This window comes from Halovulum dunhuangense (assembly GCF_013093415.1).
GTDB lineage: Bacteria > Pseudomonadota > Alphaproteobacteria > Rhodobacterales > Rhodobacteraceae > Halovulum > Halovulum dunhuangense.
Map to the genome: position 1 here is coordinate 1,678,012 of NZ_JABFBC010000001.1, position 110,486 is coordinate 1,788,497.

Consider the following 110,486-nt stretch of genomic DNA (forward strand, 5'->3'; position numbering starts at 1 on the left):
TTCCTCGATGAGCGCACGCAGTTCGGCAAAAGGCACAAGCTGCCCGTTTTTCCATTCCTGGAGCCGCTTCTTCAGCGCGGCCTCGTTCTGGTCGTCCACATGCCCGAAAGTCCGGATCAGGAAATGCGCGATTTCGCCGGGCTTCGGGATGGGGGGCGCGTCAGATGCCCCGCTCATCGGTTTCCTCCGTAGCTGGCGAGGCACGCGCGCAGACAAGTCCTGAAATTAAGAGCTGACCGACGGTCGCTCGGTGTGATTGGGACGACGAGCAGCCCTCCCCCTGAGAGATAGAGCTTGGCGTGTTTCGCGCCCCGCTTGTACCGAGCACCACGGGCAATTTCGTCTCGAACTAATTGATCGATCATCTTGTCCTTGGAATATCTCATCTTTAGTCTGTGGGGCGAGAACAACCCCGCCCCACGAGCCCCCCCAGCTTACTTCTTCGCGTTGCTGGCGGCGGCCTGAGCCCTTGCCGCGAAGCTGCCCTTCGAGACTTTGCCTCCGTTAGCCTTCGCCGTCGCAGACTGAATCCTCGCGGCCGCGACCTTGGTCATTGAGGTGCTGCCTTTTCCCTTCGCCATCGTTTCCTCCTTGGTCAGGTTAGCTGTGATCAGATGACATCAGAGCCGTTGCGTTGCTAGAAACGAAGTTGGGGAGGGAAACTTGGGATTTTGCGTCTGGTCCGGGTCTATCGAACGGGCGGGGCAAGGTTCATGATAGAACTTTCTCAGGCCAGTACCCGTTCCAGACTCTGCTTCCGACGCGCCCGGTCGGGCATCACTTTGCCAAGAAACTCGAAGTTTTCCTCGCCACGATGAGGCCCGGCCTTCTTCATTTTTTCAGTGACTTGATCAAGGCGATGGATGCGGAGGCGCAGTCCTACTCCGAGCGTCCGCTTATCCATCTGCTCCTTTGAGAGCACTTGCCGAACACTATGGCGATCTAGTGAGCGCTCCGTCGATCACCCCGCGCAGTTCCGCTCCTACTCGAGCGAAGCCGAGGAGCCGGGCGGTTGCGACGATCAACTCTTCCCGGGGCATATCCCCGCTCTCGGCGACCACCCGGGCAGCGGCCGCACGTATCTCGACCGGCGGCAGGTGCCCCGCCGTTCCTGGTGCGTTGGGCTCGGACCGGTCGCGCACAGGCGGGTCATCCTGCTGTGCCTTGGTCATCGCGAACTCCCTGTCCGCGACGATCCCGCCCGAACGCATGGCGCTCGCGAGCGCTCGGTCCGACGCCTCACGAATGCGCCTTCCGGTCCGGCTCTTCCCGAACGCTTCGGCTACCCTGCGCGCGATCAAGTCGCGGTGGATCGGGCCCTCGGCCTGAACGATCTTCGTCACAAGGTCCGAGAGCAGATGTGGCGGCGCCTCATGCGGCTCGAAGCTCGCTTTTACGGTGAAGCTGGAGACTTCGTAGGCGGGCGCGGACAACTCGGGTGGCGGGGGCAGCACGGTTTCCAAGTCCGGAGCAGTCTCGGCCGTTTCCTCAACGGGCTGCAATCCCTCCCGGTTTGCGCCCGTGTAATGGGGCCCATCGGCCTGTGCGGCCTCCTCGAGCGCGGTTCGAAGGCGGTCGATCTCTGCGTGGCGTCGATGGAACCAGTCCGTACTCCAGACCCGGTGGAACCTCCAGCCAAGCCCCTCGAGCACGTCTTGGCGAAGCCGGTCGCGCTCCCGCGCCCAAAGCGCCGAATGGTAGGCGGACCCGTCGCACTCGACAGCGAGGATGTAACGGCCGGGCTGATCGGGGTGCCGGACCCCGAGGTCGATCCGGAACCCCGCCGCACCAACCTGGTGATCGCAGGGGTAGCCCATGTTTCGGATCACGCTGGCGACGTCATCTTCGAACGGGCTGTCAGCCGGCGCACCGCTCGCTTCCGGTTGCGCGAGTTGGCCGGAGCGGGCGAACTCGAGGAACCGCTTGAGCACCCGCGGCCCGTCACGGCTGGTCCTGGATGTGTCGATGTCGTTCGGGTCGAACGAGCAAAAGACGATGCAACGGGTCCTTGCGCGGGAGAAGAGCACGTTGAGCCTCCGCTCGCCACCCTCGCCGTTCACCGGCCCGAAGGACATTGAGGCGAGCCGGCCGTTCGGCTCGCTGGGTCCGTAGCCGACCGAGATAAGGATCACGTCGCGCTCGTCGCCCTGCACGTTCTCGATGTTCTTCACGAAGACGTCCTCAGAACGTCCCTCGCGCAGGAAGGCGTCGAGGATCTCGTCCTCGCGTCGGGCGATCTCGAGGACCTCCGTCAGCATGTCGGATTGCGCCTTGGAGAAGGCGACGACGCCCAGGGACAGGTCTGGACGGCTCCGGGCGTGCTTGGCCACGGCGCGGGCCACCGCCTCGGCCTCGATCCGGTTCGTGCCGGGGCGTCCACCGCCGCGAGAGCGGCTGGAATAGACGCCGGGCACCCGGCGGAACGCGAGCCCGTAATCGGGATCGTTCTGGACCGGCGACGGGGGAAGGATCAGCCGGTGCTCGTAGAACTCCGCGTTGTTCACGGTGATCAGCGATGGGTCGCGGGACCGATAATGCCATTCCAGCATGGCCGGGTTCAGCCCGCGCGCCTCGCAGAGCGTCAACACGCTTTCCATTTCGGTGGCAGAGGCGGTTTTGATCTCCTCCTCGTCTTCCCCGTAGTCCTCCTCGTCAGAGCCCGCGACCCGGTCGAAGAAGCTGGTGGGTGGGAGCTGTTTCTGGTCCCCCACCACGACGATCTGGCTGCAGCGTGCAATCGCGCCGAGTGCGTCTTCAGGCCGGACCTGGCTGGCCTCGTCGATCAGCAGCAGGTCGAACTCTGTCGAGCCCGGCGGCAAGTATTGTGCGATGGAGATCGGGCTCATCAGCAGGACCGGCTTGATCCGCTGCACCATCTGGCCCGCCGCGCGCATGATCTGCCGGATCGGTTTGTGACGGCGTTGCTTGGCCATCTCGCCGCGCAGGAACCCCATTTGCCCCGACGCCCCCGTGGGCAGCTGGGCAAGGTGCTTGGAGCGCACGAGCCGCCGCGTCTCCTCCATCCGGGCCTCCTCGAGGTCGCGGAAGGTCTCCACGAGCGCGTGCCGGTCGAGATGGGCCAGCCCGTCGAGATCCGGCAGGGCAGCGCGCGCAGCTTCCCAACGGGCCTCGGCGCTGGCATACAGGAACTCATCCACCGCGTTTTCCGGTTCGATCACTCCCTCATCAAGAAGGGCTAGCAGTGGGGCGAGACCGTCCGCTTCGAGTCGGGCCGACAGGGCGGAGAGGCGCGACCATTCCCCGTAGCGGCCTATCCCATCGCTCATGCCGATGATCCGGGCTTCGATCCCTGCGAGGGACTGTCCGTCCCAGACGAGGGCAAGCCGGTCCTCGAGCGCCGCAAGCGCCGCCCGTGCTGCGTCCAGCGCGGCCGCGATCTCCACAGCGGCGTCGGCCGCCGCGCAGATCCGGTCCAGCGCCTCTGGTGTTTCTATCGGAGCGATCCCGGTGAGGCGGGTGAGCCAGGCGACCTGCGCCTGCAACGCCGCGAAAGGGGTGCGCTCCCCGCGCCAGTCCGGCCCAAGCAGGGAAGAAAGGAACCCTTCCTCCTCAGCGAGAGTCTTTCGGAGGCCCCGGACGGTGATCAGCGTGTCGACGAGCCTCAACCGGTCGGCGGGCGATTTCGGCAGGGCCCCGGACAGCAGGGTCGCAAGCTCCCGGCTCGCCCCGCGATAGGGTCCGAAATGACGGGACCAGAAGGAGCCGACCCCGGGTACGAGTCGTGCCCTGAGCGGTGCCGGGTCCATTCCGAAGGCGGTCTCGGTGAAGGTCGCGCCGGCGTCGTCGCGCGCTGCGGCCCAAGTAGACCCGGCCGCAAGGGCCTCGCCGAGCCGCGGGTCTCCGGCATGGGCCAGAACCGCGCCGATTGCCGTGCGGGCCTCATCAGGTCGGCCTCCAGCCGCGATCAGGAGCGCATGGAGGGTCGCACATTCCTCTAGATTTCCCGGTGCAGGTCTTCCGGCTGACTCCGCGATTCGGGTCGCCGTCTCGCGCAGGGTCATGACTGCATCGGTCGCGCGCGCCAGATCGGGTTCAAGCCGCTGGATGTCCGTGGGCTGCAGCGCGGTAGCCCCGACCCCGAAGAACGGGTGCTCGGCGCGCGGGCCGGTCCGGGCCAGCAGCTCCGCATAGGCCGCGATCCGGTCTGAGTGTTTGCGGCGCGTCGCATCGTCCAAGTCGGCCAACCCCTCGCGTGGGAGCCGTGGCGGGGGCGCGTCTTTGCCGACGAAACGGGCGATCTCGGCCATCGCGCGGAACGGGGTGAACCCGTAGCCCGGAACCGGCTGATGCAGCAGGTCCGCCACTCCGTTCAGCCGATCACGCGCTTCGCGCAGCGCGTCTGGCGGTCCGGGCATCTCGGGGATAGCCGCCCCGGCCGCCAGCGTGCGCGCCAGCTCGTCCAGAAATGCCCGCTTGTTGGCGGCGCGCGAGTGGATCTCGAGGCAGAGATCCCCGAGCCCCACCTTGCGCAGGCGGTCATGCACGACCGAGAGCGCGGCCATCTTCTCTGCCACGAAGAGGACCCGTTTTCCGTCATGGGCTGCCGCGGCGATGATGTTCGCGATCGTCTGGGACTTGCCCGTGCCGGGCGGTCCCTGCACGACGAGATTGCGACCGGCGCGCACCTCTTCGATCACGCGGGTCTGCGAGGCGTCCGCGGGAACGACGTGCAGAAGGTGACCGGGTTCCAGCCGCGGGTCGAGCCGTTCCTGTGGGCCGAAGAGGGGTGTGGACCGCTCGAACCCGCCGTCGAGCAGCCCGGTCAGGACCGGATGCGACTCGAAGGCGTCCTCGGGCCAATGCTCCGGTTCCAGGTCCCGCATCATCAGGAGCTTCGAGAAAGAGAAGAAGCCCAGCTGCATCCCGTCCCGGTCGATCGACCATCGCGCGCGCCCTTCGATACGGTCGGAGAGCTCGTCGAAATAGGACTCGGGGCTGAAGTTCTCGTCATCGAGGATTTCCGGCAGCTCGAACCCGAAATCCGCGCGCAGCCGTTCCTGCAGAGGCAGGTTGGTGACGATCTCGGTATCGCGGGCGCGCAGGTTGAAGGTGGCACGCCTGTCATCCCGAACGAGTTCGACGGGCACCAGGATCAGGGGAGACTCGCGCATCACATCTGAGCTGTCGCTCTCGTACCAGCGCAGGAACCCCATCGCGAGGTAGAGGATGTTGACGCCCTGCTCCTCCTCCGCGGTTCGTGCGTCTGTGAAAAGGCGCAGGAGGCGGCGCTGCAGAGCCTCGGGGCCGAGCCGGGTCTCCAGCAGCAGATCCCGATACCGGGCTTCGCGATCTTCAGGGTCTTCCGCATCATCGGCCAACGCTAGGAGAAGCGGCTCATCCTCGGGCTGATCCTCTTCTTCCTCATCGCGGGGCTGGAAACGCATCTTTCTCCCTTGCGTCTTCAGCAGCTCGAAAACATCCGCGCTTCGCTCCTCCACGATGTCGAGCACGTTGGCGCGCTTCGCGGAGCGGTTGACATGGATGAGGCGGTTTCTGGTTCCCGTTTCCACGAGCCGGCGCCGGGCGTCCTCGAGCAGACCGGAGAGGTTGGTGGAGCGAGGTTGATCTTGCATATGCCTATCTTCCAAAAATCGATCCCTTACTCATTAAGGCTGAGCGCTTCGCCCCGTTTCAGGATCTCGTAGATCACCCCCTCGAGGATCGGCAGGGCTTGCCTGTCTTTGCTCAGCAGCAGTGTCGCAAGTGAACTATGCGAGGACATTGCACGAACCACGGCTGCCTGGACGGCGCCGGGCAGGTTCCCCTTCATCGCCTGATCTTTACTGTTCTTTTTGATCTGGGCCATCACTACCGGGTTCTCGCGGGTGATCGCCGCGACCTGGTTAACGAAGGCCACCTGATCCTCAAGCGGGGTCGCCTCGCCGAACAGGCTGTTAAGCCGCTCAATTAGCTCCTGCATATACACGGGCAGCACGCCGGGTCGTGAGCCGCCACCACCGCCCTTCACTGGGTCGAGGATGGGGGGCTCCTCGTCTTCGCCTTCACTTGTCGGTTCCCGCTCTCCGATGTCGTAGCCGGTCAGCGCGATGCCATGCAGGTCGATCTCGGCTGCAGGCACTCCGTCGAGCCGGTTTGCCAACAGCTTCGAGAAAGCGGCAAAGGTCTCCAGGTCTGGGTCCCCTAGATCTACCAGCTGGGCGATGTAGGCGTAGAGCCGTCCGAACCGGGACAAGCCTGACTTGAAGTCGGTAAGGGAAACGATCGCTGTTTCGACCTGCTCGCGTTCGTGGTCGGCACGCTTCATCCCATCGTCGTTCCCGGCGCTCTTCGCGCGCTGCCAAGCGTCCTCCGCCGCGGCCGCACGCTCCCGCAGGTCGGACAAGCGCCGGTTGTAAGCATCCGTCGGCTCCTGCGTCGCGGCGTACATTGCCTTGTGCGCCGCCTCGTCGTCGTTCCCGGTCGCAGCAGACGCGGCGGTCCGGAAACGGGCGCGCTGGAAGTCGAGAATGTGGGTGCCGTCGTAGATACCCTGATCGTCGAGAAACTCCTTCAGGTCGTAGATGACGTTGAGATCCTGAACCTCCTCGATCCGCGCGCCCCGGTCGTACTGGGCGAAGGCTGCCCGGACCACGTCGGGATCATTCACGAAATCGATGATGAACGTCTGGTCCTTACCCGGAAAGGTTCGGTTCAGACGGGAGAACGTCTGGACGATCTCGACCGCGTTCGCGATCTTCTTGTCCACGTACATCGCGACCAGCTTGGGCTGGTCGAACCCGGTCTGGAATTTGTTTGCCACCAGCATGACCCGGTATTCTGGCCGGTCGAAGACGTGGCGCAGATCCTTGCCGCCTGCCTCCGGGTTCATGTTCGCCTCGGTGAACTCGGCGTCCTCCTCGACGACGAAAGCGTCCCCGTAGAGCAGGTCGTCGTTCGGGTGCATCACTTCGCGCCCGGTCAGCTTGCCGGAGAAGGCAACAAGGGTCCGGATATGTCCGTATTCCGGGTTCGCGGCTATGAAGGCGTCGAAAGCCCGCTTATACCGGACAGCAGAGGCCCGGGAGCTGGTGACCACCATCGCCTTGGCCTTCCCGTCCAAAAGGTGGGCCACGTTCTTCGAGAAGTGCTCGATGATGAACCGAACCTTCTGGGTGACGTTCGTCGGGTGAAGCGTCATCCACTTTGCCAGCGCCCGTTTAGCGGCCTTCCCGTCGACCCGCTTCTCGTCGACGATCTCTTGTCCAAGGTTGAACGCGGTCTTGTAGGGGACGTAGCCGCGCAGAACGTCCAGGATGAACCCTTCCTCGATTGCCTGGCGCATCTCGTACTTGTGGAATGAGGCTGGCAGGTTGTCGTCCGAGGCGGGCTTGGTGGGATCGGCCGGGCGACCGAAGAGCATCATGGTCGAGTGCTTCGGGGTCGCCGTGAAGGCGAAATGGGACACGTTCGACGGGCGCTTCCGGGCTCGCTGGATCTCGAGCAGGATGTCCTCGACCGTCAGCTCCTCCGCGTCCTTGCGCGCCGACAGGGCCAGCGTCGCCTGCAGCTTGGAGGCGGTGTTCCCGGTCTGGGAATTGTGCGCCTCGTCGATGATCACCGCGAAGTTCCGATCCCGCAGGGACGTCTCCGTCAGGATCGCCTCCATGGCAAAGGGGAAGGTCTGGATGGTCACCACGATGATCGGGGTGCCCTTCAGCATCGCCTCGCTCAACTGGTCGCTCTTCGACTTCGACGAGCTCTCCCGGTCGATGGCCGCGATCAGCCCCTTCTGGTGGTCGATCTGCTGGACCGCGTCCTGCAATTGACCGTCCAGGACGTTCCGGTCCGTCACGATGATCACCGTGTCGAAGATCGGCGCCCCGTCGTCCCGGCGCAGCTTGACCAGGTCATGCGCCGTCCAGGCAATCGTCGAGGTCTTGCCCGAGCCCGCGCTGTGCTCGCACAGATAGGGGTGCCCGGGCCCCTTTTCCTTGGCATCGGCAATCATCTTGTTGACCGCGTCGAACTGGTGAAACCGGGGGAAGATCAGGGTCTCCTTGACCGACCAGTTCCCCTTCAGGTCGACCACGTTCTTCTTCTCGACATAGACGAAGCTGTGGAAGACCCGCAGGAACGCGTCTGGTCGGCAGATCTCCTCCCAGAAATAGGCGACCGGGTATTCACCGTCGGTCCGCGCAGGGTTCCCCGCGCGGCCGTTGTCGCCCTTGTTGAAGGGCAGGAAGAAGGTGTCGTCGCCCGCGAGCCTCGTAGTCATCCAGATCTCGCTGTCGGACATCGCGAAATGGACAACCGCGCCGCGATGCTGCGTCAGGAGCGGGTGCTTGCGTTTCGTGACCGGGTCCACGGGCAAGCGGTCGCGCCGGTACTGGGCCTTCGCGTGTTCGACCGACTGGGTGAAATCCGTTTTCAGCTCCACCGTGGCAAGCGGCAGGCCGTTCAGGAACAGGCCGAGGTCGATGGCGAGCTCGCGGCCCGGGTGATACTTCAGCTGCGGCACGACCCGCAGCCGGTTCGACGCATAGCGGTGCAGGACCTTCTCGTTCCGCTGGTCCTCGGGTGCCGCCTCGGACAGGTCCAGATGCCCCGCGCCGGCGATGGAGAAGCCCCGGCGCAGGGTCTGCACCATCCCCTGTTTCTCCAGCGCCATCTCCAGCCGGTCCATGACCACCGTCAGGGTCTTGTCGCCGTTCATCGCGTGAAGCCGGTCCCATTTCTGGGGCTGGGTGGCGCGCAGCCAGGCCTCCAGATCTTCCGGGTACATGGCCCGGTCAGCATCAAAGGCGTCAGAGGTGCCGACCAGCCAGCCCGCCTCGGCGAGCTTGCCGACGATATGGGACTCGAGGTGCTTCTCGTGATGCAGGTCGCTCATGCAGCACGCCTCACGTCGATCTTGCCGGTGACGGCGGCGGTGATCAGGGCGGCACGCTTCTCGCGGAGAAGGTCGATGCTGCGCTCGGTCTGGGCGATCAGGTTCTTCATTCGCGCCGTTGCACGTTCGATCCGATCAACGATTTCAAGCTGCTCCTCGCGCGGGGGCACGGGTAGTTTCACGGGCGCGAACCGCACGAACCGGAACCTCGGCGCTCTTTCACGAACAGATGGGCACAAAACATAGATGTAGTTTCGCCGCGCCATGCACCTGAGCAGGTAGGCGTAGTACTCAGGGACAGCCTCATCGGAGCGAGGTTTGCACACGGCATACTCTCCGGTCGCCTTTCCGTCGTCTTCCGAAACCCCAATCGCTCCCGCGAAGGCATCCATGGTATGAATGACCAAGTCGCCCTTAAGTATTTTCTGATATCCGACCTCCTTCTCGGCGAAGGTATACCCCTCCGTTCTTCGCTTGCTCCGAAGGCAGACCTGCCCATCTCGGAAAGCGGTGATGATTTCGTCGTCCGGGGCCACCGGGCGCGCCATCTCTTCGAAAAGATGCTTCCCCTTGCGCACGGTCCAGTGTTTCGGGATCCGAGGCGCCCAAGGAATATCGACGTCCTTGACGGTGAGCTGGCTGTCGTCGCGCCCGGTAACGCACGCGTCCGAAAAGGTGAGGATTTTTTCCTTTAGCAGCGCGATGAACCGGGCCTTCTTCTCGATCAGACCGTCAATCAGGCCGGTCTCGCGGTCGAGGAAGCGGGCGATGGCGACCTGATCGGCGATTGGGATATCCGGGACAGGGAACTCCAACAATTCTGTCTGGCTGAGGTTCTGGCGGATACCACCCCCTAATCCGTTGAAAATATTACCAATGTAGGCAGCGTAAAAATACCAGTAGAAAAACTCGGGATAAACGTCGTCTGATGCCGGGGTCAGCCTGATATAGGCCGGGCTCATGATGCCCCGCCGAGGGACTAGGCCAACCCGGCTGGTCTTGATGTTCTGTAGGTCGATGAGCTTGAAAGCCAGATCGCCCTTCTCGAAGATCTGATAGCTTCCATAGTCCGAGCTCTGGAGGCCATCGGTATCATCAAGGGAACGGTCGATCACCCCGCCCATCGTCAGGGCGAGCCGATGGCTCTCCTTCATCCCGGCGTTGCTGTCCTTCCGATACCTGAACCGATGTTTCGCCGGTACGAGCGACCACAAGGACGTGCCGACGAAATCCTCCAGGAAGTCGCGTCGGCTCATTCTGTCACCTCCGCCAAAACCGCCGCGATTTCCGCCTCGACCGCCTTCAGCTCGGCGTCAATCTCCTCCAGATCGCGGGGCGGCTGGTATTCATAGAAGTAACGGTTGAAGTTGATCTCGTACCCCACGACGCCCACCTGACCGTCATATTCGTCGCGGAACCCTTCATCCACATAGGCGTCGGGCGCATGGGCCAGCACCTCCTGCGCCATGTAGTCCCGGATGTCCGTGCCAAGGGGGATGTTCTCGAAATCCGTCAGGTCATCATCGGGGATGACCTGGCCCTTCTTGTCGAGAACCGGGTCCAGATCCGGGTCCCGCACGCCGAAGGATTTCTGGAACGCCTTGATCAGGGCGGCGTTCACCTTGCCGAGCTCCGCATCGCGTTTGGTCGCGTTCTTGACCCAAGCCTCGAACCGGTGCCAGCCGTGCGCCTCGCCCATGTCCGCCTCGAACAGCGCAGTCCAGGCGGTCTGCGCTTCGGGGGCGAGCTTGCCCCATGCGGTTTCATCCGCCAGCTCGGCCAGTCCCTCGGCCGAGATCACGATCTTCTTGCGCAACGGGCGCAGGACCTTCACGCGCCGGTAGCCGAAGTCGCGGCTGTCGAACAAACGGCTCTCCTTCGTCTCGGCGAAGTCGGCATACATCTGGACAATCTGCCGGATCTGACCATCCCCGACCCGGCGGCGCTTGTTGCCCTCGCTCTTGCGCATGGGCTCGAACAGCGCGGTGGCGTCGATCAACTGGACCTTGCCCTTCCGGTCGGCCGGCTTCTTGTTCGACAGAAGCCAGATGTAGGTGCCGATCCCGGTGCGGAAGAAGATTTCGGTCGGAAGCGCGATGATCGCCTCGACCACGTCCTCCTCCAGCAGGTAGCGCCGGATCTCGGATTCCCCTTGCCCAGCGTTCCCGTTGAAGAGGGGCGATCCGGACAAGACGATGGCCGCCCGCCCGCCGCCGCGCTCCGGCGTCTCCAGCTTGCTGAGGAGGTGGAGCAGGAACAGCATCGACCCGTCGCTGACGCGCGGCAGCTTGGGGCCGAAGCGGCCCTCGAAGCCCTTCTCCTGATGCTCCCGGACCACGGCGGCCTGGTCCATCTCCCACTTTTTCCCGAAGGGCGGATTCGAGACGCAGTAGTGGAACCGTTCGTTCGCCAGCTTGTCGTCGGACAGGGTGCTGCCGAGCTTAATGTTCTTCGACAGGTCGCGGCCGGGATCCGACTCGACGGTCTTGAGGAGCATCGAGGCGAGGCAGACTGCGTGGGTCTCCGGCTCCAGTTCCTGCCCGTAGGGAACGATGACCGGGGCGACCGAGTACCGGTCGCGCAGCGCGTTCACATGCTCCATCCCGTCCGACAGGAAGCCGCCGGTGCCGCAGGTGGGGTCATAGAGGGTCCGGATCAGGCCGGGGTTGTCGATGAACATCTGGTCGTCCGGGTCGAGCAGCAGCTCGATGGCCAGATGGACGACGTCGCGCGGGGTCATGAAGTCTTCGGCCGCCTCATTCACCTCGGCGCCGAAGCGCCGGATCAGGTGTTCGTAGACGTTGGACATCACCCGTTCCGGAACCGCGTCCGGATGCAGGTCGATGGCGGCGAAGTTCTGACAGATCTTGTAGAGGACCCCGGCCTTGTCCATCCGGGCGAGCGTGTTCGCGAAATCGAACTGTTCGAAGATTACGCGCGCGTTGTCAGAGAAGGAGGCGATGTAGTCCTCGAGGTTCTGTCGGGTCCGGGTCGCGCCGAGGCTGCGCAGGTCGTAGTTAGAAGTGTTGTAGAACGGGTAGCCTGTCTGCGTGCGCAGGATAACGTCCAGGTCTATCCCGCTGTCCTTCATCTTCTTGACGGTTTCTCGCACCTGATCACGGGTCGGCTCCAGAACGCATTCCAGGCGGCGCAGGAGGGTGAAGGGCAGAATGACCTTGCCGAAATCGACGTGCTTGAAGTTCCCCCAGAGGTCGTCCGCATTTTTCCAGATGAAATCGGCGAGGGCGGTGTTCGTGCTCATTTGCCTTCCTTATTATTTTTGGGATCGGTTTCGGGCGCACGCAGCGCCTCGCGGAGCCGCCCGTCCGGCAACGCCGCCCAAGGGGTCTGGTTGAATTGCTGTTGCGTAACCTGATCTGTCATTTCCGGGTCCTTTGGAGGCGGTTGCGCGTATCGCGAAACGACCTCCGTCAGCTCCTGTCTTTTGTCTGCATCGCCCCGAATGCCACCAACTCTCTGACACTCACGACCACTGATCGCCATGGAACCTGCGCACCAGCCTGCTTTGCCAGCATGACGACCAGTATCCCCGCGACCATCCCGATCCAGACGGGACCGCCGATAACTGCGCTGGACGTCACGACGATCCCGCTCAGCAGTCCACCCTCGGAAAAGGCCGTGATGAAGCGCTTAGCATTTCGGCCCTCCCCGTTCTTGTTCTGCATCGCCCGTGCGGCACCGACGATCAGCACGAGCAGGGCGATCGGGCTGGCCGATACGGTCGCGGACACCGTCAGCCCACCAAGCATCTGGATGAACCTTTCGCGTTCTGCATCATTCCAATTGAGCAGTACCGCAAGGCCCGGAACCACGGCACTGACCAGTTCCTCGAGGTTGAATGTCATGGCATCCAGTGCCCAACCGTTCGGCAATCCAGCTGCGCGAACTACCGCATCGAATGCCCGATATGTCGCTTCGCTTAGCGTCGCGACCGGCATTCCGACTGGCGAGGACAGATCCGACAGGTACGCGCGGACCCAGCCAGAAAGCTCTTCCAGCTGGGTGTCATTCGTCATTGCCTCGCGGGCCATTTCGAAGGACCCGAGCAGAGAGTGGCCCCCATCTACAAGCCGGTGGAGGGATGGTGCAACATAGTCGCTCCCTGCCTTGAGGCCTTCCGCAAAGGCGCCGTCCATGGCCTTGGTGTAGACGTCGCTCACGTTGTTGAACGTATCGCCGGTCATTCGTGATAAGTTCGACGCAAGCTCTCGATCCGCCACCAATGCGGAGACCCAGAGCCCCACCTCGGACGCACCGTTCCCAAATTTCGAGCGGCCGTCGATATAGCCTCGTTTGACCTGGGAAAAAAGCTTTCCGGTCACTCGGCCTAACCGCTCTCCAATCTCAACCTCCTCGATAGCGTCAATAGCTGCTTCAATGTCTGAAGAGAGGTTTTCATCGCGGATAATTCTCTCGGACAAACGGGGCTTTGCCACCGGCAGCGTATCGGCATTCACCCCACGGCCGCGAAATTGAAGGTAGCGGATGTAGGCAGTCTCATGTTGCGTCTGCGGCTCAGATAACCCAGCGACCACCTCCAGGAAATGCTTCTGCATATGTGTAGCCGGCACCCGCGTCCCGTTCGCGAGCGCCTCATAGAACGCCAGATGCTTCTTCAGGAGGATAAGATCCCAGGACGTGAGCCGGTTCATCGCGTACCTCAGGCTGCCTGCTGTCCGAGGACATCCTTCTCGACATACGCCCGGAAAGCAGCAACCGAACTGAAGCAGCGGAAGCCCGCAGCATTGGCCATGGCAAAGACCTCGGGCGGCTCGTCGATAAGGATAGCAATCGGCTGCGAAAGCCCCGGCTGCAAGCCGTCCGGCCATGCAAGGTCAAATACCGCCTTCTGAGCGCCACTATCGGGATCGGCATAGTCAAAGGCGATCTGGCCGCGGGGCAAGCCCTGCTCTTCGACCCAGCCAGCCAGAGCTTCGAGTTCCGCCTCTTCGGATTCACCAGTGATCCCGCCGATGATATCAGCAGCATGAGGCTCGATAGCAGCAGTTCCACTAAGCCATTGGGTCTCACCGTGCAGCAATTCAGCAAACCGCCGGTTCGCTTCTGCAGCCAACAGTTCGCGGCGCGCCTCCAGGAACTCGGGGTAGTTCTCGATCTTCCAGAGCCTTGGGTCATCCGGGATCCATTGCGAGCCGAGCGCACCTGGATGCTGCGCCTCGATTTCCGGGAAGTACTCCTCCGGCAGGCGGGCACTGATCGAGAGGTTCGTATCCTTAGTGAGGAAGCAGAAATTCGCGATCGCATTGACTTCGGGACGTGAACGGCCGGCGTTGTATAGCCGGGCTTTCGGGAAGATGTGATGGACCTCGAGACGGCTCATCCTGCCAAGAAGGTTGGCTTTCAACGGCAGACCTGTGCCCCAGTCACGTGCCTCTCCCATACGGGTCAGCATGTAGAGCACCGGGTAGAAACGCGCGCCGAGGCTCCAGCTGGCAAAATGACCAGGCTCGATACGGAGTCCGCCATGCCAGAGCCGAAGGCGATCGAGAAGCGCGTCGAGGCCCCCTTCCTCCAGTGCGGCCAGATCCTGGTCGATAATGGTCTCGGTCGAACCAGAGAAGCGGCCCCACATGCCCGCCTGTGCGAACCAGAAGAGGAGCTTGTCCCGCTCGGCGGCGCTCAGAGCCCCGTCTTTCTGATCCATGTGCCGGACCATCACTGGAACAGCGAAACGGCCGAAGAAAACCTGATCATGATCGAGCCCAAGACGGCCGCCGATCATGTTCAGAGCGCTGTCGATCTGCCGCGAGGCGCGCTTTAACCCGTCCTGAATGTCGAGCGCTCCCTTATCATGCAAGTAGCTGAACCTCGCCTCACCGGTTAGGACGGTGTTTACCGAGCGCAGTAACCAGTCGAGGTTGAAGTGGAAACCGGAGGCGCCCCAGTCCTTCAGCTGGACCTTCATGCTGTCGCGCGCCTCGGGCCATTCTGCGCAGATCTTGGCGAGCGCCAGGTCGCCTTTGGAGAGCTTGGTTCCACCGCTATTCACGCGGTTAAATATGTCCACCACGATGTCGAGGGTCTTGTCCGGCCCCGTGACCTCCTCGATGTGAAGGTCGATCTCGGTGATACCGAGCAACCTGCTCAGCCGCGAAACATAATCGGCGACGTTTGCAGTATGGGCAGGATCCGTACTGAACTGGGTGATGAAGCTCCCCAGGCCGGTCATGCCGGCGCGCATCAGCTTGGTCACGTCGATCCAGAGCGGATCGTCCTTCATCTTGATCGGCTGGTAGAACTCGAAGCTCTCATCGCCGAGATGAAAGTGGAGCCCTGTAAAGCTTTGTGCGTTGCCGTCGAAGAATTTCGGTGGGTGACCGCGAACCACGCCATAGAGCGAAGTGATACGCTGTTGTCCGTCGAGGAGCAGCTTCACGATCCCCGCAGCAAGCTGCCCGTCGCCACGATGCGCCGCGGACTTCGACTCTGTTGCCCATACGAGGAGCCCGCCGACGGGGTGACGCTTGTAAAGTGACTCGAAAAGGCCGCGGACCTGATCCCGGTTCCACACGTAGCCGCGCTGAAATTCGGGAAGGGCCATATGGCCATTGTCAATGTGGCTGAGAATGTCGGTGATCTTCATGGCAATGCGTTCCGTCAATCAATAGTAGAAATTGGACACGTTGAACGCAGCTCCGTCAAGCTGGCGCGGTCATTACTACACAAGCGTGGGTCTGTCCGGTCATCCCGTCTCCCATTGGCAGAAGAATGTGTCCATGATTTGACTCATCAGACGGCTTGCGTCTCAGATCAGAGTAGAGGCACTCACCTGCCACGGGCTCTTTCTTCTGCCGCCCGGCCAGCGCCTCAACGTCGGCCCGCCACTTCTTCGACAGCACCCAGCCGTAGTGCTTCTCGTTCCAGAGCGCCCGGCCCTTGATCGAGCCGAAAACGGCGCCCCGATCCTTCGAGACGCCGCGCACGATGATGGTTTTCTCGCTGTGGTCGGAAACCGTGACCGGATCCGCGACCGGGGCGGCTACGGCCGCTTCGTCGGGGGTCTGATCTGCGTCAGGCTCTTGCCCCTGAGCTGCGGGGACAGGCAGTCCAGATGCTTCGGGTTCCGGCGCGGGTTCGGGGCCTCGGGGCTGTGCCGGCCTCGCGTCGAAAAGATCCGTCTGATTGCGCGCCTCGGTATCGAACAAGCCGCCCGCGGGCGGTTGCGCATCGCCACCGCGAAGCGGCCGGCCCTGCTGGCGCTCGGCGCGCTCCCGGTCGGTGATTTGCTCCGCGCCCGGAATGACAAGCTGCTGCCCTTCCGGCGAAACATCTACTTGCCCGCCTTCGAGGGTGCCGGTGCGCTGGCGCTCGGCGTCGCCCTCTCCGCGAACGCCGTCTGCTGCCGGCGGAACTCTATGTTCGGCTCATTCTTGGCCATCCGCTTGAGCGTCGCGATCTGCAGCATCGCCGCCGGACTCGGCTTCGCTTTCGGGGTCGTCCGGTCGTCCATACTGCCTGTCCCTGGCTGCTGTGAGGAACGCGCGCGGGCCAGGCGCTCGTCGAGAATAACAGGTCGCTTTAATGTCTCATAGCAGATCGGCATACCTGCTTACTCGCGCTGCCCTAACGCTCCAATTCGTACCCTTCGGTGCCGGTATAAGAGCTCCAATGCCGAGCGCTCATGCCTCGCGGATCGCAGAACCGTGGAGGGGAGGTTCGAATTTCGATTGCGTCCACATCCGATCCTCATAGTCGATGAAACCGCTGACGGATTCTCATCTGGGAATGCCACACGGAACATGCCTCCAACAACTATGCCATCCTGGTACCGAACATCTTTCGACCGTAGTCATGCCCCTCTTTCATCTTCCGCTTTAGCTGCTCGAGCTCGGAGGGCGTCAGCATCTCGGAAGTTGAGGACGTAGGCCGCTTCGGTTGTGGTGAGCGCGCCGGGGTCGGCTTGGAGTAGCTGTCTGATTTCATCGCCGAACCTCCCTTCCATCTTACGCGCGCTGGCCTTCGAGATAGGGGCCATACAATTTCTCGACGCATCTGCATATATGCACGACACCCACGACCTCGCCGCTCTGTGGTCTGATGAACGCAGCCAACTCGGTGAGGCGCGCCGGGTAGCGTCGGCGTGCTGGATGAAAACAGCAGACCTCTCGGCCACTCCCGATACGATCCCGTACGGCTGTTCAGCCGCCCTGTTATACAACTCCAGTTGGTATCCCTCGGCGCGCTGGTCGAACCATCCGTCGCAGTAGCCGCAGGCCATGCAGATCACGGCGCAGATGCCGACCTGCTCGCGGCTGAACTGGATCCTCATGCCGTGGGCTTCGGTCATATGGATGAGGATCAGGACCCTCCAAGTGCCCGGCCGATGCCGTTGCCGGTTGTTGTCCGCCCGTAGACCTAACGGGACCGCCAATTGTTACGGGTCTAAAGAAACCCGCCGCCGCAGATTTTCCGCCTACTTGAGTGCCGTGGCAATCCTTCGCCGCAGTTGCTTGACGCTTCGGAGGTCGTGCGATCCTGGCGGGCGCACAGCGACCGATAGCGTTCTAATCCTCCATGGCTCCCCGAAAGAAAGGGCCGTCAACACAGAGGGCATAGGTATGGTAAGTAAGGGTATTTGGATTTTTTAGACGTTTTTGCGAGGCAGACCATACGAAACGTCTAAAAAATTTGATTGGTCCGACCTAATTTTCGAGATGAAATTCAATATCCCTTCTCGTTTTTTTAGACGACGCGTCTAATTTTTTTCGATGGGTTTTTCGTTTTACCTCCCCGTCCAAACGGGTTCCGCGCTGGCATCTTGATCACCGGAAAGTCATTGCCAGGGCGCCAGTTGCGGTAGAGTTTCCTTCCATCAGGCTTTTCCGAGTTCGGCATCTTTAGTTCGGTCAACTCGAACTCGCTCGACTTTCCCATCCCTTCGACCCCAAGATGCGCCATACGGGTGAGGACTATGAAACCCTTCGCCTGAAGATCGTGGAATGCCTTCCCGGCAGTCTCTTCCACAACTCCCAGACGCTCTGCCGCCTGACGCAACGAAAGTCGGATCTTCCCATTATTGTTGTTGCCGGGGCCGTGCCACTCCAGTTTGAGCCAAGGGTATAGAGCCTGAGCGGTGGTGGATAGGGCCCGCCAAGCGGGGGTCTCCATCGTGCTGCGTATCATCTTGGTATAATGTTCCTCCTGCCTTTCATGCTTTCCCCTGCGCGTCACCATTGCAGCCTCCTTTGGTGTATGGCCAATCTTGAGACCAAATGCTCAGGTGTGGTCGTGCGTGGCGTTTCAGGGCCGCGTTCCTGCGCCCGAGCCTCCGACCTGCGCACCTGATCAGCGCGCGACAATGCTCGATCGGCCCGCGGGCGCCCGGCCACCGATCCACTCCTCGACGACGCTCTCGCGCCATCCGACGGCCCGACGGCCGAGCCGGAGGGGCTCGGGGAAACTGCCCTCGGCGATCATTGCGTAAAGGGTGGAACGGGACAGCCCGGTCAGAAGTTCAACTTCCGGGCGGCGGAGAATGCGGTCGGCCATCTGGTGGTCCTCCTCGGCTTGCTTTGATTCCCTGAGGAATGTGCTGGAGGAGCGGACCGCAAAACATCAGTCGAGGTTTTAATTTCGGGGAGGTTTTCGTGCCGAGGTTTCTTGGCGCCTCGGGCGTCCCCCCCGGGCAAGCGCGGGCCGCAGCTCTGCCGCTCTAGACCAACAGCGCTGGAAGGCACCATCGGTCATGTCGGGCGCAAGATCCCTCTTGGCCCGCGCCTTGATTGGAAGGGGACCGTCGTCAACCATCGCGACAAGCGCCCTTACGACCGCACCTTGGCTCTGATCGAGGCCAGGCAGACCTGCAAGCTGCCTGATGCGTGCTGAGACCCTCGTCCTGGGAAGTGTCAGAATCCCTCCAGGGAGGAAATCTGCCGACAGGTCGAGGGTCCCGCTTCCGAGGGTCCCGACCGAAAGGTCGACATATCGGCCCTTGGCCGGCTTGTTGGATACCAGCGGTTCGGGCGACAAGGCATTTACCTCGGTCCCCTGCGCACCTGTCGATCCGGAACCTTCATTCAGCGCCTCCACCCGCGCCAACAGTTCAGGGTTCGCTGTGGCAGGAAATTCACGCTCCAGCCACTCTAGTTCACACGGCAGCTTGGTTCCATCCGGAAGCAGAACCCTCACCTCTCCCACATGCTGCGAAAGCAATATCCAGAGTTCCTCGACGGCCTTCCTCAGGCACACGCCATCCTTGATGACGCCCTCGGCAACCCAGACATAATCGGAGTCGTCCCATCCAGGACCGTCGAGCGCCCTATCGATCAGGCGAAGGGCCTCCGGCAGGTTGATCATCGGTCTCATCGCTGTCCCCAGAACTCGAGCACCTTGCCCTCACCCAGTTGAAGGTAGTTGGCCCAGGCCTCCATCATCAGGCGTCTCTTCTCGAACAGATCGGAGCGGGCATAAGCCTGCTCCACAGCGTCGCCCACCTTGTGCGCCAGCGCTGCCTCCGCCACCTCGCGGGGGAAGCTGGTGCGCTCCTGGGCCCAGGTGCGGAACGAGGTGCGGAACCCGTGCACGTCGGCGTCGAACCCAAGCTGCTTCACCAGCTTCGACAGGGTCATGTCGGAGAGCGGCTTACCGCTGAGGCTGGGAAAGATCAGGCCACTCCCGTCCTTGAGAGCCTCGGCGTCCCGCAGGACCTCCATGGCACGGCGAGAGAGCGGAACGCGGTGTGCCTTCTTCATCTTCATGCGCCCCGCGGGCAAGACCCATGCCGCGACCAGTGAAGCGCCGGGATCGCCCGCTCCTCCCGAGAACTCGATCTCCTCCCAGCGCGCACCGCGCACCTCGCCCGAGCGCGCGGCGGTGAGCACGAGGAACTCGAGTGCCAGCTTGGTCGCGATCCATGCTTCCGACGCCCGGACCTTCGCCAGACAAGCTGCGACCTCCTGATGAGGCAGGGCCTTCCGGTGAGATTTCGATCGATCATGCTTCGGCAGGGCCTGCGAAATGCTCTCAGCGGGATTATCCTGGCGCCATCCCTGGGCGATGGCCCATTTGAGCACTGTTCCAATCCGCTGCTTCACCCGTCGGGCGGTCTCGGGCTTTTCGAACCAGATCGGCGTGAGGATCGCGAGAACATCACCCGTTGTCACCTCCCCCACCTTAAGCCTGCCTACTCTCGGAAAGGCATATGTCTCGAGCGTACTGATGAACTGGGCAGCGTGCTTGTTGTTGCGCCAGCTCGGCGCATGAAGGGCATGAACCTTGCGCGCGGCCTCTTCGAAGGTTGGCACTGCATGTGTCGCCCGCTTCATCTGAAGAGGATCGCCGCCTGAACGGGCAACGCGGCTGTTCTCCAGCGCTCGCTCGCGCGCCTCGGCCAACGTCACGACAGGAGGGCTCCCCAGCCCTATCTCGCTACGCCTGCCTCGGATCGTGATCCGCTGGACCCAGGATCGGGCGCCGGATTCCGTGACCCGAAGATAGAGGCCCAGCCCGCCACCATCATGATACTTCCCCGGAACCTTCACGGTCCTCACGAACGCCGCGGAAAGTCCCTTGTCCGACGTCTTCTTGGCGGGTGCTGCGGGCATGCCTGATCCCCCAATTGATCCCCCAGAGAATACCGGAATATATCGGAACAGATCGGTCTGAGAAAGCGTAACCTTGGTGGAAAAATATACTACTACAACCACTTATCGGGACGGCTCGGAACGTGTGGAACTTTGTGAAGGCAGACAGTCTCTCCGCCACATGGCATGGTGAAGTATCCGAAGAACCGTGTTTCCCGACATCACTTCCCCCGATTGCCCAGTCCATACTGGAATGTGCGGACGCTGGCGCCCGCGCGTCATGGCGCCTGGATGCCCCGCCTGTTCAGGGTGATCCGGTAAAGACCGGTGGTCGCCGTGATGTAGAGTTGATGTTTTGCGCGCCCGCCGAAGCAGATGTTGGAGACGAGTTCGGGCACCAGTATCTTGCCCAGCAGGCGACCGTCGTCGGCGATGCAATGGACGCCATCGGCGGCGGAGGACCAGATGTTGCCGTCGCTGTCCACCCGGATCCCGTCGGCGCAGCCCGGGCTGATCGCGTGGAAATGGCGGCCGTTCACGGGGCGGCCGTCTTGCATGTCGTAGACCCGGATTTCCTGCGCATCCTGCGAGAACATCCGGCCGGTATCGGCCACATAGAGCCGACCCTCGTCGGGTGAAAAGGCAAGGCCGTTGGGGCAGTTCATGTCATCGGCCATGACATCGAGCGCGCCCGTCGCCGGGTCGGCGCGGTAGACGACGCAGGGATTTTCCTGCTCTGCGGCGAAGCCCTCGTAGTCGGTCATGATGCCGTAATGCGGATCCGAGAACCAGACGCCGCCGTCCTGCGCCACGATCACGTCATTGGGCGAGTTGAGCGGCCGGCCCTCGAAGCTGTCGGCGATCACCGTGATGCTTCCGTCATGTTCGGTGCGGGTCACGCGGCGGGTCCCGTGCTCGCAGGAGACAAGGCGCCCCTGCCGGTCGCGGGTGTGGCCATTGGCGTAGTTCGACGGTTGCCGATAGGTGCTGATGCCCTGGCCCGGGGTCCAGCGCAGGATGCGGTTGTTGGGGATGTCCGAAAACAGCAGGCAGCCCGCATCGCCGAACCAGACCGGACCTTCGACCCAGTCGAAGCCGCCAGCGAGCTGCTTTACCGGGGCGTTGCCGAGAACGAAGCGCGCGAACTCCGGCTCCACGGTTTCGAAGAACGACATGGGCTGTCCCTTTGCATGTTTCGTGCCGGCAGGTTATCGATAACAATTCTGTCCGTCAAACATCGGGAGGCCTTTGAAATGGAATGGACCCAGGAGGCGCGTGTTCTCAGCCATCATGGCCTGATGGCGATGCTGGGCGCGGCCGTGGCCAAAGCCGAGGCGCTGAACCAGCCGCAGTGCATCGTCATCGTCGACGCATCGGGTGAGGTGCTCGCGGAGCTTCGAATGACCGGCGCGAAATTCCTCAGCCGCAAGAGCGCGCTTGCCAAGGCGCGGACGGCGGCCTCGATCGGGGCGCCCAGCGACGCGATTCCCGAGGCCGTCCGCGCGTCCATCGCCGCGGCCACGGGCGGTGCCGTGACAGGTCTGCCGGGCGGCCTGCCGATCATCCAGGGCGGTCATCGGCTTGGCGGAATCGGCGTGGGCTCGGGCAGCGGCGACCAGGATGTCGCGGTCGGGCGCGCGGCATTGGCGGCCATCGGCATCACGGACTAGGCTGGCGCCGCTGCAAAGGCGATCTGCGCCTTCATCGCGCGGCTGCGGTCGCCGGCCGTCTCGAAGGCCTCTCGCGCGGCGGACAGCGGGAAGGTCTGGGTGATCAGCGGTGCCGGGTCGATCAGACCCTTCCGCATCAGGCTGACGGCCGTGAAGAACTCCGCGTGGAACCGGAACGAACCCTTGAGCGACAGCTCCTTCGCCGTCATCGCCTGAAGCGGGAGGGTCATGTCCCCGCCAAGACCAAGCTGGACCACCGTGCCGCCCGGCCGCATGGCAGGCACCGCACCGGCAAGGGCCCTGGCCGCACCCGAACATTCGAAGAGGACGTCGAAGCGGCCCTTCTCGTGGAAATAGGGTTCGAGGGGCGCCTCGCTCGCTGCCATGTTCAGGGTTTCGTCCGCGCCAGCCATGCGCGCCATGTTCAGCGTGAAATCCGACAGGTCGGTCGCAACGATAAGGTCGGCGCCCGCCCGCCGGGCCGCCATGATGCACAGCACCCCGATCGGGCCACAGCCCGTCACGAGGACCGACCGGCCCAGAAGCGGCCCGACCCGGTTTGCCGCATGCAGCGCCACGGCAAGCGGCTCGGCCATCGCGGCCACCCCGGGCCGCAGGCCGTCCGCGGCGGCGCATTGTTCGGCTTGTGCAACCAGGACCTGCCGGAACGCGCCCTGCACATGCGGGAAGGGCATCGCCGAGCCGTAGAATCGCATGTCGAGGCAATGGTTGTACTCGGCCGCCGCGCAGAACCGGCACGCACCACACGGCCGGGAGGGCGATATCGCCACAAGCTGGCCGACCGAAAGGTTGGTGACGCCATCGCCGAGATCGGTCACATGCCCCGCAACCTCGTGGCCGAGGATCATCGGCTCCCGCAGGCGCACGGTGCCGAAACCGCCATGGTTGAAGTAGTGCAGGTCCGATCCGCAGATGCCGCCGGCGGCCAGCGCGATGCGCACCTGACCGGGGCCGGGCGGCGGGGCGGGCCGATCCTCGATCCGCAGATCGCCCGCGGCGTGAATGACGATCGATTTCATGGCTGCCCTCACAGGACCGGGGACGGCAGATCGTGCCCGGCGAAATGCGCCGAGAGATTGTCGCGCAGCAGCTTGCCCATCGCCTTGCGCGTCTCGACCGTGCCCGAGGCGTGATGGGGCTGGACCAGCACGTTGGGCAGGGCGAGGAAGCGGGGGTTCAGCGCCGGCTCTCCCTCGAACACGTCGAGTGCCGCCGATCCCAGCGTGCCGGATTCCAGCGCGTCGAGCAGCGCCCCCTCGTCGATGTTGGAGGCGCGGCTGATGTTGATGATCATGCCCTCGGGTCCGAGGGCCGCGATGACCTCGTGGCTTACGATGTGGCGCGTCGCGGGTGAGGCGGCGAGGGTGACGAAGAGGAAGTCGACCTCGTGCGCCAGCGTCACCGGGTCGGCGACGAAGCGCCAGCCGGGGGTGTCGTCCCTGGCGGCGACATCGCAATAGGCGATGTCCATGTCGAAGCCCGCGAGGCGCTTGCCGACCTCGAAGCCGATGCGCCCCAGGCCCAGAATGCCCGCGCGCTTGCCCCAGACGCGGGTTTTCAGCGGGTAGAGCCCGCGGGCCGCCCAGGACCCGTCGCGGACCCAGGCCTCGGCCCCGATCATGCCGCGGGCCTGCACCAGCATCATGGCGACGCCCAGATCGGCCACATCGGCGGTCAGCACGTCGGGCGTGTTCGTCACCCGGATGCCGCGCGCGCGGCAGGCGGCAAGGTCGACCGCGTCATAGCCGACGCCGTAGACCGAGATGATCTCGAGCGCGGGGCAGGCGGCGATCATCGCGGCATCGGCGCCAAGCTCGCCCCGGGTGGCGATGGCGCGCACCTGCGGTCCGACCTGGGCGAGCAGGGCGGCGCGGTCGGTCGCCTCGAAATAGCGATGCATCGTGAAGGCCGCGTCGAGCGGGGCCTGGTCCCAATCGGGGTAGGGGCCGATTTGCAGAACCTGGGGTTTCGACATGGTCCGTTCTCCCGGTTGGTTTTGGTGGACGAGGTGGCACTTGATGGCTTGACTCGATTTGTTAACGATAACATAAGGGGGCTGTCGAAGGTTGTCGAGACGGAAAAGGCGCGGCTCATGGGATTGGAATTGTTCGACCTTGGCGGACGCACGGCGTTGGTGACGGGATCGTCGCAAGGGATCGGCCTGGCGCTGGCGCGGGGGCTTGCGGCCGCGGGCGCAGCGGTTGTCCTGAACGGACGCGATGCCGCGAAGCTGGCCGCAGCCGCGCAAGACCTGCGCGCTGACGGGGCGCGGGTGCATGAGCTGGCCTTCGACGCGACGGATCATGCCGCGGTGCGCGCGGCCATCGACGCGTTCGAGGCGGAAACCGGCGCCATAGACATCCTGGTGAACAATGCGGGCATTCAGCACCGCGCGCCGCTGGAGGAGTTTCCCGCCGACGCCTTCGAGCGGCTGTTGCAGACCAATGTCGCCAGCGTCTTTCACGTCGGGCAGGCCTGCGCCCGGCACATGATCGCGCGCGGGGCGGGCAAGATCATCAACATCGCCAGCGTGCAGACGGCACTGGCCCGGCCGGGCATCGCGCCCTACACCGCGACCAAGGGCGCGGTCGCCAATCTGACCAAGGGCATGGCGACCGACTGGGCGCGCCATGGCCTGAACTGCAACGCGCTGGCGCCGGGGTATTTCGACACGCCGCTGAATGCCGCGCTGGTCGCAGACCCCGACTTCACCGCGTGGCTGGAAAAACGCACCCCCGCGGGGCGCTGGGGCCGCGTCGAGGAACTGGTCGGGACCTGCATCTTCCTTGCCTCGGCCGCCTCGTCCTTTGTCAATGGCACCACCGTCTTCGTCGACGGCGGGATCACGGCCTCGCTATGACCGGGCGTTTCGTGGTCATGGGGGTGTCGGGATGCGGCAAGTCGCATATCGGCGCTGCCTTCGCCGAGGTCATCGGCGCGCGCTTCTTCGACGGGGATGACCTGCACCCCAGGGCGAATGTCGCCAAGATGTCCGCCGGCGTGCCGCTTACCGATGCCGACCGCGCCCCCTGGCTGGAGCGCGTCGGCGGCGCGCTGCGCCACCCGGGCACGGTGATCGCATGCTCTGCGCTGCGCCGCGCCTATCGCGAGGCGATCAACGATGCGGCGGGCGCCCCCGTGACCTACCTGTTCCTGAACGGGGAGCGCGAAATATTGTTGGATCGGATGACCCGGCGCGACGGGCATTTCATGTCCCCCGCGCTGCTTGACAGCCAGATCGCCACGCTGGAGGCGCCGGGTCCGGACGAGATCTGCGTGACCGCGGATATCGACGCGCCGCCGCGCGCCATCGTGGCGCGTTTCCTGTCCGGATTGCTGGAGGAACCGGAATGAGCCTGAATATCGCCGTGATCGGTGCGGGCGCGATGGGCGGCGCCATCGGCACGCGCCTGCTGGAGACCGGCCAGGCATTGCAGGTCTTCGACCTGGACGCGCAGCGGGTGGCCGACCTGGTGGCGCTTGGCGCCCGGGCCGCGCCCAGTGCCGCGATGGCCGCCGCGGCATCGGATTACGTCATCACCTCGCTCAATTCGCCCGCGATCGTCGAGGCGGCCGTGTTCGGCCCCGCGGGGGTGGCGGCCGGTGCGCGCCCCGGCACGCTGGTCATCGACATGTCCTCGATCGATCCCGAAGCCACCAGGGCGATGGCCGCGCGGGCTGCCGAAGCCGGGCTGCGTTGGGTCGACAGCCCCCTGTCGGGCGGTGCGCCCAAGGCATTGATCGGCGAATTGACCCTGATGGCGGGCGGCGCGGCGGAGGACGTGGCCGAGGCGCATGCCGTGCTGCGCCATGTCGCGTCGAACTACACCCATATGGGGCCGGTCGGGGCCGGGCAGACCACCAAGCTGATCAACCAGGTGCTGTGCGGGCTGGGGTTCCTGGCGGTGGCCGAGGCGACGAAACTGGCGCTGGACGCGGGGGTCGAGGCCGCCAAGGTGCCGGTCGCACTGCGCGGCGGGCGGGCCGACAGCGCGATCCTTCAGGAATACATGCCGCGCTTTGCGACCCGGGACTACCGCCGCACCGGGCGCATCGACAACATGGTCAAGGATCTGGAAGGCGCCCACGACCTTGCCCGGCGGACCCATACCGCGATGCCGCTGACCGCGCTTTGCCTGGAGATCCACCGCATGCTGACGGCGGCAGGTCTGGGCGGCGAGGACCAGGCGGCCCTGATGGAATTCTTCACCGGCGCAAGGGGACCAATGGAATGATCACGCGATATGCCCTGTTCGAGGGATTGGTGCGGCCCGGCGGGACCGAGGCCTTTCGCGCCGCGGTGCTGGACCGGCTGGTGCCGCTTTGGAAGCAGTTCCCCGGCAACAGCGAGGTGCGCGTGATGTTCGGCGAGCACCGCGACGAGGGCGCGCCGGAATTTCCGCTGATCCTGGGCATCACCTATCCCGACCGCGCGACGATGGAGGCCGCGTTGCAAAGCGAGGCCCGCGCCCGGTCGCGCGACGTGACCGGGGAGATCGTGGCGGAGTTCTTCGACGGCCGGATTCACCACCACGTCACCACAGCCAACCATTTCGCCCCGTGATCCGGGGCGAAAACGACCGGAGGGGGCGAATTGTCTTGACGGATGTTAACGATACCATAAGCTTGTCACAAGCTTCGGACGGACCGGGAGGATGTCATGACAGCCGATAGGAAACCCGTGATTTCCATGCGGGGAATCACCAAGCGCTTCGGCGGGGTGGTGGCGCTGGACGGGGTGGATCTCGATGCCTATGCGGGCGAGGTTCTGGCCATAGTCGGCGACAACGGCGCGGGGAAATCCACGCTGATAAAGATCCTGACCGGGGTCTATCAGCCCACATCGGGCCATATCGAACTGGACGGCCGGCGCTTCACCATGGCCGATCATTCCGACGCGATCGCCAATGGCATCGACGCGGTCTATCAGAACCTGGCCATCGCCGATCACCTGACGCCTGCCCAGAACCTGTTTCTGGGGGCGGAGCTGACGCGCAAGGTCATGGGTCTGACGGTGCTCGACAACGCGCGCATGGAGCGCGAGGCGACCGAGGTGCTGCGCACCCGCCTGGGTGTGGAACTGCGCGACATGAATGTGCCCACCGAAAGCCTGTCGGGCGGCCAGCGGCAGGCCGTCGCCATCGCCCGCGCGGTCCGGCACAAGGACCTGCGCGTGCTGGTGATGGACGAGCCCACAGCCGCGCTGGGCCCGCAGGAGACCGCGCGCACGCTGGGCCTGATCAAGACGCTGCGCGACCAGGGGCTGGCGGTGATCGTCATTTCCCACTCGCTCGACGATGTGTTCGAGATCTCGGACCGCGTGCATGTGCAGCGGCGCGGCACCTGTGCTGGCGTCGTGCGTACCGCGGATGTCACCGTCGAGAACGTTCTTGGCCTGATCACGGGCGCCAAGGCCACGGCCGCCTGAAGGAAACCAGACAGATGACCACAGCCACCCCTGCCACGGCGCCCGCCCGTCCCGAGGGACTGATCGCCCGCATCGAGCCCTACATGGGCGTTTTCGGGCCCCTGGTGATGATCGTGATGATCGCGGCCTTCATGGGCGCGGTCGAGCCGGCCCGCTATTTCCGCCTGTCCAACATGAACCAGATCCTGCTGGATGCGGCGCTCTACATGCCGATGGCGATGGCGATGACCTTCGTCATCACCCAGCGTGGCATCGACCTGTCGATCGGGTCGGTCGCGGCGCTTTCGGCGATCATCATCGCCTTCCTGATGAAGCAATACGGCTTTCCGGCCTGGGTCTGCGTCTTCATCGCGCTGGGGCTGGGCGGGACGATGGGCATGATCAACGGCCTTGTCATCACGCGGCTCAAGGTGCCCGACCTGATCGGGACGCTGGCGATGGACCTGGTCTATCGCGGCTTCGCGCTGGTGCTGGCAAAGGGGCTGGTGCTGGCCCGGTTCCCCGATCTGATCACCGAGATCGGGCGCGGCCAGATGTTCGGCATTCTGCCCACGCCGGTGGTGATCGGGCTGATCACGATGGTCGTGGGGTATTTCCTGCTGCGCAGCACCCATTTCGGGCGCTACACCATCGCCATCGGATCGAACCCCGAGGCGTCGGAGATGACCGGCGTGTCGGTGGACCGGCACAAGGTCTATGCCTACACGCTGATGGGGGCGATGGCCGCGCTGGCGGGGATGATGCTGCTGGGCAAGCTGAACGCGATCCAGGCGACGTCGGCGCCCTATTTCAACCTGCATGTCATCGCGGCAGTCGTGGTCGGGGGCACGTCGCTGTTCGGCGGGCGCCCGTCCATCGTGGGCTCGCTGGCGGGCGTGCTGCTGTTGTCGATGATGATCAACGCGCTTGTCACGCTGCGGATCGAGTTCTTCTGGCAATCGGTCGCGTCGGGCGTCGTCATCATCCTGTCGGTCGCGGCCTATGCCTGGTTGCAGAAGAAGGACCGCGACGGGGCCGCCTCGATCGGGGCGGCGATGGCCAACCCCGACAATCGCAAGATCCTGCTGCTGGCACTGGTCCTGGCCGCCGTGCTGACGGTTCTGATCGCCATCGGCGCGGTGCTGGCCACCCCGCCGGGGGCCAGCGGCTGACCCGCAGACCATAACAATCACCAAGGGAGGAAGACTGATGAAACCGAAGATAACCGCTGCATTCCTGGGCCTTGCCTCGGCACTGGCCCTGACGACCGGAATGGCCATGGCCGACGGGCATTTGCCGCTGGTGGCATTGCCCGACGACGGCGAACGCGATTTCTGGCTGCCGGAGCAGGTCAACGTGCCCGGTACGCTCGAGGCGCTTCAGGCCGTCACGGGAGAGCCGGCCGTGCCCTTCACGGGGACGCTGGAGGAACCGATCCAGATCGCGCTGATCTATCCCTCGGCGGATACCTCGGATTTCTGGGCGCGCAACTACATCGCGATGACCCGGCGACTGGACGAGCTGGGCATTCCCTACGAGACCACGGAATTCGCCAGCCGCCAGATCGAGCATTCCCTCCAGGCGACCTATGCGTCGCAGGTCGACCAGGATGCCGACATCTACGATTTCGTCATCTTCGGGCCGTCCGAACTGGCCACCCAGGCCGACAACATCGACAAGCTGGCGGGCAACCCGGACCTGACCACCTTTGTCTGGGCGTTTCACACGCCCCTGCAATACCTGGAGAACCAGCCCGCCAACTGGTTCGATTTCTCTTCGTCGCTGGGTGCGTCGGTCATGTGCGACTACATGCTCGAACGTCTCGGCAACGACGTGACCTATGCGATGAACCGGGGCATTCCGGGCATCACCGACAACCAGCGCTCGGGCGAATGGGCGGCCTGCGTGGAGGAGCGGGGCAACTGGACACTGGCCTACGAGCATTACGGCGAATACACCAACGAGGGCGGGTTCGAGGGCACCTCGCTGATGTTGCAGGCCTATCCCGAAGCGACGGTGATCCACAACGCCAACACCGCGATGGCGATGGGGTCGGTCGAGGCGCAGGTCTCCGTGGGGGCGGCCGAGACCGTCTTCTCGACGGGCTGGGGCGGCACCGGGCTTGAACTTGACGCGATCCGCCGGGGCGAGCTGGACGCAACGCCGATGCGCATGGGCGACGATGTGGGCGCCGCCACCGCCGAGGCAATCCGCTATCACCTCGAGGGCCGGGCGGACGAACTGCCCTTCGTCTTCCTGGGGCGGATCACCGTGGCGCATGACCAGATGAGCGAAGAGGAACTGGCCGCGCTGGAGCAGGAGGCCTTCCGCTTCTCGGGCATCCAGCCGCTCGAACGCTGAACCGGACCTGGCGTCGGAAAGGGCCGGGCCTGTGCCTGGCCCTTTGCGTTCCCCGCGGCTGTGGGCGCCGGATCTGGTATCGATATCAAGGTCACTGGACAGGCTGGGCGGAACGTGGAACAGGTCTTGGACGCCCGACCTTCGGGATGACGCGGTCGGTCGAACCGGATGTACAAGATGGAACGGATTTGCGATCAGGTAACCGGGTACGTCCCGCGTCGCATGCGAGCGTAACGACGGGGGAGGGATGCAGCGTTCGGTCAAGATGAAGGATGTCGCGCGCGCCGCGGGCGTGTCGGTCATGACGGTCAGCCGCGCCTTCCGCAAGGATGCCTCGGTCCGGCCGGAGACCCGCGACGCGATCCTGAAGGTGGCCGAGGACCTGGGCTATGTCTTCGACAGCACGGCCGCCAACCTGCGCTCCCAGAAGACGGATTTCGTCGCCGTCACGATCCCCTCGATCAACAACGCGAACTTCGCCGAGACGGTGGCCGGCCTGTCGGAGGTCCTGTCGAACGAGGGGCTTCAGGTCCTGCTGGCCTATACCAATTACGACATCGCGCAGGAGGAGCGTGCGATCGAGCAATTGCTGCGCCGCCGTCCCGAGGCGATCGTGGTGACAGGCGGCAAGCACACGCCGCGCGCCCGCCGCCTGCTTGAAGGGGCGGGCATCCCCGTGGTCGAGGCCTGGGACCTGCCCGCCGATCCGATCGGGCATGTCGTCGGCTTCTCGAACGCGGCCACCATGGAGGCGATGGTCGACCATCTCGTCGCGCAAGGCTACACGCGCATCGCCTTCATCGGGGGTGACGCCGATGCCGATACCCGGGGCGCCGACCGTCGGCGCGGCTTCATCGCGGCGATGGCGGCCCATGGCCTGACCTGTGACCGCCTGATCGAAGCCGGCCCGCCGCCGATCTCGATGCGTGAAGGGGCCGAGGCGATGGGCAGGCTTCTGGATATGCACCCCGACACGCAGGCGGTGGTCTGCGTGTCGGACCTGTCGGCCTTTGGCGCACTAACCGAATGCCAGCGGCGCGGACTGGGCGTGCCCCGGGACATCGCGGTTGCGGGGTTCGGCGCCTATGAAATCGCGAATGTCTGCGTGCCGACGCTTACCACGGTCGATCCGTTCCCGCGCAGTATCGGCGAGGAAGTCGCCAACCTGATCCTCCACGCCCTCGATCATCCGGGCGAGCGGTTGATCCGCAAGCTGTCGCCCCGGCTGGTTATCGCTGCCTCGACGCAGGTGCGCAGCGATTGATCGCGGTTTTCTGCACCGGCCGGCTGGCGTGGCGCGGGGCCGGTTCCGCCCGCCAGTTCAAGGGCGATGCGCGACACGGCGGCCGCGAAAACAGCGAGGCCATATTGATAGACCGTGACCTGCCCGGAAACGGGTCGGACGTGACAAGGGACGCACTGGAGGGGCTTGAGCGGCTGACGACGAAGCGTGACGCGTTGCCCCGAGTTGAGCGCGATGCCTTTCATGTCTGCATCTGACGGAATTTGACGCGCCCGGGGATCGGCCGCAGCCGGCGATATCCGACGACAGCGCCGGGAAGTGCGCCGCCACATTGACGTTGGCGGCGGGCTTCCCGCGCCACCCGAATCCTGTTTGACGCCCATGGGCGCGTGTTTTACATGAATTACTTAAAGCAAAGAATTAAGAAAACCTGCCATGACCGGATCGCAACTCCTGGTGCGGGCCCAGCGCCTTTCCTGCCTGTTGTCGCGCGTGGCGGGATCCTTGTACCCGCCACGGGCGCGCGGCTGTTCGGCCCTGCGCTGGTTCTGTCGGCGCAACCCGTGGCATCTGGCGTGACGTCGCTATCGCCGACCCGGGGCAGGTCGACGGGTGGCCGCGCGCTGGGGCTGTCGGTCGATCCTGCCGATGCGATGCTGGCCACGGCGGGCATGCTCAGCCTGGCAGTGGGCGCGCGGGTCGAGACGCGCGCGGCCATCTGCGTCGTGCCGGGCCGCAAGCCGGGCGGTCTGCCGACTTATCTGACGGAGGCCCAGACATGACGCCGCGCCCATCCGCCCGCCTTCTTGTCGTCGATCCCCGGGACCGGGTGCTGCTGTTGCGGTTCGATCACCGCAACGGCCCGCTGGCCGGACAGGTCCATTGGGCCACGCCGGGCGGGGCGCTGCAGCCCGGCGAAAGCTGGGAGGCGGCTGCCCTGCGGGCACTGGCCGAGGAAACCGGCATCGTCGCCGACCATCCGGGCGTGCAGGTCCATGCCCGGGACTTTCCGTTGCAGATGCCGGACGGATCCTGGGTGACGGCGCAGGAGCGGTTTTTCCTGATCCGCGTGGCAGAGGCCCGGGTGGACACGACCCGCCGGACAGCCAGCGAGGCCGAGGTGCTGGACCGGCATGCGTGGTGGCCGCTGGACGATCTTGCGCGGACCACGGACATCGTGCATCCGGACAACCTGTCCGACATCCTGCGCCCGCATCTGCGCGCCCTGTCGGTACCGCGTCTGCGCCCTTACGAGCCCATGCGCGATCTTGACCGCTGCATGGCGCTGTGGCGCGCGGCGTCCGAGGTCGGGCATCCGTTCCTGGATGCCGCGACGCTCGATGCCGACGCGGTGCTCGTCCGCGACGTCTACATGCCGGCGGCCGAGATCACCGTGGCGGAACGGGATGGGACCGTGATCGGCTTCATCGCGCTTCTGGAAGACCTGGTCGGGGGGCTGTTCGTCGATCCCGGCGCGCACCGGTCGGGCGCCGGACGCGCCCTGGTCGAGGACGCCGTCCGCCGCAAGGGGCGGCTGGAGGTCGAGGTCTACGCGGCCAATGCCGGCGCATGCGCCTTCTATGCCGCCTGCGGCTTTGTCGAGACGGGGCGACGGGACATCGACGATCACGGACGCGCGCTGCCGCTGATCTGCATGACGCTGACGGGCAAGGACCAGACGCGACCGGATTGACCGGTCTCGACGCGGTAGCGTGGGTGACCCCGCCGCCCGCACGAGCGTCGACGGGCCAGCCCGCCGGAGTATTGCCCAAGGTCGAAAGAGGCCCGAGGCGTGAACGGAGCCGACTTGCAAGCGCGGACCCGAAGGGACGCAGGCCAGGGCGGGGGTGGGATCCTTGCCGAGGCCTTCGATGATTGCGTCAGACCACACGCCGCACGAGCGCGGATCCGCGCAGGAGCGCCGCCAGCCCGAAGGCCGCAAGTGTCGTTCCGACAACGGACAGCGGCAGGGCCGCGCCATGTGGCGTGCCGACGGCATCGAGCGTGCGGCTGACCGCCACAAGGATCGGCGCGTGCAGGATGAAGGCGCCGTAGCTGTTCGCGGCCGCCCAGGACCAGAAATCCGCAAGGCGGTCGCCCCGGCGCTGGCTCCACAGGATCAGCGCGGCGATTGCGCCAAGCGCCACCAGGGGTTCCCAGAAGGCATAGGCGATGGCGGCGGGCGAGAACCCGGTTTCGAAGCGGGGCGCATCGCTGGACAGCAGGACCGCCGGCAGGATCGGCAGCGCCGCAAGCCCCATGGCCATCGCGGGCCACAGGCTCTGAAATGGCAGACGGTCGAGCCAGCCGTTCCGCCCCGCCGCGACGCCCACGGCGAATAGCACCACATAGGAGGCGAAATAGCCGAGCTGGAAGCCCGCGACCGTGGCGCCCACCGGCACGACCTGCCGGAGCAGGAGCGCGGCAAGACCGGTGGCGAGCGCGAGGCCCAGCCAGCAGGCGAAGGGCGGCACCGGTCGGGCCGCGCTGCCGCGTCCCGGCCAGACCGGAAGCGCGATCGAGAAGACCAGCAAGGCCGCCGGAAACCAGAGCGGGCCGAGGATGAAGCCGCCGCGCAGGATGCGTCGGCCCGCGTCCCCGAGGATGGCTTCTGGCGGTGCGCTCGCCAGCGCGACGGTCAGCGGGCCAAGGAAGACCCCGAAAACCAGCACCGGCACCCCGAGGCGCAGAAGGCGGTCAGTCAGGAAGGCCGTCGCCCCCTTGCGGTCGAGCGATGCCGGGGCGAGCGCGCCCGAGATCAGGAAGAACAGCCCCATGAAGAAGGCCTGGTTCACGGCGGCAAGGAATGTGAGCGGCAGGTTCGTCGCCCCGGCCGCCTTGAAGAACCAGCTGCCGCTTGCGCCATGGGTGATCGCGGCGTGATGCAGGATCACCAGCAGGATCAGGGCCGCACGCAGCCGGTCGATCCAGACGGCGCGCGGGCGGGACGCGGCCGGTGGGTTTGCCAGGGTGCTCGCCATGGTCGCGCTCCGAAGAATGTCTGGCCCCGCTCATGCACCGGGATCGAGGCGCTGCATAGAACCAGTCAGAGACGGTTTTCCGGGGCCGGTCATCGGTCATGGTGCATCGCGGCTGTCCAGATGCCGGGCCAGCGTTTCGGCAAGGCGGCGGGCGTCCCGGGCGGTTGCGGTGCCGAAGCCGATGACAAGGCCCTGCGCGGGCGATCCCATGAAGTAGTCCGACAGCGAGGAGACGGCGAAACCCGATGCATTCAGCGCCTCGCGCAGCGCGGCGTCGTCGGTCAGTTCGGGCAGTCGGGCTGTCAGCTGCAATCCGCCATCGGGCGCGGAAAGCTGCACGCGGTTTCCCAGCGCCTCGGTCAGCGCCGATGTGACGAGGCCGAGCCGCTCGCGATAGGCTGCGGAAATCGCGGCAACATGCGCCCGGTAGGCCCCCTGCGCCATGAACTCGGCCAGTGCCGCCTGCGCGTGGACATTCGCCGCCAGGCCCAGCCGGCGCTGCACGGCGCCGACTGCCTGGGCGCTGCCCTTCGGCGCCACCATCCAGCCGATCCGCAGGCCCGGCAGCAGGCTTTTCGCGGCGCTGCCAAGATAGACGACGTGGCCCGCATCCGGCAGTGCTGCCAGCGCGGCGATGCCCCTGCCTTTCCAGACGAACTCGCTGTCGTAATCGTCCTCGACGATCACCGCGCCCGCGGCGCGCGCTGCCTCCAGCAGGGCAAGGCGGCGGGGTATCGGCATCCGCACGCCGGTCGGATACTGGGTGGAGGGTGTGACATAGATCAGCCGTGCGCCGCCCAACTCCGCGCTTGCCGGATTGGCGCCTTCGGCATCGACAGGCAGCGCATGGCAGGTCAGGCCAGCGGCCTCGAACGTCGCCCGGGCGCTGATGTAGCCCGGGCTTTCCACCAGCGCGACGTCGCCCGGATCGGCGAAGGTGGCGGCCGCGATCATCAGGCTGGCCTGCGTGCCGGGGGTCACGACGATATCCTCGGGCCCGCAGACCAGGCCGCGATGGCGGTGCAACTGGTCGGCCAGCACCTTGCGCAACTCGGGCAGGCCCTGGAAATGGGCATATCCTTCGGCCCCGTCCTGCCGGTGGCGCGCGGCCCGGCGCAGGCAGCGGCCCCAGGCATCGGCCGGGAACAGCGCCGGATCGGGCGAGCCGGGGGCAAGGCGGCCTTCCGAGGTGCCCCGTCGGCGGGGTTTGCAGGCGGCGACGGCGCGATCCGACAGCCGGATCGGCGCCGGGGACCCTTCGGACCGCCCGACTTCCAGCGCCGCCACGCGCGGTTGCGCACCGGGGCGAACCTCGATCACGCCTTCGGCAACCAGCAGGTCGTAGGCCGCGTTGACCGTGTTGCGACCGACGCCCAGAAGGGAAGCGGCCGCGCGCGAGGAGGGCAGGGCCTCGCCCGCCGACAGCCGCCCCTCAAGCACCGCGGCACGGACGCCGCGATAAAGCTGCGTCACGAGGGTTTCCGACCCCTCAGGTTTCAGCGTCACGAGGCTTGCGAACACGGCTGGTTCCATGAAATCCCTCACTACTGGCCCCTCCATGGGGCCGCAATCTGGACCAAAAGGCGCCGATCCAGAAGAGGAAGATGCGCCATGACCGACCAGCCCCGTTTCAACCGCGCCCGCAACACGAAACGCGCCCTCTATGACGAGGCGACCGTTCACGCGATCCTTGACGCCGGAATGGTCGGTCATGTCGGCTTTGTCGCCGAAGGGCGGCCGATGGTGATGCCCATGGCCTATGCCCGCGGCCCCGGCTGCATCTGGCTTCACGGTGCCTCGAAGGCGCGGATCGTGACGCTGGCGCGGGGGATGCCCTTGTCGATGACCGTCACGCTGCTTGACGGGATCGTGGCGGCGCGGTCCGGCTTCCATCATTCGGTCAACTACCGCTCGGCCGTGGTGCACGGCAAGGGCCGGGCTGTCACCGATCCCGCAGAGCTGGACACCGCCTTGCAGGCGATCACCGAGCATCTTCTGCCCGGTCGCCAGGCCGAGATCCGCCCGATGACCGCGCAGGAACGCAAGGCGACCGGCGTCGTCGCCCTTACCATCGAGGCCGCGAGCGCCAAGATCCGCAGCGGCCCCCCGGTCGATGAGGCTGGCGACCATGGTCTGGGCCTGTGGGGGGGTGTCGTGCCGGTCGTGACCGCGCTGGGCCGGGGCATCCCCGATGGCCACACGCCCGGGGATGTGGCCGAGCCCCGCTCTGTTGGCCGCGCCCGCGCGCGCTTTGCCACCTGAATTTCCCGTTCCACCTTCAGGCAACCGGATCCATGACCCCTGTCGATACGGGCCCCGGGCACTCCCGGTCATTCGCATCGCTGCAACGGATCCTCTCGACCCTGGTGCGCAGGCGCAGTCCCATGTCATCGATCGCCCATCCTGACGACCGGCTCAGCGCCGATGTCGGCCTGCCGCCCACGGGCGAGCGTCCGCTGATGCCGCACGAAGCCGCCGCGCGCCTGGCCCTGCTGGCCTGGCGACAAGCCGCCGGAACAGGCGCCGGAGAATGAACCCGATGAAAAATCTGCTACTGTCCACGTTCATTGCCGCGGCTGCCCTTGTCGGCGCCACTGGCTCTGCCATGGCCAAGGACCAGACCATGCACCGCTGGACCGACCCCATGAACCGCTTTTCGCTGGTCCGGCCCGATGGCTGGCAGATCGACATGTCGGGGCCGATGGTCGCGCTGAGCAGCCCCGAGGGCGACATCGCCCTGTGGTTCGGCCTGTCCGAGGCCGCCGATCCGGCCGAAGCGGTCGCCGCTGCCTGGGACACGGTGGGCGAACCCGCGGCCGCGCCGCAGGCCGTCGTTCCGGCGCCCCCGCGCGACGGGTTCGAGGCGGCGATAGCCTTCGTCTATCCCCCCGAGGGCGACACCATCCGGCAGGCTGTCGTGGAAAGCGTCGATGGCCGCCTGCACATGACGCTGATCCGGGGAAGGATGGCCGCGCTCGAGCGCCGCGGCGCACAGGTCAACATCGCGGTGACGGGGTTCCGGCCTTCGGATGCCGCGGCCATCGACCTGTCCGGGGCCACGCCCGATGCACTTGCCGCGGAGGATCTGGACGCGCTCGGCGCGTATGTCCGGGACAATCTCGCCCGTTTCGACCTGCCCGGCGCGGTGGTGGCCGTGGTCCAGGGGGGCGAGGTTCGGCTGCTGCGCGGCTTCGGTGTCCGTGCCCTGGGGGGCGATGATCCGATGACGCCGGACACGCGCCTGATGATCGGTTCGGTCGGCAAGACGATGACGACCCTCGTGATGGCGCGCCTGGTCGAGGACGGCCGCCTGTCCTGGGACCAGCCGGTGCGCAGCATATTGCCGGGCTTTGCCGTGGCGGACCCGGAGCTTTCGGAGACGATCACCGTGCAGAACCTGGTTTGCGCCTGCTCGGGCGTTCCGCGCCGCGACATGGAATTCCTGTTCAACGCCGATAGCCTCGATGCCGAGACGGTGATCGGCTCTCTGGCGGGCTTCGAGTTCTTCACCGGCTTCGGCGAGGCGTTCCAGTATTCCAACCAGCTTGTCGCCACCGGCGGCTGGGTGGCGGCGGCGGCCGACGGGGCGGAATGGGGCGGGCTGGATGCCGGCCATGCGCGGGTTCTGGAGGATCGGCTATTCGCGCCGCTTGGCATGAGCCGCTCCACGCTCGACTTCGGCATGGTCGCGGCTGACGATGATGCCGCCGTGCCCCACGCGCCCAACGGCCTTGGCAGGCGCAGCGCGTTGCCGCTCGAGACCGAAGCCGCGCTTCTTGCCGTCGCGCCCGCGGGGGCGCATTGGTCCACCGGGGCCGACATGGCGCGCTATCTCCGGGCGCTGCTTGCCTTGGGCGGCGGGGATGGCATCATCCGGCCCGACAGTTTCGCCCATCTGACCACGCCGCAAGTGCCGGTCAGCGCGTCGATGTCCTACGGTCTGGGCTGGTTCGTCGAGGACTGGCGCGGCCAGCGGCTGATCCACCACGCGGGCAACACCTTCGGCTTCACGAGCGAGCTGGCCTTCTTGCCCGAGGCCGGGGCAGGCATCGTGATCCTGACCAATGCGGGCCGGGCCAACGACTTCGTGCAGGCGGTCCGCGCACGGTTCCTGGAGTTGCTGTTCGACCTGCCCGAGACGCACCACGCCGGCGCAATGATCGCCCGGGCCGAGGCGGATCGCCGTGCAGGCGCGTGGGCGCAAGCGCAGCCGGTCCCGCCCGAGACAGCAGGGGCGGCGGAGGGCCGGTACCGGTCCGGCGTGCTGGACGAAGTCACCCTGCGCCGCGAGGGCGACCGGCTGCTGTTCGACATCGGCGAATTTGCGGGCGAGGTCCGGGTGGACCCGCAACGCCCCGATCGCTGGATCATCTGGGACGGGCCGCTCTTCACCAGGCCGCTTGTCTTCGACCCCGTGGCCGGATCGCTTGTCTTCGGCGAAGGCGCGGCGCGGTATGTCTTCGAGGTGGTGCGATGACGGGGGCCGGCGGTCTGCCGTTGTGGTTCGCGGTTCTCGTCGTCCTCTCGCTTGTCGGGATGTCGGGGCCGGCCGCGGCTGATCCGGTCCGCACGGGGGCCGAGCACTGCGTCGTCAATCTTGCGCAGGACGATCCGCTGAACCTGCGGGCGGGGCCGGGAACCCGCCATCCGGTTCTGGCGCGCTTGCCCTACGGGCGCTGCGGATTGACCATCAGGGGGGCCGCCTGCCGGGGCAACTGGTGCCCGGTCGAGGACGGCCACCATGCCGGCTGGGTGCATCGTCGCTACATCGCCGCGGTTTCGCTGCCCTCAAGCTGCCTGAGCCCGCTGGCCCGGCCGCATGCCGTGGCATTGCGCGCCTGGCCTTCCGATGGCTCCCGCGTGCTGGCCCATATGACTCCGGAAAGCTGCGGGATCGCCCTGCTGCCCTACCAGGCGGAGGGATGGCAGAAGATACGGCAGGGTGGCCGGGAAGGCTGGGTGCGCCTGTCCGACCTTCTGATCACGGACGGCCGGGGCCTGACCGGTCAGCCCGCGATCCGGATGCACGCCATGCCGGCCCTTGCCGCGGGCGATGCCGCCAGGGGGCAGGGGTGCTGTCGCGTCCCGCGATGGCTGGCCCGCCGCCGACCACATGCCCTTTCGGGGTGCAGGATTGGCGGATCTGCGGCGGCAGGGTCCATGAAAACAGGCATTGCGATGTCATTCGTGCCCAAGTTTCCCGGCATAGCATTCCGATGATGCTGTCACCAGATCGACGATGCGGTCCGCGACGGTGCGGATCTCTTTCCTGTGGCGCGTTTCGTCATGAAGAACCAGCCACTGCTCTTCGGCCAGTTCGTCGATCGTCGATCCGTCGCGCACCAGGCCGGGGTCGGTGTCGCCGATGATACAGGGAAGAACAGCCCGGCCGGCTTGCATGTGCAACAGGTCCAGTAGGGTGCGAGGCGCACTTGCGAAGATGACGCAGTTTGCGGCGTGGTTCTCGAGGACCCATCGGGCCGAACGCGTCACGGCGTGATCCGGATGTACCGCGATCCAGCCCGGCACGACGTCCCCCGCAAGATACCGCGACCGGTAGGGCGCATAGGCCACGTCGACGAGCTTGCGCCCCGCAAGGTTCGCCTCGGTCGGCGGGCCGTTGCGAAGGCCGATGTCGATCTGCCGGTGTGCGATCCCGAGCCGCGCTTCGGTCGTCTGGAGCACGATCCGATGGGGGTCCGAAGGACGCCAGATCCGCCCCAGGTTTCGCGAAAGGAAGAGCGCCGTCCAGGTTCCGGCCGAGACCCGCACCCCTGGCCCCTGAGTTGCATTCCGCCAGGTCTTCAGGTCGTCCCGGATCGCGAGCAGCGGGCGGCAGCGGTCCAGCAGTTCCCTGCCGTCCTCCGTCAGTCGGTAGCCGGCTGGCGTCCGCAGGAAAAGGGCACATCCGGTGATCTCTTCCAACCGGTTGATCTGGCGCGACAATGTCGCCGGGCTGGTGCGGGTGATCGCGGCGGCCGACGACAGAGAGCCGGCGGTCGCCACCGCGGTGAACAGAAGGATCGCGTCAAGGCTGAAGTCTTCCATTTCTGCAGAGCCCTTTCCGTTCCTGCGGGCTGCCGCTTGCGGGGCCCGTCGGGCAATCTCCGCGCAGAAAACACGGACAACATCACATGCTGATCATTCACCGACCGATCGAGACGAAACCGGCCCTGAGCGAACAGGAGTTCTACGAGATGCATGGTAACGCCTGTGCCGTACTATTCTACCGGCTGTCGAATACGGTTTCCGGACCCGCGCGGCGTCGTTCGCGGCGCGGCATCACCCGGCAAGGGTGCCGCGATCGCGCCGCGGACTGTGTCGGCAAGCGCCAGACCGCCCCGTGAAAGAAGTCCGCTGCCTGCCGGCACATCGCCGCGGCCGCGTCGGGTTGCGGCCGGCTTGGTGGGGCGTCTCCGCTGTGCCCGGACGCGATCATGACACCCGCCGTTCGGTCAACAGGCGCACCGCAAGCAGGATCAGCACGCTTCCCGTGATCCCGTCGAGAATACGGGGCAGACGCGTGCCGGTCAGCGCGCGCTGGAAAGGCACGGTAGCCGCGACGATCGCGGCAAAGAACAGAAGGCCCAATGCGGCATGGATGACCGACAGAAGAATGCTGAAGGGGATGACCGCCACGCCCGCAGGCAGAAACTGCGGCAGGAAGCTGACATAGAACACACCGACCTTGGGATTGAGAAGGTTGGTCAGCACCCCGCGCAGAAACCAGTTCGGCGCGCGTGGTGCGGAAACCAAGCGGATGTCCGGAACATGGGCGCGACAGGCATTGCGCAACATGCCGGCGCCCAGCCAGATCAGATAGGCAGCACCAGCAAGCTGAACGACGCGATACGCCAGGTCCGAGACTGCAAGCAACGCCCCAAGACCCAGCGCCGCGATCACCCCCCATGCAAGCACGCCCGCCACTACGCCTGCCCCCGCTTGCATGGCACGGTGTCGCCCCTCGACCGTCGCGGTGCGCAGGACCAGGGCCGTGTCCAACCCCGGAGTAATCGTCAGAAGGGCCGCGGCTGCGGTAAAGCCGAGCAGGGCGGTCGTGACGTCCATCGAAAATGTCCTCCGTTTCTGGTGGAACGCGGCACCCAGGGGCCGGTCCTTTGTCCCTTTCGCGGCCGCCGATGCGCCAGGCGGTCGATCATGCGCGCCGACGCCCCGCAAGAAGATACCACTGCCCGCCCGGTCCGTTGGCGAAGCGTGGCCGCGCCCCGGATGGAGCGCGGCCGGCTTGTCGCGGCAACTCAGGAGCCGCCGATATCCGCGAGCGTGCCGCCGATGATCTCAAGCCGGCGGAAACTGCCCATGGCATCCCCTGCGGCATCGAACTCCACCCCCGTCGCACCCTCGTAATCGATATCCGTCCCCTCGGCGACGAGTTCGAGTGCGCGGCCAAGCTGGCCCGGACCGATCGGAATGCCGGGGGCATTCGCCAGGCCGGTCAGGACGGCGGCCATGGCCGCATTGTCGGTCGAGCCCGCGGCTTCCATCGACAACGCGATCAGTGCGGTCGCATCATAGGTTTCGGCCCGGAAAGGTCCGGTGCCGGTCGCCCCCGCCTCTGCCGCCAGCGCGTCATAGGCCGCGATCGCGTCGCTTGCGCCGCCGGGGGTCGTGCCGAAGCTGCCGTCGAGCGCGTCGCCGAACCGGTCGAGAAGCGTCTGGTGCAGCATGCCGTCTGGCAGGATGAAGCGATCGAACGCGCCGGTGTCGAGGGCCGCCTGCACGATGCCGATACCGCCCTGGTCGACATATCCGACGACCAGCAGTGCCTCTGCACCGGAAGCGGCGAGAGCACCCACCTCGGCCGAGTAGTCACCCCGCCCATCTTCGTGCGTCGCGACCAGGGTCACGGTTCCGCCGCGTGCCTCGAATGCGTCCCTGAACGCCTGTGCAAGGCCGCTGCCGTAGTCGTTGTTGGTGTAGGTGACGGCGACGCTGCCGATGCCGCGCGCCATCGTGAGGTCCGCCAGGATCTCGCCCTGCCGGGCGTCGGACGGCGCCGTGCGGAAGAACAATCCCCGGTCCTCGATGGTCGAGAGAGCCGGCGAGGTCGACGCAGGCGAGATCGCCAGCACACCCCGAGGCGCGAGCACGCCGGCGACCACCGCCGAACTCGCGCCCGAGCAGCCGGCGCCGAGAATGGCATGGACGCGCCTGCCCGACACGAGGCGTTCGGCCGCCGCGGTCGCCGCCCCGGTGTCGGCGCAGGTGGTGTCAGCCCGAACGGCGACGATCTCGCGGCCGCCAAGGATGCCGCCTGCGGCGTTGATTTCGGCGATGGCGACGTCCGCCGCTTCGCCGAAATCGGCCGCCAGCGACTCGATCGGGCCGGTGAAGCCGAAAAGCACGCCCAGGCGAACGGTATCGTCCCCGGCGGTAGCGGCGGCGGCAAGGCTTGCGGCCAGGAGGCCGCCGAGCACGGGTCTTGCAATCATGATCTATTCCTTCGGAATCGAGACCGCGCCGAACTGGCGGCGGCCATGAGGTTCAAGCCGGATCCAACCCACCCCCGCGCGCCGCGTGTGAAGCGGTGCCGGGCGATCCGGTCGCTGACCGCCTCTGCGGCAGTGAACGCTTCCGGTCGGAGTTGAGTCGAATCCTGCGGGCTGGATACCGGGGATGCGTCCCCCGACCGTCCCCCGTGGGCGGCGCCCCGGGTCAGATCGCGCGCGCGGTTACGAGGTAGCCTTCCTCGTCGTCGCGGATCGGCCCGTTTCCCTGCAAGTCCAGGAGGGTTACGTCCGCGAACCCGCAAGCCCGAAGCATCGCCGCGAATTGGTCCGGAAGGGGACGACGAAAGGCGATCCCGGTCGTCTCTTGCTGGGCGTGCCCGTCCGGGGTGACGACCTCGTTCGTCATCCGCCACCGGGCCACCTCGGGGTTCGGGTCCGGCAGGGCGTCGAGGATGCAGCGCAGCCGCGCGCCGTCGCGGTGGCGGATGATGTCCCGCGCGACGACCGTGCCCATGGCCGGTTCGCCGGGCCCGTCCATCACCAGCGCCAGCAAGCCCCCCGTGCCGAGATGTTCGCGCGCCCGGTCGAGCGCGGCCTCCATCTGGCCCGGCTCTGCCAGAAGCGTCAGGCTTCCCGCCGCGCAGAAGATCAGCCCGAACCGGCGTCCGAGCGCGAAATCCGTCATGTCCGCCTGATGCAGCACCGGCGCCAGGCCCAGGGCCGCGGCCCGATCCCGGCACAGCGTCAGCATGTCGGAAGAATTGTCGAGCCCTTCGACGGGATGCCCTTCGTCAAGCAGCGGCAGCAGCACGCGGCCCGTGCCGCTTGCCAATTCAAGCGCGAGGCCATCACATTCTGCGACAAGCCTGCGCCATAGCCTGAGATCGTCTCGGGCGTCGGCGTCGGTGTAGTCGTCATAGACCCTGGCAAGCAGGCCGTCATAGATCGCGCGGGGCTGCGGCATGGGTCAATCCTCCGCATCGATGTGCGCCGACTGGACGCGCCGCGCCATGTGCACCACCGGAAAGGACAGGCCGTCGCCCAAGTCGAGGTTGCCGTGCGCCACGGCAGCATAACCAAGACGGCGGTAGAGCGGAACCGCGTTGACCGTCGCCGCGAGCGTGAAGCGGATCGCGTGCCGTTCCATGGCCCGGGTTTCCACCGCGCGCACGAGCGCCGAGGCAACGCCCTGCCGGGTCAGCAGGGGGTGGACGAAGACGGACCGAAGATGGGCGCCGGGCTGACCGTCGAACCTCCGCGGCTCCCAGCCAGCCGATCCGACGACAAACCCGTGCCGTCGCGCGACAAGCATGCGCCCCGCCGCGATCATCCCTGGTGGGGCGGTGTCGCGGGTGACGAAGAGCCTGTGGATCTGTCGGGGGGAATAGGCGTCGGCCGCCAACATGACGAGCGACAGCTCGTGCAGGGCCCGCAGAGCGGGGGCGTCCCCGATCGTGGCAATGGAAATCGAGATTTCCGCGTGCGCGCCGGAACGGTCGGAATGGTCGGGTCTGGTGTCGGGCATCTGAATGGTCATGGCGGTTGTCCTTCAATCGTTGTCTTCCAGAAATCGGGCGATCACCGGGCCGATGCTGGATGGGTGCGTGATGGGCGAGAGATGCCCGGCGCCTTTGATCCGTGCCCGTGGCGCGCCGGGCATCGCCCGTGCGAGCGCCGTCATGATCGCGCGTGCCGCCGGGGTCGTTCCTGCGCCCTCGATCAGCAGTGTCGGTCCGGACCGATCCGCCGGTGCCTGCGGCGCGCCATCGAGAAGCAGGCCCCATTCCAGAGCGACCTTCGGCATGGCAGCCAGGAACGATGCCCGGGCCGGTTCCGGAAGCGCGTCCCAGGTGCCGACGCCGCCCCAGTAATCCGCGAAGGCGGCTGCGGCATCCCGCGTCCGCCCTTCCGAGATCGCAAGGACATGATCCGACGCGAGCGCCTCGATCGCTGTCAGCAGGGCCAGATCCTGCCCGCCGCGCAACAGGTCGAACCGGACGGGTTCGATCAGCGTGAGGGACCTGACCCGTTCCGGCTGCGAGGCGGCGAAGCCCATGGCCACGCATCCGCCGTAGGAGTGGCCCACAAGGTGGAACGGGCCATCGACGCGGCCGGCGATCGCAGAGACGGCCGCGACCTCGCGCTCCATGGAAAAGGCCCGGCCGCTTCGGTCTTCGCTCCGCCCGTAGCCGATCAGGTCCGGGGCGATGATGGGACGACCGCGGCCCAGATGGCCGTGCAGGCCGCGCCACTGCCATCTACCCGCCGCGCTGGAATGCAGAAGCAGCACCGGCGGGACCGCGGCAGGGGCGGGCAGGATCGCGTCGTGGCTGACGGCGAAGCTATCCGTTTCGAGCGTCGGCATGGGTCAGGCGCCCCCAGCGGGCGCGGCTGGCACCGCCCATCCGCCGACATGGCTGCCGAGCAACCCCAGCACCCCGGTGAACCGGCTTCTGCGAAGGTCGCGGCAGCGGAATCCGGCAGCCCGGAGATGCGCGAGCGGATCGCGGAGCAGCGTGCAGCCCCCGGCAAGCTGGCCCCACGGCCCGTCGATGCCCCGTTGCACCCACCGGCGCATCCCCGGATCGGCGATCCCGTGCTCGCAGAACAACAGCCGCCCGCCGGGCTTCAGGATGCGCGCGGCCTGCCAAAGGCAGGCGGCAGGATCGGGGACCGTGCAGAGCACATAGCCCATGACAAAGGTATCGGCTGATGCGGATGGCAGCGGCAGCGTCTCGCCCGTGGCATCGATCACCTTCACGGGAACCCGGGCGCTGCGCAACGCGCGGCCGGCCCGGCGGCGCATCCCGGCATCCGGTTCGATGGCGAGGATGCGGGCGACACGGGCGGGATCGTAATGCGGCAGGCTGTGGCCCGAGCCGAAGCCGATCTCCACGACGACACCGGTTGCGCGCGGCAGGATCGCACGGCGCATCTTGTCGAAATCCGCAGAGCCGCAGCCGGCGTCGACCACGCAGGCCGGAAGCCGCTGCCGGATCCCTTGCAGGCAGGTGACGCACATCAGTCGGCCACCTTTACCGGTCGGGCGAGAAGGGCGGCGATCCCGGTCATGGCGTCCCATGCCGGCGCGATCGCTGCAAGACGCGCACCCCCGTCGTTCGCGGCGATCCGCGCCCCCGTGTCAGGATCGGGGCCGCCCGCATTCGCCCCCACTGCGGGGGCCCAATGCTCGGCGTCTCGGGCCATGCGGCCCCGCAGCCACGAGAGTTCCGCGACACCCACCCCGGAAAACCCCATTGCCGCCGTCCGTGGCAGCGGCAGCGCGTCCATCACCGCCGACAGGTCCGCCGGGATGGCGCGTCCGGAACACGCGGATGGATCGATGGGCCGATCGCTTTCGCCAGTCCCGTCGCAGGCGATCCGAACCCCGTGGTCGGATTTCGTGAGCATTGTCTTGTTCATCATTGTCCGGCCTCGTGTTTGTTTGCGTGGACGCATGCCGACGACGCGGCTATCCCCGGGTCGAAGCTGCGACTCGGCGCTGTGTCTAAGGACCATTCGTCCCCTGAGCGTCGCCTCCAGCGGCACAGGGGACGCGCGATGGAACCGCCACACCGCATCGACCTGACCCTGCTGGGGTCACCGGGCCTTTCGATTGACGGCAAGCCGCTCTTGCTGCGCGAACGGCGCGCGCTCTGCCTTCTGGCCTGGCTTGGCGAGGTCGCGCGCCCGGTCGCGCGGGACGAAGCCGCCGCCATTCTCTGGCCCGATTCCGAACCCGAGACCGGGCGGACGCGCCTGCGTCGGCTGATCTACAAGATCAACTCCGCTGCGCAGGCCACCGTGATCGAATCGAACCGACTGACCCTGCGGTTTCCCCAGGCGGCGGCGCTCGATGTCGACAGCGCGCGGTTTGCTGCGCTGATCGCGGGACGCCAGCACGCAGCGGCGCTGGATCTCTGGCGTGGGCCCTTCCTGGAGGGACTCGATCTTTACGACAGCGAACCGTTCACCGAATGGCTGTTCTACCGCCGCGAGGCCCTGAACGGGCGCTACGTCCACGCCCTGGAACGCGAAAGCGAACGGGCGCGCCGGGAAGGTGACGCCCAGTCGGTCCTGACCCTGGCCCGCCGCCTTGTGGATCGCGACCCGCTTGACGAGGCGGCGCATCGCAGCGTCATCGCGGCCAGTCTTGATCTGGGCGATATTCGCGCGGCCCGGACGCAGTTCGACCTGTTGAGCCAGGTTCTTCGGAACGAACTGGGGGTCGCACCGTCCTCCGAGACGCGGTCCCTGTTGGCGCGGCTTTCCGCACAGCCGATCGCGCCGCCGCGAACGCGCTACACGCCGGTCGACGATGTGCATATCGCCTGGCAGACGCACGGATCCGGGCCCGTGGATGTCGTGGTCGTCCCCGGCTTCGTGTCCCATCTCGAACGGATGTGGGAGGATGCGCGGGTCAGGACATGGCTCGACCGCGCCGGCGGCCTGGGGCGGCTGATCCTGTTCGACCGTCGCGGCGTCGGTCTGTCCGACCGGGTTGGGGCGGCGCCCACGATCGAGGCCACGGCGGCGGATATCGGCGCGGTGATGGATGCGGCGGGAAGCCGGCGCGCGATCCTGTTCGGCGCGTCCGAGGGCGGCCCGGGCTGCGTCCGCTTTGCTGTGGATCGGCCCGACCGGGTCGCGGCGCTGATCCTCTGGGGGTCGCTTCCCAAGGGAAGCCGATCGGCCGAATTCCCCCACGCGCTCACTTCGGAGCAGTATGACACCTGGCTGGGTCGACTGATCGCGCAATGGGGCGGCCCGGCCGAGATCGAGACATTCGCCCCAGGTCTCGCGCGGGATCGCGCGGTCGCCCAATGGTGGGCGAGCCTGCTTCGGGCCGGATCGAGTCCCGGTGCGATCCGCCGCGTTCTCTTCGCGCTGCGCGATGTCGACGTGCGGCATCTGTTGCCGCGTGTGGCCGCGCCGACGCTTGTTCTTCACCGCCAGGGCGACCGGGCCGTGCGCCACGAAGCGGGACAGGCAATCGCGAATGCCGTTCCCGGCGCCGAATTCCGCCTGCTCGATGGCGACGATCACTGGTTCTGGGCGGGGGATCCCGGCGCCAGCCTGGCCGCGATCGCGGAGGCCGCAGCGCAGGCGTCCCGCCCCTAGGTCCTGACCGGGTTTCGGCGCCCGCGCAGCAGGGGACGGAGAGGGGACGCGCGGATGAGAACATGCGCCTGTTGCCCGGCCGACGATGCGCGCGCCCGGGCTGTCCGTGGAATGGGAAGATACGAATGACAGTGCCCTCATCCCTGTTCGACCAGTACGAGCGTCAGGCCAGGTGGCGCCCGGTTGCGGCGACCGTCCAGCAACTCGGCCCACTTGAAGGAAAGAAGGTGGCCGACCTCGGATGCGGGTCGGGCCATGTCGCGCGGATGTTCGCGGCGAGGGGCGCGCAGGTGACAGGGATCGACCGCGATGCCGAGCTGGTCGCGCTTGCGGCGCGAAAGGCGCCCGGAGTGCATTGGGTGAACGCCGATCTGTCGGATCCAGGCACCTGGGGCCGCTCGGGTTTCGACATCATCTGGTCTTCCTTCACCATCGCCTATGCTCCGGACCCGACGACCTGGCTGAAACGCTGGCACGCGGCCCTTGCACCCGGAGGCCGGCTCATCCTCATGGACGTGGGCGGACTGCTGGACCATGAGCCGATCGGCGAGGCGGATCGCGAAACGATCGGCCATTTCTGCCGGGAAGCTGCCCAAGCCGGCCTTTATCACTTTGATGCGGCAGAGCGACTGGTCGACTGGCTGGAGGCGTCAGGCTTCGATGTTCTCGGCGAAACCGATCTGCATGACGAAGAACTGACATTCACGGGCCCCGCGCCCCCGGATGTTCTGGCGGCATGGGCCGCGCGCCTTGCGCGGATGCCACGCCTTCGCGCCGCCGCTTCCCCGGGGTTCACGGATCGGTTCCTTGCGTCGTTGACGCACCCTGATCACCGCAGTCACAGCAGGGTGAGGGCAGCCATTGGCCGTCGTGGCCGAGACGCAGGCCGCTGGGCGGCCAGGGGTGCATGAAATCCCCTGGCCCACGCCCCGAGCCATCGCCGTGGAACGAGGGGTCGCTGTCCGGACGCGGGCGCGATATGTGCCTGTCCCGTGGTCGCAGGTCCGACCTGGAACAACATCACGATACGAAGTGGATTATTCCGTTGTCAGATATTCGCAGCATCGGGGTTGATTTCGGGACGACCAACACCGTCGTCGCCGTCATGAATGACGCAGGCGACCCGCATACCGTTTCGTTTCGGCATGGCAGCGAGGCGTCATCGACCTTGCGCACGGTCCTCGGCTTTCAGGATGAGCCCGACAGACCTGTCCGGGGGATTGTCGAAGCCGGAACAGCGGCGATTTCGATGTACCTGGAGGCCCCGGACGACACGAGGTTCCTGCAATCCATCAAGTCGCACGCGGCAAGCCGCCTATTTGCCGGGACGCGGATACATGGCGTTCACCATGACCTCGAGGATCTTCTCGAAACATTTCTGCGCCGCGCGTGGCAATACGCAGATCTTCCGGCGCCCGGCGGATTCAGGTTTGTTGTCGGACGCCCGGTGCGCTTTGCCGGCAGCAACGCCGATGAGACCCTCGCCATGGAACGGTACAAGGCCGCCTTCACGAGGCTTGGCGCGCGGGACATCCTCTTTGTCCATGAACCTGTCGCGGCAGCATTCTTTTTTGCCAGGCGCCTGACATCCCCTGCGACGGTGCTGGTGGCAGACTTCGGCGGCGGCACCACGGACTATTCGGTCATGCGGTTCGAGTTTCGAAAAGGACGTCTTGTCGCCCGACCGCTTGCAAAAGGTGGTGTCGGGATCGCTGGCGATCGCTTCGATCTGAGGATCCTCGAGAACGTTGTCTTGCCCGAGTTGGGCAGTGGCAGCGTCTACTCCAGCATGGGGCGGTCGTTTACGATACCCAGGTCCCTGTATGCCGGCCTGGCACGGTGGGAAACAATGGCGAACTTCCGATACTCCCGGGAATTTCGTGAGTTGAAGAAGATCCGCCGGCTGGCGCAGGAGCCATGGAAATTGGATCAACTGATCGACATGGCCGGGAACGATGACGGCTACGGTCTCTACAAGGCGGTTGCCGACCTGAAGGCCGGGTTGTCATGCGCGCCATCCGCGATCCTGGAATACGCCGACCTTTCATTTCCTGACGGTGGGCGGGTCAAGCGCGGCGACTTCGAGCGCTGGATCGCCGACGACATATCAAGGATGGACGCGGCACTCGTTCAGACGTTGTCCGAATGCGATATCGCCCCCCACGAGATCGACCGCGTCTTCCTTACCGGCGGGACCTCGTTCGTTCCGGCCGTTCGCGGGATATTCGAGAAAAGGTTTGATACTGGCATCATCCAGACCGGCGACGAGCTTCATTCGATCTCGAACGGGCTGGCGATGATAGGGGATCGAGAAGACTCCGAAGACTGGGCCGTGGAAAGCTTCACGGCTACGCGGGCTTGATCGACCTAATCCAGCCTGTCGAAGCTCCATGTCACGAAGTCCACCCGCCAGGAGGGCTTCAGCACCCACAGATGGTGACCGTACACCGGGTCCATTCCGTCGATATCGGTGCGAAAGCGCGCACGCTTGATTGCCATGGAATTCGCCACCTCCAGCGACACCTCCGAAAGGGTGATGGACCGGATATGTCCAGTCGGGCCGTGCAGATATGCCCTGACCTTCGCAAGTCCGACAACAGGCTCGCCGATCGGCGGCTGCATCGTGATGTCGGCTGTCATCATCGCGCAAAGCGTGTCGAGATCACCATGTATCTCGGCCTCGATCCAGCGAGACTGTAGTTCCAGAATTGCTTGTTCGTCCGCGCGTGTCATCGGTTCCGACCTGGTAGCGTGATGGTCCATTGTCCCGGCCCAACCGCAACGACCGGCTGGTGGTGGTTCCCGGCAGGCGCTGGAAATTCCGGGCTGGGGCAGAATGGGTTGGTCTGCGTGTTAAATGAAGACCCCCGGACGGAAACCTTCCGGCGGGCGGTCTGCGAAAAGTCCCGGGTCCGGTCACAGGCTGCATTCACCCGCTATCCGTTCGACTACCGTGTATAACCCATCGCGCCATTCGCTCAACTGTAGCAGCGACGCGTTCGACACCGGCATCGGCTTTCACGCCATTTCGCCGACCCAGCGCTTGCAGCGACAGATGCGACCCGCCGGCACCCCTGGCCGCGAGGGGACGGACCCGAGACACTCTCCGTCAGGAAAATTCGGCCATGGGCGTGGGGGTGTTGCAAGACATGGACCAGCCTGTCGCGACAGGGGATGGCCGGCGTGCCCTTCGAGGCGTTGGCAGGCGCGGCGAAGACGCCTTCCGCGGTGATGGGCAGTCGATCCGGTCATCCCGTCGCCCCGGTTCGGTTCCGGCCATGACCGACGCGAAGCGAGACGAGTTCCGCCGCGATCCCGCCGCCATGGATCAGGAAGCTCAGCGGGACCGCCGGGGCGATGGGACTGGCCATGATCGGCCCCCAAAGCATCGCCAGCGCCGAAAGAGGCACGCAATGGGCGGCGATGGCGAGCAGGCTGAAGCGCCGGGGCGCCGGGCCGTGCGCGCCCATCCACATCGCGACGGCGACAAGACCCATCAGCGGATACGCCTGCGCCAGCCCCGCAACGGCCATCGGGTTTTCCGCAAGCCCGCCATAGGGACCCGAACCCGAGTAAAGGCCGACATACGCCCCGATGGTCAGCAAGGGTGTCAGCGTCATCAGAAAGCCCGCGTGCCAACGCAGGATGCGGCGTCCATCGATACTCAATTCGCGTCCCCCGTACCGGATTCGGTCCGGGGGCGCGTCGCCGTCGCCCCGGCGCGGCGAAGGTGCGCTTTGACAAGCGAGGCGAAGCGGGCGGGCTTTTGCTCGGGCAGCAGGTGGCCTGCATCGGGCACGACGATATGGTCCGCGCCGGGAACGAGGCGTGCGGCCGCGTCCGAGACGATGGCGTAGCAGGCGCGGGTGCGCGCGCCGCGGGCCACCGTCACCGGGCACCCGATACGCCCCAGGTCCTGTGGGCCCAGGGGGATCGGCGGCGTCTGCGCGAAGATCGCCCCGAGCGTCTGCACGGTGTCGCGGTGGATTGCACGGATCTCGTCTGGCTGGGCATCGCAATATCCGGAAGCCTGCGCGGCGGCGTCGATGGCCAGCCGCAAGGCGCCCTCCGGGTCGCCGCGCGCAAACGCCTCTTCGACCGGAGCGAAGGCCGCCCGCATGTCGTCCAAAACGGCATCGCGGGCGGCCGCGTCCTCGACGAAGGTCGGGAAGCCGGGCTCGTAGAGGAACAGGCTGCGGACGAGGTCGGGGCGGTCGATGGCGACTGCGATCGCCGCGTGCGCCGAGTAGGACCAGGCGACAAGATGCACCGGGCCGCGCCCAAGCGACCGGATAAGGTCGATCAGGTCGTCGCGCTGACCCGCGGTGCCGAAGGGCCGGGAAGGCCGTGCATCGGCCGCGAGGGCAGGCAGCGTCACGGTGATCGCCTCGACCATGTGGGACAGCTTGCTGGCGACCGGGCAAAGGCTGCGCAGGTCGCCAAGGACGCCGTGCGTCAGCAGGACCGGCTGGCCGCTTCCGTGACTGCGGAAGGGAACAGCTGCGCCCTCGATTTCGAACACGGGCCGTTCGGTCGGGATGGAAAGGTCGGTCGTCATCTCGGTCCCCCTTCGGGATGCGCGGAAGTCCAGGCTCGGGCATGGATCGGGCCGGCCATGTCGCGTTCCAGCCAGACCATCCGGTCCAGATACCAGAGCTTGCACAGCATGCCAGTGGCGTAGCCGAAGGCCGTGGGCCAGGGCTCGAGGGCGATCACGCCGTAAAGCAGCACGGCATGGCCAAGCGCCGCGCCCGCCACCAGGATGCGCGGCACGCTGCGGTGCCAGGGCGGCACCTGGTCCCGCGACATGCGGAGCCAGAGACGCTCGCCCATGGTCGATTTCGAGCCCCAGTTCTCGGTCGAGCGGGGGGCCGATGTCATCCGCGGGTTGATCCGGATGAAGAAGACCGCGGCCGCCAGGGCGGCGATCCACCACGGCCCGATCCAGACCCGGGACCAGCCGGCGAGGGTGAGCAGCGGCAGACCGAACAGGATGCGGGTCCATACGCTGACGGGATGGGCGTGGCGCGCCCAGGTCTCGGCATCGGCGCCGGATATCATCGGAAAGAGCCGGCGAAGACGTGAGCGGGCTGTCATCCGGCGGGTCATCGGGCCACCTGCGGCCACGCGGCGGTGCGTCCGAGAAGGCCGCCGTCCAGGGGTCGGCCCGTGCCGACCATGTGGTGCACGTCCTTGCAGGCCAGCAGCACCGCGGCCTTCCACGCCGGATCGGCCGTCGTTGGGCGAATGCCGGCATGCCCCGCGCGCCCGGCAATGTTGACGATGGTCCCCCCGCTCGACCGCATGGCGCGAACCGGCACCGGGCAGCCCAGGGCGACGCCGTCGTCCGGCAGCCGCGGGAACATCGCCAGCGGCGATGCGCTTTCCCCGGTCCGGGCGGCGGCACTTCCGGCTGCCACTGGGTCGAGGTCGGTGCCGCGGGGCCTCGCCGCTTCGGCGGCGCAGGCCTTGGCGATGGCTGGGCCGATCCCGCGTCCCGCGCCCGTCGCAAGGGCGATCTTTTCATCCGCTCGCATGCCGCATCCTTTCATCATCGGATCATCCGGCAATTGCCCAGAACCCGGCAGCCGCCAGGATGACGGCGACAAGGGCAGCCCCGACCCGCATGAAGGGGCCGCTGCCGGGCCGGGCGCCGATGCGATCCAGCACCAGCGCGACACCGCTGAACCAGGCGAAGTGCAGCACGCAGACGAGCGCCCCAAAGGCGATCCGGTCGGCCATGCCCGCCTGCGCGGCGCCGCTTGCCCCGAAGACGGCTGCGAAGAACAGCGGCGTCTTCGGGTTCAGGACCGAGGCCAGCGCCCCGTCGCGGAAAGCGGCGCGTGATCTGGCTGGCAGGGCTGAACGCCCGTCGCCATGCGACCCCGCGATGGCTGCGGAAAGGAACCGCCAGGCGAACCACCAGAGCACGACAGAGCCAAGAACCCGGAACACGGCCTCGGCTCCGGGGACCAGATCCGTGACGACGCCCATGCCGGTAGCCGCGCCCAGGATGTAGGCGCTCGCCCCCACCGTGCTTCCCGCGGCGGCGGCGACGCCGGCGCGTCGACCGCCCCCCACGGCGTTGCGCGCGACGGCGGCGAAATCGAGCCCGGGCATCATCAGCACGGGAAGCACCAGGGCGAGTGTCGCCGGGGCGTGCAGGGTCCAGAATGCGTTCATGACTGTTTTCTTTCCTGGGCTTGCCTGGTGCCCAGGGCACCTTGGTGGACGCGATCGGCGCGACTTGGTTCAGCCCCTCGATCCCGGATCTGGTGTCGATGTTCAGGCTGGGGCCGCTTCGCCATTGGATCGGCCTCGCGTTGCCAGGACGGCGGCAGCGCCAGACGCGCGCCGCGCCAGCGCCGCGATCGTCTCTTGGGCCTCGCGCGTCATCTCTTCGACGATCCGGGCCGCGGGTTTCAATGCGTGGATCTTGCCCGCGCCCTGTCCCGCGGTAAGGCAGAGCTGGTCGAGGTCGCCGTCCACGTCCCGCGTCGGCAGGTAGACCGAGAAGCGCGGCAGCGGCACCGCGCCGTCCGGCGTGTGCAGCGTGCCGGCGATCTGACCGGCGGTGGCGGCCATCGCCACTTCCTCGCGCCCGGCCCATTCGTCGGTCGCCGCGTTGCGGATCACCCGCATCGGCTGAAGCGGCATTTCCGGGCCGAACAGCGTGGTGGACACGGTATCGGCCACACCGGCCGCCAGCACCCGCGCCTTGTAGCCGTCATTCGCGTCGGCCTCGTGGCTGGCGAGGAAGCGCGTGCCGCACCAGACGCCCTCGGCCCCCAGGGCGAGCGCGGCCGCCATGCTTGCCCCATCGGTGATGCCGCCCGCGGCGATCACGGGGATCGGTGCGACCGCCGCCTTGACGGCCGGCAGCAGGTTGAACGTCGTGCCGACCGAGCGGTTGTGCCCGCCACCCTCCAGCCCCTGGACGATGATCGCTTCGGCCCCGAGGGCCTGCGCATCGCGCGCCTCCTCGATCGATCCGACCTGCATCCAGAAGGCGGTGCCGCACGACTTGATCCGGGCCACCTGGTCGCGGGTCGGGGTGCCCCAGAAGACGACGCAGAGCGCGACCGCTTCCTCGGCCAGCACGTCGAGATGCGCGTCCGTGATCATCGGCGCGAGCAGGTCCACGCCGAAGGGCTTGTCGGTCTTCGCCTTCACCGCGCGCACCATGGCGCGCAATGCCCCGGCGGGCGCGACGTCCGCGCCGATCATGCCGAGGCCACCGGCGTTCGAGACGGCTGCGGCGAGATCGGGCCGGGCGACCATCGCCATGCCGGCGTTGAGGATCGGGGTTCTCAGGCCGAAGCGGCGGGTGATTTCGGTGTCGATCATGTCAGATGTCCTTTCCTGGAACGGCCGACAAAGGGGGGATGTCCGGGTTCGGGTAAGGCCCCGGGGCAAGAGGCAGTTTCTGCCAGCGGGCTGGTGGCGGTGTGTCAGACCGGCGTGGTTTCGCCCCGCATCAGGCGCCAGCCGACAAGGCCGACAAGCAGGAAACTCACGTTCCCGGCGAAGTCGAGCAGCATCCAGACGGTGAACATCCCGGCCACCCAGACGAACCAGGCGTTGAAGACGAAAAACGGGATCGAGGCCAGCAGGCCGAAGCAGAGAAAGGTCGTCGCCGTGAAGCGCGCGAGCCACATCAGCGATCCGCAGAGCACCGCCTGCGCCCCGAAACAACCCATCATAAGCGCCGTCGTGGCGCTAAGGTGTTGGTATTCCGGCTTGAGCGACAGCGACTCCACCATGTGCGGCGCCAGAAGGCACCAGCCCCCGAGCCCCAGGAACACGAGGGCCTGCGCGGTCTTCAGGATCTTGGCGATCCGGCGGTTGGCGGAAATCCCGACGAAGGGGGAGAGGGTCATGGAATCTGTCATGGCGGGGTCACGCGGTCCTTGGGGGTGGGGCGCGGCCGTAGCCGAGGCGGCGCCGTTTCGCGGACTGACTACGCCAGAACCTTCCGAAACCCCTAGGACAAGGATCGGACAGATCCTGCCAGCCGGCTCAGGTCCCGGTCCTTGCCCCGTTGCGAAGCGCGCTCGGGGTCTTGCCGAACGCCTTCAGGACGGCGCGCCGCAGGCTTTGCTCGTCCCGCAGCCCTGACCGCTCGGCCACCCGCACGAGCGGCAGGGCGGTCGTCTCGATAAGCTGCCGCGCGCGTTCGGCGCGAAGCGTCTCGACGAACCTGGCGGGCGTCGTGCGCGTGCGCTCGACGAAACGACGCGCGAAGGTGCGCGGGCTCATTCCGGCCAGGTCGGCGAGGTCGGCCACCGTCACCTGCACATGCAGGCTTTCGGTCAGCCATTGCAGCATCCCGTCGAACCGGTCGCTCGCCTCCATCTGCATGACGAGCGCCGCCGACAGACGGCTCTGGCTCGATCCCCGCCGCATCGGAAGAAGCCCCGCCTTGGCGATGGCAAAGGACATTGCCCGCCCGCATTCCCGCTCCAGAACCTCCAGCGTGAACTCGACGGCAGGCATAGAGCCCGCCGTGGTGACGATCGGCCCGTCCTCCACCCAGAGCGGGTCGGGGTCGAACTCGACATCGGGAAAGGAGTTGCGAAAGGCGTCTGCGGCGATGGAATGGATCGTCGCCCGCCGCCCCTTGAGAAGCCCCACATGGCCGAGGATCAAGGCGGCCGATCCCACGGCGACGATGCGGCACCCGCTTGCGGCGATGGCGGCGATGGCGCGCGCGAACCGCGGATCGTCGGCGAGCCTTGCCTGGTTCTCGGGCGCCGCACTGCCAAGATAGAGCAGGTCGAACCGCGCCCCCGAATCCGACAGCGCCCGGTCTGCGACGATCCGGAACCCCGACCAGGTCGCGACCGGTCCCGGCTCAAGCCCGATGATCTGTGTCTCGAAGGTGGGGCAGGGCAGCCCCTCGGCCTCGGCGATCACCGGGGCAAGGCGGAACATGTCCACCTCCCAGAAGATGTCGCTTGCGGCCATTCCCTCGTAGACGAAAAACCCCACCCGCCGGACCGGCTGTATCTGACCGCTTGAAGACATGGGCGCGAAGGTCGTTTCCAAATCGGAATGAAGCCGGTTTCAGGCAGCTTGCCGCTTTCACTATCGCCTGCGTTCCACGTCTTGTCGAACGGTTCGCGCGGCTTTGGCAGGATCTGATGGCGAAGTGTCATTCAGGCGCGAGCGACGATCCGGTCCGCCGGTGGTTGAAACGCCCGGGCCAGGGGTGCGCAGGCAATGGATCCCGTCCGGAACCGCCAGGCGCCCGCATCCCGTAAGATACGGGGGGGCGTTCTCGGTACGGGCGGGTGCACCGGCGGGCGACCTGCGGCGGGTCCCTGACGACCGAGCCGCAGCGCACCACCGGCGACCACGTCCAACGCTTCGATGCCAGGCGCTCAGGCCGCGCCATAGCTGGAGAAGACTTCCGTCGCCCCATCGCGCCGGATCAGGAACACCTCGTAGGCCTCGCGCTCGGTTTCCGGGCCCATGCCGGGCGATCCATAGGGCATCCCCGGCACGGCAAGCCCGATGGCATCCGGGCGTTCCGCCAGCAGCCGCCGGATATCGGCGGGCGGAACATGACCTTCGACCATGTAGCCCGCGATCCTGCCGGTGTGGCACGAGACCATTTCCTGCGGGATGCCGTTGTCCAGCTTGTAGCGGGCGAGCAGCGTTCCCATGCTGTCCTCGGTCGTGACGGCGAAGCCGTCCTTCTCGAGGATCTCGATCCAGGCCGAGCAGCAGCCGCAGTTGGGATCCTTCATCACATGGATCGCCGGCCGGGCGCCTTGTGCCAGGGCCCTCAAGGGCGATGCACCCGCCAGCGCAGCCAGGCCGACCAGAAGCGTGCGGCGGGAAAGACTGTCATGAATCATCCGATTCTCCTTTCAGGGTTGAATATGTGTGCTCGCCGGTCAGAGCGCGACCCGCCTGAGCCGCAGGGCGTTGGCGATCACCGAGACCGAGGACAGGCTCATCGCCGCCGCCGCGATCATCGGCGACAGCAGAAGCCCGGTGACGGGATAGAGCAGCCCCGCCGCGATGGGGACGCCCAGCGCGTTGTAGGCGAAGGCGAAGAACAGGTTCTGCTTGATGTTGCGCAGGGTCGCGCGGGCCAGCTTGCGGGCCCGGACGATGCCCATCAGGTCGCCGCCCAGCAGGGTGATGCCGGCGCTTTCCATCGCGACATCGGCCCCGGTGCCCATGGCGATGCCCACATCCGCTGCGGCCAGCGCGGGGGCGTCGTTGACGCCGTCCCCCGCCATCGCGATCTTGCGGCCGTCGCGGCGCAGCTGGTCGATCAGATCCTTCTTCGCCTCGGGCAGGATACCCGCGCGCACCTCGTCGATGCCGAGTTTGCCCGCGACCGCTTGCGCCGTGCGTTCGTTGTCGCCCGTCGCCATGATGACGCGAAGGCCCTGGGAGTGGAGTTCCCGGATCGCCTGCGCGGTGCTGTCCTTGATCGGATCGGCAACGGCCACGATCCCCGCCAGCGCGCCATCGATGGCGACGAACATCGCCGTCTTGCCCTCGGCGCGCAGGGCGTCGGCCTTGGCGTCGGCCGCGTCCGTGTCGAGCCCCATGTCGCGCATCATCGCGGCATTGCCGAGCGCCACCGCACGGCCGCCGACCTTGCCACGCACGCCCTTGCCGGTGACGGCGTCGAAATCCGCAGCCTCCTGACGCGGGGCGCCCTCGGCCTCGGCCCCCTCGACGATCGCCTCTGCCAGCGGGTGCTCGGACCCGCGCTCCAGGGCCGCGGCCAGCGACAGCAGGTCGGTCCGGGTGATATCCCCGAACGCAACGGTGTCCGTCAGCTTCGGCTTGCCCATGGTCAGGGTGCCGGTCTTGTCCACGATCAGCGTGTCGACGGCGGCCATGCGTTCCAGCGCCTCGGCGTCCTTGATCAGCACGCCCGCCTGCGCACCGCGCCCCGCCGCGGTGGTGATGGAGATCGGCGTCGCCAGCCCCAACGCGCAGGGGCAGGCGATGATCAGCACCGACACGGCCGAGGCGATGGCGAAGACCAGCGCGGGCTCGGGGCCAAGGATCAGCCAGACCACGAAGGCGACGATCGCGATGACGACCACTGTCGGCACGAATACCGCCGAGACCCGGTCGGCCAGTCCCTGGATCGGCGCGCGCGAACGGCGCGCGTTCGACACCATGGCCACGATCTGCGCCAGCACGGTATCGGATCCGACCTTGCCGGCCTCGATCACCAGGCTGCCGTTCTTGTTGATCGTGGCCCCGGTCACCGCGTCGCCCGGACCCTTTTCCACCGGCATGGACTCACCGGTCAGCATGCTTTCATCCAGCGAGGACCGCCCCTCGATCACCGTTCCGTCGACCGGGACCGCATCGCCCGGGCGCACGCGCAGCCGGTCGCCTTCCATGATGTTTTCCAGCGGCGCGTCGTATTCGATGCCGTCGGGCAGGATGCGCCGCGCGGTCTTGGGTGCAAGATCCAGCAGCGCGCGGATCGCGTCCCCGGTGCGTTCGCGCGCGCGCAGTTCCAGAACCTGGCCCACGAAGACCAGCGCCACGATCACCACCGCCGCCTCGAAATAGGTGCCGACGCCGTGGCCCATCCGGTATTGTTCCGGGAACACGCCCGGCAGGAAGGTGGCCACGATGGAATAAAGATAGGCCGCCGCCACCCCGATGCTGATCAGCGTCCACATGTTGGGGCTGCGGTTCACGATCGAATCCCGGCCGCGCCGGAAGAAGGGAAGCGCGGCCCACAGGATGATGGGCGTCGCCAGCAGGAACTCCAGATAGCTGGCCGCCTGGTGCCCGATCCAGTCGCGCACCGGCAGGGCGACCAGTTCGCCCATCGTCAGGACGATGAGCGGCACGGCTGCCGCGGCGGAAATCCACATCCGCCGGGTGAAGTCGGTCAGCTCCTCGCTGGGCTCGTCCGAGGGGACCATCGGCTCCAGCGCCATGCCGCAGATCGGGCAGGATCCCGGCGCGTCGCGCACGATCTCGGGATGCATCGGGCAGGTGTACTGGACATCGGCCGGGGTCGCCTTCTTCTGCCCGGCAGCGCGGCCCGAAGCGTAGAACCATGGGTCCGCCTTGAACTTGGTCTGGCACTTCTCCGAGCAGAAATGGAACGTCTCGTCCTTGAACTCGGCGCGACGTCCGTCCGGCTTGATCGCGACCGCCATCCCGCAGACAGGGTCCTTCGCGGTGTTCGCTCCTGCCGGGATGTCGGGTGCCGCGTGATGATGATCATGATCCATGGTCGGCCTGCCTTTCGGTTTCGGGGTTCAGCTTGCGGCCTCCAGCCGCTGGAAGCTCAAGCCTTTTCATTGGTGGTCGTGAGCGCCTTCGGGGGCAGGATTGCGCGCGAGGAACACCCCCACGAACAGGAACACCAGCGCCATGCCAATGATGGCGACCACGACGATGAGCGGGTCGGACTGCCATTTCATCGCGGCGAAGGCGGCCAGCACCACGGCATCGAGTGCGATGGCGGTCAGCAACACCCATCCTTGTGCGCCGATCTCCTTGCGCAGATGCCGGAACACGCCGAAGTGGATGATCATGTCCATCACCAGGTAGAAGAAGGCCCCCAGCAAGGCGATCCGGCCAAGATCGAAGAAGACCGTCAGGAACCCGGCGATCACGACCGTGTAGACGAGCGTGTGGTCCTTGATCGTGCCGGACATCCCGAAATGGCTGTGCGGGATCATCTTCATGTCGGTCAGCATCGCCAGCATGCGCGAGACCGCGAAAACGCTGGCGACAAGCCCCGACGCCGTGGCCAGCAGCGCCAGCGCCACGGTCAGGTAGAACCCCGTCTGCCCGAGGGCGGGCTGGGCGGCCTCTGCCAGCGCGTAGTCCTTGGCCGCTATGATGCGGTCGAGCGGCAGGCTGGAGCCGACCGCGAAGGCCACCAGCATGTAGACGACGACGCAGGTGGCGATGGACAGCACAATGGCTCTGCCGACGTTGCGGTGCGGATCGGTAATCTCGGCCCCGCTGTTGGTGATGGTCGTGAAGCCCTTGAAGGCGAGGATGGACAGCGCGACGGACGCCAGGAACCCGCTGGCCCCCATGTCCCCGCCCGTCGCCTCGAACGAGATGCCGCTCGCCCAGAGGCCGGCAGCCCCGAACAGCGCGATGCCGCCCACCTTGAGCAGCGCCATGACGATGGACAACAGCCCGACAGAGCGGGCCCCCGAGGCGTTCACGAGATAGGCGAAGACGATCAGTCCGACGCCGAGGACCGGCACGAGGGCGCTGTCCGGATCGCCGCCGAATGCCCGCAGCGTGTAGGTGCCGAAGGTGCGGGCGACCAGACTTTCGTTGATGACCATCGACAATGCCATCAGAAGGGCGGCGCCCGCAGCCACCGTCGTCGGCCCGTAGGCTTTCTTCAGGATCATCCCGATCCCGCCCGCCGAGGGAAAGGCGTTCGACATCTTGATGTAGGTGTAGGCGCTGAAGGCGGTCACGATGGCGCCCATGACGAACGAGAGCGGGAAGAGCGGCCCGGCAAGTTCGGCGATCTGCCCGGTCAAGGCGAAGATGCCCGCGCCGATCATCACGCCGGTGCCCATGGCTACCGCGCGGGGCAGGGTGATGCTGTTCTTCTCGTAACCGCTTTTCGTCATGGATTTTCCTTTTCAGACTTTTTCCGGACGGCCACCCAGAGCAGCGGCGCCCCGGTCACGAGCCCCAGGCCCAGCACCGCCCATGTCGCGCGGCCCGGATCGCCGCTTGCCGCCTCGCCCCCGACATGGGCAAGCAGGAAGCTTGCCGGGATGATGCCGGCCAGGGTGGCCAAGGCGAAGCGCCAGGCGTGCAGGCGGCTGAGCCCCGCGGCGTAGCTGATCATGTCGAAGGACACGAAGGGCATCAGGCGGCTGGCAAAGACCGTGGCCGTCAGCGCGGATTGAGAGCCGAGCAGCCCGGCATCGACCGAGGTGCCGAACACCCGCCGCAGGGCGTCATGCCCCAGAACCCGGGCCAGGCCGAAGGCGATCAGCGCCCCGAGTTCCGCGCCGATCACGACCTGCACCGTGCCCCAGACATGCCCGTAGGCCGCCCCTGCCGCCAGCGCGATCGGTGCGCTCGGGATCGGGCTGGCCACGACGGCGACGGTCATCAGCGTGACGATCAGCACCGGCCCCCACAGACCCGCCCGCGCCACCAGCATTTCCAGCCGCTCGCCGTCCATCAGGCCGCGTGCCTCGGCGAACACCGAGGGCGCGAACTGCCAGATGCCGAGCAGCCCGATCCCGAGGATCGCAAGGCCCGTCAGAAGGACGGTGCGCAGGCGCATCTCAGATCGCCTCGACGTCGTCGATCCCTGCGCCGGCGATCTTTCGGTTGATCGTGCAGGTCATTGCGAAGTCCTTTCCCCTATTTCCGAAGATACTTGATCAGCGCGGCTATGGCCAAAACCACCAGCACAAGGATCAGCAGGCCGAACAGCCAGCCAAACCCCATGCCAAACCCCATTCCGGTGCCCATCTCGTTCCAGTTCATCATTTCATCCTCGTGTTTTCAGGCTTGCGGGGTGCCCACCGGCCAGGCTCCTGCGGGACGGCCGGGAAGCCCAACGCCGCAGCGGTCGGGACATCGGGGCGCTCGAAGCGAACGCCCCGCCTGCGGTCAGGCCGAAGCCGCGATGGCGAACTCGGTCATCATCCCGCTCGACAGGTGCGGCATGTGATGGCAGTGCAGCATCCAGCGCGCGGCCTCGCCCGCATCCAGCGCGACATCGACCATCGACATCGGCGGCACATGGACCGTGTCGCGCAGCGCACCGGCCACGCGCCGCCCGTTCAGGCCCACGACCTGGAACGCATGGCCATGCAGATGCATCGGGTGGGCCATCATCGACATGTTGTGGAACGACAGCACGACGCGTTCGCCGCTGCGCGCGGTGATGGGCTGGTGCCGGCCCCAGACCGCCCCGTTGATCGTCCAGACATACGGCTGCATCGAGCCGCCCAGCATCAGCATCCGGCTGCGATCCACCGGCCGGTCCGGCAGGGCGTTCAGCGCGATCAGGCGGGCTTCCTGCGCAAGGTCCGCATCGAAGGCAGGGGCTTCGGCCTCTGCCACGGCGTCAAGGCGCCGGACCTCGGCGCCCTGTGTGGCAAGGATCAGGCCGGTGCGATCCCTCGCGCCTTCGCGCAGCGCCAGGATCGGCCAGGCGCCGCCGGCGGTCGGCAGGTCGATCTCCATGTCCAGACGCTGGCCCATCGCCAGCCCGAACCGGTTGCCGGCAAGCGGCTGCACGCCCTGGCCGTCCACCGCGACCAGACGCGCCTCGGCCGCCCCGGTATCGATCCAGAACACCGTCGCCGCTGCGGCGTTGATGACCCGAAGACGAATGCGCCCGCCACGCTCGACCCGCACCACCTCGGGATCCGACAGCGTCCGGTCGTTGGCAAGATACGCGTCCCAGTCATGGTCGTTCAGGTCCATGGCCATGCCCATCATCCCGCCCATGCCCGGCATCCCGCCCATGGCACCGTGCGCCATGCCCTGCATCGCCCCCATGCCGCCCATGGGCATGCGCTGCGCGGCCGGCCCGGCGGGGCCTGCGCCATGGCCGGCGCCGTGTCCGCCGCCATGGCCACCGCCGATTTCGGCCAGTACCTCCTCGGGGGACCTGAAGGAGAAGTCGTGCAGGAACATCACGACCTCCTGCCGGTCCGCGGCCAGATCCTCCTCGGAGCGCACGATCAGCGGCGCGGCGAGCAGCTGCATCTCCTGGGTCGGCACATGGCTGTGCATCCAGTGCGTCCCCGGCCGCGCCTCGAAGTCGTAGGACCGGGTCTCGCCCGGCGAAAGCAGCGGCATCGGCATGTCCGGCACGCCGTCCTGCGCATTGGGGGGGATCTGTCCGTGCCAGTGGATGATCGTACCCGTGTCGAGGTCGTTGGTCAGATCGACCCGGAACCGTTGGCCGGGGTCGAGCACCAGTCCCTGACCGCCCGGACCGGCAAGCCCGAAGACGGTGGCCGCGCGACCGTCGATGTCGAGCGTGCGCGTTGCAGCCGAGAGGCTGATCGGCGCCACCTCCTGCGCGAGGGCAGGCCGGGGCATCTGTGCCGCGCCGATGGCGGCAGCACCTGCGGCAAGAAAGCCGCGTCTTGAAATCGTGTTCATGGTCGTCTCCTCGGGACTTCCGTCCCGTTCATCAGAACAGATGGGACGCCACGGGCACCTGCCCGGGCGCGCTCAGAGGAGACAGGGCTTCGGGGGCCGCTCGTTCAGTCCTGGCGCACGGCCGACGTGGCGTGCCCTGGCAGGAAAGTCATGGTCGGCGGACCCGAACGCGTGTCGGGATTCCACGCCCGGCATCGTCAGGAATGCCGACAGGCCCGCGCAGACGAACTCGCATATTTCGGCCTCTGCCGATCCACAATGCTGTCCGCCGTCACAGGGCGGGTGGGCGTCGGCGGATACGTCCATCATGGCGCCCGCGTGAGACGCGTGGTCCGCCTGCATTCCGCCCATCCGCGCGGCATGGGCTGCGCCGACCGTCGTGACCACGACGATCGCGAGTATGGCAAGCAGTGCAAGGACGCGGGCGAACATGGCGCGAACATAGGCATTGCCCGGGGCAATGTCCATTCCCGCAAGGGCCGCGCGCCTTGCGCAACATCGCCCCGGCGTGACCGTGTCGGGCTTCCACGGCCATCGGGGGGCGTGTCGAGCGGGTTCCCCTGGAACAAGGCCGCGCGCGGTCCGGTCGTCGGAGGCTGGATCCGCGCGGCTTTCGCCAGATTGCTAGATACCGGTGCAACAGGCCAATTCCCGGCTGCCCGCGGAAGTGATCTCGGATGCCCGGCTGACACCATCCCGACAAGGTGCCGTTCTCGCGTGCATCGAGAGCACCGGGCCCGAGCGCGCCTGATCATTGCCATGACGGGCAAGGGCCACATTGGTGTTCAGTGCCAAGCGGCGCATGTGCTTTCCAGGTGGGCCGCTGTCGTTGATCTCGAGAAAGTACCAATGTTCATCCGCCCGTCGCGCGGCCCCCAAGGCGCGGCAGGGCGCGACGGATGCCGACCGTGTGCGCAGCGGAAACGAGGCCTCCCCGACATCCAGTGCTGTTGCAGGTCCTTCGGAACCCGCCGCACGAGGTGGTGAACGCCGTCTTTTGCAAGGGAGTGCGGTGCAGTCCTGTTCCGCGCCAGCCCCATCTCTGAATCAAGCTGGGGCTTTCCAGGTCCATGGCGGATGGCTTGGTGCCGGTCGAGGGACTCGAACCCCCGACCCACTGATTACAAATCAGTTGCTCTACCAGCTGAGCTAGACCGGCATGTGCCCCGACATAGCCACGGCGGGCCGTGCGGGCAAGGGGGTTTCGCGGGCCCTGGCAGGGCGCCGCAAATCCTGTCGAAAAAAGTCGGAAATTAATCTTGACCAAAATTGTCGGATGCGACAGGTATGGCGCATCGAGACACCAAGGAGGTTTATCCGATGTCGAATCCGAAGATGCTCACCCTGACCGCCCTGGCCGCGCTGATGGCGGCCCCGGCCTTCGCGCAGGGTGAGGTCAACCTGTATTCCTCGCGCCATTACGACAATGACGAGGCGCTTTACGAGGCCTTCACCGAAGCCACCGGGATCACCGTCAACCGCATCGAGGGCGAGGCGGACGAGCTGATCGCGCGCATGACCGCCGAGGGGGCCAATTCGCCCGCCGACGTGTTCCTGACCGTGGATGCGGGCCGCATCTGGCGCGCCGACCAGGCGGGGCTGCTTCAGCCGGTGACCAGCGAGTATCTCGACGCCCGGATCCCGGCGCATCTGCGCCATCCCGACGGCCACTGGTTCGGCATCTCGCAGCGCGCGCGCATCATCTTCTACGACCGCGAGGATGTGAGCGAGCCGCCGCTGACCTATGCCGACCTGGCCGATCCGCGTTTCGAGGGGCAGATCTGCATTCGCTCGGGCAGCAACATCTACAACCTGTCGCTGATGGGGTCGATCATCGCCCATGAGGGCGAGGAAGCCGCGCTCGACTGGGCGAAAGGCGTGGTCGCCAACTTCGCCCGCGCGCCCCAGGGCGGCGATACCGACCAGCTTCTGGGCATCGTCTCGGGCGAGTGCGACATCGCCGTGTCCAACACCTACTACTTCCTGCGCGGCGTCGCGGGCGGCGTGGACGGGCTGTCCGAGAACATCGACAGCATCGGCTGGGTGTTCCCGAACCAGTCCACCACCGGCGCCCATGTGAACGTGGCGGCGGCAGGGGTCGCGGCGAACGCGCCGAACCGGGAGAACGCGATCCGCTTCCTCGAGTTCCTGGCGACGGACGAGGCGCAGGCCTATTTCGCCAACCAGAACAACGAATACGCCGCGGTGGCGGGCGTTGGTCTTGCGGAAGTGCCGGCCACGCTGGGCCTGTTCCGTCAGGACGACCTGAACCTTTCGGCTCTGGGCGAGAACCAGACCCGCGCCCAGGAGATCTACAACGAGGCTGGCTGGAACTGATCTCTCCCTTCCCGTTTCAGCCTTGAGGCGCGCCCGCCCCCCGGGCGCGCCTTTTTTCGTGCCCGGGCCCGGGCGAATTCATGCCGGCTGGGGCAGGGCCATGTCGGCGCTGCGGGCGCCGTTGCGCGCGATCGCGCGGATCAGCAGGATCACCGGCAAGAGCCCGAAGGCCATGATCACCAGCGAGGGCAGCGCCGCCTCGGTCAGCCGCTCGTCCGCGGCCAGCCTGTGCGCCTGCACCGCCAGCGTGTCGAAGTTGAAGGGCCGCATGATCAGCGTCGCGGGAAGTTCCTTCATCACGTCCACGAAGACGATCAGCAGCCCGGTCAGCACCGCGGTGCGCATCAGCGGCAGGTGCACGCGGCGCATCAGCCCCGCGGGGCTTTGCCCCAGCGTGCGCGCGGCCGCGTCGATGTTGGGATTGATCGCCGTGATCCCGGTGTCGAAGGCGCTGAGCGCCGCCGCCATGAAGCGCACCATGTAGGCCATCACCAGCACCCAGATCGAGCCGGTGAACAGAAGCCCGGTCGAGATGTCGAAATTCGCCCGCATCCAGGCGTCGAGCCCGTTGTCGAGGGCTGCGAAGGGCACCATCAGACCCACCGCGATCACCCCGCCGGGCACCGCGTAGCCCAGCCCCGCGACCAGCGTCAGGCCGCGCGTCGTGCGGGTGCGGTGCAGGCGGGCGAGCGTGCCCAGCACCACCGCCGCGCCGACGGTGACGACGGCCGCCACCGCGCCCAGCGTCAGCGAGTTGCGCATGAAGGCCTGGTAGCGGGGCGAGAGCAGGGATTGCTGCGCCTCCATCGCCATTTCGGCCAGGATGACCGTGGGCAGCAGGAAGCCGAACAGCACCGGCAGCAGGCACCACAGCGCGGCCGCCCAGCCGCGCGCGCCGCGCAGCACCTGCGGGGCCATCTCGGCGCCGGTGCGCTGCGGGTAGCGCTTGGCGGCGCCGCGCTGGATCCGCTCGAGGGTGGCGAGCAGCAGCGCGACGCTGAGCAGGCAAAGCGCCAGCTGCGCGGCCGCCGCCCGGTCGCCCATGGAAAACCACGCCTGGTAGATCCCGGTCGCGAAGGTCTGCACCCCGAAATAGGACACGGTGCCGAAATCGGCGATCGTTTCCATCACCGTGAGCAGCACGCCCCCGGCGATGGCGGGCCGCGCCATCGGCAGGCTGACCCGCAGGAAGGCCTGCCATGGCCCCTTGCCCAGCACGCGGGCCGCGAGATAGCCGCCAAAGCTTTGCTGAAGAAAGGCCGCCCGCGCGAGCAGGTAGACGTAGGGGTAAAGCACCAGCGTCAGCATGGCGGCCGCCCCACCGAGTGAGCGGATTTCCGGGAACCAGTAGTCGCGCGGGCCCAGCTCGAACGTCGCGCGCAGCCAGGTCTGCACGGCGCCGGGGTGGTCCAGCAGGTCGGTATAGGCATAGGCCAGCACATAGGCCGGAAACGCCAGCGGAAGTGCCAGCATCACCTCTAGAAGGCGCGCGCCGGGAAAGCGGCAGGTGGTCACGAGCCAGGCGGTCGAGGTGCCGATCACGAAGGTGCCCAGCGCCACCAGCGAGACAAGCTGCACCGTGGTCCAGGTGTAGCGCGGCAGCACAGTCGCGGCGAGGCTGGTCCAGATGTCGCCCGAGCCCGTCGCCGCCGCCAGCACCACGGCCAGGATCGGCAGCAGACACAGGGCCGCCACCGCATAGGCCAGGGTCCGCAGAAGCCGTTCCGCCATCGCATCATCCTCACATTCGCGTGGGACAGGCTGGCCCGTGGCCGCCGTGCCCGTATCATCAATCAAACCCTATAACGGAATGGGAGCCGGAGATGAAACGCCTCTTCGCCACGCTTGCAGCCCCGATCCTCGCGGCGGCCCTGGCCGCATCTGCCCTGGCGCAGGATGTCCGGGACACAAGCGCGGGCCCGGTCCGCGTGGACCGGATGATCGCGGGGCTGAACGAGCCCTGGGCCATCGGTTTCCTGCCCGGGGGCGGGGTGCTGGTGACGGAACGCGCCGGCCGGCTGCTGCATGTGAGGGGCGGCGACGCGGTGCCCGTCGCGGGCGTGCCGCAGGTGGCGCAGCTGGGGCAGGGCGGGCTGCTGGATGTCGTGATCGCGCGCGATTTCGCCCAGAGCCGCGAGATCTTTCTCAGCTTCGCCGAACCCGCCGGTGGCGGCGCGCGCACCGCGCTGGCGGTCGCGCGGATGTCGCAGGATGGCACCGCGCTGGAAAACCTGCGGGTCATCTTCCGCATGTCCGAGTCGTCCGGCCGGGGCCAGCATTTCGGCTCGCGCATCGTCGAGGCGCGGGACGGCACGCTGTTCCTGACCATCGGCGACCGGGGCGACGCGGACGAGGCGCAGAACCCCCGCGTGCACAACGGCAAGGTGATCCGCGTCGCCCGCGACGGGTCGATCCCGGGCGACAACCCCTTCGCCGACGGCGCGCAGGCGCTGCCCGAGATCTGGTCGATCGGCCATCGCAACCCGCAGGGCGCCGCGCTCGATGCCGAGGGGCGGCTCTGGACGGTGGCGCATGGCGCGCGCGGCGGGGACGAGGTGAACCGCCCCGAGGCGGGGCGCAACTACGGCTGGCCGGTGATTTCCTTCGGGCGGCACTATACCGGCCTCAGGATCGGTGTGGGCAGCACCCGTGCGGGCATGGAGCAGCCGTTGTTCTACTGGGATCCCTCGATCGCGCCCTCGGGCATGATGATCTATTCCGGGCGGCTGTTTCCCGAATGGCAGGGCGACGTGTTCGTGGGCGCGCTGCAATACGACACGGTCGTGCGCCTGGACGTGGACGGCAACCGCCTGTCCGAGGGTGAGCGGCTGTTCGCGGACGACTACATCCGCATCCGCGACGTGCGCGAGGCGCCGGACGGGGCGATCTGGTTCCTGTCCGTGGGCGACGGCGCGGCCTACAGGGTCACGCCGGCCGACTGAGGTGGCTCAGGCGCGGGTCGCCTCGTAGCCCGCGCCCTTGAGCGCCGCCAGGATCGACGCCTCGGTCTGGGGTGTCTCGACGCTGACGGTGCGGGCGGACAGGTCCACACGCACCGCGGCGTTCGGATCGAGCGCGTGCAGCGCCTTTTCGATCGCGGCCTTGCAATGCCCGCAGCTCATGTCGGGGACGTGGAAGGTGGTCATCGGATGCTCCTGTCATGCTTCCGCACCCAGATGGGGCTTCCTGCTGCTGGAAGGTCAAGCCCCCTGAGGCTCATTTCGGCGCCATGCGGATCGCGCCATCGAGGCGCACCACCGCGCCGTTCATCATCGGGTTCTCGATCATGTGGCGCACCAGCGACGCGAATTCCGCCGGGTCGCCCAGCCGCGGCGGAAAGGGCACCGAGGCGCCCAGCGATTCCTGCACCTGGGGCGGCAGCCCCGCCACCATCGGCGTGCGGAACAGGCCCGGCGCGATGGAATTGACCCGGATGCCGAGCGCCGCCAGATCGCGCGCCATCGGCAGGGTCATGGCTGCGACCGCCCCTTTCGAGGCGGCATAGCCGATCTGGCCGATCTGCCCCTCGAAGGCCGCGACGGACGCGGTGGTCACGATCGCGCCGCGCTCTGCGTCCCGGCCCATGGGCGCAAGCCCGCCCATCTGCGCCGCAGCCTGGCTGACAAGATGGAAGGTGCCCATCAGGTTGACCGCGATCACCCGGTCGAACAGGGCGGGGTCGTGCGGGCTGCCATCTTTCGCCACCGTCCGCGCGCCGGGCGCGATGCCCGCGCAGGCCACCGCGATCCGCGCGGGCCCATGCACGGCCGCCGCCGCCGACAGCGCATCGGCCACGGCGGCGCTGTCGGTCACGTCGCACATCAGGAACAGCCCGCCCAGGCTTTCGGCCAGTTCCGCCCCCGTATCGGGGTTCAGGTCCAGGATCGTCACCGGCGCGCCGGCCGCGGCCAGGATGCGCGCGGTTTCCGCCCCGAGCCCCGATGCGCCGCCGCTGATGATCGCGGGGGTGTCCTCTCCGATCCGCATGGGGTCAGTCCTTTGCCGCCACGGGGCCGCCGGCGGATTTCCAGCCGGAAAAGCCGTCGCGCACATGGGTCACGCCCGCAAGCCCCATCTCCTGCGCCGTCCGTGCCGCCAGCGCCGAGCGCCAGCCCGAGGCGCAGTAGAACACGAAGCGGCCGCCCGACTGGAACTGCGGCTTGGCATAGGGGCTTTCGGGGTCGATCCAGAATTCCAGCATGCCGCGCGGGCAGTGAAACGCACCCGGGATCATGCCGTCCCGCTGCAATTCGCGGATGTCGCGCAGATCGACGAAGGTGACGCCCTCGGCCCCGTGCAGCGCCATCGCCTCGGACGCGGGGATGTTGTCCACGATCCCGTTGGCTTCGGCCACCATGTCCTTCACCGTCTTCATCGCGCGCTCCGTTACTGTCTCGTTGCGCAAGGAGTAGCAGAGCGATTGTCGGGGAAACAGGGGGTAGGGCGGCACGGCAATACATCACGAACAGGAATGGAAATGCAGATAAACATTCATTTCCATTATGGCGCGCTGCGGCATATCTGGCTGTCATCCCGGATCGCCCGGAACCGTCAGCCTGAAAGGACCGCCGCCATGAACACCCGGACCCTGACCGAAGCGACCACGCCCGCACCGCTGAGCGGCGCGGACCGCGACGTGGTGCGAACCCTTGCCTTCGTGGCGCTGACCGTGGTCGCCGGCCACGCGCTTGCCGCCCTGATCGGCGCCGCCGGACTCGAAGCCGCGCCGGCAGTCGTTGCCGACTGGCACGGCAACGTCGCCGCCAGCCGCTGATCCCGCGCCTCCCCTGCCTGCCCGCCGCCTTCGCCCGCAGGGGGATGCCTGCGGCGGGCGGTGTGGTTCCCCCGCCGGAACATCACGGGGCATCGTCGCTGGTAATGCCCGGCGCGCTTGCCTATAACGCGGCTGTTGAAAATCGGGGGACGACTCGGGAGCGAGAGCGATGACTTCTGCGTGGAACAAGACCGCATGGCGCAACCATGAGCGGATCCAGATGCCGGATTATCCGGACCAGGCCGCTTTGGGCGAGGTGGAGGCAAAGCTCGCCACCTATCCGCCGCTGGTCTTTGCCGGAGAGGCGCGCCGCCTGAAGGCGGAGCTGGCGCAGGTCGTCGAGGGCAAGGCGTTCCTGCTTCAGGGCGGCGATTGCGCGGAAAGCTTCGCGGAATTCTCGGCCGACAATATCCGCGACACCTTCAAGGTGATGTTGCAGATGGCGGTGGTCCTGACCTTCGGGGCGAAGCTGCCGGTGGTCAAGATCGGCCGCATGGCCGGCCAGTTCGCCAAGCCCCGTTCCGCGCCCACGGAAGTGGTGGACGGCGTCACGCTGCCGATCTATCGCGGCGACATCATCAACGATACCGCGCCCACGCTGGATGCGCGCATGCCCGATCCGCAGCGCATGCTTCAGGCCTATACCCAGGCGGCGGCGTCGCTGAACCTGCTGCGCGCCTTCAGCCAGGGCGGTTTCGCAGACATCGCGCGGGTGCACAGCTGGACGCTGGGCTTCACCTCGGACACGCCGGGCTACGAGAAGTATCACAAGCTGGCGAACCGCATCCATGAAAGCCTGGAATTCATGGAAGCGGCGGGCGTCAGCGGCGACACGGTGGACGCGCTGCACCGCGTCGATTTCTTCACCAGCCACGAGGCGCTGCTGCTGGAATACGAAGAGGCGCTGTGCCGGGTGGACAGCACCTCGGGCCTGCCGGTGGCGGGCTCGGGCCACATGATCTGGATCGGCGACCGCACCCGCCAGCCCGACGGCGCCCATGTCGAGTTCTGCCGCGGCGTGCAGAACCCGATCGGCCTGAAATGCGGCCCCTCGATCACCGAGGACGACCTGCTGCGCCTGATCGAGAAGCTGAACCCCGCCAACGAGGCGGGCCGGCTGACGCTGATCAACCGCTTCGGCGCCGGAAAGGTGGGCGAGCACCTTCCCAAGCTGATCCGCGCCGTCGAGCGCGAGGGCTTCAAGGTGCTGTGGTCCTGCGATCCGATGCATGGCAACACGATCAAGTCCGACTCGGGCTACAAGACCCGTCCCTTCGAGCGGGTCCTGCGCGAGGTGCGCGAGTTCTTCGCCGTGCACGAGGCCGAGGGCACCTATCCGGGCGGGGTGCATTTCGAGATGACCGGCAAGGACGTCACCGAATGCACCGGCGGCCTGCGCGCCGTGGCGGACGAGGATCTGTCGGACCGCTACCACACCGTCTGCGACCCGCGCCTGAACGCGGCGCAGTCGCTGGAGCTGGCCTTCCTGGTGGCCGAGGAGCTGCACCAGCGCCGCGAGGCGCAGCGCGCGGCGGTCTGAAGCGACCCGGCCGCGGGCGCGGCCGGGGCCTCCGGCGGGGATATTTGAAGAAAGTGGAAGGGCAGGGGCGTGTCGCGCGGCGCGCCCGCTGTCATTCAGGAAAGGGGCAGGCATGGGCGGGCAGTTCCTGGTGGTGACGACCGAGGGTGTCGTCGGCGACGACCTGGTGGGCGAGGTGATCGCGCGGGCAGGTGCCGGCGCGGGCACGCCGCGGCGACTGGGCAAGGGCGCGGTGGAGATCCCGCTTGCCGCGATGATCGACGATCTGGCGCCGCTCCGGCAGGGGCTGGCGGCGGATGTGAACCAGGTCGCGGCTGATGCGCGGCGCAAGGCGATCCTGATCGCGGACATGGACAGCACCATCATCTCGGTCGAGTGCATCGACGAGCTGGCCGATTACGCGGGCGTCAAGGAGCATGTCGCCCGCATCACCGAGGCGGCGATGCGGGGCGAGCTGGATTTCGAGCAGGCGCTTTTCGCCCGCGTGGAACTGCTCCGCGGCCTGCCGGTGTCTGTGCTGCAATCCTGCTACGACGAACGGGTGCGGCTGAACCCGGGGGCGGCCGCGATGGTGGGCGGCATGAACGCCGCCGGCGCGCGCACGGCACTTGTCTCGGGCGGTTTCACCTTCTTCACCGAGCGCGTGGCCGCTGCCGCGGGCTTCCAGAGCAACCAGGCCAACGTGCTGGAAGAGGCGGACGGCCGTCTGACCGGCAGCGTCCGCCTGCCGGTGCTCGGCCGGCAGGCCAAGGCCGACGCGCTGGACGCGCTGTGTGCCGAGCGGGGCGTCACGCCGCGCGACGTGGTCGCCATCGGCGATGGGGCGAACGACCTGTCGATGATCGAGAAGGCGGGGCTTGGCGTGGCCTATCGCGCGAAGCCCGCGCTCAGGGAAAAGGCGGACGCGGTTCTGGACCATTCGGACCTGACCGCGGTGCTGGCGCTTCAGGGCCTGCCCCTGCCGTCCTGACCGCCCGAAAGCAGGCGCAGATGCCCCCGGCGCCGCGGCCCGCTGACCGGCTGGGGGTTTTCCAGCAGCGACAGCGGCGGCGGGGCCGGCGGCAGCCCGTAGGCCTGCGCCGGTTCGGCAAAGCCGGGCAGGGCCTGTCGCGTTGCGCCCTGGCGGTCGTCGGTCCGCACGGGCGTTGTGATCGCGGCCGAGATCGTGAACTGCACCGGCGCGCGCATCACCCCGGCAGTGGTGATGCAGCCCAGCACCCGGGTCAGGTCGCCCAGGTCGCTGCACAGCGGCAGAAGCAGCATCCTTGCGGCGATGTCCCGCCCGAACCGGTCGGGCCCGTAGAGGTCGAGTTCCACCACCGCCGGAAGCGTCAGCACCGACTTGAGATGTGCATGGATGCCGGGCCGCGCCCGGTCGTCGAACAGCGCCTCGGGCGGCATGCCGCGCACCTCGACCCCCATGAGTTCGCACAGCGAAAGGCCCGCAAGCCGGATGCGCAATTCCTCCGGGCGGATCTGTTCGAGGATGAACAGACGTTCGAGCGCATCCTCGAACCGGCGCGGATCCAGCTCGGAGCGCAGCGGCGCGAGGCGCCCCCGGCGCAGGCTTTCCCAGTAGTCGCGCAACCCTGTCAAGGCATCCGTGTTCATCGCTGGCCCGTCCGTCCGCCTGATGTTCGCGGCTTTCGCGGGCATGACTATCCGCGACCGCTTGCGTTCCGCATGTCCGCAAGACTAGTCAATTTTTAGATTATTGTCCCCGGCTTTGGTAACAAATGATTAACGCTACGGCGGATGGGGTCTTGCAGGGCAAAAAGGAACGCTGACGATGGCACTTTCTTCGATGACCGGCTTTTCGGCGGTGACCGGTCGGTCGGGCACGCTCGAATGGCACTGGGAGGCGCGGTCGGTCAACGGGCGCGGGCTGGACCTGCGGCTGCGGCTGCCCGAGGGGCTGGAACGGCTGGAGCCGGAAATCCGGGCCGCGGCGCAGGCCCGGCTGAACCGTGGCTCGGTCCAGATCGGTCTGCGCATTGCCGGCGGCGAGGGGGCGGCCGGGCTCGAGCTGAACCGCGAGACGCTGGCGCGCGTGCTTGCCAGCGCCGCCGAGGTCGCCCGCGCGGCCGAAGCCGAGGGGCTGCGCCTGGCCCCGATCAGCGCCGGAGAGATCCTTGCCACCCGCGGCGTGGTCGAGGGGGTGCGGCTTGCCGACCGGCTGGCCGACGCGGCCGAGGCGATCGCCGCCGATATCGACCCGTTGCTGGCGTCGCTCGTGGCGCACCGCCGCAGCGAGGGGACGGCGCTGGCCCGCGTGCTGGCCGAACAGCTGGACCGGTTGGAGGGGCTGACCGCCGCGGCGGCCGAGACGGCCGAGGCCCGCGCCGCCCGTTCGGGCGAGGTGCTGCGGGCAAGGGTGGCGGCGCTTCTTGGCGCGCAGGACAGGGTGGATGCGGACCGCCTGGCGCAGGAGCTGGCGCTTCTGGCGGTCAAATCCGACGTGACCGAGGAGCTGGACCGCCTGCGCGCCCATATCGCCGCCACCCGCGCGCTGCTGGCCGAGGGCGGGCCGGTGGGGCGCAAGCTCGATTTCCTGATGCAGGAGTTCAACCGCGAGGCCAATACCCTGTGCTCCAAGGCGCAGGATCCGGCGCTGACGGCGATCGGTCTTGATCTCAAGCTCGTCATCGATCAGATGCGCGAGCAATGCCAGAACGTCGAATAGGAGCCCGCGCCCCGTGTCCGAGACTGCCCAGCCTGCCCGCCGTGGATTGCTGATCATCCTGTCCTCGCCCTCGGGGGCGGGGAAATCCACGCTCTCGCGCCGGCTGCGCGGCTGGGATCCGCGGATCACCTTTTCCGTCTCGGCCACCACGCGGCCCCCGCGCCCCGGAGAGATCGACGGCCAGGACTACCATTTCATGAGTGTCGAGCGCTTCCGCCAGACCGTGGCCGAGGGGCGGATGCTGGAACATGCCGAGGTGTTCGGGAACTTCTACGGCTCGCCGCAGGAGCCGGTCGAGAAGGCCATCAATGCGGGCCATGACGTGCTGTTCGACGTGGACTGGCAGGGCGGCCAGCAGATCCGCGAAAGCAGCCTCGGGCACCAGGTGGTGTCGATCTTCCTGCTGCCGCCCTCGATCGCGGAACTCGCCGCAAGGCTGCGCGCCCGCGGGCAGGACAGCGCCGAGGTGATCGCGGGCAGGATGCGCAAGAGCCGCGACGAGATCAGCCACTGGGCCGAGTATGATTACGTCCTGGTGAACGAGGACCTGGCGCTCTGCGAGGAACATCTGCGCGCCATCGTCACCGCCGAGCGACTGCGTCGCACCCGCCAGCCGGGGCTGGTGGGCCACGTCAAGGCGCTGAACGAGGAATTCGAGAAGGGGGTCGGCATATGAGCGGGCTTTACGATCTGGACGGCGTCTCGCCGCATCTGCCGGAGGATGGCGACGTCTGGGTGGCGCCGGGGGCAGCGCTGATCGGCGACGTGGTGATGGAAAGCGGCAGCTCGGTCTGGTTCAACGCCGTGCTGCGCGGCGACAACGAGCGGATCCACCTGGGGCGCGGCTCGAACATCCAGGAAAACTGCGTGCTGCACACCGATCCCGGCTATCCGCTGACCATCGGCGCGGACTGCACCATCGGCCACAAGGCGATGCTGCATGGCTGCACCATCGGCGACGGCGCGCTGATCGGGATGGGGGCGACCATCCTGAACGGGGCGGTGATCGGGGCGGGCTGCCTGATCGGTGCGGGCGCGCTGGTGACCGAAGGCAAGCGGATCCCGCCGGGATCGCTGGTGATGGGGGCGCCGGGCAAGGTGGTGCGCGAGCTGGACGAAACCGCCCGCGCGGGGCTTGTCGCCTCGGCCGAGCGGTATCAGGCCAACATGCGCCGCTTTCGCGCGGGCCTGCGCCCGGCCATGCTGAAGGCCTGAGCCGCGCCGCCTAGAGGCGCCTGAGATCGAGGCTCATCCCGTTCTCGCGCGTCGCACGGGTCGCACGCGCGCCGCGTGCCTGGAGAAGCTGGCCGAGCAGCAGGAACTGCACCTCCGCCGGACGGACCCTGGCCTCCGCGTCCGGATGCTCGAGCAGGCGCCACAACGCCTCTGCGTCGCGCAGGCGGGGCGCGGTCGTCTCGATGCCGACCGCGCCGGCGGACAGGACCAGCCGCGTCTCGCCGCCCAGTGGCAGGCAATGCTCCTTGCACAGAAGCGCCAGCAGCGCCGCCTTTGCGGTGGTGCGCGGCAGCTCGGAACCCTCGACGGTCAGCACCAGTTTCCATCTTCCGCTGACCAGCGCACCCAGGATCGGGCGCAACTCGGCCAGCGCGACGCGGTCCTGCGGCGCGGCATCGCCGAAGGCGAGTCGGAACAGGCGCAATTTCTGCACCGTGGCGTTGACGCTGTCGGCGATCAGTTCAAGTTCGGGCGCAGCGGTGGTCCGGCCAAGGCACGAAAGCAGCTCCACGCCGTTTCCGATCGCGCCGACCGGGTTTACAAGGTCATGGCAGATGCGCGAGGAGACGAGGCCGGTCAGGTCCGGATGGGTCAAGGGCGGTCTCCCGACGGGTGAAAGGAACAGGGATGGCGATGAACGAGTTTCTGGAGCCCGGCTCCTTCGTGCGGCATCCCGACATGCCCGACTGGGGTCTCGGGCAGGTTCAGTCCGTGGTCGGCCACAGGATCACCGTGAACTTCGAGCATGTGGGAAAGGTGGTCATCGATGGCACCCGCATCCTTCTCGTCCCGGAATTCCTGCCTCGCCAATAGTGAAATCGTCCCACATTTCACAACCATAAGGTGAGTCCGGCGTTCCGGGCAAGATCCTTTCCCGGAATGACCCGACGGTGCGGCACCGCGTCTCATGTTGCATGCACGGGTCCGACTTCGTAAGACCGAGCACGGCAGTCACGTTCGGGGAGCCATGGAACTCGACACCAAACGCTTCGAGATCCGCATTGCAGCCAGCGACGAGGATATCGCCGCGGCCCAGCGGCTGCGCTACCGCGTCTTCGTCGAGGAGATGGGCGCGCCCGCCGCCTCTGCCGACCATGCGCGGCGGCTGGAAAAGGACGCCTTCGATCCGTTCTTCGACCACCTGATCCTGATCGACAGGGCGACACCGGTGGCCGATCCGCTGGACCGGGTGGCGGCCGTCTACCGACTGCTGCCGGGCGACCGCGCGCGGGCGGCGGGGGGCTTCTACAGCGCCAGCGAATACGACCTGTCGCGGATCGAGGCGCTGGGCCGCAAGACAGTCGAACTTGGCCGCTCCTGCGTGGCCGCGCCCTATCGCGGCGGCATTGCCATGCATCTCATGTGGAACGCGCTGGCCGAATACGTCCTGTCGCGCGAGATCGAGATCCTGTTCGGCGTGGCCTCGTTTCACGGCACCGACCCTGACGCCATCGCGCCCGCGCTGTCCTGGCTGCATCACCACCACCTCGCGCCCGACGATCTGCGCGTGCGCGCCCGTCCCGAGGGTTTCGTGGACATGGACCTCGTGCCCGAGGACAGGCTGGATCGCGTCGAGGCGCTGGCGCAGATCCCGGCGCTGATCAAGGCCTATCTGCGGCTGGGCGGCTTCGTGGGCGAGGGGGCCTTCATCGACCGGGACTTCAACACCATCGATGTCTGCCTGCTGATGGATACGGCCCGCATGGCCGAGAAGTATCACGCCTTCTATACGCGGAGCTTCGCGCGGAAATGAGCGTGACCTGGAACGGTGCAGCGCCCGAGCGGGTGCGCGCGCCCTGCGTGACCGAGCGTCTGCGCATGGTGCTGCGCGCCCTGGCGCTGGTCCTTGTCACCTATCTCGGCATTCCTTTCGTGGTGCTGTTCAACCTGGTCGAGCGTGCGGCCCCGCTGGGCGTCGCGCACCGCATCGCGTGCCTGTGGGGGCGCATCTGCCTGTGGCTCTGCGGGGTCCGGGTGCTTGCGCGCGGCACGCCCATGCGCGGGGGGGGCGCGGTGGTCGCGAACCATGCCGGCTGGATCGACATCTTCACGCTGCTGACCGCGGACCGGGTCTATTTCGTCTCCAAGGCGGAAGTGGCGGGCTGGCCGCTGGTGGGCTGGCTGTCGCGCCAGATCGGGACCGTCTACATCGACCGAAGGCGCACGTCGTCGAAGGCGCAGGCCGCCATGCTGCACGACCGGCTTGCCCGCGGCGACCGGCTCTGCTTCTTCCCCGAAGGCACCTCCACCGACGGGCGGCGGGTGCTGCCCTTCAAGTCGACGCTGTTCGCCCCCTTTACCGCCGAGGGCCTGCGCGACGAATTGTGGGTGCAGCCGGTCAGCATCGTCTACCACCCCGCGCCGGACCTGCCGCGCAGCTTCTACGGCTGGTGGGGAGAGATGCCGCTCGGGCCGCATCTGAAGGCGGTCTTTGCCCTGTCGCGCGGCGGCGTGGCCGAAGTGATCCACCATCCGCCCCTGCGTGCCGCCGATTTCGCCGACCGAAAGGCGCTGGCCGCCGCCTGCGAGGAAGCCGTGCGCGCGGGCGTCACGGCCGCGCTGGAGGCCGCGCTAGAGACTGGCCGCGATCCTGCCTAGCGCCGCTGCCGGTCCATCCCCTGCGGCCCAGATCTCGTCCGACAGGCAGATGAAATCGGTATAGGGCAGCAAGCCCGCGAGCGCCGCGCCGGCCAGCCCGCCCTCGGCCACGACCGGGATCTCGATCATTTCGGACCACCACTGGAAGAGTTCCGGCTCTGCCACGGTCCCGTCGCCCAGAAGCGTGTCGGCACTGACGGGTCCGAAGGCGATGTAGTCCGCGCCCAGCTCTCCGGCGGTCATCCCGGCATGGCGCGAGGTGCCGCAGAACGCGCCCAGGATGGCCTCCTTGCCCAGCAGCTTGCGCACCTCCTTCACGCGGCGCGCGCCGTCGGTCAGGTGCACGCCATCGAGTCCCAGCCGCTCCACCAGCCGGAAGTGGTCGTCGATCACCAGCGGAATGTCGCGGGCATGGGCGATCTCGCGCAGCATGTCGGCGGCGCGGGACAGGTCGTCCTCGTCCCGGGTCGCCAGCGACAGGCGCAGGCAGGCGACCGGCGCCGCGTCGAGCGCCGCTTTCAGGGGCGTCTCGAAGCCCGACAACTCGAAGGCGGGCGGCGTGGCAAGATAGATCTTCGGCGGCTCACGGTCTTCGGTCATCGGGGCACCCCTCGGTTTCGCGCGCTTCTATCGCGGGGCAGGGCGCGGGTCCAGCACGGGCTTGCGCGGGTCGGCGTGGTGCAGCACTCTCGGGCCATGGACAGTCGCATCGGATATCGCGGGCCCGGCATGATGGGCCACAATGACGGCCCGCCGCTCGATGCGGGGGCAAGCTGGCGCCGCTTTGCCTGGAAGAAGGCGCGCGCGGAACTCCTGGGGCCGCGGCTGCCCGTGGAAGTGATCCGCCGCAGGGTCGTCCGCGCAAGGGAGTTGGGTCTTGCCTACCCCGATTATGCCGCGATCCTGCTCGGCTCGGGGCGGGACATCACGGCCTTTCTCTTCACCTGCGAGGCGATCGGCCTGCGCCTGGCCCGGCGACTGGACCTGCCCGAGCCGTCGCGCGCAAGGCTTGCATCGCTCATCCGCTGCGAGCGCGCGATCCTTGCGCCCGAAGGCGAGGCGCCGGGCGATTTCGCCGCCGAGTTGCAGGAAGTGTCCGGCCTGACCTTCGTTGCCGGCGCGGCGCCCGCGCCCGCGGCAAGCTGGGGCGAAAGCCGGGCGGCGCTGCTGGACCTGCTCGGGTCGGCCGGCCTGCCCGCGAACGCGGTGGTCATGGTCGGCACGCGCCCCCTTGAGTCGCGCTGGGCCGAGGCGGCGGCGCTTGCGCGCTTCCTGCCGGCCGAGAAGTGGCAGGGCGCGGCGGCGGTCTGATCCGCCACGCCCCGGGGGCATTCAGCGCTTCAGGATCGAGCGGCCGGCATATTCCGCCGTCTCGCCCAGGTTCTCCGCGATCCGGATCAGCTGGTTGTACTTGGCCAGCCGGTCCGAGCGCGACAGCGACCCGGTCTTGATCTGCCCGCAATTGGTGGCCACCGCCAGGTCCGCGATGGTCGCGTCCTCGGTCTCGCCCGAGCGGTGGCTCATCACGCAGGTGAAGCGCGCGCGATGGGCCATGTCCACGGCCTCCAGCGTCTCGGTCAGGCTGCCGATCTGGTTGACCTTGACCAGCATCGAGTTGCCGCAGCCCCTCGCGATGCCATCGGCCAGGCGCCGCGAGTTGGTCACGAACAGATCGTCGCCCACCAGCTGGCAGCGGTCGCCGATGCGGTCGGTCAGCAGCTTCCAGCCCTCCCAGTCGTCCTCGGCCATGCCATCCTCGATCGAGATGATCGGATAGGCGTCGACCAGGGCTGCCAGGTAGTCGGCGTTCTCGGCCGAGGAAAGCCGCTTGCCCTCGCCCTTCATGTCGTAGATGCCGTCCCGGAAATACTCGGTCGAGGCGCAGTCGAGTGCGAGGTAGATTTCCTCGCCGGGCTTGTAGCCGGCCTTCTCGATCGAGCGCATGATGAAGTCGAGCGCGTCGGTGGTCGAGGACAGGTTCGGCGCAAAGCCGCCCTCGTCGCCGATGCCGGTGTTGTGGCCGGCGTCGTGCAGCTCCTTCTTCAGCGTGTGGAACACCTCCGCACCCATCCGCACCGCCTCGGCGATGCTGTCGGCGGCCACCGGCATGATCATGAATTCCTGGAAGTCGATCGGGTTGTCGGCATGCTCGCCGCCATTGATGATGTTCATCATCGGCACCGGCAGCACGCGCGCCGATGTGCCGCCCACATAGCGATAAAGCGGCTGGCCCAGGCTCTGCGCCGCCGCCTTGGCCACGGCCAGGCTCACGCCCAGGATCGCGTTCGCGCCCAGCCGCGCCTTGTTGGGCGTGCCGTCGAGCTCGATCATCGCGCGGTCGATGGCGACCTGGTCGGTGGCGTCATGGCCCACGATCTCGTCGGCGATCTCGACATTGACCGCCTCGACCGCCTTCAGCACGCCCTTGCCCTTGTAGCGCGACTTGTCGCCGTCGCGCAGCTCCACCGCTTCGTGCGCGCCGGTCGAGGCGCCCGAGGGCACGGCGGCGCGGCCCAGCGTGCCGTCGTCCAGCAGCACGTCCACCTCGACCGTCGGGTTGCCCCGGCTGTCCAGTATCTCGCGTGCGGTGATGTCGATGATGGTGCTCATGGGGGTAGGGTCCTCACGTCCATTGGGGCCTCGCCGCGGTGTTAACGAAAACCGCCCCGCTTGCAAAGCCCGCATGCCGCGCGCGCCCGCCTTCCACTTTCTTCAAATATCCCCGCCGGAGGCATCCGGCGCCGCAACTTCCGCGCCGTCCGGGCAGGCGCGCCGGCGTCTCAGCCGCGCTCGCGCGCCTTGGCCGCATGCCAGAGCGCGTCCATCTCGGCAAGGCTCGCATCGGACGGCGTGCGCCCCTCGGCTTCAAGCGCCGCCTCGATCGCGGCGAAGCGGCGGGTGAACTTCGCGTTGGTCCGCCTCAGCGCCGCCTCGGGGTCGACACCCAGGTGCCGGCCCAGGTTCACCATCACGAACAGCAGGTCGCCGAACTCGTCCTCGATCCGGTCGGGGTCGGTGCCCTCGCTGACCTCGGCCAGTTCGTGCGCCTCCTCGACGATCTTGGCAAGCACGTCGCGGCGGTCGGTCCAGTCGAAGCCCACCCGCGCCGCGCGCTTCTGCAGCTTGAGCGCGCGCAGCAGCGCAGGCAGCCCCAGCGCCACCCCGTCCAGCACGCCCGCCGGCCCCGCGCCGGCGCGCTCGGCCGCCTTTATCTTCTCCCAGTCCTGCACCTGCTGCTCGGCCGACTTGTCGCGGCTCTCGTCGCCGAAGACATGGGGATGGCGGCGGATCATCTTCTCGGCCACGTCCCCCGCCACGGCGTCGAAATCGAACAGCCCGTCCTCTTCGGCCATGCGGGCGTGATAGACCACCTGCAACAGCAGGTCGCCCAGCTCGCCCCGCAATTCGCCGAAGGCGCTGCGTTCGATCGCGTCGGCCACCTCGTAGGCCTCCTCGATCGTGTAGGGCGCGATGCTCGCATAGGTCTGCTCGATGTCCCAGGGGCAGCCCCCCTCGGGGTCGCGCAGCCGCGCCATGATCGCCACCAGCCGCGCCATCGGCGCGCGGGGCAGTCCGTGTTCGTCGATGTCCTTGTTCATGCCGCTCCCTTACGCGCAGCCGCGGAGCGGTGCAATTCCCGGTTGCCCCGGTCCCGTGCGGCGCGTCATAACGGTGTGACGCCAGAGAAAGGAAGATCATGCCCGTTCTGAACCGCATCGCCCAGTTCCAGGAAGAGATGACGGCGTGGCGCCAGCATATCCACGCCAATCCCGAGCTTCTGTTCGACACGGTCGAGACTGCCGCCTTCGTGGCCGCGCGGCTGCGCGAGTTCGGCGTGGACGAGGTGCATACCGGCATCGCGCGGAACGGCGTGGTGGGCATCCTGCGCGGCCAGGGCGAGGGGCCGGTGATCGGCCTGCGCGCCGACATGGACGCGCTTCCCATCGAAGAGGCGCGCGACCTGCCCTACCGGTCGCAGACCCCTGGCAAGATGCATGCCTGCGGCCATGACGGGCACACGACCATGCTTCTCGGGGCTGCGAAATACCTGGCCGAGACGCGGAATTTCAGCGGGTCCGTGGCGCTGATCTTCCAGCCCGCCGAAGAAGGCGGTGGCGGGGCGCGGGTCATGCTCGAGGAGGGGCTTCTCGAGCGTTTCGGCATCTCGCAGGTCTATGGCATGCACAACTGGCCCGGCCTGCCCGTGGGCCGGATCGAGATGAACCGTGGCGCGACGATGGCCGCGGCCGACCAGTTCGACATCCGCATCCGCGTGAACGGCGCCCATGCCGCCTGGCCGCACCTGTCGGCCGATCCCATCGTGACGGGGGCCGCGATCGTCCAGTCGCTGCAATCGGTCGTGGCGCGCAGCGTCGATCCGCACCAGCCGGTGGTGGTGTCCGTGACCCAGTTCCAGGCCGGCAACACCCACAACGTGATCCCGGCCTCGGCGCATCTGAAGGGCACCGTGCGCACCATGGACGAGAGCGTGCGCAAGGACGTGGCCGCCCGCATCCGCCGCATCGCCGAAAGCGTGGCCGAGGCCCATGGCGCCGAGGTCGAGGTGGATTACCGCTGGGGCTATCCCGCCACCGTCAACGACGACCGGGCTGTGAGCTTCGCGCTCGATGTCGCGGGCGAGGTGGTCGGAGCCGGGAACGCCTCCGAGGGGCATTCCCCGCAAATGGGGGCCGAGGATTTCGGCTACATGCTTCAGAAGCGCCCTGGCGCCTATGTCTTCATCGGCAATGGCGACAGCGCGGGGCTGCACCATCCCGAATACGACTTCAACGACGCGGTCTCGCCGGTGGGCGCGTCCTTCCTTGCAAGGCTGGTCGAGCGCGCGCAGCCGGTCGCGCGCTAGGCGCGCGCCGGAAGCAGTCGCGCGCTAAGGCGCGCGCCGGACCCGCAGCGCGGTCAGCCCGTGGAAATGGTAGCGGTCCGCATAGCGCGGGCCGCCCTCCAGGGAAAGGCGCGGCAGGCGCTGGAACAGGATCGGCAGCGCGATCTCGATCTCGGCGCGGGCCAATGGCGCGCCCACGCAGAAATGGATGCCGGCGCCCAGCGACGTGTGCGGCCCTGCGGGCCGGGTGGGATCGAAGCGCGATGGCTCGGGAAAGGCAGCCGCGTCGCGGTTGGCGGCGGCCAGCAGCAGCCCCACCTCGTCGCCGGGGGCGAAGCGGTGGCCGGCGATCTCGGCCTCCTCGGTGCAGAAGCGGGTGAACAGGTGCAGCGGCGGGTCGAAGCGCAGCACCTCCTCGCACAGGCGCGCGGGATCGCAGGACCGTGCATCCAGCCCCGCCTCCAGAAGCGCCTTCACGCCGTTGGCGATGCTGTGCACCGTCGCCTCGTGGCCCGCGTTCAACAGCAGGACCAGCGTCGCGATCATCTCGTCCTCGGTCAGCCGGTCGCCCGCGTCGCGCGCGGCGATCAGATCCGAGATCAGGTCGTCCCGTGGCGCAAGGCGCCGCGCGGCGATCACCTCGGCCAGGCAGTCCGAGAATTCGGCGGCCGCCGTGCCCGCCGCCCGCTCGACCGCGCCGTCGCGCCGCGCCTGGTACATCGCGACCATCGCGTGCGACCAGTCCAGAAGCTGCGGCGCCATTTCCTCGGGCACGCCGATCAGCCGGGCGATGACGCGCACCGGCAGGGGTTCCGCAAAGCCGGTCAACAGGTCGAAGGTCTCGCCCTCGATCCGGTCGATCAACTCGTGCGCCAGCGTAGCGATCCCATCGCGCTGGGCCGCCACCGCGCGCGAGGTGAAGGCCGACAGCACCAGCTTGCGCAGCCGCGTATGCGCGGGTGGTTCCAGCGACAGAAGCGAGCGGTCCTCGAGCCGCTGGAACGGCTCCAGGTGCGGCGGCACCGGCTTGCGCCGCGCGGGCGGCACCTCGCGCCCGAAGCGGCGGTCGCGCAGAAGGCTTGAGACCAGCGCATGATCCCCCGTGACCGGAAAGCCGTACTCCTCCCAGACGGCAAGCGGGCCCAGGGCGCGCAGCCGCTCGTAGAACGGATAGGGGTCCTGGACGAACCCGTCCTCCCGCGGCGATTGCAGGATGCGGGGCAGGCTCACCCGGCGCGCTCCAGCGCCTGCGTCAGGTCCGCGATCAGGTCGGCCGCATCCTCGATCCCCACCGACAGGCGCAGAAGCTGCGGCGGCACGATGGAATAGGGGCCCTCGACGGCCTTGCGGTGCTCGATCAGGCTCTCCACGCCGCCGAGCGAGGTCGCCGGGATGAACACCTCGGTGAAACGGGCGACGTCCCGCGCGATGCTGCCATCGCCCGTCACCATCAGCGACAGCATGCCGCCGAAGCCGCCCTGCATCTGCGCCCGCGCGATGGCGTGGCCGGGATGGTCGGGCAGGCCGGGATAGAGCACCTGCGCCACGTTGGGGTGGCCCACCATCGCATGGGCGATGGCCATGGCGTTCGACGACGCCTTTTCCCAGCGCAGGAACAGCGTGCGCAGGCCGCGGATCAGCAGCCACGCCTCGAAGGCGGCGATCACGCTGCCCATCAGGCTGCGGACCTGGCGCAACTCGGCCGCCAGATCCCCGTCCACGGCCAGCGACAGCGCGCCCGCGGTCAGGTCGGAATGGCCGCCCATGTATTTCGTCGCCGAGTGAAACGCGACATCCGCGCCCAGCCGCAGCGCCTGCAGCGTGCAGGGCGGGGCGGCGGTGCAGTCGGCAAAGAGCAGCGCGCCGGCGTCATGGGCGGCCTTCGCCGCCGCCTCGATATCGACGATGTCCCAGTTCGGGTTTGCCGGCGTCTCGATCCACAGGATCCTGCTCTGGCCCGCGCGCAGCGCGGCCTTTGGCCCCTCGGGGTCGGCCTGGTCGTAGAAGGTGACCTCGATTCCGCGCCGTTCGGCCACCCGGTGCAGCCAGGTCTGGCCGCCGTGATACATCACCCTGGGTGCCGCGACGTGATCGCCCGCGCGCAGCGTCTCGAGCATCGCCGCGATGGCCGCCATGCCCGAGGCGAACAGCAGCGTGCGCGCCGCACCGTCCAGGTCGGCGATGACCGCCTCGGCATGTTCGACCGTCGGGCCGCCGTCGCGGCCGTAGATGTAGCGCTGCCGGGGCGCGTAGTCCGCATCGCGCGCAAAGGTCGACGACAGGTCGATCGCCGGCGTCACCGATCCCGTCACCGGGTCGATGTGGCGCAGCGCCTGGGCGGCGCGGGTGGCGGGGGAAAGGGGGGCGTTGCGGCGGCTCTGGGTCATCTGGGGTCTTTCCTGTCTCGTGCCGCGCGACACTGCCGTGCCGCCTTGCGCTTGACAAGCGGGGCGGTCCGCGCACCCTCTGGATCCCGGGGAGGATCGCCGCAGGATGAAGACCGGACGCATCGCCGTGCTGGCGGGAATGCTGGCTCTCGTGGCCGGCCTGTCGGTGCTGGCGGGCTGGCTCGGCCACCGTGCCGAGGTGATGCGCATGGAGCGCACCGGCAGCGCCACGCTGGAGCAGGCGGCCGACTGGCTGTCGGGGCAGGTGGACCGCTACCGCTACCTGCCGCCCCTGATCGCGCGCCACCCGCAGGTGCTGGCGGCGTTGCAGGGCGGGGCGCCCGCGCGGGAAGAGGCGAACCGCATGCTCGAGACGGCCGCCGACGTGTCCGGCGCGCTGGACATCTACGTCATGGACGGCTCGGGCCTGACCATCGCCGCGTCCAACTGGCTGCTCGATCGCAGCTTCATCGGTCAGAACTTCGTCTGGCGGCCCTATTTCCAGCGCGCGATGACGGGGGTGCTGGGCTATTACCACGCGGTCGGCACGACGTCGAACCAGCGCGGCTTCTACTTCGCCCATCCGGTTCGCGATCCCGCGGGCGCCATCATCGGTGCGGTCGCGGTCAAGATCGACCTTGGCCGGATCGAGGATGGCTGGCGGGTGGACCGTGACACGCTGTTCTTCAGCGACGCGCGCGAGGTGATCTTTCTCTCCAGCCGGGCCGAACTGGTGCTGCGCGCCCTGCGCCCGGATGGGCCGGGGCCGATCCCGCCCGGGGCGGATGCGGCGCAATATGCCGGCGTGAACCCGGTGCCGCTCGGCGGGCTCGATCCGGGCGAGGTGCATGGCCGCAGGCTGTGGCAGATGTCGGGGCTGGCGGCGCTTCCCGCGCGGGCCTTGTGGCTGGAACAGCCGATCCCCACGCTGGGCCTGACCGGGAACATCCTGCTCGACATGGCGCCCGCGGAACGCCAGGCGCTGCTCTGGGCGTCACTCACGGCGGCCTGCGCCGCGCTGGTGATCCTTGGGGCAACGGTCGCGCTTGAGCGGCGCGCGGCGCTCAGGCGGCAGCTTTCGACCGAGGAAAGGGCCAAGGCCCGGCTCGAGGCAGAGGTGCGGGCGCGCACGGCGGCGCTTTCGGCGGCGGTGGCCCGGCTCGAGAACGAGGTGTCGGAACGGATCGCGACCGAGGCGCGGCTGCGCACCGTCCAGGACCAGCTGGTGCAGGCGGAAAAGCTGCGCGCGCTGGGCGCCTTGTCGGCGGGGATCAGCCATGAGCTGAACCAGCCGCTGACGGCGATCCAGACCCTGGCCGAGAACGGCGGCCTGTTGCTCGAACGCGGCGAGCAGGCGCGCGCGGCGACCAACCTGGGCCGCATCGCGGAACTTGCGCAGCGCGGCGGGCGCATCATCCGCAACCTGCGCGCCTTTGCCCGCAACGAGGCGGAACCCGCGACGGAAGTCGATCTCGTGGCCGTGGTCGGCGACGCGCTCGACATTCTCGAGCAGAGGCTCGCGCAGGCCGGGGTAGAGGTGGAGTGGGACGCGCCGCGCGCGCCGGTCATGGTGATCGGTGGCCGGGTACGCTTGCAGCAGGTGGTGGTGAACCTTCTGGGCAACGCCAGCGACGCGATGGAGGGGCAGCCGGCCCCGCGCCGCGTGGTGCTGTCGCTCGAGCGGGGGGCGGGACGCGTGCGGCTCAGGCTGCGCGATACCGGGCCGGGGCTGGCCGATCCGGGGCGGCTGTTCGATCCCTTCTACACCACGAAGCCCGTGGGCACCGGGCTGGGGCTGGGCCTGTCGATTTCCTACGGGATCGTCCAGAGCTTCGGCGGCGAGATCCGCGGCGAGAATGCCAGCGACGGCGGCGCGGTCTTTACCGTCGAACTGCCCGCCGTGGGCGGCGCGTCGGTGGCGGCATGAGCGGCGGGGCGGGACGCGTGATCCTGGTCGATGACGACCGCGACGTGCGCGAGGCGCTGGGCGAGGCGCTGGAACTGGCGGATTACGCCGTGACCACCTGCAAGTCCTTCATCGAGGCGACCGATCATGTCCGGCGGAATTTTCCCGGCATCGTGGTCACGGATGTGCGGATGCCCGGCAAGGACGGGCTCGACCTGCTGGAGCGGGTGCGCAGCATCGACCCGGAACTGCCGGTGATCGTGCTGACCGGCGAGGGCGACGTGCCCATGGCGGTGCGGGCGATGGCCGGCGGGGCCGACGATTTCCTGGAAAAGCCCTGTCCGACCGCGCGCCTGCTGGAGGCGGTGGAGCGGGCGCTGGCGCGGCGGCGGCGCACGCTCGAGCGGCGCAGGCGGGGCGCCTCGCGGATGTTGCGCAGCGCGCTGGACGGGGTGGCGGGCGCGCAGGGGCTGGCCGCGCAGATGGACGTGGTCGAGAAGTACCTGATCGAACGCGCGCTCCGCGTCCAGGGCGGGCGGGTCGCCGCCGTGGCCGAGGCGTTGGGCCTGCCGCGCAAGACGCTTTACGACAAGCTCAAGCGCCACGGGATCGATCCCTCGGCCTTCCGCGACGGAAGCGGATGATTCGAGCGGCTGCCGTCGGGGCAACCTTGAAACACGATTTTGTGCGATTTTTCGCACAGTTCGTGCGTCGTCCCGGATGCGGGCGACCGTCGCGACCCGCGTAAGTATTTGAAATTCTGTTGAAACGCCTCGCACATTACCCGGGGGTCAATCGGGGGTTCGCGACAGGCGCGCTCGGCGGCTATCGTGTGGCGGTCACCGGAAACCGGGACCCAAGTCTAGGGAGAGCAACCATGAAGAAACTGTTGGGCGCCGTAGCGCTTTCGGCACTGATGCTTGGCGGGACGCAGGCGATGGCCGCCTGCGATCCGGGCGAGATGATCATCAAGTTCAGCCATGTGACGAACAGCGACAACCATCCCAAGGGCATTGCCGCCAACCTGTTCGCGCAGCGCGTGAACGACGAGATGAACGGCACCGCCTGCATGGAGGTCTATCCGAACTCCACCCTCTACACCGACGAGCAGGTGATCGAGGCGATGCTGCGCGGCGACGTGCAGTTCGGCGCGCCCTCGCTGTCGCTGTTCGAATCGATCACCAAGCAGTTCCGCATCTTCGACCTGCCCTTCATGTTCAAGAACCTCGAGGCGGTGGACGCGTTCCAGGCCTCGGAAGTGGGCACGCAGATCAAGGAAGGCATGGTGCGCCGCGGCGTGCTGGGCCTCGAGTTCTGGCACAACGGCATGAAGCAGATCTCGGCCAACAAGCCGCTGCTGATGCCCGAGGACGCGTCGGGGCTGAAGTTCCGCGTGCAGCCCTCGGACGTGCTGGTCGCGCAGATGGAGGCGCTGAACGCCTCGGCCCAGCCGATGGCCTTTGCCGAGGTCTATGGCGCGCTGCAGACCGGCGTCGTGGACGGGCAGGAGAATTCCTGGGCCAACATCTACGGCCAGAAGTTCTTCGAGGTGCAGGACGGCATCACCGAGACCAACCACGGGATCATCGACTACCTGGTGATCACCTCGGTCGACTGGTGGGAAGGTCTGGACGCGCCGGTGCGTGACCAGCTGCGCACGATCCTGGCCGAAGTCACCGACGCCCGCAACGCCGAGGTGGCCGCGGTCGACGCCAATGCACGCCAGCTGATCCTGGATGCCGGCGGCACTATCCGCGAGCTGACCGACGAGCAGCGCGCGGCCTGGGTCGCGGCGATGAAGCCGGTCTGGACGCAGTTCGAAGAGGAAGTGGGCGCCGAGAACATCGCCGCCGCACAGGCCATCAACGAACAGTTCTGATCCCCGCCATGGCAGATCGGGCGGCCCGAGGACAGATGTCCCGGGCCGCCTTTTGACACGCAGCACCGAATTGCAGCACCGAGTTTCAGGGGAGGCCTCGAGATGAGCGCCAGCGGCGCCTATGAACCCCGGACCGCGCTGGGGCGGTTCGTCCACAGCTTCGAGGAGACGGCCATTGCCGTGATGCTCGGGCTGATGACCCTCATCACATTCGTCAACGTCGTCCTGCGCTACGGCTTCAACTCCAGCCTGATCTGGGGCCTGGAGGTGGTGCTGATCCTGTTCGCCTGGCTGGTGCTTCTGGGCATGAGCTACGCGGTCAAGGTGTCGGCGCATCTGGGCGTGGACGCGGTGACGGCACTTCTGCCGCCCGATGCGCGCCGCGCGGTGGCGCTTCTGGCGGCGGTGGCCTGCCTTGCCTATGCGGGGCTGCTGCTGAAAGGGGCCTGGGACTACTGGGCGCCCTTCGCGGCCCTGCCCGAGACGACGGGCCGCTGGTTCCCCACCGGCCTGAACGAGAACACCCGCATCCGGTCCTTCTTCGAGACGGACCAGGTGCCGATGCCGGGCTTCCTGCGCTTTCTCGAGGATGCCATCAACGAGGGCGACCGCTACAGCAAGCTGCCGCGCGTCGTGCCCTATACCATGCTGCCCATCGCGGCGGCGCTGCTGCTCTACCGCCTCGTCGAGGCGACCATCGACATCTGGAACGGCCGGCGCAACAGCCTGATCGTCAGCCACGAGGTCGGGGACGCGCTTGACGAGCTTGCCAGACAGGACGGGAGATAAGGCCGATGGAAGTTGTCGTTCTCTTCCTGATGGTCATCGGCTTCCTGGTGATCGGCGTGCCCATCGCCATCGCGCTTGGCCTGTCGTCGATGGTCTTCCTGCTGGTGCTGTCGAACACGTCGCTGGGCGCCATCGCGCAGTCGCTCTACCAGGGCATGGCCGGGCATTACACGCTGCTGGCGATCCCGTTCTTCATCCTCGCCTCCAGCTTCATGTCCACGGGCGGCGTGGCGCGGCGGATCATCGACTTCTCGATCGCCTGCGTGGGCCATTTCCCCGGTGGCCTTGCGATCGCGGGCGTCTTTGCCTGCATGATGTTCGCGGCCCTTTCGGGATCGTCGCCGGCCACGGTCGTGGCCATCGGGTCCATCGTGATCGCGGGCATGCAGAAAGTGGGCTACCGCAAGGAGTTCGCCGCCGGCGTGATCTGCAACGCGGGCACCCTGGGCATCCTGATCCCGCCCTCGATCGTCATGGTGGTCTATGCCGCCGCGACCGACGTGTCGGTGGGCCGGATGTTCCTTGCGGGCGTCATTCCGGGCCTGCTGGCGGGCGGCATGCTGATGACGGCCATCTACATCTATGCCCGGGTCAAGGATCTGCCGCGTGGCGAGTGGAAGGGCTTTGGCGAGGTGCTGGAGACCGGCGCAAAGGCGGGCTGGGGCCTGTTCCTGATCGTCATCATCCTGGGTGGCATCTATGGCGGGATCTTTACCCCGACCGAGGCTGCGGCCGTCGCCGCCGTCTATGCCTTTCTTGTCGCGAACTTCATCTATCGCGACATGGGGCCGCTCAAGGCGCATGAGGACGATCCGACCCGGACGCCGCTGCCGCTTTACCGCAAGCCCTATGCGCTGGTGACGGCGTTCTTCCACGACGACACGAGGCGCACGCTGTTCGAATCGGGCAAGCTGACGGTCACGCTGATGTTCATCATCGCCAACGCGCTGATCCTGAAGCATGTGCTGACCGACGAGCAGATCCCGCAGCAGATCGCCGCCGCCATGCTGGATGCGGGTTTCGGCCCGGTGATGTTCCTCGTGATGGTCAACGTGATCCTGCTGATCGGCGGGCAGTTCATGGAACCCTCGGGCCTGATCGTGATCGTGGCGCCGCTGGTCTTTCCCATCGCCATCGAGCTGGGCATCGACCCGATCCACCTGGGCATCATCATGGTGGTCAACATGGAGATCGGCATGATCACCCCGCCGGTGGGCCTGAACCTGTTCGTGACCTCGGGCGTGGCGGGCATGTCGCTGATGGGCGTGGTGCGCGCGGCGCTGCCCTGGATGGGCGTGCTTTTCGTGTTCCTCATCATGGTCACCTATATCCCGGCGTTGTCGACATGGTTGCCGACCACGATGATGGGGCCGGAAATCATCATACGCTGACGGGGACGATCCCCCGAAACGAAGAAAGCCCGCGGTTCCGGCCGCGGGCTTTTTCGTGTGGGGCAGGGGCGGCGCTCAGTCCTTGCCGCGATAGGGCTCGACGTATTGCAGCGCCATGTCCCAGGGGAAGAAGATCCAGGTGTCCTGGCTGACCTCGGTGATGTAGGTGTCCACCATCGGCTTGCCCTTGGGCTTGGCATAGACGGTGGCGAAATGCGCCTTGGGATAGATCCTGCGGATCAGTTCCAGCGTCTTGCCGCTGTCCACCAGGTCGTCGACGATCAGGATGCCGGTGCCGTCGCCCATCAGGGCGGCATCGGGCGCCTTCAGCACCACGGCGTCCGACTGCTTCTGGTGGTCGTAGGATTTCACGCTGATCGTGTCCACGGTGCGGATGTCGAGTTCGCGCGCCACGATCATCGCCGGGGCCATGCCCCCGCGGGTGACGGCCACGACCGCCTTCCAGTCGCCGGCCTCTCCCGGTCCCATCTTTTCTAGCCGCCACGCAAGTGCGCGGCTGTCGCGATGGATCTGGTCCCAGGAGATGTGAAAGCCCTTCTCGTGTGGCAGCCTGTCGGTCATGGCGTGTTCTTTCAGCTGATGGCGAGGCGAAGCCCGAGAAGCCCCAGAACGCCGCCGCAGGCGCGGTCGATCCAGGCTTTCAGGCGCAGGTAGCGGGCGCGGATCTGCGGCACCGCGAAAAAGGTGGAAACGGCCAGGTACCAGGCGGTTTCCACGATGAAGATGAGGGCGAGGAGCACCGCGAGGAACGCAACCGATGCGTCGGGCGGGACCAGTGTCACGAAGACCGAGCCGAAGAAGATGGACACCTTCGGGTTGGCGATCTGCACCAGAAGCCCGTGGCGGACATCCCCCGTGCGGCTCAGCCCGTCCTGTCCCGCAAGCGTCATGTCGAGCGGCTCGGGCGCATGCCGCCAGAGCTGGTAGCCCAGCCACAGCAGGAAGCCCGCGCCGGCCACCTTCATCGCGAGATAGGTCCAGGGGGCGATCTCGAACAGAAGCGTCAGGCCGAACAGGGCCGCGGCGGCCCAGAGCATCGCGCCCAGGCCAAGCCCGACGGACATCCGCATCGCCGCGGCGCGGGTGCGGGCGGCTGACGTGCGCGCGATCAGCACGAAGCTGGGTCCGGGCGAGACGGCGGCGGCGAAATGCGCCAGCACAAGCGGCAACAGGATCAGCGCCGCGTCGCGCATGATGTCACTTCCGGCCAACGACCACGTCGATATCGGGCGCGTCCTCGGCCTTCATGCCGATGACGTGATAGCCCGCGTCGACGTGATGCGTCTCGCCGGTCACGCCGGAGGACAGGTCCGACAGCAGGTAGAGCGCGGATTTGCCGACCTCGATCTGGTCCACGTTGCGCCGCAGCGGCGAGTTCAGCTCGTTCCATTTCAGGATGTAGCGGAAATCGCCGATGCCGCTGGCGGCCAGCGTCTTGATCGGACCGGCCGACAGCGCGTTGACCCGGATGTTCTTGGGGCCCAGGTCCATCGCCATGTACTTGACCGACGCCTCCAGCCCGGCCTTGGCGACGCCCATCACGTTGTAGTGCGGCATCACCTTTTCGGCGCCGTAATAGGTCAGCGTCAGCATCGAGCCGCCCTGGTCCATCATCTTTTCCGCGCGCTGCGCGACGGCGGTGAAGGAATAGATCGAGACGTTCATCGTCAGTTGGAAATTGGCGAAGGTCGTGTCGACATAGCGGCCGCGCAGCTCGTTCTTGTCCGAGAACGCGATGGCATGGACGAGAAAGTCGAGCCGGCCCCATTTTTCCTGCAACGTCGCGAAGGTCGCGTCGATCGAGGCGTCGTCGGTCACGTCGCAGGGCAGCACGATCTCGGAGCCGAGTTCCGCCGCCAGCGGCTGCACGCGCTTGCCCATCATCTCGCCCTGGTAGGTGAAGGCCAGCTCGGCGCCCTGCTCGTGGCAGACCCGCGCGATTCCCCAGGCGATGGACTTGTCGTTCGCCAGACCCATGATCAGGCCGCGTTTGCCCTGCATCAGCCCCTGCGCCATGAGAATTCTCCGAAAATTGCCAATCCCTTTGCAATTCGGTCTATGGGAATATTATCACCCCCGCAAGGCTGGAGCATGGAAAGCAGGACAGGGCGGCGAAGCGATGGACAGGCACGGAATATTCGCAGGCGACAATCCCTTCGACATCGCGCGGCGCTGGCTGGACGAGGCGTGGGATGCCGAGATCAACGATGCGAACGCGATCGCGCTGTCCACGGTGGATGCGCATGGCATGCCGAATGTGCGCATGGTGCTGGTGAAGGAGATCGAGCAAGACGCCTTCGTCTTCTACACCAACTACGGATCAGTGAAGGCGGGAGAGCTGGACGGCGCGGGCAAGGCCGCGTTCCTCTTCCACTGGAAGTCGCTGCGCCGCCAGATCCGCGTGCGCGGCACCGTCACCCGCGAGGATGGGCCGCAGGCGGATGCCTATTACAATTCCCGCGGACTGGGGTCGCGGCTTGGCGCCTGGGCGTCGCAGCAGAGCAGCGTGATCGCCAACCGCGCCGAGCTGGAGGCGCGGTTGCGCGCGGTGCAGGCCGAACATGGCGAGAACCCGCCGCGGCCGCCTTTCTGGGGGGGCTTCCGGGTCAAGCCCGTCAGCTTCGAGTTCTGGGCCGATGGCGAGCATCGCCTGCACGACCGGTTCCGCTGGCTGTCGGACGGGCAGGGGGGCTGGACCATCGACCGGCTGTCGCCGTGAGCGGGGGCCGCACCAATGGCCGATGATCGCAAGACGCTGCTTCTGACCGGGGCAAGCCGGGGCATCGGCCACGCGACCGTGCGGCGCTTTTCCGAGGCCGGCTGGCGGGTGCTGACCTGCTCGCGCCACCCCTTCCCGGAAAACTGCCCCTGGGACGCGGGCGAGGAGGATCATGTCCAGATCGACCTGTCGGACCCGAAGAACACGATAGCCGCCATCGACGACATCCGCCGCCGGCTGAAGTCCGGCCGGCTGGAGGCGCTGGTGAACAATGCCGGCATCTCTCCCAAGGGGCCTGACGGGGCGCGGCTCGACACGCTCAGCACCGATCTGCGGACCTGGGGGCATGTGTTCCACGTCAACTTCTTCGCCTCGGTGATCCTTGCGCGGGGGCTGGTGGCGGAGCTTGCCGCGGCGCGGGGCGCGATCGTCAACGTGACCTCGATCGCGGGCTACCAGGTGCATCCCTATGCCGGGGCGGCCTATGCGACCTCCAAGGCGGCGCTTGCGGCGCTGACCCGCGAGATGGCCCATGATCTGGGCCCGCGCGGCATCCGCGTGAACGCCATCGCTCCGGGAGAGATCGAGACCGACATCCTGTCGCCGGGGACCGAGAAGCTGGCAGAGCGCATTCCCCTGCGCCGACTGGGCCAGCCGCGCGAGGTGGCCGACACGATATTCTTCCTGTGTTCGGACGCCTCGTCGTACATTTCGGGGACGGAAGTGGAAATCAACGGCGGCCAGCACATCTAATGATGGAAGTATCGAAATATGATACAACCTGAGATTGATAGGATCCAACGCCTGTGTCGCGATGGCAAAACATCGGCGGAAAAATGTGAATTTTTGGGCGTCTGGGATGCATACTTCTATCGAACCGTGCTAGCGTATCACGGTGTTGTTAACTGACGGCGGTGCAGCTTTGCGCAGTCGGCAGGTTTTGGGGGCGGCTCGCCCGTGTATCTGGACGGGCCGATGTGGTGCAGGGGTCGTTGCCTTGGCCGGTGTCCGCGGGGACGCGGGTCCGGGCGCGCACTACGCTTTGAGTGATCCAGACCAAGGGCTGACGCAGGGCTGAAGAATGATAAAAGGTCACGTGAAGTGGTTCGACTCCACTAAGGGCTATGGGTTCGTCGTGGTGGACGACAACCTTGGCGACGTGTTGCTGCACGCGAATGTCCTGAGGAATTTCGGTCGCAGCTCGGTTGCCGAGGGTGTCGAGATTACTATGGACGTGCAGGGCACCGAACGCGGCCGGCAGGCCGTGGAAATCCACAGGATCGAGGCGCCGGAGCCGGGCGCGGAGCTTGAAGAGCCAGCCGCCGCCGAGACGGATGCCGAGCTTCCGGAACTGCTGCCCGCGCGGGTCAAGTGGTTCGACAAGGCCAAGGGCTTCGGCTTCGTCAACGCCTTCGGCGATCCCGACGACATCTTCGTCCACATGGAGATCCTGCGCCTGAACGGCCTTGCGGATCTGCAACCGGGCGAGGCGGTCTGCGTGCGCACCAAGATGGGCCCGCGTGGCAAGACCGCCTACGAGGTCCGGACCTGGGATCACGCCAATCTCGTGATGCGGCGGGCGCGCCAGGCGTGAGGGCCGTTGCCGCACTGACGGCCGCCCTGATCCTCGGGGCGATGCCGCTTGCCGCGCAGGAGGTCTGCGCGCCCGATGTCGTGGACCTGCGCTCGGGCGATGTGACGGCGCGCTTCACGGTCGAGGTGGCGGATACCCCGGAAAGCCGGGCGCTGGGGCTGATGAACCGCCCCGAGATGCCGCAATTCGCGGGCATGCTGTTCGTCTACGAGGCGCCGACGCGGGCAAGTTTCTGGATGAAGAACACGCTGATCTCGCTCGACATGCTGTTCGCCGACGAGACCGGGACCGTGACGCGCATCCACCGCGACGCCACGCCGCTTTCCACCGATCCGATCCCGGGCGGGGACGACATTCTCTATGTGCTGGAGATCAACGGCGGCATGAGCGATCTTCTGGGCCTCGCCGAGGGCACGCAGCTGCGCCATCCCGCGATGGACCCCGCGATCGCCGCCTGGCCCTGCCCGCAGGGCTGACGGCGCGCGGCATTTCCGTTTCAGGATTTCGCTTTCCAGTCCGGGCCGGGTCGGCTATGTCCCGCCCATCGGGGCGTGGCGCAGCCTGGTAGCGCGACGGTTTTGGGTACCGTAGGTCGTAGGTTCGAATCCTATCGCCCCGACCACCATCTGCCGGGGGCAGGGCGGCTGGCCAGGACCATCAGCCCGCCGGCTATGGCCCAGTTCTTCACGAAGATCGTCATCTGCCACGGGTCCTCGGGGATCAGGTGGAAAAAGCTCGTGATCCCGCAATAGGCGGCCCCCAGCAGCGCCCAGGGCTTCGGGTCGCGCGCGATCACCAGCATCGCAGCAAGGCCCGCGTTCAGCGCGGCGGCGGGCCAGACCAGCAGGCCGGGCAGGCCCCATCCTGCCAGAAGCAGGCGCACCGGGTCGGGGTCGGACAGCTTCTGCGCGGCGCCGCCCAGGAACAGGGCCGCGATCAGGATGCGGCCGACGAGGTCGATAGCCCGGTCCATGGGTCCGGTCCTTTCGTCAGTTCAGCGCCACCTGGTAGTGCTGGAAGCTAGTCTCGAACCAGCTCTGCCGCAACTCCACCGCCGTCCCGCGCAGGTCGCGCGCCACCCTGTGCGCGCGCAGAAGCGGCGCGCCGGGCGCGATGCCCAGCTGCGCCGCCTGATCCGGGGCCGCCGCGACGGCCGAAAGCGAATCCTCGGCCCGCGCCACGGTCACGCCCGCCGCCGACTGGTAGTAGCCGTACAGCGCGTTTGGCAGCGCCGTGTCGGGGCCCAGGCCCGGAAAGCGCTGCGGGTCGAGGTAGATATGTTCGATGATGGCAGGCCGGCCGCCCACGGCGCGCAGGCGCTGGATGCGCCAGACCTGCCGCCGGCCGGTGTCGAGGGTGCGGGCCACATCGGCGGGGGCCTGGATCCTCTCGATCGCGTGGCGCAGGGTGGTGGGCACCACCGGCGCGCCGGCTGCGTCCTGCATGCGGAAGAAGTGGAAGAGCGAACGCGCCTCGGTCTGTTCGGGCACGAATGTGCCGCGGCCCTGGCGGCGTTCCAGCAGGTTGTCGGCCGCCATCGCGTCCAGCGCCTTGCGCACGGTGCCCTGGCTTACGCCCATCTGGGCCGCCAGCGCGAATTCCGAGGGCAGCGCTTCGCCGGCCTTCCACTCGCCATCGGCGATGCGGGCGGTCAGGGCTTCGCGCACCTGGAGGTAGAGGGGTCTGGCGACGGCTTCCATGGGATGAGAAATAGCAGCCTTGTCCCGGCAAGGGAAGTGTGTTGTAAGATGTCTTATATAAGACTGAAGGCCCGAGTCGTAAGGAGGACCCAATGGCACATCCGCACCTGCTGGTGCATGACAAGAAGGACAATGTTGGCGTGGTGGTGGTCGAGGGACTGACCGCCGGAACCGACATGCTTTGCGTCGTGACCGAGGACAACAGCGATTTCCGTCTGACCGCCAAGGCGGATATCCCGATCGGCCACAAGGTGGCGCTGGTCGAGCTGAAGGAAGGCGACACGATCATCAAGTACGGCGAGGATATCGGCCGCATGATCGGTTCCGCCGAGAAGGGTGGCCATGTGCACACCCACAACCTGAAAACCAAGCGCTGGTAAGGGGGCATTCATGGCTTACGATGCAAGCAATCTGACCGTCAGCGCCTGGCGGCGCGAGAACGGCCGTGTCGGCGTGCGCAACCACGTCGTCATCCTGCCGGTGGACGACATCTCGAACGCCGCCTGCGAGGCGGTGGCCAACAACGTGAAGGGCACGCTCGCGATCCCGCACGCCTACGGCCGGCTTCAGTTCGGCGAGGATCTGGAACTCCATTTCCGCACCATGATCGGCACCGGCGCCAACCCCAACGTGGCCGCCGTGGTCGTCATCGGGATCGAGCCGGAATGGACCAAGGTCATCGCCGACGGCATTCGCGCGACCGGCAAGCCTGTGGCCGAGTTCTCGATCGAGCAGAAGGGCGATTTCGAGACGATCCGCGCGGCAAGCTGGGCGGCCAAGGAATTCGTCCACTGGGCGACCGAGCTTCAGAAGGAAGAGTGCCCGATCGCCGATCTGTGGGTCTCGACCAAGTGCGGCGAGAGCGACACCACCACCGGCCTGTCGTCCTGCCCGACCGTGGGCAACATGTATGACAAGCTGATCCCGAACGGGCTTTACGGCGTGTTCGGCGAGACATCCGAGATCACCGGCGCCGAGCATATCTGCGAGAAGCGCGCGGCCAACCCGGAGGCGGCGGCGAAGTTCCGCAAGACCTGGCAGGCCTATCAGGACGACGTGATCGAGGCGCACAAGACCAACGACCTGTCCGACAGCCAGCCCACCAAGGGCAACATCCTGGGCGGTCTGTCGACCATCGAGGAAAAGGCGCTGGGCAACCTCGAGAAGATCGGCCGCGAGTGCACCTATATCGACGTGCTCGAGCCGGCAGAGGCGCCGGCCAAAGGTGCGGGCCTGTACTTCATGGACACCTCGTCTGCGGCGGCGGAATGCGTCACGCTGATGGCGGCGGCGGGCTATGTCATCCACACCTTCCCCACCGGGCAGGGCAACGTGGTCGGCAACCCGATCGTTCCCGTCATCAAGATCTCGGGCAACCCGCGCACCCTGCGCACCATGTCCGAGCATATCGACGTGGACGTGACCGGCGTGCTGACCCGCGAGATGACCATCGACCAGGCCGGCGACGCGCTGATCGACATGATCCGCCGCACCGCCAACGGCCGCCATACCGCGGCCGAGGCGCTGGGCCATCGCGAGTTCTCGATGACCAAGCTTTACCGCTCGGCCTGATCCGTGCAGTCTGGCGACCGGCGGATCCAACCGCCGGCGCCATATACAAATACCAAAAGGGAGGACGCCCAATGAAAATCCGGAACGCATTGACCGCCGCAACGGTCCTGACGCTTGCCACCTTCGGGGCCGCGCAGGCGCAGGACTGGCCCTCGGGCAACGTGGATTACATCATCCCGTTCGGCCCGGGCGGCGAAAGCGACATCACCGCGCGGCTGCAACAGCCCTATTTCGCCGAGAAGTTCGGCCAGCAGCTTGTGGTGTCCTACCAGCCGGGCGGCGGCGGTGCCGTCGGCTGGTCGCAGCTGAACGGCATGGCGGCCGACGGTTCGGTCATCATGGGGGTGAACCTGCCCCATATCGCGCTTCAGCCGCAGCAGGGCGATGTCGGCTACCAGACCGATGACATCGCGGTGGTGCACATGTTCCACTACACGCCCGACGCGATCCTCGTGTCCGCCGACAGCGAGTTCCAGACCCTCGAGGATCTGATCGCCCATGCGAAGGAGAACCCGCGCCGCGTGATCTTCTCGGGGTCGGGCAAGGGCACCGCCAACCATCTGGCGCAGGTTGCGCTCGACAAGCTGGCCGGGATCGAGACGACCTATGTGCCCTTCCAGGGCACCGGCGCCTCGGTGACGGCGCTTCTGGGCAACCAGGTCACGGCGCAGTGGGGCTACACAACCGTGGCAGCCCAGCAGGGCGAGGCGGTTCGCATGCTGGCCGTCGCCATGGAAGAGCGGCACGCGGCTTTCCCGGATGTGCCCACCTTCCGTGAACTCGGGTACGACCTGGTGGGCGGCGCCTATCGCGGCGTTGCCGTGCCGAAGGACGCCTCCGAAGAGGTCAAGCAGGCCGTGGCCGACGCCATCGCCGCGATCAATGCCGATCCGGACTTCCAGAAGCAGATGAGCGATGGCGGCTTCGCCCTGTCGAACATCGCCTATGGCCCGGACATGGACGCCTTCATGGCCGACCGCGTTGCCGCCTATACCGAAGCGGCCAAGTCCGCCGGCGTGATCGAGTGACCCACAGGGTCCGGGCGCCCATCGGTGCCCGGACCGACCTGACAGGCGGCCCACGATGCTGGAACATCTGATCGCGGCGCTGACGCCGCTCAACCTCGCCTTGGCGCTTGGCGGTGTCGCGGCCGGTACGATCATCGGATCGATTCCGGGCCTTACGGCGACGATGGCGGTGGCGGTGCTGGTGCCCGTCACCTTTGCCATGACCCCCGACAGCGCGCTGATCCTTCTGGGGGCGATCTATACCGGGGCGATCTATGGCGGGGCCTATTCGGCGATCCTGCTGCGCACGCCGGGAACCCCCTCGGCCATCGCCACCACCTTCGACGGCTACCCGATGGCCAAACGCGGCGACGGCGATCTGGCGATCACGCTTGCCTGTCTTGCCAGCGTCGGCGGCGGTCTGGTGGGCGCGCTGGCGCTGCTGTTCCTGGCGCCACCGCTGGCGGACGCGGCGCTGGCCTTCGGCCCGGTCGAATATTTCTGGCTGGCCATGCTGGGCCTGAGCCTGATCTCGGCGCTGTCCGAGGGCGATTTCATCAAGGGCCTGCTTGGCGCCACGCTGGGGCTGATGCTGGCCATGATCGGCCTGTCGGAAACCAGCGGCGAGGTGCGCTACACCTTCGGGTCGCAGACGCTTCTGGGCGGGATCGAGGTCGTCTCGGCGCTGATCGGGCTTTACTGCATCCCGGTGCTGATCGACCTGGCCGCACGACCCGACCGCCACCTCGAGGAGGTGGGCACGCCCCGCGGCTTCCGCCTGGCCGAGGCGACGGCGGTGCTGATGCGCGAGAAATGGAACCTGATGCGTTCCTCCTCGATCGGTACCATCGTCGGCGCGCTGCCCGGCGCCGGCGGCTCCATCGCCGGGCTGATCGCGTACTCCGAAGCCAAGCGCACCGCCCGCAAGGGAGAGACGGCCTATGGCGAGGGCGCGCCGGGCGGGATCGTCGCGACCGAATCCTCGAACAACGCAACCGTCGGCGGCGGCTTCATCCCGACGCTCGTGCTGGGCATTCCCGGCACGCCGCCCGACGCGGTGATCCTGGGCGCGCTGCTGGTGCAGGGGGTCCGCACCGGCCCGGCGCTCTTCAACGATGGCGGCGCCACGGTCTATACCTTCATCTTCGGGCTGCTGATCGCCACCGTCCTGATGCTGCCCGTGGGGCTGCTGATCGGGCGCTTCGCGTTCCGCGCCATCGTCAAGGCGCCCACGGCGGCGCTGGTCGCCTCGGTCGCCTTCATGACGATCATCGGGTCCTACGCGATCCGCAACAACATCTCGGACGTCTACATGATGGTGCTGCTGGGCGCGCTGGGCTGGGTGCTGTCGAAGCGGGGCTTCGCCGTCTCGCCCATCGTGCTGGGGCTGATCCTGGGCCAGATCGCCGAACGCGGCTTCGTGCAGAGCTGGACCATCGGCACCGCCTTGGAGGATCTGCCGGGGCAGTTCTTCGGGCGCCCCATCTCGATGGTCATCATCGCGATGATGCTGCTGACCTTCCTCTATCCGTTCATGCCGCTCCTGAAGGCGCGGCTCAGGGGCGAGCGGGCGCCGCTGGGGCCCCGCGCGCCGTGGGCCGCCGTGCGCAACGATACCATCTCCTTCGGGCTGTTCGCGGCGCTGGCCATCGGCGCGCTGGTCCTGGCCGAGGCGCTGAACCCCGAGGCGGCGGTCTTTCCCCAGACCATCGCCTGGGCGATGCTGGTCTTTGCCGTGATCGGGCTTGCGCGCCTGTTCCTGACCCGCCGGGTGATCGCCTCGCAGGTCACGGGTTCTGTCCCGCGCATGATCCTCGTGCCGGTGGTGATGATGGTGGCGGTGGTCGCGGTTCCCGTTCTGGGTTTCGGCGCGGCGGGGCTGGTGCTGAGCCTTGCGCTCGTGGTCGTGGCAGGGCATGGCTCACCGGGGGTCGGGGTGGTGGCCGTTCGGCTGGCCGCCGTGGCGGCGGTCGCCGTGCTGGTGACGCTCGGCTTCCGCGAGATCCTGTCCGTGCCGCTGCCGCGCGGAATGCTGTTCTGATACAACCGGAGTGATCCATGACTGACGAGGTGCTGAGCCTTGAGGATGCCCGCGCGCTGGTGCGCGCGGCCCTGATCGCGTCGAACACGTCGCCCGAGAACGCCGCCCCCACCGCCGAGGCGCTGGTCCGGGCCGAGGCGGACGGGCAGGGCGGCCACGGGCTGAGCCGGGTGCCGTCCTATGCGGGCCAGGCCGCAACCGGCAAGGTGCAGGGCCATGCGGTCCCCAGGCTGGTCGAACTCAGCCCCGCCGCGATCCGGGTCGATGCCGGCCACGGCTTTGCCTATCCCGCCTTCGGGCTGGCGCTGCCGGAGGTGGTGGCGCGGGCCAGAAAGCTTGGGATCGCCGCCGCGACGGTCCACCGCTCGCATCATTTCGGCGTGGCGGGCCATCACTGCGAGACGCTGGCCGAACAGGGGCTGATCGCCTTCGTCTATGGCAACGCGCCCAAGGCGCTGGCGCCCTGGGGGGCGCGCGAGGCGGTGCTGGGCACGAACCCCATCGCCTTTGCCGCCCCCATCGCGGGGGCCGCGCCCCTGGTGATCGACATGGCGGTGACGACGGTCGCGCGCGGCAAGATCAACGCCGCCGCCCAGGCCGGAGAGCCGATCCCCGAGGGCTGGGCGCTGGATCCCGAGGGGCGGCCCACGACCGATGCGGCCCTGGCGCTCAAGGGCACGATGGCGCCCATCGGCGGGGCCAAGGGTGCAGCACTCGCGCTGATGGTCGAGGTGATGTCCGCCTGCCTAGCCGGGGCGGCACTCGGCTCCGAGGCGTCGAGCCTTTTCGACGCCGAAGGCGCGCCCCCCGACCTGGGCCAGAGCATCATCGCGCTTGACCCCGAGCTGCTGTCGGGCGGCAGTTTCGCCGCGCGGATGGCGACGCTGGTGGGCAAATATGACAGCCTTGACGGGGCGCGGCTGCCGGGGATGCGCCGGCTCGACGCCCGCGCCCGCGCAGCAGCCGAAGGGCTGCGCGTGAAACCGGCGCTTCTGGCGCAGATCCGGGGGATCGCCGGCCAATGACCCGCATCCGCAGCATCGGCGCACACGAGGGCGCGAGCGTGGAGGAGGCCGTGCTCGATTCAGGGCAGGCCCGTATCGCGATCATGAATTACGGCTGCGTCATCCGCGACTGGCGGGTAGAGGCCGGGGGCAGGGCGGTGCCCTGCGTGCTGGGCTTCGAGAAATTCGCCCCATACCCCGAACATTCCAAGTCCTTCGGCATCATCGCGGGCCGCGTGGCGAACCGCACTGCCGCCGGGCGCTTCAGCCTCGACGGGCGGACCTACCAGTTGCCTGTCAACAACGGGCCGAACCACCTGCATGGCGGCCCCGTGGGGCTTGGCAAGCGGATCTGGGAAATGGCCAGCGACGGGCCGGACGCGGTGATCCTCCACTACCACAGCCCCGACGGCGAGATGGGCTATCCCGGCGCCGTCGATTTCGAGGTGCGTTTTTCGCTGAAAGGCGCGCGGCTCACCTGCGAGATGACGGGCCATCCCGACCGGCCCACGCCGATCAACCTGGCCCAGCACAACTACTACAACCTGAACGGCGCGGGCGACATCCTGCGGCATCGTTTGCAGATCGCGGCCAGCCGCTACACGCCGGTGGACGCGACCCTGATCCCGACGGGAGAGATCGCGCCGGTCGCGGGCACGCAGCTCGACTTCCGCCAGATGGCCGAGGTGGGGGCGGTGGATCCCGGCCGGATCGGCGCGGACCACAACCTGGTGCTGGATGAGGGTCGCGACCCGAAGGCGCCGGCGGCGGTGCTCGAATCGGACCTCACCGGTCTGCGCCTGCGGGTCTGGACCGAAGAGCCGGGGATCCAGCTTTTCACCGCGCAGCCCATGCAGATCGCGGTGCCGGGCCATGATGGCGTGATCTATGGCCCCTTCGGCGGCCTCTGCCTCGAGGCGCAGCATTTCCCCGACAGCCTGAACCATCCCGAATGGCCCTCGATGATCGCCACGCCCGACCGGCCCTACCGGCAGCGGCTGGAGCTGGAGATCGCGCCGCTCTGAGGTGTCTTTGAGGGCACATTCTGTGGCCCGTCCGAATCTGGGCGGGCCATGTTTTCCACCGACCCCAGGCCCGAAGCGGCGCTTACCCACAGGCGCGCCGGGGTTTGTGACGGCGCTGTGACGCGTCGCGCCAAGCCTTTGAGCCACAAGCGAAAAGCCGCGCTGCATCAATGCGCGTCGGTGCCCCGCTTGCGCCGCTTATCCCCATGATCCACAGCGCGACCCCACCTATGGGGGGTAAAACTCCGTCAACTACATTTTCTAGTGTTTCGGGCAAAAATACTGCTTGATAAGCGGGCCTCTCTGAACGACCTTGTGTGAACCAGAGCGGCGAACCACCAGATGTAGCGTTGGCAGGCTCTTCCGAAACATCAGACATCGGCACGGCATAGCATGCCGCGCCCCCGGTCGGCGGTCCATCCGTTCGGCTGACGAAATAACAATGCGTCTAACTCAGGGGCAGACGACAATGAAGATTGAGCGCAAGTACACGACCGACGACACCGGGGCCTATGGGGCGATCGCCTGGAAGCAGACCGCTTCCGAGATCCGCAATCCCGATGGCTCTGTCGTCTTCTCCCTGACCGGCATCTCGGTGCCGGAGAAGTGGTCGCAGGTCGCGGCCGACGTGCTGGCCCAGAAATATTTCCGCAAGGCGGGCGTGCCGGCCGTCACCAAGCGCGTAAAGGAAAAGGGCGTCCCCGCCTTCCTCCAGCGCTCGGTCCCGGACGAGGCGGCGCTGGAGCAACTGCCCGAGGACCAGCGCTACGGCGGCGAAGTCGACGCGCGCCAGGTCTTCGACCGGCTGGCAGGCGCCTGGGCCTATTGGGGCTGGAAGGGCGGCTACTTCTCGACCGAGTCCGACGCCCGCGCCTATTACGACGAGATGCGCTACATGCTGGCCACCCAGATGGCCGCGCCGAACAGCCCGCAGTGGTTCAACACCGGGCTTCATTGGGCCTATGGCATCGACGGCCCGAGCCAGGGCCATTTCTACGTCGATTACCAGACCGGCAAGCTGACCAAGTCGACCTCGGCCTACGAGCATCCGCAGCCGCATGCCTGCTTCATCCAGTCCGTCAGCGACGACCTGGTGAATGACGGCGGCATCATGGACCTGTGGACCCGCGAGGCGCGGCTTTTCAAGTACGGCTCGGGCACCGGCACCAACTTCTCGTCGCTGCGCGGCGAGGGCGAGCGGCTGGGCGGCGGCGGCAAGTCGTCGGGGCTGATGAGCTTCCTGAAGATAGGCGATCGCGCCGCTGGCGCGATCAAATCAGGCGGGACAACCCGTCGGGCAGCGAAGATGGTGATCTGCGACATGGATCACCCGGATATCGAGGAGTTCATCAACTGGAAGGTGATCGAGGAGCAGAAGGTCGCCTCCCTCGTCGCCGGCTCGAAACTCCACGAAGCGCGGCTCAACGACATCTTCGGGGCGATCCGCTCCTGGGATGGCGCAGAGACCGATGCCTTTGATCCCAAAAAGAATCCCGGGCTGAAGGCGGCGATCAAGGCTGCCAAGAAATCGATGATCCCGGATACCTATGTGAAGCGTATCCTCCAGTACGCAGAGCAGGGCTATACCTCGATCGAGTTCCCGACCTACGACACCGACTGGGACTCGGATGCCTACCTGACGGTCTCCGGGCAGAATTCGAACAATTCTGTCCGGGTGACCGACGCCTTCCTGCGCGCCGTGCGCGAGGACGCCGACTGGGAACTGATCCGCCGCACCGACGGCAAGGTCGCACGCACCGTGAAGGCCCGCGAGTTGTGGGACCAGATCGGCCATGCCGCCTGGGCCTGCGCCGATCCCGGCATCCAGTTCCACGATACCATCAACTCCTGGCACACCTGCCCGGCGGATGGCCCGATCCGGGGCTCGAACCCCTGCTCGGAATACATGTTCCTTGACGACACGGCCTGCAACCTGGCCTCGATGAACCTGCTGACCTTCCTCCGGGACGGCCAGTTCGACGTCGAGGGCTATGTCCACGCCACCCGGCTGTGGATGGTCACGCTGGAAATCTCGGTCCTGATGGCGCAGTTCCCGAGCCCGGCCATTGCCGAACTCAGCTACCGCTTCCGTACCACCGGCCTTGGCTACGCCAATATCGGCGGGCTCTTGATGAACATGGGCTACGGCTACGACTCGGACGAGGGGCGCGCGCTTTGCGGGGCGCTGACCGCGATCATGACCGGCGTCTGCTACGCCACCTCGGCCGAGATGGCCAAGGAGCTTGGGCCGTTCCCGGGCTACGCCAAGAACGCCGAGCACATGCTGCGGGTCATGCGCAACCACCGCCGCGCCGCCTATGGCGAAACCTCCGGCTACGAGGGGCTGGCGGTGCTGCCGGTCGCGCTCGACCATGACAACTGCCCCGACGGGCGGCTTCTGAACCTGGCCCACGCGGTCTGGGACGAGGCGCTGAGCCTTGGTGAGGCGCATGGCTATCGCAACGCGCAGGCCACCGTGATCGCGCCCACCGGCACGATCGGGCTGGTGATGGATTGCGACACCACCGGGATCGAACCCGACTTCGCGCTGGTGAAGTTCAAGAAGCTGGCGGGCGGCGGCTACTTCAAGATCATCAACCACTCGGTGCCCGGCGCGTTGACCAAGCTTGGCTACAGCTCGGCGCAGGTCGAGGAGATCGTGGCCTATGCCGTGGGTCACGGCACGCTGGGCAATGCGCCCGACATCAACCCGACCTCGCTGATCGGGCACGGCTTCGGGGCCGAGGAAATCGCCAAGATCGAGGCGGCGCTGCCCACGGCCTTCGACATCCGCTTCGTGTTCAACCAGTGGACCCTGGGCGAGAAGTTCTGCACGCAGGTGCTTGGCATCCCGTCGGAAAAACTGAACGACCCAAGCTTCGACCTGCTGCGGCACCTGGGCTACAGCAAGGCGCAGATCGATGCCGCCAACGCCCATGTCTGCGGGACCATGACGCTGGAGGGCGCGCCGCATCTCAAGCCCGAGCACTACTCGGTCTTCGACTGCGCCAACCCCTGCGGCAAGCTGGGCAAGCGCTACCTGAGCGTGGAAAGCCACATCCACATGATGGCGGCGGCGCAGAGCTTCATCTCGGGCGCCATCTCCAAGACGATCAACATGCCCAACGACGCCACAGTCGAGGACTGCAAGGCCGCCTACGAGCTCAGCTGGTCGCTGGGCACCAAGGCGAACGCGCTCTACCGCGACGGCTCCAAGCTGAGCCAGCCGCTGTCGGCCGCGCTGATCGACGAGGAGGAAGACGAGGATCTGGAAGAGGCGCTGGTCGCGGCCCCGCAGGCCGAGCGGGCGCAGGTCCTGGCCGAGAAGATCATCGAGAAGATCATCGTCAAGGAGGTGCACCGCTCCAGCCGCCAGAAGCTGCCCGAGCGCCGCAAGGGCTATACCCAGAAGGCGATCGTCGGCGGGCACAAGGTCTATCTGCGGACCGGCGAATATGCCGATGGCAAGCTGGGCGAGATCTTCATCGACATGCACAAGGAAGGCGCCGCCTTCCGCGCGATGATGAACAACTTCGCCATCGCGGTGTCGGTGGGCCTGCAATATGGCGTGCCGCTCGAGGAGTTCGTCGAGGCCTTCACCTTCACCCGGTTCGAACCGGCCGGGATGGTGCAGGGCAACGACTCGATCAAGAACGCGACCTCGATCCTGGACTACATCTTCCGCGAACTGGCGGTCAGCTATCTCGACCGCACGGATCTGGCCCATGTCGCCCCGCAGGGCACCGGCTTTGACGAGCTGGGCCGCGGCGAGGAAGAGGGCAAGTCCAACATCGGCAAGGTGGAACAGGACGTGGCCCAGGCCTCGATCGACATGATCCGCCATGTCTCCTCGACGGGGTATCTGCGCAAGCGCCTGCCGCAGGAACTGCTGGTGCTCCAGGGCGGGGCGACCGCGGCGCTGACCACCGGGCTTCAGACGGACGCCTCGGCCTCGGTCACAACCATCGAGGCGATGAGCGCCACGGTGATGGACCAGCGGACCAAGGCCCGGATGCAGGGCTACGAGGGCGATCCCTGCGGCGAGTGCGGCAACTTCACCCTGGTGCGCAACGGCACCTGCATGAAGTGCAACACCTGTGGCGGGACGTCGGGGTGTAGCTAAGCGAACTACCCTCCGCGCGCCTGCCTGCGGGCGGAGGGGCAGCGTTCAGGCCGCAGGCAAGATACCGAGCGGGAATGAAGAGAGCCTGAAATGCGAAACTGGGGGACGGTCCGCCGTCCCCCATTTTTCTTGCGGTTAACCGCTCGCTAACCGGCCCGCCGCTACCGAGGGATCACCTGCCGGAGCGCCCCCGAGTGACCCACCCCAACCGCCTGCCGGATTTCATCGTCATCGGCGCGATGAAGGCCGGAACCACCGCCCTGCATCACCGCCTGGCCGCCCATCCCGGCATCGGCATGGCGCGGCTGAAGGAGACGGAGTTCTTCCTGCCCGCGAAGGCGCGGGGGCGGGGCCTCGACTGGTATGCGCGCCAGTTCCCGCCCGGGGACCTCAAGCGCGGCGAGGTGTCGCCCAACTACGCCAAGCGCCTGGTCTTTCCCGGCACGCCCGAACGCATCGCCGCGCTGCTGCCCGATGTGCGCCTGATCTACATACTGCGCGACCCGGTGGCCCGCGCCCTGTCCGAATACCGCCACCTGCGCGCGATGGGGCGGCTTGCCCCCGGTCCCCTGCCGCCGGACGCATTCGCCCGGCTGGTCGATGCCAGTCTCTATGCCCGCCAGCTTGAGGCGTATCTGGCGGTGTTCCCGATATCGGCGCTGCATCTCGCCACGCTGGAGGCCGACCCGCGCGGCATGCTGACCGCGCTTGCAGGGTTTCTGGGCGTCGCCGACGACTGGCCCGAGGCGCGGGCCGCCCATGGGAACCGCGCGGCGTCTGTGGCAGCGATGCCGGGCTGGTTCTGGTCCATGCGGGATGGAAAGGCGGGCCAAGCGTTGCGGCGGCATCTGCCGGAAGGGGTGAAGACCGGTCTCAGGCGGGCAATCGCGCAACCTGCACCCGCGGCGGCAATCCCGCCTGATCTTGCCGCCCGCATCCGCGACGCGGTGGCTGGCGACACGGGCCGCCTGCGCGGCCTGACCGGGGGGCGCTTCGCGGAATGGTCGGTCTGAAAGCGGTCAGCCCTTCGGGCCGCGCGCCAGCGCCGCAACCCCGGTGCGCCCCACCTCGACCAGCCCCAGCGGGCGCATCAGGTCGATGAAGGCTTCGATCTTCTCGGGGGTGCCGGTCAGCTCGAAGATGAAGCTTTCCAGCGTCGAGTCGACCACGCTGGCGCGGAACACGTCCGACAGGCGCAGCGCCTCGACCCGGTGCTCGCCCACGCCCGCCACCTTGATCAGCGCAAGCTCCCGGCCCACGAAGGCGCCTTCGACGGTCAGGTCGTGGACGTTGTGCACGGGCACCATGCGTTCCAGCTGCGCCTTGATCTGTTCGATCACCGCGGGCGTGCCGGTGGTGACGATGGTGATGCGCGAGCGGTGGCCGGCATGGTCCACCTCGGCGACGGTCAGGCTGTCGATGTTGTAGCCGCGCCCCGAGAACAACCCGATCACCCGGGCAAGGACACCGGATTCGTTGTCCACGAGGATCGAAAGCGTATG

General features: G+C 67.2%; 113 protein-coding genes and 2 tRNA genes (2 of these 115 only partly in view). 51 read left to right on the plus strand and 64 right to left on the minus strand.

Translation table 11 applies throughout. The features are described from left to right. The 18 genes from HMH01_RS08075 to HMH01_RS08155 all read right to left on the minus strand — a co-directional run. Positions 1-177, minus strand: partial view of an ankyrin repeat domain-containing protein gene (locus HMH01_RS08075; RefSeq protein WP_171324130.1) — the beginning only. 1,944 nt of this gene lie to the left of the window's left edge; only the first 177 of its 2,121 coding nucleotides appear in the window; its start codon is at positions 175-177; its stop codon lies off the left edge, out of view. A 257-nt stretch (positions 178-434) separates the two neighbouring features. Then, positions 435-581 (minus strand): hypothetical protein, encoded by a 147-nt coding sequence (locus HMH01_RS08080; RefSeq protein ID WP_171324132.1) that lies wholly within the window; start codon positions 579-581, stop codon positions 435-437. A gap of 146 nt (positions 582-727) precedes the next feature. Then, positions 728-904 (minus strand): hypothetical protein, encoded by a 177-nt coding sequence (locus tag HMH01_RS08085; protein ID WP_171324134.1) that lies wholly within the window; start codon positions 902-904, stop codon positions 728-730. A gap of 28 nt (positions 905-932) precedes the next feature. Then, positions 933-5,594 carry a DUF3320 domain-containing protein gene (locus HMH01_RS08090; RefSeq protein WP_171324136.1) on the minus strand — a complete coding sequence of 1,554 codons (4,662 nt, stop codon included), beginning with the start codon at positions 5,592-5,594 and terminating at the stop codon, positions 933-935. A 26-nt stretch (positions 5,595-5,620) separates the two neighbouring features. After that, positions 5,621-8,851, minus strand: coding sequence for a type I restriction endonuclease subunit R (locus HMH01_RS08095; RefSeq protein WP_171324138.1), 3,231 nt, complete (start codon positions 8,849-8,851; stop codon positions 5,621-5,623). Beyond that, positions 8,848-10,107 (minus strand): restriction endonuclease subunit S, encoded by a 1,260-nt coding sequence (locus HMH01_RS08100; protein ID WP_216366772.1) that lies wholly within the window; start codon positions 10,105-10,107, stop codon positions 8,848-8,850. Before HMH01_RS08100 ends, HMH01_RS08095 begins: the two co-directional genes overlap by 4 nt. After that, on the minus strand, positions 10,104-12,113 hold the full coding sequence (locus tag HMH01_RS08105; RefSeq protein ID WP_171324140.1) for a type I restriction-modification system subunit M: 2,010 nt from the start codon (positions 12,111-12,113) through the stop codon (positions 10,104-10,106). Before HMH01_RS08105 ends, HMH01_RS08100 begins: the two co-directional genes overlap by 4 nt. Then, positions 12,110-12,235, minus strand: a complete 126-nt coding sequence (locus HMH01_RS17940) for a hypothetical protein (protein WP_281365951.1) — start codon at positions 12,233-12,235, stop codon at positions 12,110-12,112. Before HMH01_RS17940 ends, HMH01_RS08105 begins: the two co-directional genes overlap by 4 nt. A gap of 47 nt (positions 12,236-12,282) precedes the next feature. Continuing rightward, positions 12,283-13,524 carry a MaoP family protein gene (locus HMH01_RS08110; RefSeq protein WP_171324142.1) on the minus strand — a complete coding sequence of 414 codons (1,242 nt, stop codon included), beginning with the start codon at positions 13,522-13,524 and terminating at the stop codon, positions 12,283-12,285. A gap of 8 nt (positions 13,525-13,532) precedes the next feature. Then, a complete protein-coding gene (locus HMH01_RS08115; RefSeq protein WP_171324144.1) occupies positions 13,533-15,476 on the minus strand; it encodes a GmrSD restriction endonuclease domain-containing protein in 1,944 nt (647 codons plus the stop codon). Between the two features lie 55 nt (positions 15,477-15,531). Continuing rightward, a complete protein-coding gene (locus HMH01_RS08120) occupies positions 15,532-16,038 on the minus strand; it encodes a hypothetical protein (protein ID WP_171324146.1) in 507 nt (168 codons plus the stop codon). A 125-nt stretch (positions 16,039-16,163) separates the two neighbouring features. Continuing rightward, positions 16,164-16,343, minus strand: a complete 180-nt coding sequence (locus tag HMH01_RS08125; protein WP_171324148.1) for a hypothetical protein — start codon at positions 16,341-16,343, stop codon at positions 16,164-16,166. Positions 16,344-16,682: 339 nt separating this feature from the next. Further along, positions 16,683-17,162, minus strand: coding sequence for a hypothetical protein (locus tag HMH01_RS08130; protein ID WP_171324150.1), 480 nt, complete (start codon positions 17,160-17,162; stop codon positions 16,683-16,685). Positions 17,163-17,575: 413 nt separating this feature from the next. Beyond that, positions 17,576-18,067, minus strand: a complete 492-nt coding sequence (locus tag HMH01_RS08135) for a hypothetical protein (RefSeq protein WP_216366773.1) — start codon at positions 18,065-18,067, stop codon at positions 17,576-17,578. A 111-nt stretch (positions 18,068-18,178) separates the two neighbouring features. After that, positions 18,179-18,382, minus strand: a complete 204-nt coding sequence (locus HMH01_RS08140) for a helix-turn-helix transcriptional regulator (protein WP_171324152.1) — start codon at positions 18,380-18,382, stop codon at positions 18,179-18,181. A gap of 78 nt (positions 18,383-18,460) precedes the next feature. Next, entirely contained in the window at positions 18,461-19,198 is a 738-nt protein-coding gene (locus HMH01_RS08145) for a hypothetical protein (protein WP_171324154.1), read from the minus strand. After that, complete coding sequence (locus tag HMH01_RS08150; protein WP_171324155.1) at positions 19,195-20,436, minus strand: tyrosine-type recombinase/integrase; 1,242 nt, start codon at positions 20,434-20,436, stop codon at positions 19,195-19,197. The genes HMH01_RS08145 and HMH01_RS08150 overlap by 4 nt, the downstream gene beginning before the upstream one ends. Positions 20,437-20,693: 257 nt before the next feature. Further along, a complete protein-coding gene (locus HMH01_RS08155; RefSeq protein WP_171324157.1) occupies positions 20,694-21,590 on the minus strand; it encodes an SMP-30/gluconolactonase/LRE family protein in 897 nt (298 codons plus the stop codon). A 15-nt stretch (positions 21,591-21,605) separates the two neighbouring features. Here HMH01_RS08155 and HMH01_RS08160 point away from each other — a divergent pair, with 15 nt between their 5' ends. Then, entirely contained in the window at positions 21,606-22,085 is a 480-nt protein-coding gene (locus HMH01_RS08160) for a GlcG/HbpS family heme-binding protein (RefSeq protein ID WP_246237293.1), read from the plus strand. On the opposite strand, the gene HMH01_RS08165 is transcribed toward HMH01_RS08160, so the two are convergent. Then, positions 22,082-23,125, minus strand: a complete 1,044-nt coding sequence (locus HMH01_RS08165; RefSeq protein ID WP_171324159.1) for an L-idonate 5-dehydrogenase — start codon at positions 23,123-23,125, stop codon at positions 22,082-22,084. The two genes, HMH01_RS08160 and HMH01_RS08165, sit on opposite strands and share 4 nt — an antisense overlap. A gap of 8 nt (positions 23,126-23,133) precedes the next feature. Next, positions 23,134-24,081 carry a 2-hydroxyacid dehydrogenase gene (locus HMH01_RS08170; protein ID WP_171324161.1) on the minus strand — a complete coding sequence of 316 codons (948 nt, stop codon included), beginning with the start codon at positions 24,079-24,081 and terminating at the stop codon, positions 23,134-23,136. A gap of 117 nt (positions 24,082-24,198) precedes the next feature. Between HMH01_RS08170 and HMH01_RS08175 the strand changes: the two genes are divergently transcribed. From HMH01_RS08175 to HMH01_RS17745, 11 genes are all read left to right on the plus strand, one after another. Beyond that, on the plus strand, positions 24,199-24,966 hold the full coding sequence (locus tag HMH01_RS08175; RefSeq protein ID WP_171324163.1) for an SDR family oxidoreductase: 768 nt from the start codon (positions 24,199-24,201) through the stop codon (positions 24,964-24,966). After that, positions 24,963-25,460 carry a gluconokinase gene (locus HMH01_RS08180; RefSeq protein ID WP_171324165.1) on the plus strand — a complete coding sequence of 166 codons (498 nt, stop codon included), beginning with the start codon at positions 24,963-24,965 and terminating at the stop codon, positions 25,458-25,460. Before HMH01_RS08175 ends, HMH01_RS08180 begins: the two co-directional genes overlap by 4 nt. After that, positions 25,457-26,341 carry an NAD(P)-dependent oxidoreductase gene (locus HMH01_RS08185; RefSeq protein ID WP_171324167.1) on the plus strand — a complete coding sequence of 295 codons (885 nt, stop codon included), beginning with the start codon at positions 25,457-25,459 and terminating at the stop codon, positions 26,339-26,341. The genes HMH01_RS08180 and HMH01_RS08185 overlap by 4 nt, the downstream gene beginning before the upstream one ends. Beyond that, positions 26,338-26,670, plus strand: coding sequence for a hypothetical protein (locus HMH01_RS08190; RefSeq protein ID WP_171324169.1), 333 nt, complete (start codon positions 26,338-26,340; stop codon positions 26,668-26,670). Before HMH01_RS08185 ends, HMH01_RS08190 begins: the two co-directional genes overlap by 4 nt. Before the next feature lie 126 nt (positions 26,671-26,796). Then, a complete protein-coding gene (locus HMH01_RS08195) occupies positions 26,797-27,534 on the plus strand; it encodes an ATP-binding cassette domain-containing protein (RefSeq protein ID WP_171324171.1) in 738 nt (245 codons plus the stop codon). Positions 27,535-27,548: 14 nt separating this feature from the next. Further along, entirely contained in the window at positions 27,549-28,685 is a 1,137-nt protein-coding gene (locus HMH01_RS08200; RefSeq protein ID WP_171324173.1) for an ABC transporter permease, read from the plus strand. 37 nt (positions 28,686-28,722) lie between these two features. Further along, positions 28,723-29,874: a substrate-binding domain-containing protein gene (locus HMH01_RS08205; RefSeq protein WP_246237294.1), complete on the plus strand. Its 1,152-nt coding sequence runs from the start codon at positions 28,723-28,725 to the stop codon at positions 29,872-29,874. Between the two features lie 247 nt (positions 29,875-30,121). Further along, positions 30,122-31,138, plus strand: a complete 1,017-nt coding sequence (locus HMH01_RS08210; RefSeq protein WP_171324175.1) for a LacI family DNA-binding transcriptional regulator — start codon at positions 30,122-30,124, stop codon at positions 31,136-31,138. Beyond that, the gene (locus HMH01_RS08215) at positions 31,135-31,374 is read left to right on the plus strand and encodes a hypothetical protein (RefSeq protein ID WP_171324177.1); all 240 of its coding nucleotides are present in this window, start codon (positions 31,135-31,137) and stop codon (positions 31,372-31,374) included. The genes HMH01_RS08210 and HMH01_RS08215 overlap by 4 nt, the downstream gene beginning before the upstream one ends. Before the next feature lie 318 nt (positions 31,375-31,692). Then, positions 31,693-31,899, plus strand: coding sequence for a hypothetical protein (locus HMH01_RS08220; protein ID WP_171324179.1), 207 nt, complete (start codon positions 31,693-31,695; stop codon positions 31,897-31,899). Beyond that, a complete protein-coding gene (locus HMH01_RS17745) occupies positions 31,896-32,810 on the plus strand; it encodes a GNAT family N-acetyltransferase (protein WP_216366775.1) in 915 nt (304 codons plus the stop codon). Before HMH01_RS08220 ends, HMH01_RS17745 begins: the two co-directional genes overlap by 4 nt. Before the next feature lie 187 nt (positions 32,811-32,997). Here HMH01_RS17745 and HMH01_RS08235 read toward each other — a convergent pair whose 3' ends face one another. Then, a complete protein-coding gene (locus HMH01_RS08235) occupies positions 32,998-34,098 on the minus strand; it encodes an acyltransferase family protein (RefSeq protein ID WP_171324182.1) in 1,101 nt (366 codons plus the stop codon). Between the two features lie 96 nt (positions 34,099-34,194). Beyond that, positions 34,195-35,631: a MocR-like pyridoxine biosynthesis transcription factor PdxR gene (gene pdxR, locus HMH01_RS08240; protein WP_171324184.1), complete on the minus strand. Its 1,437-nt coding sequence runs from the start codon at positions 35,629-35,631 to the stop codon at positions 34,195-34,197. 78 nt (positions 35,632-35,709) lie between these two features. Between pdxR and HMH01_RS08245 the strand changes: the two genes are divergently transcribed. Genes HMH01_RS08245 through HMH01_RS08260 form a run of 4 tightly spaced genes read left to right on the plus strand, consistent with a single transcriptional unit; the run spans position 35,710 to position 39,318 of the window. Next, positions 35,710-36,360 carry a pyridoxamine 5'-phosphate oxidase family protein gene (locus tag HMH01_RS08245; protein WP_171324186.1) on the plus strand — a complete coding sequence of 217 codons (651 nt, stop codon included), beginning with the start codon at positions 35,710-35,712 and terminating at the stop codon, positions 36,358-36,360. Positions 36,361-36,392: 32 nt separating this feature from the next. After that, positions 36,393-36,632: a hypothetical protein gene (locus HMH01_RS08250; protein WP_171324188.1), complete on the plus strand. Its 240-nt coding sequence runs from the start codon at positions 36,393-36,395 to the stop codon at positions 36,630-36,632. A gap of 5 nt (positions 36,633-36,637) precedes the next feature. After that, a complete protein-coding gene (locus HMH01_RS08255; protein WP_171324190.1) occupies positions 36,638-38,575 on the plus strand; it encodes a serine hydrolase domain-containing protein in 1,938 nt (645 codons plus the stop codon). Further along, entirely contained in the window at positions 38,572-39,318 is a 747-nt protein-coding gene (locus HMH01_RS08260) for an SH3 domain-containing protein (protein WP_171324192.1), read from the plus strand. The genes HMH01_RS08255 and HMH01_RS08260 overlap by 4 nt, the downstream gene beginning before the upstream one ends. Here the strand turns inward: HMH01_RS08260 and HMH01_RS08265 are convergent. Continuing rightward, positions 39,280-40,146, minus strand: coding sequence for a LysR family transcriptional regulator (locus HMH01_RS08265; protein ID WP_246237295.1), 867 nt, complete (start codon positions 40,144-40,146; stop codon positions 39,280-39,282). The two genes, HMH01_RS08260 and HMH01_RS08265, sit on opposite strands and share 39 nt — an antisense overlap. A gap of 86 nt (positions 40,147-40,232) precedes the next feature. Here HMH01_RS08265 and HMH01_RS08270 point away from each other — a divergent pair, with 86 nt between their 5' ends. Further along, the gene (locus HMH01_RS08270) at positions 40,233-40,445 is read left to right on the plus strand and encodes a hypothetical protein (RefSeq protein ID WP_171324196.1); all 213 of its coding nucleotides are present in this window, start codon (positions 40,233-40,235) and stop codon (positions 40,443-40,445) included. Between the two features lie 88 nt (positions 40,446-40,533). Here the strand turns inward: HMH01_RS08270 and HMH01_RS08275 are convergent, their stop codons facing one another. From HMH01_RS08275 to HMH01_RS08305, 7 genes are all read right to left on the minus strand, one after another. Beyond that, a complete protein-coding gene (locus HMH01_RS08275) occupies positions 40,534-41,166 on the minus strand; it encodes a LysE family translocator (protein ID WP_171324198.1) in 633 nt (210 codons plus the stop codon). 191 nt (positions 41,167-41,357) lie between these two features. Continuing rightward, on the minus strand, positions 41,358-42,551 hold the full coding sequence (locus HMH01_RS08280; protein WP_171324200.1) for an ABC transporter substrate-binding protein: 1,194 nt from the start codon (positions 42,549-42,551) through the stop codon (positions 41,358-41,360). A gap of 223 nt (positions 42,552-42,774) precedes the next feature. Then, positions 42,775-43,533 (minus strand): class I SAM-dependent DNA methyltransferase, encoded by a 759-nt coding sequence (locus HMH01_RS08285; protein WP_171324202.1) that lies wholly within the window; start codon positions 43,531-43,533, stop codon positions 42,775-42,777. Positions 43,534-43,536: 3 nt separating this feature from the next. After that, positions 43,537-44,106, minus strand: a complete 570-nt coding sequence (locus tag HMH01_RS08290) for a GNAT family N-acetyltransferase (RefSeq protein ID WP_171324204.1) — start codon at positions 44,104-44,106, stop codon at positions 43,537-43,539. A 12-nt stretch (positions 44,107-44,118) separates the two neighbouring features. Beyond that, entirely contained in the window at positions 44,119-44,934 is an 816-nt protein-coding gene (locus HMH01_RS08295) for an alpha/beta fold hydrolase (RefSeq protein WP_171324206.1), read from the minus strand. A 3-nt stretch (positions 44,935-44,937) separates the two neighbouring features. Further along, positions 44,938-45,591, minus strand: coding sequence for a class I SAM-dependent methyltransferase (locus HMH01_RS08300; protein WP_171324207.1), 654 nt, complete (start codon positions 45,589-45,591; stop codon positions 44,938-44,940). Continuing rightward, on the minus strand, positions 45,591-45,995 hold the full coding sequence (locus tag HMH01_RS08305) for a hypothetical protein (protein ID WP_171324209.1): 405 nt from the start codon (positions 45,993-45,995) through the stop codon (positions 45,591-45,593). The genes HMH01_RS08300 and HMH01_RS08305 overlap by 1 nt, the downstream gene beginning before the upstream one ends. 135 nt (positions 45,996-46,130) lie before the next feature. Here HMH01_RS08305 and HMH01_RS08310 point away from each other — a divergent pair, with 135 nt between their 5' ends. The 3 genes from HMH01_RS08310 to HMH01_RS08320 all read left to right on the plus strand — a co-directional run bounded on the left by HMH01_RS08310 (position 46,131) and on the right by HMH01_RS08320 (position 50,052). Further along, complete coding sequence (locus HMH01_RS08310) at positions 46,131-47,690, plus strand: bifunctional AfsR/SARP family transcriptional regulator/alpha/beta hydrolase (protein WP_171324211.1); 1,560 nt, start codon at positions 46,131-46,133, stop codon at positions 47,688-47,690. A 125-nt stretch (positions 47,691-47,815) separates the two neighbouring features. Beyond that, positions 47,816-48,601 (plus strand): class I SAM-dependent methyltransferase, encoded by a 786-nt coding sequence (locus tag HMH01_RS08315; RefSeq protein WP_246237371.1) that lies wholly within the window; start codon positions 47,816-47,818, stop codon positions 48,599-48,601. Between the two features lie 68 nt (positions 48,602-48,669). Then, a complete protein-coding gene (locus HMH01_RS08320) occupies positions 48,670-50,052 on the plus strand; it encodes an Hsp70 family protein (protein WP_171324215.1) in 1,383 nt (460 codons plus the stop codon). Positions 50,053-50,057: 5 nt separating this feature from the next. On the opposite strand, the gene HMH01_RS08325 is transcribed toward HMH01_RS08320, so the two are convergent. The 17 genes from HMH01_RS08325 to HMH01_RS08400 form a co-directional block, all read right to left on the minus strand. Further along, on the minus strand, positions 50,058-50,423 hold the full coding sequence (locus HMH01_RS08325) for a YybH family protein (RefSeq protein WP_171324217.1): 366 nt from the start codon (positions 50,421-50,423) through the stop codon (positions 50,058-50,060). A gap of 515 nt (positions 50,424-50,938) precedes the next feature. Next, complete coding sequence (locus HMH01_RS08330) at positions 50,939-51,310, minus strand: hypothetical protein (protein ID WP_171324219.1); 372 nt, start codon at positions 51,308-51,310, stop codon at positions 50,939-50,941. Between the two features lie 44 nt (positions 51,311-51,354). Beyond that, complete coding sequence (locus HMH01_RS08335; protein ID WP_171324221.1) at positions 51,355-52,248, minus strand: alpha/beta fold hydrolase; 894 nt, start codon at positions 52,246-52,248, stop codon at positions 51,355-51,357. After that, positions 52,245-52,751 carry a DUF6653 family protein gene (locus HMH01_RS08340; RefSeq protein ID WP_216366776.1) on the minus strand — a complete coding sequence of 169 codons (507 nt, stop codon included), beginning with the start codon at positions 52,749-52,751 and terminating at the stop codon, positions 52,245-52,247. Before HMH01_RS08340 ends, HMH01_RS08335 begins: the two co-directional genes overlap by 4 nt. 44 nt (positions 52,752-52,795) lie before the next feature. After that, positions 52,796-53,227 (minus strand): Rossmann-fold NAD(P)-binding domain-containing protein, encoded by a 432-nt coding sequence (locus HMH01_RS08345; protein ID WP_171324223.1) that lies wholly within the window; start codon positions 53,225-53,227, stop codon positions 52,796-52,798. A gap of 22 nt (positions 53,228-53,249) precedes the next feature. Beyond that, a complete protein-coding gene (locus HMH01_RS08350) occupies positions 53,250-53,873 on the minus strand; it encodes a LysE family translocator (RefSeq protein WP_171324224.1) in 624 nt (207 codons plus the stop codon). A 102-nt stretch (positions 53,874-53,975) separates the two neighbouring features. Further along, positions 53,976-55,037 (minus strand): NAD(P)H-dependent flavin oxidoreductase, encoded by a 1,062-nt coding sequence (locus HMH01_RS08355; RefSeq protein WP_171324226.1) that lies wholly within the window; start codon positions 55,035-55,037, stop codon positions 53,976-53,978. 104 nt (positions 55,038-55,141) lie between these two features. After that, positions 55,142-55,570 (minus strand): hypothetical protein, encoded by a 429-nt coding sequence (locus tag HMH01_RS08360; protein WP_246237296.1) that lies wholly within the window; start codon positions 55,568-55,570, stop codon positions 55,142-55,144. Positions 55,571-55,709: 139 nt separating this feature from the next. Further along, positions 55,710-56,717, minus strand: a complete 1,008-nt coding sequence (locus HMH01_RS08365; RefSeq protein WP_171324230.1) for a GlxA family transcriptional regulator — start codon at positions 56,715-56,717, stop codon at positions 55,710-55,712. A gap of 356 nt (positions 56,718-57,073) precedes the next feature. Further along, positions 57,074-57,553: a DUF411 domain-containing protein gene (locus HMH01_RS08370; protein ID WP_171324232.1), complete on the minus strand. Its 480-nt coding sequence runs from the start codon at positions 57,551-57,553 to the stop codon at positions 57,074-57,076. A 39-nt stretch (positions 57,554-57,592) separates the two neighbouring features. Continuing rightward, the gene (locus tag HMH01_RS08375) at positions 57,593-59,926 is read right to left on the minus strand and encodes a heavy metal translocating P-type ATPase (RefSeq protein WP_171324233.1); all 2,334 of its coding nucleotides are present in this window, start codon (positions 59,924-59,926) and stop codon (positions 57,593-57,595) included. Positions 59,927-59,992: 66 nt separating this feature from the next. After that, positions 59,993-61,303, minus strand: coding sequence for an APC family permease (locus HMH01_RS08380; protein ID WP_171324235.1), 1,311 nt, complete (start codon positions 61,301-61,303; stop codon positions 59,993-59,995). Beyond that, positions 61,300-61,974, minus strand: a complete 675-nt coding sequence (locus HMH01_RS08385) for a TVP38/TMEM64 family protein (protein ID WP_171324237.1) — start codon at positions 61,972-61,974, stop codon at positions 61,300-61,302. Before HMH01_RS08385 ends, HMH01_RS08380 begins: the two co-directional genes overlap by 4 nt. A gap of 80 nt (positions 61,975-62,054) precedes the next feature. Further along, entirely contained in the window at positions 62,055-62,180 is a 126-nt protein-coding gene (locus HMH01_RS17945) for a hypothetical protein (protein ID WP_281365952.1), read from the minus strand. A gap of 126 nt (positions 62,181-62,306) precedes the next feature. Next, positions 62,307-63,815, minus strand: coding sequence for a multicopper oxidase family protein (locus HMH01_RS08390; protein WP_171324240.1), 1,509 nt, complete (start codon positions 63,813-63,815; stop codon positions 62,307-62,309). 72 nt (positions 63,816-63,887) lie between these two features. After that, positions 63,888-64,283 (minus strand): hypothetical protein, encoded by a 396-nt coding sequence (locus tag HMH01_RS08395; protein WP_246237297.1) that lies wholly within the window; start codon positions 64,281-64,283, stop codon positions 63,888-63,890. A 615-nt stretch (positions 64,284-64,898) separates the two neighbouring features. Beyond that, positions 64,899-64,974: transfer RNA gene (locus HMH01_RS08400), tRNA-Thr, on the minus strand. Between the two features lie 161 nt (positions 64,975-65,135). On the opposite strand from HMH01_RS08400, the gene HMH01_RS08405 reads away from it, so the two are divergent. Next, positions 65,136-66,152, plus strand: coding sequence for an extracellular solute-binding protein (locus tag HMH01_RS08405; protein WP_246237298.1), 1,017 nt, complete (start codon positions 65,136-65,138; stop codon positions 66,150-66,152). 78 nt (positions 66,153-66,230) lie between these two features. Here the strand turns inward: HMH01_RS08405 and HMH01_RS08410 are convergent, their stop codons facing one another. Beyond that, entirely contained in the window at positions 66,231-67,883 is a 1,653-nt protein-coding gene (locus HMH01_RS08410; protein ID WP_171324242.1) for an ABC transporter permease, read from the minus strand. A 92-nt stretch (positions 67,884-67,975) separates the two neighbouring features. Between HMH01_RS08410 and HMH01_RS08415 the strand changes: the two genes are divergently transcribed. After that, positions 67,976-69,094, plus strand: a complete 1,119-nt coding sequence (locus tag HMH01_RS08415) for a PQQ-dependent sugar dehydrogenase (protein WP_171324244.1) — start codon at positions 67,976-67,978, stop codon at positions 69,092-69,094. 6 nt (positions 69,095-69,100) lie between these two features. Here HMH01_RS08415 and HMH01_RS08420 read toward each other — a convergent pair whose 3' ends face one another. From HMH01_RS08420 to HMH01_RS08430, 3 genes are all read right to left on the minus strand, one after another. Next, positions 69,101-69,298, minus strand: coding sequence for a heavy-metal-associated domain-containing protein (locus HMH01_RS08420; protein WP_171324246.1), 198 nt, complete (start codon positions 69,296-69,298; stop codon positions 69,101-69,103). 70 nt (positions 69,299-69,368) lie between these two features. Then, positions 69,369-70,139 carry an SDR family NAD(P)-dependent oxidoreductase gene (locus tag HMH01_RS08425; protein WP_171324248.1) on the minus strand — a complete coding sequence of 257 codons (771 nt, stop codon included), beginning with the start codon at positions 70,137-70,139 and terminating at the stop codon, positions 69,369-69,371. A gap of 4 nt (positions 70,140-70,143) precedes the next feature. Further along, positions 70,144-70,527 (minus strand): rhodanese-like domain-containing protein, encoded by a 384-nt coding sequence (locus HMH01_RS08430; protein ID WP_171324250.1) that lies wholly within the window; start codon positions 70,525-70,527, stop codon positions 70,144-70,146. A 198-nt stretch (positions 70,528-70,725) separates the two neighbouring features. On the opposite strand from HMH01_RS08430, the gene HMH01_RS08435 reads away from it, so the two are divergent. The 3 genes from HMH01_RS08435 (at position 70,726) to serB (ending at position 73,436) form a co-directional block, all read left to right on the plus strand. Continuing rightward, positions 70,726-70,926, plus strand: a complete 201-nt coding sequence (locus HMH01_RS08435; RefSeq protein WP_171324252.1) for a hypothetical protein — start codon at positions 70,726-70,728, stop codon at positions 70,924-70,926. Between the two features lie 169 nt (positions 70,927-71,095). After that, the gene (locus HMH01_RS08440; RefSeq protein WP_171324253.1) at positions 71,096-72,466 is read left to right on the plus strand and encodes a class II 3-deoxy-7-phosphoheptulonate synthase; all 1,371 of its coding nucleotides are present in this window, start codon (positions 71,096-71,098) and stop codon (positions 72,464-72,466) included. 112 nt (positions 72,467-72,578) lie between these two features. Then, entirely contained in the window at positions 72,579-73,436 is an 858-nt protein-coding gene (gene serB, locus HMH01_RS08445) for a phosphoserine phosphatase SerB (RefSeq protein ID WP_171324255.1), read from the plus strand. Here serB and HMH01_RS08450 read toward each other — a convergent pair. Beyond that, complete coding sequence (locus tag HMH01_RS08450) at positions 73,412-74,077, minus strand: PAS domain-containing protein (protein WP_171324257.1); 666 nt, start codon at positions 74,075-74,077, stop codon at positions 73,412-73,414. The genes serB and HMH01_RS08450 overlap by 25 nt on opposite strands. 178 nt (positions 74,078-74,255) lie before the next feature. Here HMH01_RS08450 and HMH01_RS08455 point away from each other — a divergent pair, with 178 nt between their 5' ends. From HMH01_RS08455 to HMH01_RS08465, 3 genes are read left to right on the plus strand one after another with little or no spacing between them, the layout of a single operon-like run. After that, positions 74,256-75,149 carry a YicC/YloC family endoribonuclease gene (locus HMH01_RS08455; protein WP_171324259.1) on the plus strand — a complete coding sequence of 298 codons (894 nt, stop codon included), beginning with the start codon at positions 74,256-74,258 and terminating at the stop codon, positions 75,147-75,149. A gap of 13 nt (positions 75,150-75,162) precedes the next feature. Beyond that, positions 75,163-75,825 carry a guanylate kinase gene (gene gmk, locus HMH01_RS08460; RefSeq protein WP_171324261.1) on the plus strand — a complete coding sequence of 221 codons (663 nt, stop codon included), beginning with the start codon at positions 75,163-75,165 and terminating at the stop codon, positions 75,823-75,825. After that, positions 75,822-76,364, plus strand: a complete 543-nt coding sequence (locus tag HMH01_RS08465) for a gamma carbonic anhydrase family protein (RefSeq protein ID WP_171324263.1) — start codon at positions 75,822-75,824, stop codon at positions 76,362-76,364. Before gmk ends, HMH01_RS08465 begins: the two co-directional genes overlap by 4 nt. A gap of 10 nt (positions 76,365-76,374) precedes the next feature. Here the strand turns inward: HMH01_RS08465 and HMH01_RS08470 are convergent, their stop codons facing one another. Continuing rightward, entirely contained in the window at positions 76,375-76,980 is a 606-nt protein-coding gene (locus tag HMH01_RS08470) for a histidine phosphotransferase family protein (RefSeq protein ID WP_171324265.1), read from the minus strand. Between the two features lie 38 nt (positions 76,981-77,018). On the opposite strand from HMH01_RS08470, the gene HMH01_RS08475 reads away from it, so the two are divergent. The 3 genes from HMH01_RS08475 (at position 77,019) to olsA (ending at position 78,983) form a co-directional block, all read left to right on the plus strand. Next, positions 77,019-77,198 (plus strand): DUF3553 domain-containing protein, encoded by a 180-nt coding sequence (locus HMH01_RS08475; protein WP_171324267.1) that lies wholly within the window; start codon positions 77,019-77,021, stop codon positions 77,196-77,198. 154 nt (positions 77,199-77,352) lie between these two features. Continuing rightward, the gene (gene olsB, locus HMH01_RS08480) at positions 77,353-78,138 is read left to right on the plus strand and encodes an L-ornithine N(alpha)-acyltransferase (RefSeq protein ID WP_171324269.1); all 786 of its coding nucleotides are present in this window, start codon (positions 77,353-77,355) and stop codon (positions 78,136-78,138) included. Next, positions 78,135-78,983, plus strand: a complete 849-nt coding sequence (gene olsA / locus HMH01_RS08485; RefSeq protein ID WP_171324271.1) for a lyso-ornithine lipid O-acyltransferase — start codon at positions 78,135-78,137, stop codon at positions 78,981-78,983. The genes olsB and olsA overlap by 4 nt, the downstream gene beginning before the upstream one ends. Here olsA and HMH01_RS08490 read toward each other — a convergent pair. Then, positions 78,957-79,583 carry a thiamine phosphate synthase gene (locus HMH01_RS08490; RefSeq protein WP_171324272.1) on the minus strand — a complete coding sequence of 209 codons (627 nt, stop codon included), beginning with the start codon at positions 79,581-79,583 and terminating at the stop codon, positions 78,957-78,959. The two genes, olsA and HMH01_RS08490, sit on opposite strands and share 27 nt — an antisense overlap. Before the next feature lie 96 nt (positions 79,584-79,679). Here HMH01_RS08490 and HMH01_RS08495 point away from each other — a divergent pair, with 96 nt between their 5' ends. Next, positions 79,680-80,294, plus strand: a complete 615-nt coding sequence (locus HMH01_RS08495; protein WP_171324274.1) for a hypothetical protein — start codon at positions 79,680-79,682, stop codon at positions 80,292-80,294. Between the two features lie 21 nt (positions 80,295-80,315). On the opposite strand, the gene eno is transcribed toward HMH01_RS08495, so the two are convergent. Further along, the gene (gene eno, locus HMH01_RS08500; RefSeq protein ID WP_171324276.1) at positions 80,316-81,593 is read right to left on the minus strand and encodes a phosphopyruvate hydratase; all 1,278 of its coding nucleotides are present in this window, start codon (positions 81,591-81,593) and stop codon (positions 80,316-80,318) included. Positions 81,594-81,763: 170 nt separating this feature from the next. Then, entirely contained in the window at positions 81,764-82,582 is an 819-nt protein-coding gene (gene mazG, locus HMH01_RS08505; protein WP_171324278.1) for a nucleoside triphosphate pyrophosphohydrolase, read from the minus strand. A 98-nt stretch (positions 82,583-82,680) separates the two neighbouring features. Between mazG and HMH01_RS08510 the strand changes: the two genes are divergently transcribed. Next, on the plus strand, positions 82,681-83,847 hold the full coding sequence (locus tag HMH01_RS08510; RefSeq protein WP_171324280.1) for a M20 aminoacylase family protein: 1,167 nt from the start codon (positions 82,681-82,683) through the stop codon (positions 83,845-83,847). A 24-nt stretch (positions 83,848-83,871) separates the two neighbouring features. Here the strand turns inward: HMH01_RS08510 and HMH01_RS08515 are convergent, their stop codons facing one another. After that, positions 83,872-85,050: a cytochrome P450 gene (locus HMH01_RS08515; protein ID WP_171325313.1), complete on the minus strand. Its 1,179-nt coding sequence runs from the start codon at positions 85,048-85,050 to the stop codon at positions 83,872-83,874. Positions 85,051-85,052: 2 nt separating this feature from the next. Beyond that, complete coding sequence (locus HMH01_RS08520; RefSeq protein WP_171324282.1) at positions 85,053-86,213, minus strand: trans-sulfuration enzyme family protein; 1,161 nt, start codon at positions 86,211-86,213, stop codon at positions 85,053-85,055. Between the two features lie 106 nt (positions 86,214-86,319). On the opposite strand from HMH01_RS08520, the gene HMH01_RS08525 reads away from it, so the two are divergent. From HMH01_RS08525 to HMH01_RS08545, 5 genes are all read left to right on the plus strand, one after another. After that, positions 86,320-88,140, plus strand: a complete 1,821-nt coding sequence (locus tag HMH01_RS08525) for a sensor histidine kinase (protein WP_171324284.1) — start codon at positions 86,320-86,322, stop codon at positions 88,138-88,140. Further along, positions 88,137-88,763, plus strand: a complete 627-nt coding sequence (locus HMH01_RS18015; protein ID WP_171324285.1) for a response regulator — start codon at positions 88,137-88,139, stop codon at positions 88,761-88,763. The genes HMH01_RS08525 and HMH01_RS18015 overlap by 4 nt, the downstream gene beginning before the upstream one ends. 233 nt (positions 88,764-88,996) lie before the next feature. Then, the gene (locus HMH01_RS08535) at positions 88,997-89,998 is read left to right on the plus strand and encodes a DctP family TRAP transporter solute-binding subunit (RefSeq protein WP_171324287.1); all 1,002 of its coding nucleotides are present in this window, start codon (positions 88,997-88,999) and stop codon (positions 89,996-89,998) included. Between the two features lie 102 nt (positions 89,999-90,100). Then, entirely contained in the window at positions 90,101-90,787 is a 687-nt protein-coding gene (locus tag HMH01_RS08540) for a TRAP transporter small permease (protein WP_171324289.1), read from the plus strand. A gap of 5 nt (positions 90,788-90,792) precedes the next feature. Further along, positions 90,793-92,178 (plus strand): TRAP transporter large permease, encoded by a 1,386-nt coding sequence (locus tag HMH01_RS08545; RefSeq protein WP_171324291.1) that lies wholly within the window; start codon positions 90,793-90,795, stop codon positions 92,176-92,178. Positions 92,179-92,253: 75 nt separating this feature from the next. On the opposite strand, the gene gpt is transcribed toward HMH01_RS08545, so the two are convergent. From gpt to fabI, 3 genes are read right to left on the minus strand one after another with little or no spacing between them, the layout of a single operon-like run. After that, positions 92,254-92,760 carry a xanthine phosphoribosyltransferase gene (gpt, locus tag HMH01_RS08550; RefSeq protein ID WP_171324293.1) on the minus strand — a complete coding sequence of 169 codons (507 nt, stop codon included), beginning with the start codon at positions 92,758-92,760 and terminating at the stop codon, positions 92,254-92,256. Between the two features lie 11 nt (positions 92,761-92,771). After that, positions 92,772-93,392: a LysE family translocator gene (locus HMH01_RS08555; RefSeq protein WP_171324295.1), complete on the minus strand. Its 621-nt coding sequence runs from the start codon at positions 93,390-93,392 to the stop codon at positions 92,772-92,774. A 4-nt stretch (positions 93,393-93,396) separates the two neighbouring features. After that, positions 93,397-94,215, minus strand: coding sequence for an enoyl-ACP reductase FabI (fabI, locus tag HMH01_RS08560; RefSeq protein WP_171324297.1), 819 nt, complete (start codon positions 94,213-94,215; stop codon positions 93,397-93,399). Positions 94,216-94,318: 103 nt separating this feature from the next. Here fabI and pdxH point away from each other — a divergent pair, with 103 nt between their 5' ends. From pdxH to HMH01_RS08585, 5 genes are all read left to right on the plus strand, one after another. Continuing rightward, a complete protein-coding gene (gene pdxH / locus HMH01_RS08565) occupies positions 94,319-94,918 on the plus strand; it encodes a pyridoxamine 5'-phosphate oxidase (RefSeq protein WP_171324299.1) in 600 nt (199 codons plus the stop codon). A 15-nt stretch (positions 94,919-94,933) separates the two neighbouring features. After that, positions 94,934-95,671: an SDR family NAD(P)-dependent oxidoreductase gene (locus HMH01_RS08570; protein ID WP_171324301.1), complete on the plus strand. Its 738-nt coding sequence runs from the start codon at positions 94,934-94,936 to the stop codon at positions 95,669-95,671. 328 nt (positions 95,672-95,999) lie between these two features. Then, entirely contained in the window at positions 96,000-96,512 is a 513-nt protein-coding gene (locus HMH01_RS08575; RefSeq protein WP_171324303.1) for a cold-shock protein, read from the plus strand. Further along, positions 96,509-96,988, plus strand: a complete 480-nt coding sequence (locus tag HMH01_RS08580) for a DUF192 domain-containing protein (protein ID WP_343035196.1) — start codon at positions 96,509-96,511, stop codon at positions 96,986-96,988. The genes HMH01_RS08575 and HMH01_RS08580 overlap by 4 nt, the downstream gene beginning before the upstream one ends. A gap of 69 nt (positions 96,989-97,057) precedes the next feature. Continuing rightward, a tRNA-Pro gene (locus tag HMH01_RS08585) sits at positions 97,058-97,134 on the plus strand. Here HMH01_RS08585 and HMH01_RS08590 read toward each other — a convergent pair. Together HMH01_RS08590 and HMH01_RS08595 are read right to left on the minus strand one after the other, a co-directional pair. Beyond that, a complete protein-coding gene (locus tag HMH01_RS08590) occupies positions 97,120-97,485 on the minus strand; it encodes a DoxX family membrane protein (RefSeq protein WP_171324305.1) in 366 nt (121 codons plus the stop codon). The genes HMH01_RS08585 and HMH01_RS08590 overlap by 15 nt on opposite strands. A 16-nt stretch (positions 97,486-97,501) precedes the next feature. Then, positions 97,502-98,212 carry a GntR family transcriptional regulator gene (locus HMH01_RS08595; protein WP_171324307.1) on the minus strand — a complete coding sequence of 237 codons (711 nt, stop codon included), beginning with the start codon at positions 98,210-98,212 and terminating at the stop codon, positions 97,502-97,504. Positions 98,213-98,304: 92 nt separating this feature from the next. Between HMH01_RS08595 and HMH01_RS08600 the strand changes: the two genes are divergently transcribed. The 8 genes from HMH01_RS08600 (at position 98,305) to HMH01_RS08635 (ending at position 109,997) form a co-directional block, all read left to right on the plus strand. Beyond that, positions 98,305-98,592: a UxaA family hydrolase gene (locus HMH01_RS08600; RefSeq protein WP_171324309.1), complete on the plus strand. Its 288-nt coding sequence runs from the start codon at positions 98,305-98,307 to the stop codon at positions 98,590-98,592. A gap of 10 nt (positions 98,593-98,602) precedes the next feature. After that, the gene (locus HMH01_RS08605) at positions 98,603-99,784 is read left to right on the plus strand and encodes a UxaA family hydrolase (protein WP_171324311.1); all 1,182 of its coding nucleotides are present in this window, start codon (positions 98,603-98,605) and stop codon (positions 99,782-99,784) included. Positions 99,785-99,855: 71 nt separating this feature from the next. Then, positions 99,856-100,812 (plus strand): Bug family tripartite tricarboxylate transporter substrate binding protein, encoded by a 957-nt coding sequence (locus HMH01_RS08610; protein WP_171324313.1) that lies wholly within the window; start codon positions 99,856-99,858, stop codon positions 100,810-100,812. 55 nt (positions 100,813-100,867) lie between these two features. Continuing rightward, a complete protein-coding gene (locus HMH01_RS08615) occupies positions 100,868-102,832 on the plus strand; it encodes a tripartite tricarboxylate transporter permease (protein WP_171324315.1) in 1,965 nt (654 codons plus the stop codon). A gap of 17 nt (positions 102,833-102,849) precedes the next feature. After that, the gene (locus tag HMH01_RS08620; protein ID WP_171324317.1) at positions 102,850-103,857 is read left to right on the plus strand and encodes an Ldh family oxidoreductase; all 1,008 of its coding nucleotides are present in this window, start codon (positions 102,850-102,852) and stop codon (positions 103,855-103,857) included. Continuing rightward, positions 103,854-104,861 carry an aldose epimerase family protein gene (locus HMH01_RS08625; protein WP_171324319.1) on the plus strand — a complete coding sequence of 336 codons (1,008 nt, stop codon included), beginning with the start codon at positions 103,854-103,856 and terminating at the stop codon, positions 104,859-104,861. The genes HMH01_RS08620 and HMH01_RS08625 overlap by 4 nt, the downstream gene beginning before the upstream one ends. Positions 104,862-105,330: 469 nt before the next feature. Continuing rightward, positions 105,331-108,984: a vitamin B12-dependent ribonucleotide reductase gene (locus HMH01_RS08630; RefSeq protein ID WP_171324321.1), complete on the plus strand. Its 3,654-nt coding sequence runs from the start codon at positions 105,331-105,333 to the stop codon at positions 108,982-108,984. A 194-nt stretch (positions 108,985-109,178) separates the two neighbouring features. Continuing rightward, positions 109,179-109,997: a sulfotransferase gene (locus tag HMH01_RS08635; RefSeq protein WP_171324323.1), complete on the plus strand. Its 819-nt coding sequence runs from the start codon at positions 109,179-109,181 to the stop codon at positions 109,995-109,997. Positions 109,998-110,003: 6 nt separating this feature from the next. Here HMH01_RS08635 and ilvN read toward each other — a convergent pair whose 3' ends face one another. Beyond that, on the minus strand, positions 110,004-110,486 hold the 3' portion of the coding sequence (gene ilvN, locus HMH01_RS08640) for an acetolactate synthase small subunit (protein ID WP_171324325.1). It continues 84 nt past the right edge of the window; only the last 483 of its 567 coding nucleotides appear in the window; its start codon lies off the right edge, out of view; its stop codon occupies positions 110,004-110,006.

Excerpts from the sequence above, each read along its gene's own strand:
- HMH01_RS08175 (WP_171324163.1), top strand. The coding sequence starts at position 24,199 with ATGGGATTGGAATTGTTCGACCTTGGCGGACGCACGGCGTTGGTGACG.
- HMH01_RS08290 (WP_171324204.1), bottom strand. The coding sequence starts at position 44,106 with ATGACCATTCAGATGCCCGACACCAGACCCGACCATTCCGACCGTTCC.
- HMH01_RS08110 (WP_171324142.1), bottom strand. The coding sequence starts at position 13,524 with ATGAACCGGCTCACGTCCTGGGATCTTATCCTCCTGAAGAAGCATCTG.
- serB (WP_171324255.1), top strand. The coding sequence starts at position 72,579 with ATGGGCGGGCAGTTCCTGGTGGTGACGACCGAGGGTGTCGTCGGCGAC.
- HMH01_RS08455 (WP_171324259.1), top strand. The coding sequence starts at position 74,256 with ATGGCACTTTCTTCGATGACCGGCTTTTCGGCGGTGACCGGTCGGTCG.
- HMH01_RS08395 (WP_246237297.1), bottom strand. The coding sequence starts at position 64,283 with ATGGACATTGCCCCGGGCAATGCCTATGTTCGCGCCATGTTCGCCCGC.
- HMH01_RS08100 (WP_216366772.1), bottom strand. The coding sequence starts at position 10,107 with ATGAGCCGACGCGACTTCCTGGAGGATTTCGTCGGCACGTCCTTGTGG.
- HMH01_RS08375 (WP_171324233.1), bottom strand. The coding sequence starts at position 59,926 with ATGGATCATGATCATCATCACGCGGCACCCGACATCCCGGCAGGAGCG.
- HMH01_RS08360 (WP_246237296.1), bottom strand. The coding sequence starts at position 55,570 with ATGACCCTCTCCCCCTTCGTCGGGATTTCCGCCAACCGCCGGATCGCC.
- HMH01_RS08440 (WP_171324253.1), top strand. The coding sequence starts at position 71,096 with ATGACTTCTGCGTGGAACAAGACCGCATGGCGCAACCATGAGCGGATC.
- HMH01_RS08350 (WP_171324224.1), bottom strand. The coding sequence starts at position 53,873 with ATGAACGCATTCTGGACCCTGCACGCCCCGGCGACACTCGCCCTGGTG.
- HMH01_RS08190 (WP_171324169.1), top strand. The coding sequence starts at position 26,338 with ATGATCACGCGATATGCCCTGTTCGAGGGATTGGTGCGGCCCGGCGGG.
- HMH01_RS08275 (WP_171324198.1), bottom strand. The coding sequence starts at position 41,166 with ATGGACGTCACGACCGCCCTGCTCGGCTTTACCGCAGCCGCGGCCCTT.
- pdxH (WP_171324299.1), top strand. The coding sequence starts at position 94,319 with ATGGACAGGCACGGAATATTCGCAGGCGACAATCCCTTCGACATCGCG.
- HMH01_RS08310 (WP_171324211.1), top strand. The coding sequence starts at position 46,131 with ATGGAACCGCCACACCGCATCGACCTGACCCTGCTGGGGTCACCGGGC.
- HMH01_RS08345 (WP_171324223.1), bottom strand. The coding sequence starts at position 53,227 with ATGCGAGCGGATGAAAAGATCGCCCTTGCGACGGGCGCGGGACGCGGG.
- HMH01_RS08135 (WP_216366773.1), bottom strand. The coding sequence starts at position 18,067 with ATGGTGACGCGCAGGGGAAAGCATGAAAGGCAGGAGGAACATTATACC.
- HMH01_RS08195 (WP_171324171.1), top strand. The coding sequence starts at position 26,797 with ATGCGGGGAATCACCAAGCGCTTCGGCGGGGTGGTGGCGCTGGACGGG.
- HMH01_RS08420 (WP_171324246.1), bottom strand. The coding sequence starts at position 69,298 with ATGACCACCTTCCACGTCCCCGACATGAGCTGCGGGCATTGCAAGGCC.
- HMH01_RS08080 (WP_171324132.1), bottom strand. The coding sequence starts at position 581 with ATGGCGAAGGGAAAAGGCAGCACCTCAATGACCAAGGTCGCGGCCGCG.
- pdxR (WP_171324184.1), bottom strand. The coding sequence starts at position 35,631 with ATGGAACCAGCCGTGTTCGCAAGCCTCGTGACGCTGAAACCTGAGGGG.
- HMH01_RS08570 (WP_171324301.1), top strand. The coding sequence starts at position 94,934 with ATGGCCGATGATCGCAAGACGCTGCTTCTGACCGGGGCAAGCCGGGGC.
- HMH01_RS08405 (WP_246237298.1), top strand. The coding sequence starts at position 65,136 with ATGTCGAATCCGAAGATGCTCACCCTGACCGCCCTGGCCGCGCTGATG.
- HMH01_RS08380 (WP_171324235.1), bottom strand. The coding sequence starts at position 61,303 with ATGACGAAAAGCGGTTACGAGAAGAACAGCATCACCCTGCCCCGCGCG.
- HMH01_RS08210 (WP_171324175.1), top strand. The coding sequence starts at position 30,122 with ATGCAGCGTTCGGTCAAGATGAAGGATGTCGCGCGCGCCGCGGGCGTG.
- HMH01_RS08285 (WP_171324202.1), bottom strand. The coding sequence starts at position 43,533 with ATGCCGCAGCCCCGCGCGATCTATGACGGCCTGCTTGCCAGGGTCTAT.
- HMH01_RS08330 (WP_171324219.1), bottom strand. The coding sequence starts at position 51,310 with ATGACGCTGACACCCTTGCTGACCATCGGGGCGTATGTCGGCCTTTAC.
- HMH01_RS08390 (WP_171324240.1), bottom strand. The coding sequence starts at position 63,815 with ATGAACACGATTTCAAGACGCGGCTTTCTTGCCGCAGGTGCTGCCGCC.
- fabI (WP_171324297.1), bottom strand. The coding sequence starts at position 94,215 with ATGGCGCAGGGGCTGATGCAGGGCAAACGCGGCCTGATCATGGGTCTG.
- HMH01_RS08630 (WP_171324321.1), top strand. The coding sequence starts at position 105,331 with ATGAAGATTGAGCGCAAGTACACGACCGACGACACCGGGGCCTATGGG.
- HMH01_RS08185 (WP_171324167.1), top strand. The coding sequence starts at position 25,457 with ATGAGCCTGAATATCGCCGTGATCGGTGCGGGCGCGATGGGCGGCGCC.
- HMH01_RS08125 (WP_171324148.1), bottom strand. The coding sequence starts at position 16,343 with ATGGACGACCGGACGACCCCGAAAGCGAAGCCGAGTCCGGCGGCGATG.
- HMH01_RS08525 (WP_171324284.1), top strand. The coding sequence starts at position 86,320 with ATGAAGACCGGACGCATCGCCGTGCTGGCGGGAATGCTGGCTCTCGTG.
- HMH01_RS08325 (WP_171324217.1), bottom strand. The coding sequence starts at position 50,423 with ATGACACGCGCGGACGAACAAGCAATTCTGGAACTACAGTCTCGCTGG.
- HMH01_RS08295 (WP_171324206.1), bottom strand. The coding sequence starts at position 44,934 with ATGCCGACGCTCGAAACGGATAGCTTCGCCGTCAGCCACGACGCGATC.
- HMH01_RS08245 (WP_171324186.1), top strand. The coding sequence starts at position 35,710 with ATGACCGACCAGCCCCGTTTCAACCGCGCCCGCAACACGAAACGCGCC.
- HMH01_RS08490 (WP_171324272.1), bottom strand. The coding sequence starts at position 79,583 with ATGACCGAAGACCGTGAGCCGCCGAAGATCTATCTTGCCACGCCGCCC.
- HMH01_RS08450 (WP_171324257.1), bottom strand. The coding sequence starts at position 74,077 with ATGAACACGGATGCCTTGACAGGGTTGCGCGACTACTGGGAAAGCCTG.
- HMH01_RS08520 (WP_171324282.1), bottom strand. The coding sequence starts at position 86,213 with ATGACCCAGAGCCGCCGCAACGCCCCCCTTTCCCCCGCCACCCGCGCC.
- HMH01_RS08355 (WP_171324226.1), bottom strand. The coding sequence starts at position 55,037 with ATGATCGACACCGAAATCACCCGCCGCTTCGGCCTGAGAACCCCGATC.
- HMH01_RS08465 (WP_171324263.1), top strand. The coding sequence starts at position 75,822 with ATGAGCGGGCTTTACGATCTGGACGGCGTCTCGCCGCATCTGCCGGAG.
- gpt (WP_171324293.1), bottom strand. The coding sequence starts at position 92,760 with ATGACCGACAGGCTGCCACACGAGAAGGGCTTTCACATCTCCTGGGAC.
- HMH01_RS08615 (WP_171324315.1), top strand. The coding sequence starts at position 100,868 with ATGCTGGAACATCTGATCGCGGCGCTGACGCCGCTCAACCTCGCCTTG.
- HMH01_RS08145 (WP_171324154.1), bottom strand. The coding sequence starts at position 19,198 with ATGAGACCGATGATCAACCTGCCGGAGGCCCTTCGCCTGATCGATAGG.
- HMH01_RS08410 (WP_171324242.1), bottom strand. The coding sequence starts at position 67,883 with ATGGCGGAACGGCTTCTGCGGACCCTGGCCTATGCGGTGGCGGCCCTG.
- HMH01_RS08575 (WP_171324303.1), top strand. The coding sequence starts at position 96,000 with ATGATAAAAGGTCACGTGAAGTGGTTCGACTCCACTAAGGGCTATGGG.
- HMH01_RS08160 (WP_246237293.1), top strand. The coding sequence starts at position 21,606 with ATGTTTCGTGCCGGCAGGTTATCGATAACAATTCTGTCCGTCAAACAT.
- HMH01_RS08385 (WP_171324237.1), bottom strand. The coding sequence starts at position 61,974 with ATGCGCCTGCGCACCGTCCTTCTGACGGGCCTTGCGATCCTCGGGATC.
- HMH01_RS17945 (WP_281365952.1), bottom strand. The coding sequence starts at position 62,180 with ATGAACTGGAACGAGATGGGCACCGGAATGGGGTTTGGCATGGGGTTT.
- HMH01_RS08625 (WP_171324319.1), top strand. The coding sequence starts at position 103,854 with ATGACCCGCATCCGCAGCATCGGCGCACACGAGGGCGCGAGCGTGGAG.
- HMH01_RS08265 (WP_246237295.1), bottom strand. The coding sequence starts at position 40,146 with ATGGAAGACTTCAGCCTTGACGCGATCCTTCTGTTCACCGCGGTGGCG.
- olsB (WP_171324269.1), top strand. The coding sequence starts at position 77,353 with ATGGAACTCGACACCAAACGCTTCGAGATCCGCATTGCAGCCAGCGAC.
- HMH01_RS08280 (WP_171324200.1), bottom strand. The coding sequence starts at position 42,551 with ATGATTGCAAGACCCGTGCTCGGCGGCCTCCTGGCCGCAAGCCTTGCC.
- HMH01_RS18015 (WP_171324285.1), top strand. The coding sequence starts at position 88,137 with ATGAGCGGCGGGGCGGGACGCGTGATCCTGGTCGATGACGACCGCGAC.
- HMH01_RS08620 (WP_171324317.1), top strand. The coding sequence starts at position 102,850 with ATGACTGACGAGGTGCTGAGCCTTGAGGATGCCCGCGCGCTGGTGCGC.
- HMH01_RS08320 (WP_171324215.1), top strand. The coding sequence starts at position 48,670 with ATGTGCCTGTCCCGTGGTCGCAGGTCCGACCTGGAACAACATCACGAT.
- HMH01_RS08115 (WP_171324144.1), bottom strand. The coding sequence starts at position 15,476 with ATGAAGATCACCGACATTCTCAGCCACATTGACAATGGCCATATGGCC.
- HMH01_RS08305 (WP_171324209.1), bottom strand. The coding sequence starts at position 45,995 with ATGATGAACAAGACAATGCTCACGAAATCCGACCACGGGGTTCGGATC.
- HMH01_RS08255 (WP_171324190.1), top strand. The coding sequence starts at position 36,638 with ATGAAAAATCTGCTACTGTCCACGTTCATTGCCGCGGCTGCCCTTGTC.
- HMH01_RS08300 (WP_171324207.1), bottom strand. The coding sequence starts at position 45,591 with ATGTGCGTCACCTGCCTGCAAGGGATCCGGCAGCGGCTTCCGGCCTGC.
- HMH01_RS08170 (WP_171324161.1), bottom strand. The coding sequence starts at position 24,081 with ATGTCGAAACCCCAGGTTCTGCAAATCGGCCCCTACCCCGATTGGGAC.
- HMH01_RS08130 (WP_171324150.1), bottom strand. The coding sequence starts at position 17,162 with ATGAGGATCCAGTTCAGCCGCGAGCAGGTCGGCATCTGCGCCGTGATC.
- HMH01_RS08205 (WP_246237294.1), top strand. The coding sequence starts at position 28,723 with ATGAAACCGAAGATAACCGCTGCATTCCTGGGCCTTGCCTCGGCACTG.
- olsA (WP_171324271.1), top strand. The coding sequence starts at position 78,135 with ATGAGCGTGACCTGGAACGGTGCAGCGCCCGAGCGGGTGCGCGCGCCC.
- HMH01_RS08370 (WP_171324232.1), bottom strand. The coding sequence starts at position 57,553 with ATGATTCATGACAGTCTTTCCCGCCGCACGCTTCTGGTCGGCCTGGCT.
- HMH01_RS08425 (WP_171324248.1), bottom strand. The coding sequence starts at position 70,139 with ATGCGGATCGGAGAGGACACCCCCGCGATCATCAGCGGCGGCGCATCG.
- HMH01_RS08435 (WP_171324252.1), top strand. The coding sequence starts at position 70,726 with ATGAACACCCGGACCCTGACCGAAGCGACCACGCCCGCACCGCTGAGC.
- HMH01_RS08475 (WP_171324267.1), top strand. The coding sequence starts at position 77,019 with ATGAACGAGTTTCTGGAGCCCGGCTCCTTCGTGCGGCATCCCGACATG.
- HMH01_RS08535 (WP_171324287.1), top strand. The coding sequence starts at position 88,997 with ATGAAGAAACTGTTGGGCGCCGTAGCGCTTTCGGCACTGATGCTTGGC.
- HMH01_RS08590 (WP_171324305.1), bottom strand. The coding sequence starts at position 97,485 with ATGGACCGGGCTATCGACCTCGTCGGCCGCATCCTGATCGCGGCCCTG.
- HMH01_RS08430 (WP_171324250.1), bottom strand. The coding sequence starts at position 70,527 with ATGAAGACGGTGAAGGACATGGTGGCCGAAGCCAACGGGATCGTGGAC.
- HMH01_RS08540 (WP_171324289.1), top strand. The coding sequence starts at position 90,101 with ATGAGCGCCAGCGGCGCCTATGAACCCCGGACCGCGCTGGGGCGGTTC.
- HMH01_RS08180 (WP_171324165.1), top strand. The coding sequence starts at position 24,963 with ATGACCGGGCGTTTCGTGGTCATGGGGGTGTCGGGATGCGGCAAGTCG.
- HMH01_RS08340 (WP_216366776.1), bottom strand. The coding sequence starts at position 52,751 with ATGATATCCGGCGCCGATGCCGAGACCTGGGCGCGCCACGCCCATCCC.
- HMH01_RS08605 (WP_171324311.1), top strand. The coding sequence starts at position 98,603 with ATGGCTTACGATGCAAGCAATCTGACCGTCAGCGCCTGGCGGCGCGAG.
- HMH01_RS08105 (WP_171324140.1), bottom strand. The coding sequence starts at position 12,113 with ATGAGCACGAACACCGCCCTCGCCGATTTCATCTGGAAAAATGCGGAC.
- HMH01_RS08610 (WP_171324313.1), top strand. The coding sequence starts at position 99,856 with ATGAAAATCCGGAACGCATTGACCGCCGCAACGGTCCTGACGCTTGCC.
- mazG (WP_171324278.1), bottom strand. The coding sequence starts at position 82,582 with ATGAACAAGGACATCGACGAACACGGACTGCCCCGCGCGCCGATGGCG.
- HMH01_RS08555 (WP_171324295.1), bottom strand. The coding sequence starts at position 93,392 with ATGCGCGACGCGGCGCTGATCCTGTTGCCGCTTGTGCTGGCGCATTTC.
- HMH01_RS08315 (WP_246237371.1), top strand. The coding sequence starts at position 47,816 with ATGACAGTGCCCTCATCCCTGTTCGACCAGTACGAGCGTCAGGCCAGG.
- HMH01_RS08510 (WP_171324280.1), top strand. The coding sequence starts at position 82,681 with ATGCCCGTTCTGAACCGCATCGCCCAGTTCCAGGAAGAGATGACGGCG.
- HMH01_RS08545 (WP_171324291.1), top strand. The coding sequence starts at position 90,793 with ATGGAAGTTGTCGTTCTCTTCCTGATGGTCATCGGCTTCCTGGTGATC.
- HMH01_RS08140 (WP_171324152.1), bottom strand. The coding sequence starts at position 18,382 with ATGGCCGACCGCATTCTCCGCCGCCCGGAAGTTGAACTTCTGACCGGG.
- HMH01_RS08165 (WP_171324159.1), bottom strand. The coding sequence starts at position 23,125 with ATGAAATCGATCGTCATTCACGCCGCGGGCGATCTGCGGATCGAGGAT.
- eno (WP_171324276.1), bottom strand. The coding sequence starts at position 81,593 with ATGAGCACCATCATCGACATCACCGCACGCGAGATACTGGACAGCCGG.
- HMH01_RS17940 (WP_281365951.1), bottom strand. The coding sequence starts at position 12,235 with ATGACAGATCAGGTTACGCAACAGCAATTCAACCAGACCCCTTGGGCG.
- HMH01_RS17745 (WP_216366775.1), top strand. The coding sequence starts at position 31,896 with ATGACGCCGCGCCCATCCGCCCGCCTTCTTGTCGTCGATCCCCGGGAC.
- HMH01_RS08150 (WP_171324155.1), bottom strand. The coding sequence starts at position 20,436 with ATGCCCGCAGCACCCGCCAAGAAGACGTCGGACAAGGGACTTTCCGCG.
- HMH01_RS08600 (WP_171324309.1), top strand. The coding sequence starts at position 98,305 with ATGGCACATCCGCACCTGCTGGTGCATGACAAGAAGGACAATGTTGGC.
- HMH01_RS08415 (WP_171324244.1), top strand. The coding sequence starts at position 67,976 with ATGAAACGCCTCTTCGCCACGCTTGCAGCCCCGATCCTCGCGGCGGCC.
- HMH01_RS08095 (WP_171324138.1), bottom strand. The coding sequence starts at position 8,851 with ATGAGCGACCTGCATCACGAGAAGCACCTCGAGTCCCATATCGTCGGC.
- HMH01_RS08200 (WP_171324173.1), top strand. The coding sequence starts at position 27,549 with ATGACCACAGCCACCCCTGCCACGGCGCCCGCCCGTCCCGAGGGACTG.
- HMH01_RS08090 (WP_171324136.1), bottom strand. The coding sequence starts at position 5,594 with ATGCAAGATCAACCTCGCTCCACCAACCTCTCCGGTCTGCTCGAGGAC.
- HMH01_RS08270 (WP_171324196.1), top strand. The coding sequence starts at position 40,233 with ATGCTGATCATTCACCGACCGATCGAGACGAAACCGGCCCTGAGCGAA.
- HMH01_RS08260 (WP_171324192.1), top strand. The coding sequence starts at position 38,572 with ATGACGGGGGCCGGCGGTCTGCCGTTGTGGTTCGCGGTTCTCGTCGTC.
- HMH01_RS08155 (WP_171324157.1), bottom strand. The coding sequence starts at position 21,590 with ATGTCGTTCTTCGAAACCGTGGAGCCGGAGTTCGCGCGCTTCGTTCTC.
- HMH01_RS08085 (WP_171324134.1), bottom strand. The coding sequence starts at position 904 with ATGGATAAGCGGACGCTCGGAGTAGGACTGCGCCTCCGCATCCATCGC.
- HMH01_RS08335 (WP_171324221.1), bottom strand. The coding sequence starts at position 52,248 with ATGACGACCGACCTTTCCATCCCGACCGAACGGCCCGTGTTCGAAATC.
- HMH01_RS08250 (WP_171324188.1), top strand. The coding sequence starts at position 36,393 with ATGACCCCTGTCGATACGGGCCCCGGGCACTCCCGGTCATTCGCATCG.
- HMH01_RS08235 (WP_171324182.1), bottom strand. The coding sequence starts at position 34,098 with ATGGCGAGCACCCTGGCAAACCCACCGGCCGCGTCCCGCCCGCGCGCC.
- HMH01_RS08495 (WP_171324274.1), top strand. The coding sequence starts at position 79,680 with ATGGACAGTCGCATCGGATATCGCGGGCCCGGCATGATGGGCCACAAT.
- HMH01_RS08595 (WP_171324307.1), bottom strand. The coding sequence starts at position 98,212 with ATGGAAGCCGTCGCCAGACCCCTCTACCTCCAGGTGCGCGAAGCCCTG.
- HMH01_RS08365 (WP_171324230.1), bottom strand. The coding sequence starts at position 56,717 with ATGTCTTCAAGCGGTCAGATACAGCCGGTCCGGCGGGTGGGGTTTTTC.